The organism is Mesorhizobium sp. B2-4-2, assembly GCF_006442845.1.
Classification (GTDB): Bacteria; Pseudomonadota; Alphaproteobacteria; order Rhizobiales; family Rhizobiaceae; genus Mesorhizobium.
The window spans coordinates 1-112810 of the sequence record NZ_VFVM01000013.1 but is presented as its reverse complement, the minus strand read 5'-3'; the positions used below and the strand labels follow the sequence as shown (position 1 = coordinate 112810).

Here is a 112810-nt window from a genome sequence, read left to right as displayed (position 1 = left end):
GCGGGTCGTCGAACCAGACGAACATCAGATCCGGACCTGAACCGACATTGGCGGCGACCGCTGCCTTGGGGCGAATGTCTTCCCAGCTTTCCTTGTCGACACGCACCTCCACGCCCGTCGCTTCGGTGAACCGCTTGGTGTTTTTCAGCCACTGGTCCTCGTCGCCCTGCACGAAAGGCGACCAGCGCAGCAGCCTGAGCTTCGCACCGTCCTCCGGCTTGTACTTCAGCCCCTCCTGGGCGAATGCCGGGGAGCCGGCGAAGCGGCTTCCCAAAACGCCGGCGGCAGCGCCGGCCGTCGTGCGGATCACGTCACGTCTGGTGAATTTCATGCTCGTTCCTCCTGTTTGTTTCTCTTGCTTTGGTCTCTACAGCTTGCTGCGCGTTTGAAGTCGCTGCCCGGTTTCGCCGTGGAAGAGATGAATGAGCCCGGGTTCGGCGGTGAGCCGGATGGTTTCGCCCGGCGTGAAGGAATGACGTTCCCGGAAGTTGGCCACGATCTCTTCACCGCCGGCTGTCCGGCCGATGAGCTGTACCTCCGACCCGGTCGGCTCGATCACCGCGATGGTGACCGCAATGCCTTGGTCGGACAGCCGCAAATGCTCGGGCCGTATGCCCAGCACCACCGGCTCGCCGCCTTTGACGGACGATGCTGCGTCCAACGGCACGGAAATTCCGCCCGCGCCCCGAAAGGACGGCGATCCGTCCATCGCGATTTCGCCCCGCAGCAAATTCATGGCGGGGGAGCCGATGAAACTGGCGACGAAGAGATTGTCCGGCCTGTCGTAGAGTTCCAGCGGCGGCCCGATCTGCTCGACGATGCCGTCATGCATGACCACGATCTTGTCCGCCATGGTCATGGCTTCGATCTGGTCGTGGGTAACATAGACCGTCGTGGTTTTCAGGCGCTGGTGCAGTTCCTTGATCTCGGCGCGCATCTGCACCCTGAGCTTGGCGTCAAGATTGGACAGCGGTTCGTCGAACAGGAAAACCGCCGGATCGCGCACGATCGCCCGCCCCATGGCAACCCGCTGGCGCTGTCCGCCGGAAAGCTGGCGGGGATAGCGCGCCAACAGCGGCACGAGCCCCAGAATTTCCGCAGCGCGCTGAACGCCGACGCCGCTCTCAGCCTTCGAAACGCCCTTGAGCATGAGCGAGAATGCCATGTTCTCGGCGACGGTCATATGCGGGTAGAGCGCATAGTTCTGGAAGACCATAGCGACGTCGCGTTCCTTCGGCGCAACGTTGTTGACGACACGTTCGCCAATCGCAATCTGGCCCCGCGAAATCTTTTCCAGGCCCGCGATCATCCTGAGCAGGGTTGATTTTCCGCAACCCGACGGCCCGACCAGCGTGACGAATTCGCCATCGTCGATGTCCACGCTGACGCCGTGCAGAACCTCGACGGTCCCGAATGATTTGTGAACCTCGCTAATCGCGACAGACGCCATCGATCCTCCTCCCGAACGATTCCCGCGACGTCTCTTCGAAGGAACCGCTGACCTCTCCCGGCGACGGCCCTCCAACCTTCATGTGGTCACGCGATACGGAGACGGTAGCGCTACCAAACCTGCCTGTAAAGCAGGCGCTTCGATAAACATCCAGGCTGCATTCCCGGTTGCTCACTGGACTGCCCACCACATGGCTGGAGACAGCAGGGAGATCGGCCACGGGATGAATATCAACCACTTGCACCGTCCGCCGGCCTGGGCAGCCGCGCATGGAATTCGCCGACGATGCCGCGCCGGAAGACGAGCACGCAGACCATGAATATCAGGCCGGTGGCGATGGTCACCGGAAAGCCTGAGGTGGCGAGTGTGTTTTCAAGGCCGACGACGAAGCCGGCGCCGACGACCGGCCCGACCATGGTACCGATGCCGCCAAGCAGCGACATCAGGATCACCTCGCCCGACATCTGCCATGTCACGTCGGTGAGCGTCGCGAACTGGAACACGATTGCCTTGACCGCGCCGGCAAGCCCGGCTAGCGCGGCCGACATCACGAAAGCGGCGAGTTTATACCTGGCGACGGAATAGCCGAGCGAGATGGCGCGGTTCTCGTTCTCGCGGATCGAGCGCAGGATCATGCCGAACGGCGAGTTGACGATCCGCCAAATGGCGAAGACGCCGATCAGGAAGATGGCCAATACGACATAGTACATGTTGACCGTAGCGTTCAAATCGATGATGCCGAAGAGGTTGCCGCGCGGAACGCCCTGGATGCCATCCTCGCCTTGCGTGAACGGTGCCTGCACGCAGAAGAAGAAGAACATCTGCGCCAGCGCCAGCGTGATCATGGCGAAATAGATGCCTTGCCGGCGGATGGCGAAGAAGCCCATGACCAGCCCGAGCAGGGCCGCGCCGGCGGTACCCAGCAGAATGCCTGCCTCCGGCGGCCAGCCCCATACCTTGACGGCATGCGCGCAGAAATAGGCGGCGCCGCCGAAGAAGGTCGCGTGGCCGAAGGACAACAGGCCGGTGTAGCCGAGCAACAGGTTGAAGGCGCAGGCAAACAGCGCAAAGCACAGCATCTTCATAAGGAAGAACGGGTAGACGAAGAACGGCGCGGCGATGAGCGCCAATACCGCCAGCGCCACCAGCGCGCGTTCCAGCCGCACGGAGGCCGCGGCGCGCTTTTCGTGAAGCGTCAGCTCACTCATCTCAGGCGTCCCTTCCGAACAGGCCGGCCGGCCGCAGTAGAAGCACGATCGCCATGATGACGAAGACGACAAGGTTCGACGCCTCGGGATAGAACACCTTGGTTAGGCCCTCGGCGAGGCCGAGCATGTAGCCGGTGACGATGGCGCCCAGGATCGAGCCCATGCCGCCGACCACGACGACGGCGAAGACGACGATGATCAGATCCGACCCCATCAGCGGACTGACCTGGTAGACGGGAGCCGCCAGGATCCCGGCAAGACCGGCAAGTGCCGCACCCAGTCCATAGGTGAGTGTCAAAAGCAGTGGCACGTTGACGCCGAAAGCCTGGACCAGTTCTGGATTTTCGGTCGCGGCGCGCAGATAGGAGCCAAGCCTGGTCTTCTCGATCAAAAGCCATGTGCCCAGGCAGACGAGAAGCGATGCCAGCACCACCCAGCCGCGATAGTTGGGCAGGAACATGAAGCCGAGATTGGTGCCGCCCGCAAGTAGCGCCGGCACCGCATAGGGATTTCCCGAGACGCCGTAATAATAACGGAAGACGCCCTCGATGACCAAGGCCAGGCCGAAAGTGAAGAGCAGGCCGTAGAGAGGGTCGAGCTGGTAGAGCCGCGAGAGCGCTGCACGCTCGACCGCAATGCCGAACAGCCCGACGGCGAGCGGCACCAGGATCAGCGCCGGCCAATAGCCGATGCCGAGATGGACAAGCAGCAGATAACCGATGAAGGCGCCCAGCATGTAGAGCGCGCCGTGGGCGAAATTGATGATGCGCAGCAGGCCGAAGATGACGGCGAGGCCAAGGCTCAGCATCGCATAGAAGGAACCGTTGATCAGCCCGACCAGCAGCTGCCCGAGAAAGGCCTGGATGGGGATGCCGAAGATCATCGTCATGGCGCGATCATACTCCGAGCACCTCGTGAAGTTGAGCGTCGTGGGCGGCCAGTTCGCCGACCGGAAACCCGCTCAGCACCTTGCCGTGCTCCATCAGGTAGAAGCGGTCGGCAATGCGGGCGGCGAAACGGAAATTCTGCTCCACGAGCAGGATCGTCATGCCGCGCTTTTTCAACGTCGCAAGCAATTCGCCGATGCGCTGGACGATGACCGGCGCCAGGCCTTCGGTCGGCTCGTCGAGGAGCAGCATCCGGACACCCGTCCTCAGGATGCGGGCGATCGCCAGCATCTGCTGCTCGCCGCCGGATAGCCTGGTGCCCGGGCTGTTGCGGCGCTCCTTCAGGTTGGGAAAGAGCTCGAAGATCTCCTCGACGCTCATGCCGCCCTTGGCCACCACCGGCGGCAGGATCAGGTTCTCGTCGACTGTCAGCGTGGCGAAAATGCCGCGCTCCTCGGGAACGAAACCGATGCCTTGGTGGGCGACACGGTGCAAGGGCAGGCCGATCAAGTCGTTGCCGTTGAAGACGACACTGCCGGTGCGCTTGCGGATCAGCCCCATGATGGCGCGCAGCGTCGTGGTCTTGCCGACGCCGTTGCGGCCAAGCAGCGTCACGGTTTCGCCGCGGAACACATCGAGGTCGACGCCGTGCAGCGCGTGGCCCTCGCCGTACCAGGCATGGAGATCGCGCACGGCAAGCAGCGGCTCACTCATGCTCGGTTCCCATATAGGCTATCCGGACGCGTTCATCCTGGCTGACCGTCGGATAGTCGCCCGCGGCGAGCACCTTGCCGCGCTGCATCACGGTGATCCAGTCGCAAAGATCGGCAACGACGGTCAGATTGTGCTCCACCATGAGCACGGCCCGATCGCGGGCCAAGGCGCGGATGATCCCGGAGATCATGCTGACATCCTCGTGCCCCATGCCGGCCATCGGCTCGTCGAGCAGCAGCACCTTTGGATCGAGCGCCAGCGTGGTGGCGATCTCGAGCACGCGCTTGCGGCCATAGGAGAGATCGCCGGCGAGCCGGTGCGCCGCGTCGTCGAGGCCGACCGTGCCGAGAAGCTCGCGCGCCCGCGGCGTCAGTTGGTCGAGCGCCGAAAGCGGGCGCCAGAACTGGAAACCCAGCCCGCCTGGCCGCTGCAGCGCGACGCGCACATTGTCGAGCACGCTCAGATGCGGAAAGATCGCCGATATCTGGAACGAGCGCACGAGGCCCATCCGCGCCACCTTGGCCGGCGGTGTCCGGGTTATGTCGGTGCCGAGCAGTTCAATCGTGCCGCTGGTCGGCTGCAGGAACTTGGTCAAAAGATTGAAGATCGTGGTCTTGCCGGCGCCGTTGGGTCCGATCAAGGCGTGAATCCTGCCGTGATGAACGTTGAGATCGACATCCTTCACCGCAACGAACCCGGCGAAATCGCGCCTGAGGCCGCGGGCGGAAAGCACCACCCGCGGCACGGCTCCATCGCCGTCAGGCCTGACGGCCGCGGCGGTTGCCGTCGTCACTTGCTGACGAGCGGGCAGCCGCTATCCGTGGCCTTCATGAAGGCCTGGTCGCCCGGAATGGTTGCAAGATAGGTGTAGTAGTCCCAATCCTTCTTGCTCTCCTCGGGCTTCTTGACCTGATAGAGGTACATGTCGTGCACCATGGAGCCGTCGGCCTGCACCTTGCCGTTGGCGGTAAAGACGTCATTGACCGGCATCGAATGCAATTCCTTGGCCACCGCTTCGGTTTCGTCGGTGCCGGCCTTGTCGATGGCCTTGAGATACTGCGACACCGCCGAATACGTCCCGGCCTGGATCATGTTCGGCATCCTGCCGGTGCGTTTGAAGAAGCGGTTGGCGAACTCGCGGCTCTTGTCGTCGCGATCCCAGTAATAGCCTTCGGTCAGCACGACGCCCTGGGCCGCCTGCAAGCCAAGGCCATGCACTTCGGCCAGCGTGAACAGAAGTGCCGCGAGCCGCTGGCCGCCGGCGACGATGCCGAATTCGGCCGCCTGCTTGATCGAGTTGGAAGTGTCGAGACCGGCATTGGCAAGGCCGACGATCTTGGCGCCGGAGGATTGCGCCTGCAGCAGGAAGGATGAGTAGTCGGTCGAGCCGAGCGGATAGCGCACTTCACCAAGCACCTTGCCGCCGCGATCCTTGACGAGCTTGGCGGTCTGCTCCTCGAGCGAATAGCCGAAGGCGTAGTCGACGGTGATGAAATACCAGCTGTCGCCGCCTTGCTGCACCAGGGCACCGCCTGTGCCGACGGCCTGGGAATGGGTGTCGTAGGCCCAATGGAAACCATAGGGCGAGCACTGCTTGCCGGTCAGGTCGGTCGCAGCCGCGCCGGTGACGATGTCGATCTTCTTCTTTTCCTTGGAAAGTCCCTGCACGGCGAGCGCCACCGAGGAGGTGGTCAGTTCCATTATGGCATCGACCTGCTCGGTGTCGTACCACTGGCGCGCTATGTTGGAGGCGATGTCCGGCTTGTTCTGGTGGTCGGCGCTGATGACCTCGATAGGCGCATTCTGGACCTTGCCGCCGAAATCCTCGACAGCCATCTTGGCCGCCTCGACGGACCATTTGCCGCCGAAATCGGCATAGACACCCGACTGGTCGTTGAGGATGCCGATCTTGACCTTGCCGTCGGAAATTTCGGCTGCCGCCGCTGGCATCGCGGTACCCACAAGCAGCGCGGCTGAGATGAGATAGGATGCTTTCACTGGTATTTCCTCCCTTGTGGCCACTGTCGAAAACGCCCATTGCGGCCCTGTGACGGCTTCGAGTGTACCGTCTGGTCCCGCGTGAAGAATACGTCCTGTGCTCGCCACAGTTCCAAATTGCCCGGACACATGGTCACAAGCGCACATTCGGAATGCACAGAGATTCGTAACATCGACATCGAACGTCGAGAACCACTATTTTCGTATCAGGCGCACCGGTAGCGGTGTCCGCTGCTGGCTAGGACTTGTCGCGCGCTATCAGCACGATCTTTGCCGGATCGAAATCGACCGCGACGACGCTGCCTTCCGGCAGGGCGGGTGTGACGACCGGCGACGTCGCAAACAGCTCGACCGCCGGATCGTTTATCGCGACGCGGTATTCCATGTGGTCGCCGAGATAAGAACTCTTGACCACGCGCCCTCTCATCCCGCCGGCTGCCGGCTGGCCGGCGACGAGGCGCACGGCATTCGGCCGGACGGCCAGCACCGCCGGCCCCGCCGCGATGCCGCGATGCCGCATGTCGAGCCGCAGCGGCCCGACCTTTACCTCGGCATTCGTCCCATTGCTGGCGAGAACCTCGACATCGAGCAGGTTGGCGTCGCCCATGAAATCGGCGATGAAAGAGTTCCTGGGTTCGTTGTAGAGGTCGCGCGGGGTTCCGTCCTGGGCGACGCGGGCAGCGTTCATGACGATGATGCGATCGGACACGGCCAGCGCCTCCTCCTGGTCATGCGTCACATAGACCACGGCCAGCGCGAGGTCCTGCTGAAGACCGCGGATCTCATCGCGTACGCGCCGGCGCAGCTTGGCATCGAGATTGGACAGCGGCTCGTCGAACAAAAGCACCTTCGGCTCCAGCACGATGGCGCGCGCCACGGCCACGCGCTGCTGCTGGCCGCCCGAAAGTTCGCTCGGCTGGCGCTTCTCGTAGCCGGACAGGCCGACCTGTGCCAGCTTCTCGGCGGCGCGCCCTGCGGCCTCAACCTTGCCGAGCCCCGTCGCCCGCAGGCCGTAGCCGACATTTTCCATGACGTTCATGTGCGGGAACAGCGCATAGGACTGGAAGACCATGCTGACGTCGCGCTCTGCGGCTGACAGCAAGGTGACGTCCTTGCCGTCGATTACGATGCGCCCGTGGCTTGCGTGCTCAAGCCCGGCAATCAGCCTGAGCGTCGTCGTCTTGCCGCAGCCGGAGGGTCCCAGCAGCGTCACCAGGCTGGCCGGTGCGATGTCGAAGCTGACATTGTCGACGGCAGTGACGGCGCCGTATTTCTTCGTGACGCCCTCGAAACGCACTGCCGGTCTGTCCACCACGCCGGGGGCAGCGTTCTTCGCCGTTTGATCCATACGCTTCTCCGATCAGATTGGTGCCACGACGGCTTGCGCTTCGGCCCGGCGCCGGCCAAGCCGGCGTTCCCCGACCAGCAGCTGGATGCCGATCAGAATGGTCATCATGACGACGATCAGCACCGCCGAATAGACGATGGCGATGCCGTATTCGCCGACATCGGCTCGCCCGACAATATAGACGGTGGCGAGATTGAAGCGGCCGGTCGCCAGGAAGATGACGGCGCTGACCGCTGTGACCGCACGCACGAAACTGTAGATCATCGCGGTCACGATAGCCGGCTTCAGGATCGGCAGGATCACCCGCCGCAAGGTGGCGAAGGAACGCGCCCCCAGTGTCAGCGATGCCTCGTCCAGGCTCTTGTCGATCTGCCCAAGATTGGCGAGGCCCGCACGGATCGCAACCGGCATGTTGCGGAAGATGAACGAGATGACGATGATCAGTCCGGTGCCGGTCAGTTGCACCGGCGGCACGTTGAAGGCGAGGATATAGCTGACGCCGACGACGGTGCCGGGAATGGCAAAGCTCATCATGGCGAGGAATTCGAACATCGTGCGCCCGGCGAAATGCTGCCGGTCGAGCAGATAGGCGGTCAGGATGCCGAGCGCGGCGGTGAACGGCATCGCCACCAGCGCAAGGCCGATGGTCATCAGCAGCGACGGCCAGGCCGACCCGCTCAGGAACCAGCCATTGACGCCTTTCTCGACGGAGAAAGCGGTGAGGAAATATTCGAGCGTCGGCGTGTTGTCGCGGCCGATCGATTGCACGAAGCCGCCGCCCAGGATGATGCCATAGACCACGACGGTCAGAAGCAACCAGGGAACGACGGCGGCGTAGCAGCCGATGCGCAAGCCCTTGGGCAGCGTGGCCGGCACACCGCCATCGCCCTTGCCCGCGACGGTGACGTAGCTGCGGCTGCCGATCCAGCGGCGCTGGATGACGAAAGCGGCGAGCGTGAATCCCAGAAGCACGATCGCCAGCACCGCCGCACGGCCTTGATCATGCGCAGCGCCCACCACCGCAAAGAAGATGTCCGTCGACAGCACGTTGAAGTTGCCGCCCAGCACCAGCGGGTTGGCAAAGTCGGCCATGCTCTCGATGAACGAGATCAGGAAGGCGCTGGCCAGCCCCGGGCGGATCAGCGGCCAGGTGATTGTGCTGAAAGTGCGCCAACGGCTGGCGCGCAAGGTCTGCGAGGCCTCCTCCATGCTCGGGCTGACGCCCTGCAGCACGCCGGCCAGGACCAGGAAAGCGATCGGCGTGAAGGCCAGCACTTGCGCGATGGTGATCCCGGCCATGCCGTAGATCCAGCGGCTGCGCGGAATACCGAGATGTTCGGACAAAAGATTGGTGACGATGCCGGCCCGACCGAACAACAGGATCAGCGCCAGGCCGATGACGAAAGGGGGCGTGATGATCGGCAGGATGGAGAGGTCGCGCAGCAGCCATTTGGCAGGCAGCCTGGTGCGCAACGCAATCAGCGCCAGCGCCAGGCCTAGCGCCGTGCAGAAGAAACCCACCAGCACCGCGATCGCCACCGTATTCCACGCCACGCCGCAGGAACCGTCGTCGTAGAGGCAGCGCAGGCTCCAGATGTTGGCACTGAACAGCTTTTCGGCAAACAGAGCCGGCACGATATTGCCGTCATTGTCCTCGATGGCGGAAGCGAGGATCGACAACAGCGGATAAGCCACGAACAGGATCAGCGAAGCGATCACGATCAGCAGCGAGCCGACGACAAAACGGTCGCCCTTGCACCAGCCACGCGCGGCCAGCGCCTCGGCGATGAACATCAGCATCGTCACCGCGTACAGCACGGCACCCCAGCCGAGACCCGGCTGCACCGGCCCCGGCGTACTGGCGAGATGCCCGAGCCAGGCAAATCCCCAACCCGAATGGATGATGGAAAAACCCTCGATCGCCAGCCAGGCGAGACCGGCAGCGCCCGCCGTCGCCAGGCCGGGGAGGTTCCGGCGCGCGACGAGCCAGCTTGCCAGGAGAAGTGGCAGGATCAAGGGAAGCAGCCAGAGCCGACCGTTCAGCGACAGCAGGATGGCTGGTGCCGCCTCTGCCGGACGCGCCAGCCAGTCAAAGGAAAGCAAGCCGCCTTCGACTTGGTACCATGGCAGCACAATGAAGCTCGCCCATGCCAGCGCCAGCCATCCGGCGGCACTGCGCCCCGGGAGGTCATTGGCCATGGGATAGGGCGAAGCCCGTGCCATTCGACATCTTCCTTTGGTATGGTCGGGGTTGCGCCGGCTGCCCCGCAGCCAGCCGGCGGATCGGCCGTACGGACCAGATCAGCCGCCGTTGCGGACCTCATCGGTGAATTTCTTCAACAGCCGCTTGCGCTCCGCTGACGATCCATATTTGGCGAAGTCATAGTCGATCAGCTTGATCTTGCTGAGGTCCGGCGCCTCGGGCGGCACCGGGGTGCCGGTGTTCGACGGGATCTGGTAGCTGCCGTTCGGAGCCGCAAGTTTCTGCGCGTCTGGCGTCAGCGCCCAGTCGTAGAATTTCCGCGCCTCGTCGATATGCTTGGCCCCGGCAACAATGCTCATCGACCCGATCTCGAAGCCGGTGCCTTCACAGGGCGAGACCACCTTGACGGCCGGGTTCTGCTTGGCGGCGTTGATGACGTCGTGCTGGAAGGAAATGCCGACCAGCGTCTCGCCCTTGCCCACGGCGAGCGCGGGTGCGGCGCCCGCCTTGGTGTATTCGGCGATGTTCTTGTTGAGCTGCTTGAGATAGTCGAAAGCCTTGTCCTCGCCCATCAGTTGCACGATTGTCGCCAGCATCGTCCAGGCGGTACCCGAGGAATTGGGGTCGGCCATCTCGATCTCGCCCTGGAAATCGGGCTTGACCAGATCCGCCCAGCAGGCCGGCGCCGTCAGGCCGCGCTGTTTCAGGTCTTCCTCGTTGTAGCCGTAGCCAAGCGCGCCGAGATAGATGCCGACGGTGCGGTTCTTGGCGCGTTCAGCCTGCCTCAAAGCCCAGTCGCGCAGGTTCGCCAGCTGCGGCGACTTGTATTCCTGGGTGAGACCTTCTTCCGCCGCCTGAAGATGCGGGTCGCCGGTGCCGCCCCACCAGATGTCGGCTTGCGGATTGTCCTTCTCGGCCCGCAGGCGCGCATAGATCTCGCCGGCGCTCATGCGGGTCATGTCGACGCTGACGCCGGTTTCCTTCTGGTAGGTCGTGGCCATGGCCCGGCACCAGGCTTCGTCGACGCCGCAATACATCACGAGGTTGCGATCCGCCGCATGGGCGCCGCCGGCCAGACCGAAAATGGCCAGCACCGCAAGGCCAAGCCACGTCCTGCCTTGTCTGCGATCAAATGGACCTTTCATCGATAATTCCTCCCTTTCATGCTCTCTGGAATTGGTTATTCGTCGTCGAGCGGCACTCCGATCACCTGGGACAATCTCGCCGCCACACCCGGCGCCGCAGCAAGCACCGGATTGCCCTTCGCCATGCCGTCGCCGTCGAGAAAGCGGTTGACGCGCCCGCCGGCTTCCTCGACCAGCAGCAATCCGGCCAGGCAGTCCCATGCATTGATATGAAGCTCGGCATAGGCATCCGAGCGGCCGTCGGCCACATAGGCAAGGCCGAGCGCCCCCGAACCGGAGCGGCGCACATTGGCGCCCAGCGACCAGACCAGGGCCACCTTGTCCAGATAGTCGCGGTTGGGAATCCGCGGCGACCAGCCGAACTCCACGGAGGCGCGGTCGAAGGCCTGGGTGCGCGAAACATGGATCGCCGCGCCGTTGCGCGTCGCACCGTGCCCGCGGCGGGCAAAATAGACCTCCCCGATCGCCGGATTGGCGATCCCGCCGATCTCGCTGCGGCCGTCCTGAACGAAGGCGATCGAAACGCAGAAATGCGGAATGCCGCGCATGAAATTCGCCGTACCGTCGATCGGGTCGACGACCCACATGCGATCAGAGCCGCCGCTGCCGCCGGTTTCCTCGCCCAAAAACCCGTCCTCGGGAAAGGCCGCGGCCAACGTCGTACGGATGTGATGCTCGACCTTGCCGTCGGTCTCGGTCAGGAAATCCTGCGGCCCCTTCATCTCCACAGGCTGCGCTGCGTCGATTTGGCTGTAGCCCTGCATCGCCATGTTTCCCGACGACAAGAGCAGTTGCCGGCAAACATCGGCGCGCCTGTCGAGTTCGGCTTCGGACATCCGGCTCGGTTTCGGCTGCACCGCCATGCTGTTCACGCTGTCCGTCCAGGCAATGGCAGCTCCGATGCGGTCTGCGAAGAAATGGGCAAGGTAGCCTCCGGCGCCGGCTTCATGCACGGCTGTGCAAAGCTGTTTCATTTACGCATGTGTGTCAAGGGCGGCGGTGACACCTGTGACCGGCTTGCGCTATGCTGCACGTGCGTGCAAGGAATCGGTAAACGGCAGTGGGAGTGTGCATGACGACGCCAAGAGGCCGTAATGGCTTTTCCAGTGCCCAGCAAGTCGCGGAGCTTGCCGGCGTTTCGCGCTCGGCCGTGTCACGCACGTTCACGCCCGGCGCCAGCGTTTCGGAAGAAACCCGGGAGCGGGTGCTGCTGGCGGCCGAGCAGCTCGGCTATCACGTCAACCACCTGGCGCGCGGCCTGATGCGGGCATCGACGGGCATCGTCTGCCTTGTCGTCGCCGATGGCGACACGCCCTACCAAGCCCGTATCCTGCGGGCGCTGACACAGCATCTGAGGGATGCCGGCAAAGTGGCCATGGTTTTCAACACGTCGGGCCCCAGCCACCATGTCGACCAGGCGCTGCGCAACACGCTGAACTACCGTGCCGATGCGACGATCGTGCTGTCCGGCACGCCGCCGCAGGAGCTGATCCGAACCTGCCTCGAGAACGGGCAGCGCCTGATCCTGATCAATCGCGACGACCAGTTCGACGGGCCGCATAACATCGGCGTGGACAACGCCGCCGCCGCCGAGGCGGCACTTCACGCCTTTCTTCGTGCCGGTTGCACCAGGCCTGCCCTGGTGACGTCGGCAGCCGGCACGCCCAGTCTGGTGGCGCGCGAGACGGCGTTTCTTGCCGCGGCGCGGAAGGAACGGCTGGAGGTGATCCAGTGGCGCGAGGGCCGCACGGGTTATGCGACTGGGGCAGAAGGCGCAAGGCGCCTGCTGTCGGGCCGGCAGCGACCGGATGCGGCGTTCTGCGTGACCGACCTGATCGCCTGCGGTTTTCTGGACGCGGCGCGCCACGAGTTCGGCGTCGACGTCCCGCGCGATCTCTGCGTCGCCGGCTTCGACGACATCGAGCAGGCTGACTGGGCTTCCTACCGGCTGACGACCTTTGCGCCGCCGATTGAGGAGATCGCCACGCACGCCGTGCGACTGGCCGCCGGTTCGCGCGAGGAAGCAGGCGCCGGCAGTCGCCTGACCTGCCACGCGCCGATGGTCTGGCGCGGCACTGTGAGGCCAGGTCGGGGCTGATGCCGATTGGACCAGAGTCCGGTCGGTGAGCGTCTCATGCGCTAGATCGCAATGCTGCCGATCGCGGCATCGACGGCGTCGCCCAAACGGTCGACGATAATATCGACCGTGCCGTCGTCGACGATGAATGGCGGTGCAAGCAGGACGTGATCGCCGGCCCGCCCATCGACGGTGCCGCCCATCGGATAAACCATCAACCCCCGCTGCATCGCTTCCGATTTTATCCGGGCATGGACCTTCAGGCGCGGATCGAACGGGGCCTTGGCCGAGCGATCCGCGACAAGTTCGATGCCCTGGAAAAGGCCGCGCCCGCGAATGTCCCCGACATGGTGATGGTTGCCGAAGCGCTCACGCAGCCGTCGTTCGAGCGTGGCGCCTCGCGCCGCGACATTGGCAAGCAGACCATCACGCTCGATGACCCGCTGCACGGCGAGGCCGGCCGCACAGGCGAGCGGATGACCGATATAGGTGTGACCGTGCTGGAAGTCGCTGCCTTGCGAAAAAGCATCGAATATCCGGTCGGATGCCAGCACCGCCCCGAGCGGGGCATAGCCGCCGCCGAGCCCTTTGGCGATCACCATGATGTCGGGTGCGACGCCTTCCTGGTCGCAGGCATGCAGTGTTCCGGTACGACCCATGCCGCACATGACTTCGTCGAGGATGAGCAGCACGCCGTGGAGATCGCAAATCTCGCGGATGCGCCTGAAATAACCGGGTGCGGGTGGCACGGCGCCGAGAGTCGCTCCAACCACTGTCTCTGCGACAAAAGCAATGACCGTTTCCGGCCCGAGTTCCTGCAGCTTCGTCTCAAGCGCATCGGCGGCGCGCAGCCCGTAGGCCTCGCTGCCTTCATCCGGCCGCTGATGCCGATAGGCATAGCATGGTTCGATATGATGGTTTTCGATCAGCATGGGCTCGAACGGCGCCTTGCGCCAGGGGTTGCCTCCCACCGAAAGCGCGCCCAGCGTATTGCCATGATAGCTCTGCTGACGGGCCACGAAGCGGCGGCGCTGCGGCTCGCCGCGCTCGACGAAATATTGCCGCGCCATCTTCAGGGCGGTCTCGATGCCTTCCGATCCGCCGGAGACGAAATAGACGTGATGAAGATCGCCCGGCGCGTGAGCGGCAAGTTCGTCCGCCAGTTCCTCCGCCGGCCGGGTGGTGAAGAAGCTGCTATGCGCATAGGCGAGCCGGTCGAGTTCGGCATGCATCGCGGCAAGAACAGCCGGATGCTGATGGCCAAGACATGAGACGGCCGCACCGCCGGAGGCGTCGATATAGCGGCGTCCCTTGCTGTCGATGACGGTGACGCCATCGCCGCCGACGGCAACGGGATAGTCGTGGTGGATCTGGCGATGGAGGATATGCGTCATGACCGTTGCCTGGTTTCGTAGATATGGGTGGAAAGGGTGTCGAACTGACGTTCGACGTCGCGCATGGCGGCCAGCGCGCGATCGCCGGCGGCGGCCGCCAGGATCGCGGCCAGCGTTTCGGCGATGGCAAAGGCCGGCGCCATGGTGTGGAAAAAGGACGGGCTCTCGGTTGGCACGATGATGACGGCGCCCGCCCGGTTGACGAGCGGCGAGACCACGCTGTCGGTAATCGCCACGATTTCGAGCGCGCGGCTGCGTGCATAATCGACGAGTTCGACGGCGGCGCGCGTATAGGGCTTGACGCTGATCGCCAAAAGCACGTCGCCCGCTCCCGCTTCCCACAAAGGATCAGGTCCGGTTCCGCCGACGCCGTCAAGCAGACGCACCGCGCCGCCGGCGAGGCCATAGACGTAGGCGAAATGGCAGGCGACGGGGTAGCTCGACCGATAGCCCAGCGCATAGATGCGCTTGGCGCCTGCCAGCACCGAGGCTGCCCGGGTCACCGCCTCCAGCGTCGCCGGATCGCAAAGCTTCGCCATATGGCGCTCGAGCGTTTCGGCCAGCTCGAAGGCCAGCGCGCCGTCTCCTCCGCGCTTCCGCCGCGCCATCAATGCTTCGGCCTTGCCCAAGAACTCCTTCTCGCCGCGGCGAAGTTGCTCGGCGTAGAGGTCGCGCAGGCTATCGTAGCCGTCGAAGCCCATGCGCTGGGCAAGCCGCGTCATCGATGCCGGGGTCACCCCGGCGCGCTGCGCCTGGACGCGCATCGACAGGAGGGCAACGTCACGCGGATTGTCGAGCACCCATTGCGCTGCCGCGCGAAGCTGGCGCGGCATCGTCTCGAAACTCTCGAGCAGGCGCGAGCGGAAGGCGGGTTCCAACATGGCGCGAATTTACGCCGGCCGTTGACGAGCTGCAATGAATATTTCAATCTGCCAGAAATGAGCGTAGTGTTTCATTCAATCAGAAAACAAGAACAGGGGAAATTCGCATGAAACAGACCATATCCAGTCATTTGGGAGCGCTGGCGGCACTCGCGCTGGCTTCCTTGCCGTTCGCAGCCGCACCGGCTCTGGCCGAGGATCCAATCGCGCTAGGCTGGGTGGGGCCGCTGTCCCCGCCCGGCAACTATTCCGGCGGCCAGGAGATGCAATGGGCGGTGCAGCTCGGTGTTGACGAGGTCAACAAGGCCGGCGGCGTGCTCGGCCGTCAGCTGAAGGTGAGCTACGAGGACACCAAAGGGCAGCCGGCCGACGGCAGCGCGGCGGCGGTTCGACTCATCACCAAGGACAACGTCGCCGCGATCTTCGGCGAATTCCATTCCTCGGTCGCCCTCGCAGAAATCGAGGAGGCGCACAAATACGGCGTCGCCTGGGTCGGTACAGACGTATGGGCGGATGCCATCACGGCCAAGCAGTATCCGGAAGTCTATCGTCTCGCTCCGGCCAACTCGCTCGTTTACGTTAAGGCAGCCGACTGGACGGTCGAGCAAGGTTTCAAGAACATCGCCATCATCGCCGAAAACACGGACTTCGGCCAGGGCGGGGCCAAGGTCATCGCCGATGAGCTGAAGGCCAAGAACGTCCCCTATACGCTGGCAACGATCGACCTGAACCAGCAGGATTTCACGCCCGCGCTGCTGCGCCTGATGAACCAGAGCCCGAAGCCTGATGCGATCCAGATGGTGATCGCCGGACAGGCGCAGTATCAGCTGGTCAAGCAGGCCTGCCAGCTCGGCCTCGCACCGACTGCCGAAACGGCCCTCATCGGCTCCTCGGGTCTGCTGCAGAAGGAAGTGTGGGAAGTCGACGGCGAATGCGCCAACAATCTTCTCATCGTCAACGTCGCGCAGCCCAAGTCGCAATGGAACGACAAGGCCAAAGCATTCGTGAAGGCGTTCACCGAACGCTACAATAGGGCACCGACCGGCGTGGCCATGGAGGCCTATGACACGTTCGGTGTCGTCGTCGAAGCGATCAAGAAGGCAGGCTCGGCTGACCGCGCGGCGATCGTGAAGGCACTGGAAGAGATCAAATATGAAGGGGTGAACGCCACCTACACCTTCCCGACCACCAAATCTCCCGACTGGGCTTTCCATCAGTTCGTCGACGTGCCGTTCACGATCATCCAATACACGGCCGTGAACCAGGCGCCGGAGGATGCTGCGATCGTCTATCCGAAGAAGTGGGCCACCACCGACAAGGTCATGCCCAGCAAATGAACGGCACGCCGGCGGCTCCATAGCCGCCGGCGGCCGCTTCACTGGACAGGCGGCCGACAACGAGGTGATGTGAACCCATGAGCTATTTCCTCCTCCTGGCCGTCAACGGCCTGGTCATCGGCCTCATTTTCGCGCTGACGGCGGCGGGGCTCACTTTGGTCTTCTCGGTGTTGAAGGTCGTCAATTTCGGCCATGGATCGCTCTATATGCTGGGCGGCTATGCGTCCTACTACATCATCGCCTGGTTCCATGCGCCGCCGCTTGTCGGTGTCGCCGGCGCGATGGTGGCCCTGTTCATCTTCGGCGTGCTCTTCGAGAGGCTCGTCATAGCGCCAATGTATACCGACAAGGTCGAGCGCAAGGACGAATACGCCATTATCGTCACCTTCGGCCTCACCATTCTGATCACCAATCTCGGCCTTGTCGTCTTCGGTCCCTTCGCCAAGGCGCCGCCGTCCTTCATGACAGGAGCGCTGATCCTCGGTCCGTTGATCCTGCCTTACGACCGGCTGATCGCTGCGGTCGCTGCCGTCGTCCTGCTTGTCGGTCTGACGCTTTTCCTGAAGCGCACCTCGCTTGGCCAGGCACTCGATGCGGTGAGCCAGAGCCGCGAGTCCGCCGCGGTCATCGGTATCGATCCACGCCGCATGTACACCATCGCTTTCGGCATCGGCTCGGCGCTTGCCGGCGGGGCAGGGGCGTTGATCGCGCCGATCTTCGCCCTGTCGCCGTCGATGGGTGAGTTGCCGGCCGTGCAGGCCTTCATCATCATCGTGCTCGGCGGCATGGGTTCCGTCGGCGGAAGCATTACCGGCGGCATCCTGCTCGGCCTGGTGCAAGGGCTGGGTGTCGGCTATCTGCCGGATCCCAATCGCGCGCTTGCCTATACGCAGGCGTTCGGAGCGCTGCTGCTCGTCATTGCGTTGCTCTTCCGGCCGACCGGCCTGTTCGGCCGCTCGCATCTGCGGCTGGAATAGGGGCACGGCAATGATCCGTCCAACATTCTCGCAATCGGCTCAGGCGATTCTGCTCGTGGTGGCGTTGCTGGTGCCGCTCGGCGTCGGACCATACTGGACCCACGTCGGCGCCATCGCCTGGTACTATGCGCTGCTTGCCGCGAGCTGGGCGCTGCTTGCCGGTTTCGCCGGTCAGTTCTCCTTCGCCCATGTGGCTTTTGCCGCGCTGGGCGGATACGCCTCGGCCTTGTTCGTTGGCCAGATCGGCATGCCCCTGCCGCTTGCCATTCTTTCCGCCATCGCTCTTGCCGTCGTGGCCGGCGCCCTGATCGGCGCGCTGGTCCTGAGGCTTTCCGGGCCTTATCTGGCCCTCTTCACGCTCGCCATTTCGGAAATCTTCCGCCTCGTTCTGGTCGCGGAGGAGGACATCACACGCGGCATGCTGGGCTTGCCGGTGCCCGGCCTCTTTTCCGGTCGATCGGACCTGCCTTATTACTATCTCGGCCTTGCGCTCGTCGTCCTGGCGGTATTGGGAATGAATGCCTTGTTGGCGACCCGCGTCGGTCTTTTTCTACGTGCCATCCGGGAAGACGAGGGCGCCGCGCGCGCCAGCGGGGTGGATACCACGCGCTACAAGATCCTCGTCTTCGTGGTAACCAGCGTGATCGCGGCGATAGCCGGCATTTATTACGGCCATTTCATCGGCATCCTGACGCCCAACATGGCTATCCTGCCGGAGATGGGTCTGGTTATCGCGATGGCGGTGATCGGTGGCATCGAAAGCTTGCCCGGCGCCGTGGTCGGCGCAGTCGTCGTCTTCCTGCTTTCCGAGACGCTGCGGTCCTACGGCGAATGGCGTTTCGTGCTGATGGGTCTGGCGCTTATCCTGGTGCAACGCTTCGCGCAGAACGGCCTGTATCCGATGGTCGAAAACTGGGCTCGCTTCCGCGCGCGGCCACGGGAACAAGCGCCTGTTCCAACTGCTACCACCGAGGAACCCCATGCCGGTTGAGAAGGACACCGCTTTTTTCTCGGTCAGTGGTCTTGCCAAGCATTTCGGCGGCATCCATGCCGTCGAAGGCTTATCCTTTGCCCTGGCCCGCGGCGAAATTGTCGGGTTGATCGGTCCCAACGGCTCGGGAAAGACGACCACCATCAACATGGTGACGGGCGCGCTCAAACCCGACGGCGGTGCCATCCTCGTCGAGGGTACCGACATGGCGCGCTCGCCGGCTAATCTTTTCGCGCGCCGCGGTGTTGCCCGTACTTTTCAGGTTCCCCGCCTGTTCCGCCGCATGACCGTGCTGGAAAACCTCATCGTGCCGGCACTTTCCGACCCGGCTGAACGGCGCGCCGCGGCAGAGGAGCGCGCCCGTGGGGTTCTTGCTTTCCTGAGGCTCGACCATCTCGCCGACAGTTATGCAAGAGCGCTTTCCGGCGGCCAGCAGAAGCTGCTGGAACTCGGCCGGGCGCTGATGCTCAAACCGAGATTGCTGCTTCTGGACGAGCCCTTCGCCGGCGTCCACCCGCGCCTGCTGGAGGAGATCATCGAGCACATAAGGAGCCTCAATCGCGACGGTCACACCATCGTCGTTGTCGATCACAACCTCGAGGCTATCCAGTCGGTCGTAACGCGCGTCATGGTGATGGCGCGAGGGCGCAAGATCGCCGACGGCGCGGTCGCCGAGGTGCTGCGCAATCCTGAGGTCGTGCACGCCTATACGGGATCCCGCGCAACGCATCGGGAAGCACGATGATGGAAACCGCTTCCCTGCCATCGACCCCGCCGCTGATCGCCTGCGAGAACCTTGTCGCCGGCTATACGCGCGACATCGACATATTGCGCGACGTTTCGGTCAGAGCCTGGTCTGGCAGCATTTCCTGTGTGGTCGGCCCGAACGGCACGGGCAAGTCGACGCTTCTCAAGGCGTTGTTCGGCTTTCTGAAACCGAGTGCTGGCCGGGTGCTTCTGCGAGACGTGGACATCACCGGAAACCCGCCCTTCCGGATGCTGGGCCTTGGCCTGGCCTACCTGCCGCAGCGGCCGAGCCTCTTTCCTCATCTCTCGGTCGAATCGAACCTGAAACTCGGTCTCTGGCATGCCAGGCCGAAGAAGACGGTGCTGACCGAGAAACTGGAACATGTCTATGAGCAGTTTCCCGTCGTTCGGGAGAAACGCACGCAGCCTGCCGGCCAGCTCTCGGGAGGCCAGCAGCGACAGGTCGAGATCGCACGCAGCCTGATGGCCGATCCGTCGGTCTACCTGATCGACGAACCGACCGCCGGCGTCGATCCGCAGACCAGCGAGGCGATCTACGACATCGTCCGCGATCTTGCCCGCGAACTCGGCAAGGCCGTGCTGCTGGTCGACCAGGATATTCGCGCCGCGCTTGCCATCACCGACTACGTCTATGTGGTCAAGAACGGCACGGTTTTTTCCGAAGGCGCGCGCGCGGATTTCGGTGCCGACACCGACGCTCTTGTCGCACGTTGGCTGTATGCGAGCGGTGAATGAACGGGCAGCTTACGGCGTGGCGTAGCCCGGCGGCTGTTCGAACAGGCTGTCGCGCCGAATCTCGAGCGCCCGCCCGATCCTCAGCGCCAGCGGATCCTGGAAGCGGCGAACCGCGATCTGCAATCCTGCGGGCAGACCATTGACGAGACCGATGGGGACGCTGAGCGCTGCCATGTCGAGGAGGTTCACCATGCGGGTAAACGTCCCAAGCGGCGTCGTTGTCTCATCGATGTCGGCCAATGGCGGCGCGGTAATCGGCGCCGTTGGCGTCAGGAACGCATCGGCGCCTTCGAGATCGCGATGAAACTCGATCTGCGCGGCTCGGCGCCTTGCAATCAACTCGTGATAAGCGGCGAGGCCGATTTCCCTGCCCTTGAGAACCCGCATGCGGATCGCCGTGCCGACGCCGCTGTCCGCGGGTTCCACGTAACGGCCGAGATGATGCCAGGCTTCGACGGCCATGATGTCGCCGGCCAAGGCCTTGTAGGTGTCGTAAGATTGCGGCATCGGCATCCGATCGACATTGGCACCGAGCGCCTCCAGTTCAGCGACGGTGGAGTCGAAGCGGACCAGGATGCCGGGGTCTACGCCGGCAAGGTCCACGGCCGAGGGGATGCGCAGGCGAAGGCCCGATATGCTCCGCTCGAGCCCGTCGAGCGGCGAGGTCGGCGCCACGCCAAAGGTGGCCGGATCGCCGGGATCGGGACCCTCGAGCGCGGCCAGCAGAAGGGCTGCATCCTCCACCGACCGGGTCATGGGACCGATGCTGTCGAAGGACATGGCAAGCGGCAGCAAGCCGCCGCGCCCGATAAGGCCGAAGGACGTCTTCAGGCCCACGATTCCGCACATGGCGGACGGATTGCGGATGGAGCCCGTAGTGTCGGTGCCGAGCGCGACCGGCACCAGTCCGGCGGCGACGGCCACGCCCGAACCGCTCGACGATCCGCCCGGCGCGCGCGGGATGGCGCTGTCACGCGGGTTCAGGGGCGTGCCGGCGACCGGGTTGGTCCCCCAACTGCCAAAAGCAAATTCCACGGTGTGCACCTTGCCCAGCAGGATCATCCCGGCCGCGACAAGGCGTTCGATTGCCGTTGCCGTGGCGGTTGCGAGTTCGCCCGCAAGCGCTTTCGAGCCTGCCAGGGTCGGATAGCCTTCGACGTCAAGCAGGTCCTTGGCCGCGAAAGGGATACCGTCCAGCGGCCCTTTCGAGACGCCGCGACTGCGACGCTCGTCGGCTTCGCCGGCGGCCTGGAGCGCAGCCTCAGGAAACAGCCGGACGAACGCATGCAGCGAATTGTCATGAACGTCGACACGATCCAGCGCGCGCCGGACGATCTCGGTCGAGGATGTGTTGCCATCGGCGAGCGCGCGGCTGAGTTCGGCGGCGGTGGCGAAGGCGGAAATCCCTTGGGCGGTGGCGTTCATGCTGTCCTACCTGTGCGAGTCGGTGAAATGAAGCATGGAAAACCACGTTGCGGGAGAGCCAATTGGGCCCGGAGATGAAATTGAAGCCGTTGCTGATCATGGTTGCGCCGAACGGAGCGCGCAGAACGAAGGCCGATCATCCGGCTCTGCCGATGACCGCCGACGAACTTGCCGAAACGGCGAGGCAGTGTCTCGCTGCCGGCGCCGCCGCCATCCATGTGCATGTCCGCGATGCTTCAGGCCGGCACACGCTTGACGCCGCGCTTTACCGGGATGCCATCGCGGCGATCCGGGAGCGGACGCAGGGCGTCATGGCGATCCAGATCACGACTGAAGCGATCGGGCTCTATTCGCCACGCGAACAGATGGACCTTGTTCGGGCGCTTCATCCGGTTTCCGTCTCGATCGGCTTGCGTGAGATAATCAGCGATGGCGAGGCGGAGCCGGCCCGCTTCTTCGCGTGGGCCGGTCGGGAAGGCATCGCGGTCCAGCACATTCTCTATGATCGGGCCGATCTCGACCGTTTCATCGATCTGCGGCGGCGAGGCATTCTGGCGGAGCCCACAAGCCCCCGGCTGCTGTTCGTCCTTGGACGCTATGCCGCCGATCAGGAAAGCCGGCCCGAAGACCTCGATGTCTTCCTTGAAGGGCTCGATGCGCATGGTCTTGAAGGCGCCGTATGGTCGGTCTGCGCCTTCGGACGGGGCGAGACCTTGGCGCTGGCGGCGGCGATCGCGGCGGGAGGGCACGTGCGGGTCGGCTTCGAGAACTCTCTCTGGCACGCCGATGGCAGCCTCGCCCGCGACAATGCCGAACGGGTCGCGGCAATCGTCGAAGCCGCTGGCCGCACGGGGCGCCCGATTGCTTCTGCCGCGCAGGCGCTTGATATTCTCGGAATTGCCCGCCAGCAGTGAGGGCCCGCGCGCCTTGTTAGGGGATCGGCCGCGCGCCTGCAAATTCGCCAGGGTAGGACGGGCACGGTCTCGAACGGACCCGTCATATCCTTGCATCCAAATCGGGCGGCTTGCCTTGCGAGCCGTCTTCCTTGTGCGTTTTATCGCGGATGGCCCGGAACAATGGCCCCGATGAGGGGTTTGGTCGCGACATAGCGAGCGACGGAGCCAGCGATGTCCGAGCATGTTCCCCCAAACTCCTCCAGTCTCAGCAGACGAAGCTTTATGACCGCGACCGTCTCCGCGGCTGCGGTGACTCCGCTTCTGGCCTCGACAGCCAGGTCCGAGGAGCCTCCGGCTGCTGCCGCCAAGCCAACCGAGCCTGTCATGACAACACTGACCATCAACAAGCAGCCATACAATCTGGCGCTCGACAGCCGAACCAGCCTGCTCGACGCCTTGCGCGACCATGTCGGCCTGACGGGCACGAAGAAAGGTTGCGATCATGGCCAATGCGGTGCCTGTACGGTGCTGGTCGATGGCCATCGCGTGCTCTCCTGCCTCAGCTTCGCGGTGATGAACGAGGGCAAGGCGGTAACCACCGTCGAAGGGTTGGCGTCGACGGATGGCGGCCTGCATCCGATGCAGCAGGCCTTCATCGATCACGATGCGTTCCAGTGCGGCTATTGCACGCCCGGCCAGATCATGTCCGCGATCGGCTGCGTCCACGAAGGACATGCCGGTTCAGAGGACGACATTCGCGAATATATGAGCGGCAACCTTTGCCGATGCGCGGCATACCCGAACATCGTCGCGGCAATCGTCCAGGCCCGCGACCAGATCAGGAGGGCCTGAGATGCATCCTTTCGTCTATGAGAGGCCCGCCAGCCTCTCCGCGGCGGTCGCCGTCGCCTCGCGCTCGGCCACCAGGCATCCGCCGACGCAAGCCCCCGCGCAGTTCATTGCCGGTGGCACCAATCTCGCCGACTATATGAAACTCGGCGTCGCCCGGCCGGAACGCTTGCTCGATTTGAACGGTCTCTCCGAACCGGCATTGCGGCGGATCGAGACCGGTGGTGAGGGTCTGCGCCTTGGCGCTCTTGTGCGGATGGGCGACGCGGCCGAGAATGCCGAGATCAAGCGTCGGTATCCGGTGATCGCGGAGAGCCTGCAACTGGCGGCAAGCGGCCAGCTGCGCAACATGGCAAGCCTTGCCGGCAACATCCTGCAGCGGACCCGCTGCGAATATTTCCGCGAAACCTCATGGCCGTGCAACAAGCGCGAGCCAGGCTCGGGCTGCGCCGCGATGGAGGGGTTCAACCGCCAGCATGCCGTGCTGGGGACCAGTGAGAACTGCATCGCGACCTATCACGGTGACTTTGCCCAGGCCCTGATCGCGCTTGACGCCACGGTTCATGTCCAAGGCCACAACGGGCGGCGAAAGATTCCGTTTGCCAGCCTGCATCGCCTGCCCGAGGACAGCCCTCACATCGAGACCGACCTGGCACCCGACGAGATCGTCACCGCCATAGAGGTGCCCGCCGGCGCATGGACCAGGCGTTCGCGCTATCTCAAGATCCGCGATCGGCAATCCTATGCGTTTGCCCTTGCATCGGCCGCGGTCGCCCTCGACCTCGACGGCGAGACCGTGAACGAGGCGCGCATCGCGCTTGGCGGCGTGGCGACCGTACCCTGGCGGGCAAGAGCGGCGGAGGAGATCCTGCGCGGCAAGGTGCTCGACGAGGCAGCGGCGGCCGAGGCCGCCGAAGCCGCGTTCGCCGAGGCCCAGCCGCGTCGGCACAACGCATTCAAGATAGAACTCGGCAAGCGAACCTTGATCAGGGGGCTGCTCGAAACCCGTGACATGAAGGTGTGATCATGAACGTCGCCGCTCCACAGCCGAAGGAAAACATGGGACAGCCGCTGCCGCGTATCGATGCGCGGCTGAAAGTGACCGGCCAGGCCGAATACGCGGCGGATCTCCCGGCCGCCAACATTGCGCACGCCGTGCTCGCGACGAGCAGCATCGCCAAGGGCAAGGTCGCCAGGCTTTACCTGGATGACGCGCGCTCGGTGCCCGGCGTGCTCGACATCGTCACCTATGGCGACCTCGACAAGGTCGAGACGCCGAAATTCGGAAATACCGGCGCGAGTTCTATCGGGCCGCTGCATGACAAGGCGATCTTCCATGACGGTCAGATCATTGCGCTGGTGGTCGCCGAGACCTTCGAAGCGGCCGAGGAGGCGGCGCAAAGGATCCGCGCGGACTATGCCGAGGAAAAACCGACCGCCAGTTTCGACATGCCGGGGACAAAGACCATCGACGCCGCCGGCAAAAGCCCGTTGTTCAAGGAGGACGTCAAGGCCGGCGATTTCGATGCCGCCTATGAATCGGCCCCGATGAAGATCGATGCGCGGTATTCGACGCCGACCCAGCATCACAACCCGATAGAGCTGTTCTCGACCACCGCTGTTTGGCAAGGCGACCAACTCACCGTTTACGAGCCCTCTCAGAACGTGACCGGCTGGAAGGTCGAGTTGGCGCGGCAATTGAGGCTCGACCCAGCGAATGTGCGCATCGTCTGCCCTAACGTAGGCGGCGCATTCGGCTCGAAGGGGCCGATGACGGCGCGAACGGCCATCGTGGCTGTGGCCGCCAGGCGGCTTGGCCGGCCGGTGCGCTGTGTGGTCAGCCGCATGCAGGCGTTCGGCACCCAGACCTATCGGGCCGAAACCCGGCACCGCATCCGCATCGGCGCCGGCAAGGACGGCCGCATCACTGCTTTCGGCCATGAAGGCTGGGAGGTGACCTCGAGACCCGATTCCTATGTCGTCGGCGGGACTTCGGCCACCGGTCGCATGTATGCTTATGGCTCGGTGCTGACGCATGTCTTGCTGGTGCAGGCGGATCGCAACACGCCCGGTTATATGCGCTCGCCGCCCGAGACGCCCTACGTCTATGCCCTCGAGAGCGCCATGGACGAAATGGCCGTCGCACTCGGCATGGACCCGATCGAATTTCGCCGGATCAACGAGCCCCAGAAGGAGCCGATCGGCGGCAAGCCGTTCTCCAGCCGGTCGCTAATGAAATGCTACGATCAGGCCGCTGATGCCTTCGGCTGGACGAGACGGGATGCGAAAGTCGGCTCGATGCGCGACGGCGACTGGCTCGTCGGCATGGGCTGTGCGACGGCAGTCTACCCGACCGCTGCCGCGCCATGCGCGGCCCGCGTGCGCCTGACCGCCGAAGGAGACGTGCGCGTGCAGTGCGGCTCGCATGAAATCGGCACAGGTGTGCGAACCGTTGCCGGCCAGATGGCGGCGGAACATCTCGGTGTCGACATCGGCAAGGTCGCCGTCGAGATGGGCGACAGTGCCTTGCCGCCGGCGCCGGTATCGGGAGGTTCGATTTCCACTGCCAGCGTCTGTTCGGCCGTGCTCAAGGCGTGTGATGCTGTGCGCACGAAATTGTTCGCCGCAGCGGTCGCGGAGGGTGGCCCTCTTGCAGGCTCGCACAATGAGGAACTGGACCTCCACGGGGGACGGATCCTCACCAAGGGCGGGGCGTCGGCAAGCACCGCCGATATATTCAAGGCCATGCAGGTAGGCGCCATCGAGGAATATGCCGAATTCGCGCCGAAGGGCTCGACCCCCGAAGCGCTCAAGAAGCTCTATGCCGGCCAGTCGGAATTCCATGGCGGCGAGTCCGACGCGGATTCGGTGAAATATGCGTTCGGGGCCGAATTCGTGGAGGTGCACATCAACAGCTACACGCGCGAAATCCGTGTGCCGCGCATCGTCGGGGCGTTCGCGGCCGGCCGCATCATGAACACGCGCACCGCGCGCAGCCAGCTGATGGGAGGCATGATCTGGGGCATTGGCCAGGCCCTGCATGAGGCGACCGAGATCGATACCCGCTATGCCCGCTATGTGAACCGCGACCTGCAGGATTATCTGGTCCCGGTGAATGCCGATGTCAGGGACCTTGACGTCATACTGGTTCCGGAGATCGACCATGAGGTCAATCCGGCTGGTGTGAAGGGCCTGGGCGAACTCGGCAATGTCGGCACCGCCGCTGCCGTCGCCAGCGCTGTCTACCACGCGACCGGCAAGCGGATCCGCGACTTGCCGATCAGAATTGACGATCTGATCGTTTGAGGACCGAGACAAAGAGGATTGCTCCGCCGCAACAAGCGTGGGTTTGTCCTCGCCCAGTTTCACTGCCTTGCGGATCGGGATGCTGATGCGTCAGGAACTGACTGTTTCATGCCAGGGTGATCCGGAACAGCCGGAACCCTTCCCGCCCCATCGAACGGAACTGACCGTAGGAGCGCTCAGCCTTGGCCGCGCAGGATGCTGACGACGAGCAGCGTCAGCGCCGTATTCCACAGCGCCTGCTCGGCCCGGTATTTGCACCGGCAGCCACCACGCCCTGCGCCTGGTCGATGGCGTGTCCCAGCAGGCGCGGAATGAAAAGCTGCAGCGTCGCGGCGATGAAGGTCGAGACGATGGTGATGGCGACCTGCCAAGGGTGGCGCAGCGTCATGCGCATGATACGCAGCAAGGTGCCAGGGCCCTTGCCCCAGGAGGCTTGCGCCACATCGGCAAACGATTTGCCGCGCCCCGCCGCGCTGCCGATTGCTTGCGTGTTCAAGGACCTATCCAAACCGATCCGGACTTTAGCCCGGACGAATGAAACAGATTCAAATTCAAGTGCCGTGATGTTACGCGCCTCCCGCGCGGCCGTTCAAGGGCCAATGACAGCTTCGCGCTGTGCCTGAAATGACACGCCCGTATTTCGCGCAATGATCGCGCTCATCGTCAGGCTGCCCGCCCAAATAGAAAAATTGTTCGTCCCGGCGGCCCCGAAAAGCCGATCGTTCCTTTCCCGGCGCACCGAACTCCGTGAGATTTGGGGCATCGATGGCGGCTTCGGCCGCTGGAAAAGGAGCAGCACATCCACGGGCCCGGGTTTCCGGGCGAAGTTTTCAAGCAGCACCCGGAAAGAACCCGGAAAGGAGCTGACATGCCCAGAATAGTGCCCGTGCTCGATCTGAGCCGTCTCGAACAAGGCGCGTCGGAGCGCCGGACGTTTCTGGCGGATCTGCGCTCCGCCTCGCGCGACATCGGTTTTTTCTATTTGGCTGGCCACGGCATCCCATGGGCCGACATCAGCGAGACGCTCGCCGCTTCGCGGGGTTTCTTTGCCTTGCCGGAAGCCGACAAGCTGTCGATAGAGATGGTCAATTCCTCGCAGTTCCGCGGTTATACCCGCGCTGGCGGCGAACTGACCAAGGGCAAGGCCGACTGGCGCGAGCAGCTCGACATCGGCGTCGAGCGCCCGCCCATCGCGCAAGGCCCGGGAATTCCTGCCTGGACGCGGCTGCAGGGGCCGAACCAGTGGCCGTCGGCGTTGCCGGCGCTGAAGCCGGCGCTGCTGGCCTGGCAGGCCAAGGCGACGGCCGTGGCCATTCGTCTGCTCAAGGCCTTCGCGCTGTCGCTCGACCAGGCCGAGGACGCTTTCGATCCGATCTATGGCGGCGAACCCAATCATCGCATGAAGATCGTGCGCTATCCCGGCCGCGAAGCGACCGGCGGCGACCAGGGCGTCGGCGCGCATAAGGACGGCGGTTTCCTGACGCTGCTGCTTCAGGACGACAACAAGGGCCTCCAGGTCGACTATGACGGAAGCTGGGTGGACGTGGATCCGATTCCCGGAACGCTCGTCGTCAACATCGGCGAGCTGCTGGAGCTCGCCTCGAACGGCTATTTGAGAGCCACCGTGCATCGCGTCGTGACGCCGCCCGCCGGCGTCGAACGCATCTCGGTGCCGTTCTTCTTCAGCGCCAAGCTCGATGCCACGATACCGCTGCTCGAGCTTCCCGAGGAACTGGCGGAGCAGGCGCGCGGGCCGGCCAGCGATCCCGACAATCCGCTGTTTCGCGATGTCGGAACCAATGTGCTGAAGAGCAGGCTGCGCTCCCATCCCGACGTTGCGCGGCGTCACTATGCCGATCTGCTTGAGCCCGAGACCCGGGCAGGCTGAGCCATTCGGCAGGTAGAAATTTTTGTAGGACAGCACGATTTTAGAATACTATTCGTCGCCAGCGCACGAAAATGGGCTCAACATAAAAATATCGTTCGAGGTTTCCTCCCATTCCTCCGAACGGTGTTCCCCTCTGAAGGTTATGACCTTCTTTCTGGCCGGGCCGTCTTCGCGCCCGGCCATTTTTCTTTGCCGAAAGCAGTCTTTTTGCAGCCCGGGAAGCGCGATGCCAACGGAACCGCGCCGCGACGATACGCGATTTTGTTGGAAATGCTTTCTTTTGCGTTCTACTTGGGAAGGCGCAACCTTGTCCAATCCAGTCACCACCGCGAAAGAGAGATGCTCATGACATCCAATGTCGCCGTCATTGCCGGAGCGGGATCCGGATTGAGCGCCTCGCTTGCGCGCCTTCTCGCAACGGAAGGTTTTCGTGTCGTGCTGGCCGCTCGCAACATCGAGAAGCTCGACCCATTGCTGGCGCAGACCGGCGCCCAAGCCGTGGCAACCGATGTCTCCGATGCCGCGTCGGTGCAGCGCCTGTTCGAGGTCGCTGACAAGGCCGGCCCGCTGTCGCTCGTGGTCTTCAATGCCAGCGGACGCGCCCGTGGCCCGATCGCCGAACTCGATCCAGAGGCTGTCAGGCAGGCCTTGCTGGTGGGGGCCTATGGCGGCTTCCTGGTTGGCCAGCAAGCGGCCAACCGGCTGCTTTCGCAAGGCTCGGGCTCGATCTTCTTCACCGGCGCGACGGCAAGCGTCAAGGGGTTCGCCGGCTCGGCCGGTTTCGCGATGCCCAAATTCGGCTTGCGTGGACTGGCGCAATCCATGGCTCGCGAACTGGCCCCCAAGAACATCCATGTCGCGCATTTCGTCATCGATGGTGCCATTGCCTCGACCGTGCCGGGAGAGGCTCCCGACCCGCAAGATCGACGGCTATCGCCGGACGCGATCGCCGAGGCCTATCTCGGCATCCATCGCCAGAACCGCAGCGCCTGGACCTGGGAACTCGAGCTCAGGCCCTGGGTCGAGACCTTCTGATCGGCACGGTGACCTATGCAGCTTTCGCGGGGCTTCCATGCAAGGCGGCGGAGAGAGTCGACATTGCATGGGGATGTCACTATATAGCGGCGGCTTCGATGGCTTGTGCCTGGAAACGGCAACGTCATCGGGCAGCTGTTGTGACAGCCATTGAGATGCAAACGGACCTGAAAACCGTAAGAAGCAAGTAGAAGCAGCCTCTCGAGGCGGGACAGGATTCCCGCCAAACGATACCCGCCCCCCAGAAACAGAAAATGTTCTTCAATCCTCTATTTCCTTTGGCTCTGTGGACCTTGGACGACATCGGCTTGCCGTCCGGTGGCGACTCGGCTGGAATGGGGACATGCATCCTTCACCGGATGCCGACGTTTATGATTACCAACCGGCTTCGCCGCCAGGGAAAAGCAATATGAGTGAGCACGCCATCGAATTCTTGCAGGGATGGATTGGCGAAAAAGTCCATTGCCAGTCCCACGCCAGGATCGAGAAGCAGGCCGAGACGCTGGCCAGGGAATGCGCTGCCAAGGCGGCCGAGGTCGGCATACCGCTGGAGGATATCCAGGAAGAAGTCGGCGATATCCAGGAACTCATCGCCTCCCGGCTCGAGGAAGCGGCCGAGGCCGACGAGCACCAGCAGGCCGCGAGCAAGGCCGCGGAATAATTCAGGAGCAATCCTGTATGAATACGCGGACCATTCGGTCCGCGTATTTGTCTCAGCCGAATTTCTCCTTCAGCCACGCCTTCGGCAGCGCCGGCACGAAATTGCCGTCGCGGCCGGTCATGTCCTCGTTGGCGACCATCGCATTGAGGACGGCTTCCTCGACGCCCTGGACCACGGCATCGAAGAACGGATCGATGTCGCTGTCAGGAATGAACTCGGCGCGAGCGATCCGGCCCGGCGGCGCCAGGGCCGCGTCGGGATTGGCGGTAGAGAAGGCGAGGAAGATGTCGCCGGAACTGTGATAGCCGAAGCCGCCGGTCATGGCGACGCCGAGCGGCACACGGCGGGCCAGCCGCTTCATCTGATGCGGCAGGAACGGTGCGTCGGTGGCAATAACGGCGATGATCGAGCCTTTTTCGGCACGTGGCGTGCCTTCGCGGATCGCGGGTTCGACGAGCTCCGGCCCGGCGCGCAGGCCTCGAAGCGTGAAATTGCGCCGCTTGCCGAAATTCGCCTGCACGAAGGCGCCGACAGTATAGGCACGCCCTTGCCATTCGGTGATGCGCGACGCGGTGCCCGAACCGGCCTTGAAGCCGAAGGCGATCATGCCGGTGCCGCCGCCGACGCTGCCTTCCTCGATCGGTCCGCTGGCGGCACCGTCGAGCGCCTCGGCAACATGCCCTGATGTCACATGGTGACCGTTGATGTCGTTGAGGAAGCCGTCATAGGTTTCCGCTGCCACCGGCAGTCCCCAGCCGCTGTCGAGTGCGGCTGGCAGCACCTTGCTCATCCAGCGCAGCGTGCCGTCGCGCGAAATGCCGCAGGAATGCGTGTTGGTGACGGTGATGGGGAAGTTGAAGGCGCCGGTCTCCTCGACGATATGCGAGCCGGTCAGTTCGCCATTGCCGTTCTGACTGAAGATGCCGGCGAAGACCGGTGTGGCAAGGTCGGCCCGCGGCCTGGGCAGGATCGCGGTCACGCCGGTGCGCACCGGTCCCTGGCCCACGACGAGCGGGCCGTCGCCTGAAATCAGCGTGGAATAACCGACCGACACTCCAGCCACGTCGGTGATCGCGTTGAACGGGCCGGGCGTGCCGTCGAAGCCGATGCCGAAGCTTCGCGCGCGCGGCTTGCCGGAGGGCGTTTTGTGATGATGCGGATTGTCTGTCATGTCACGGTTCAGAATAGGGAGCCCTGGCTGCCGGGCTCCTTGGCCTTGGTCGCGGTTTTGGCGGCCGGTCGTGGCCGCGCCGAGCCGCTGGTCGCGACAGCATCCGCCGTGCCGTCGGCGAACTCCAGGGACAGCGCCATCCCGGCCGACAATTCCGCCGCACGCTTGACGACGGCGCCGTCGGCATCCTTCACCAGGGCGAAGCCGCGTGCCAGCACGGCCTTGTGCGACAGCGTCGCCAGCAAGCGGTCGGCCTGGGCGACGCGACTGCGCAGCCGCTCCAGCCTCAGCGATGCCGCATGCGTGCTGCGCCGCGTCAGCGCGGTCAGGAAATCCCTTTGGGTCCGCTGCCGCCGCGCCGTGGGCTCGATGGTGATGCGGCCCTGCAGCGCCGCCAATTGCTGCCGGTGCCGCTGCAGCGACGCCCGGGCGCATTTCGGCAACTGATCGGCGGCGCGATTGAGCTCCGCGCGCCGGGCCCTCGTCAGCGTGCGCAACGCGCCCTGTGCCCGCAGGAGATTGCGCTCGTTGGTCCGCCGCGCCTCGGCAATTCGCTGCGACAGCATTGCCGGCGTCAGTTTCAGGGCGAGGAAGCGTCCGCGCTTTCGTTCGGTCGAAACCATGAGGCCGCGCCCGAGCCGGCTCGCCGCCTCGTCGAGGCGACGACGTGGCAGCGCCAGCAACTGATCGGGCGAGGGCAGCGCACGCGCCGCCGCGCGCACGGACTGGCGCTTGCGCTCGAAATTGCGCGAAACCGCAGCCTTGAGCCGTGCGCCGAGACTGGCGAGCGCCGCTTCGAGGTCGGCCTTCACCGGAACGGCGATTTCGGCCGCCCCCGTCGGCGTCGGCGCCCTCACATCCGCGACGAGGTCGATCAGCGTCCAGTCGGTTTCGTGGCCGACGGCCGAAATCACCGGAATGGCGGAGGCGGCGACGGCGCGGGCCAGCGCCTCGTCGTTGAAGCCCCACAAGTCCTCGAGGCTGCCGCCGCCCCGCGCCACGATCAGCAGGTCCGGGCGCTCGATGGTGCCATCCCTTGCCAGCGCGTTGAAACCGGCGACGGCGGCGGTCACCTCGGCGCCCGCGGTTTCGCCTTGCACCCGCACCGGCCAGACGAGCACATGCAGCGGAAAACGATCCTTGATCCGGTGGATGATGTCGCGGATGACGGCCCCCGTCGGCGAGGTGACGACGCCGATGACGCGCGGCATGAAGGGCAGCAACCGCTTGCGGCCCCCCTCGAACAGGCCTTCGGCCTGCAGCCGGCGCTTGCGCTCCTCCAGCAGCGCCATCAAGGCTCCGGCGCCCGCCGGTTCCAGATTGTCGATCACGATCTGGTAGTTGGATTTGCCGGGATATGTGGTGAGCCTGCCGGTGGCGATCACCTCCATTCCTTCTTCGGGGCGGAATTTCAGCCGGCCCATCGTGCCTTTCCACACCACGGCGTCGAGCCGCGCGCGGTCGTCCTTCAGCGTGAAATAGGCATGGCCGGAGGAGTGCGGCCCGCGATAACCCGAGATTTCACCGCGCACCCGCACATTGCCGAAGGCATCCTCGACGGTGCGCTTCAGGGCGCCTGATATTTCGCTCACCGTATATTCGGTGGCGTTGCTGCGTGATTCGGATGCTGCTTCGCTCATCGGCCGATTGGGGGGTGGTTGCGCGCCGGCGTCAAGCTGGCTGTTTTTAGGTCAGCGTTCAGATGCGTCCGATCGCTTACCAGCCCGGCAGGATCTGGTTCGGCTTGGTTCGCCGCATCTTGCTGAAGGCGAGTGCCGCGAAATCGAACGTTCCCGTCTCTTCGCCAAGCGGCACCGAGATATTGTCCAGGCTTTCGGAAATGTGCCGGGCCAGTGCATCGACGATCTCCGGCCGCGAGGTTTGGCCGCGCATGATGCCGATGCGGCAGTCGGGCAGGGCGCCGAAGCCGTCGGCCTCGCCCAGCACCCGCATGCCGGGCCTGAGCGCGCATTCCGGCAGCACCGAGATCGCCAGGCCCGACAACACCGCGGCGGTGATGACGGTCGCGGAAAAGCTGGTGAACAGGATGCGATAGTCGCGGTTCTGCTGGTCAAGCACGTCGACGGCGGCGCGCCGCCAGATACAGTTTGGCCGGCCAAAGGCCATCGGCAGCGTCTCCTGCTCGTGCGTGGCGTGGTTGGCCGAGGTGACCCACAGCAGCGGTTCGCGCCGCACCACCTCGGACTGGCCCCGCACGTCGTTATGCGTCACCAACGCCAGGTCGAGATTGCCGCGCTTGATGTGTTCGACCAGCCCCGGCGTCGGTTCGCAGACGACGGTCAGTTCGACGCGTGGATTGGAACGCGTGAAGCGCGCCATGATCTCGGGCAGGAAACGGTCGGCGTAGTCGTCCGGCGTACCGATCCGGATCGTGCCTTCGAGCCGCCGGTCGTCGAAGGCGGCCAGCGTTTCGCGGTTGAGATAGAGCAGCCGTCTTGCGTAGGAAAGCAGCTTGTCGCCTTCCTCCGTCAGTCTGTTGCTGCGCCCTTCCTTTTCGAACAGCGGCTTGCCGATCCGCTCCTCTAGCCGGCGCATCTGCATCGACACCGCCGACTGGGTGCGGTGCACCTCTTCGGCCGCCCGGGTGAAACTGCCAGTGTCGGCGATCGAGATGAAGGTCTGCAACTGATCTAGATCGAGCGGCGCTTTCATCGGCATGATCCATCACTAGTGTTGATGCTTAAGATTAGAAACATTCGTTGGATTAATCAATCGAGCAATGGCAAATTACTGATGTCCACATGAAGGCATGTGAATCGAAGCCGGAACGGCCGCTGTCGCCAGCGCCGATCGCCTGGTTTTGCCCGTTCGAGTCTGAAGGAGACCGACATGGTTACGTTTGATTTCGCTACCGAGACCTCGCGCATCACCACGCGTCCGGCCGTTGCGACGCGCGTGATTAATGCGGTCTCCAATGTCTACCAGGCCTGGAAAAACCGCCGTGCCTTCTATCGCCTCGGCGAGATGTCGGACGCCGAGCTTGCCGATATCGGCCTGACGCGCGCCGACCTGCACGTCGCCATCGACGTGCCGTTTGGCCGCGATCCGACGGCGATGCTGCGCGAAATCGCCAGCGATCGCGTCGAAACCATCGAGGACATCGCCCGCAGGGTGGCCTGATCGGTTGAATTTCGGTCCCGCTGAACCTTTCATCAGTCAGCGCGACAAAGGTTATGCAGGCTTCCCACTCCCTGCCGGTCCCCCGCCGGCCTGCCTGCACGCTGCCCGGTCCTCCCAAGGACCGGGCTTTCTTTTTGCGTTAGGCAAAAGCCAAAACCTGGGCGACGGCTACCGCCGATCCATGCCGCGCTTGAACTGGTCGAAAATCGACTCCATGCCTTTCTGGTAGTCGTCGCGCTGCTGCGCTCCGGTCTCGAACATCTTGCCAAACAGATCGTCGAACGGGTTCGTCGGCCTGCCGCTCGGATTGGCCTGCGGCTGCGGCGCCTGGGGCTGCCGCCGAGCTTGGGGCTGCGGCGCCGGCTGCTCGCCGCCTGATGCACCGCCACCCTGCCGCAGCATCTCCTCGAAGATCTTGCCTAGCGGACTGTCGCCATAGGGGCTCTGGGTCTGCTGCGGCTGAGGCTGGTCCTGCGGCGGCTGCGCGCCACCGCCGAACATGTCCAGCAGCACCTTGCCGAGCGGATTGTCGCCAAAGGGGTTCTGTGTCTGCTGCGGTTGCGGCTGGGATCGGCTTTGCGGCTGTGGCACGCCGCCGCCGAACATGTCCTGCAGCACCTTGCCAAGCGGGTTGTCCATCGGGTCTTGCGATGGCGGGCTCGGCTGCGGCGCCGGCGCCTGGGCGCCGCCCAGGCCGCCTCCCTGGCGCATCATCTGCTCGATGATCTCGCCCAGCGGATTGCTGCCGGCGGCGCCGAAGCCGCTGGCCGCCTGCATCTGCCCCCCGGCCAACTGATTGGTGGTCTGCTTGAACAGCCCGCCCATCATCATCGAGGCCAGGGCCGGCAACATCTGTTGCAGCACCTGCTGGCTGATACCGGTCGCTTGCGCCGCCTGGCCGGCAACCGCGCGCGACAGATCCTTCGAGCCGAACAGATGCCCCAGAATGCCGTTGCCCTCATTGATGCCTTGCGGCGAGAAGGCCCGGGTCGCGTCCTCGAAATACTTGGCGTGCTGGCCGCTCGCCATCGCCGTCATGAAGGCGCCGAGCCCATAGGGATCGGCGGTGTTGCGCCTCAGTCCTTGCGAAAAGGCAGGCAGCAACGCCTCCACCGCAGATTGCGTCTGCTGCATCGAGAGCCCGTATTGTTGGGCAAGCGCCTGCATGCCGCTGCCGTTCTGGGCTTGTGCCAGCATGTCGAACAAGGAAGGCATTGGTCTCTCCTCCGGAAATCCCCGCCGGAGAAGCCTAATTCGTTTCCACCGCCGATTGAAGCGGCTTTTGCAGGAGCTCGGCCGCCTCAAAGCCGAGGGTCAATAGGCGTATTCCATGAACACCGGCTCGATCGAGCCGCCCCAGCGTGTGTGGTAGGCCGACAGCATCTCCTCGGCGCTGGTGGTGCCGCGCGCCACGACCTCGTCGAGCGTGTTGAGGAACGAGGTCTCGTCATAGCCGTCGCGGTTCTTCTTGCCGCGGTTCTTCAGCCCCATGCGCGAGATGGTGAGCACGTCGCGCGCGATGTCGCGCAACGTGGCGTTGCGGAACGGCGCCGAAATGCCTTGTTCGGGCACGGCGTTGCGCATCGCCAGCACTTCCCCGTAGGTCCAGCTCGAGGTCAGCGCCTCCGCCGCATCGAGCGCTGCCTCGTCATAAAGCAGCCCGACCCAGAAGGCCGGAAGGGCGCAGATGCGTCGCCACGGCCCGCCATCGGCGCCGCGCATCTCGAGAAAGCGCTTCAGCCGCACGTCGGGGAAGAGCGTCGACAGATGATTAGCCCAGTCGCCCATCGTCGGCAATCCGTCCGGGATTTCATTGCGGACGGCCCCGGCCATGAACTGACGGAAGGTGACGTGCGTCATGTCGTGGTACTGGCCGTCGCGGATGACGAAATACATCGGCACGTCGAGTGCCCATTCGACATAGTCGGCAAAACCGAAATCGGGCGAGAAGCAGAATTCGAGCAGGCCCGAGCGTTGGTTGTCGGTGTCGCGCCAGATGTCGCCGCGCCAGCTCTGCAAGCCGTTCGGCCGGCTTTCCGTGAAGGGCGAATTGGCGAACAGCGCCGTCGACAGCGGCTGCAGCTTCAGCGACACCTGCATCTTGCGCCGCATGTCCACCTCGCTCTCGAAGTCGAGATTAACCTGGATCGTGCAGGTGCGGTACATCATGTCGAGGCCCTTGGTGCCGACCTTGGGCATGTAGCGCGTCATGATCTCGTAGCGCGACTTCGGCATTTTCGGCGTCTCGGCCAGCGACCATTTCGGGCTGCCGCCAAGGCCAAGGAAGCGGATGCCCATCGGCTCGGCGATCTCGCGCACCTGCGCCAGGTGGGCATTGCCCTCGCGGCAGGTCTGGTGGATCGTCTCCAGCGGCGCGCCGGAGAGTTCGAACTGGCCGCCGGGCTCCAGCGAAATCGCGCCCTGGCCGGTCGGCTCGACCAGGCCGATGATGCGGCCGTCATCGATGATGGGGTCCCACCCGAGCTTTGACTGCATGCCTTCGAGGATGGCGCGTATGCCGCGCTCGCCGCCATAGGGCACGGGCCCGTTGCCGTCGACGTAGAACGGGAATTTCTCGTGCTCGGTGCCGATGCGCCACTTGTCCCGCGGCTTGTTGCCCTCGGCCAGATGCGCGACGAGTTCGTCCATGCCTTCGATCGGCCGGAAATCGGTTGTGTCACGCGCCATCATCAAGCCCCTGCGGCGCTATGATCCCGAAATCGACCTCGATTTTCGAGATATGCGCCAAAATCAAAGTACTACAGCGGCCTTTGCGCGTCGACGCGCGGCACTGCAGGGCGGCCGGACGACCGCCGGCGCTAGATGGACGAAATGTCAGTAGCCGATCAAGCGAAAAATCCTGAGCCAGAGGTCAACAGGAATTGAACGATGCGGCTCTTCCCGTCTCCCTTGTGTGAGAAGGAAGAAACCCTCACCAATCGCCGATTGTGGCCTGCATCACCGCCAGTGCGGCCACGGCGGCCGTGTCGGCGCGCAGGATGCGCGGGCCGAGCGGAATGGCGGTAACGAAAGGCAGAGCGCGCAACACCTTGCGCTCTTCGTCGGAAAATCCGCCTTCCGGCCCGACCAGCAGGCCGAGCTTCCTTTCGCTCACCGCTTGCAGCGCGGGCAGGGGATTGTTGGTCGAAGCGTCCTCGTCGCAGAAGATCAGCCGCCGCTCCTTGTCCCAGCCGGTCAGCAGGCGTTCGAACTTTTCCGCTTCCCGCACCTGCGGCACCGCAAGTATGCCGCACTGCTCGGCCGCCTCGACGACATTGGCGCGCAACCGGTCGATGGAGGGTTTCGCCACTTGCGTGTGCTGGGTAATGACCGGCTGCAGCACGCCGGCGCCCATTTCGACCGCCTTTTGCACCAGATAGTCGAGCCGGCCCTGCTTCAGCGGTGCGAAGCAGTAGACGAGATCGGGCAGCGGCGGCTGCGGCCGTTGCCGCGCCAGCACCCTCAGCTTCACCGCCTTCTTGGACCTGGCCGCGATGGCCGCCGACCATTCGCCGTCGCGGCCGTTGAACAACAGGACCTCGGCGCCCTCGCCAAGCCGCAGCACATGCAGGAGATAATGGCTCTGCTGGTGGCCGGCGTCGAACTCGATCTCCGGCCCGAGATCGTCGGGCACGAACAGGCGTTGCATCTTGTAGTTGGCGCGCATGGCCGAGGAATGGGCGAGGCGACGGTTGCCGTCAAGCCTTGGCGGAAGGATGCCAGACGGGTTCGTAGCCTCGCCTCAGCACGCCGATCGTGGTCGGCGGCGTCAGCAGCCGCAGCGGCCGATGAGCGAGGTCGTTGAAATCCTGCGCTCCGCAATATCCTGCAAACGACCAGCGCAGCGCCTTGCCGCGACGCAAGGCGTAGGCATTGCCGCCACGGTCGACCATCGTGCCGTCGGGCAGGCCTGCAAGCTCGTCAGCCGCCACCACCGGCGGCTTGCCGCCCGCGGCCAGCCGCTCCTTGTGCAGCCGCTTGTCGACCTGCGGCGCGCGCGGCTCCGTTATGCCGAAGGCTTCGCCGAAGCGACCCACAAAATCCCTGGCCCGTTCGCGCCGGCAGAAGAAGCAGGGCCGATGGCCCGCCGCCAGCGCCGTCACCTCGTCGAGGAAGAACAGTTCCGTCCAGCCCGCCTTGGGTCCCGATAGATCATCACGTCGCCGGTTGCGGCCCATCGGCTCGCGCCGCACGTCGCCGAAGTCGCAGACGCAGATGATCCAGGCGTGAAGCGCCCAGCGTTTTTTCAACAGCGTCCTGGTCTCGGGATCGTGGATGATGCCGCGATTGCCCATGAACAGGCCGCGCTCGGGCACGGCGTGGATAGCGCCGAACGGATCGACCCGGTTTTGCAGTGGCATAGTTTTCTCCGCGCGCCCGCATCTTGGCTGAAATGCCGGCGCCATGATATCGCTCGTCGCATCGTTTTCACGTCAGCAGGGTTTTGCGATGCGGGTGCTGGTGGTCCAGAACTACGACAACACCGGCCTCGGCCAGGTCGGCGCGGCACTTGCGGAAGCCGGTGCCGATCTCGACATCCGCCTTCCTTACAAGGGCGATCCGCTGCCGGATGATGCGAACGGCCACGACGCCATGGTGGTGCTCGGCGGCGGCCAGAACGCGCTGGCCGATGAGGAATATCCCTATTTTCCGGCGCTGCTCGAACTGACCCGCGATTTCGCCGGCAAGAACCGCGCGGTGCTCGGCATCTGCCTCGGCAGCCAGCTGGTTGCCCGCGCCTTCGGCGGCGAGAACCGCATCGGCGGCGCCAACGAATTCGGCTGGCGCGGCGTTTCGCTGACGCCGGACGCCAAGGCCGATCCGGTGCTGGCCGAGCTTCCGGAAAAGTTCCCGATCTTCCAATGGCACGACGACACCTTCGTGCTGCCTGAAAACGCCGTGCGGCTCGCCGGCAATGATGTCGCCGAGAACCAGGCGTTCCGCGTCGGCCGCGCCGTCTACGGCTTCCAGTTCCACTTCGAGGCCGATCGGCCGCTGGTGAAGGACTGGAGCACCTCTTTCGCGCCGATCATTGCAGCGCGCCACCCCGACTGGGCCGGCAAGCTCGAGGGCGAAATGGCCCGTAACGGACCGGATGCCGATGCTGCCGGCCTTGCCATCGCCCGCGCATGGGTGGCGACGATCTGAGCATCATCTCTGCGGACCAGGGCGTGGCATAATTGGCACGCGGCGGTGAATCCGCCTGGGGAAAACCGGTTTCGTCCTTGGCTTGTGTACGCCCGCCATCCTAGAAGGCGCGCGCTCTGCATCACCGGTGCAACCGCGATGGACCTTTGTGTGGCCCGTGCGACACACCGCCGATACAGAACGTGCCTAGAAGCGCGAAATCGTCGAAACTTTGAGACGTATTTTCGGTTTCAACGCATTGGTAACCGCCTCGTGCACAGATGCAGGAAGCTCAACAAGAGATGACGTCCGTGAAAGCAGCGCTTCTGTCCTTTGCCATGATGTCCGCCATCGTGATTTGCGGTCTCGGCATCTATGCGGCCGATGCCGCCAACAACCACAACGCCGTCGACGGCTACGGCGTCACCGCTTCGCTGCGCTGAATAGCCGGACCGTTCGCGTCGTTTCCGCGACGCGCGCCACTCAAGCTTCCCTTATTGTCATTGTCAGAATGCGTTTGTCGGCGTCCTCGACAACGAGCGCGCTCAGCATGCCTGATTGCCAGGCGAGCGTATCGACATTGACGCGGTTGGCCATGACCTCCGCCTCGGGAACGGGCGTGTGGCCGTGCACCACGATCTTCGGGAAAAGGCCGGCGTGATCGTGGAAAACGTCGCGGATCCAGATCAGATCCTGCGGATTCTGGTTCTCCAGGGCAACGCCTGGCCTGATGCCGGCATGGCAGAAGAAGAAGTCGCCGAAGCTGATTGAGAAGGGTAGCGAGCGCAGGAAGTCGATATGGTGTTGCGGTACTGCTTCGAGCAGAGCCTGATGCCCCCGTCTCATCGTCTCCATCCTGCCGAACCAGCCGGCGTCGGCCGCGAGGGGCACACCGTAGGATAGCGCCGTCTGGACCCCGCCATAGCGCATGAAAAGCCCGTCCGGGTCTGGGGTATCGAGAAAATCGAGAAAGCCGAGATCGTGATTGCCGGCAAGCATCAGGTTTCGCGGATCGCGTTTGCGCGCCTCGATCAGGAAATCGACGACGTCCTTGGAGTCCGGCCCACGGTCGACATAGTCGCCGAGGTGGATGACGCGCCAGTCGCGAGCCGGCTTCCATTCGAGCTCGCTCTCGATCCGCTGATGCATGGCTGCCAGCAAATCGAGCCGGCCATGGACATCGCCGATTGCGTAGAGACGCATGCCGTCCGGTCCGCGCGCGTCCAGGAAATGAATGTCGGGTTCTGCCAACGTATCGCTGTCTCCGTGATCAGGCCGTCGCCGACCTGGCTAGCGCCGGATCTGGTCCTTGCCCATGTCGGTCACCAGACGTTTTCCGCACAGCGCCAGTGTGATGTCCATCTCCTTACGTATGATTTCCAGCGCCTTGGTAACGCCTTCCTTGCCGAGCGCGCCCAGGCCGTAGAGAAACGGCCGGCCGATATAGGTGCCCCTGGCGCCGAGGCACAGTGCCTTCAGCACGTCCTGGCCGGAGCGGATGCCGCCATCCATGTGCACCTCGATCCTGTCGCCGACCGCGTCCGCGATTTCCTCCAGCGCCATGATCGACGAGGATGCGCCGTCCAACTGACGCCCGCCATGGTTGGAAACCACGATCGCATCGGCGCCCGTTTCAGCGGCCATCAACGCGTCTTCCTTGTCGAGAATGCCTTTCAGGATCAGCTTGCCGCCCCAGCGTTCCTTGATCCAGGCGACATCCTTCCACGACAGATGCGGGTCGAACTGCTCCGTCGTCCATGACGCCAGCGAAGCCACGTCGCCGACGCCCTTGGCGTGGCCGACGATGTTGCGGAACGTGCGGCGCTTCGTGCCGGCCATGCGCATCCACCAGCGCGGACGGACCGCGATGTTGGCGATGTTGGCCAGCGTCATCTTGGGCGGCGCCGAAAGTCCGTTGCGGACATCCTTGTGCCGTTGGCCGAGGATCTGCAGGTCGAGCGTCAGCACCAACGCCGAGCATTTCGCCGCTTTTGCCCGGTCGATCAGGTCGAGCACGAAGTCCTTATCGCGCAGCACGTAAAGCTGGAACCAGAACGGCTTCTTCGTCACCGACGCGACATCCTCGATCGAGCAGATGCTCATCGTCGACAGCGTGAACGGCACGCCGAATTCCTCGGCCGCCTGCGCCGCCAGCATCTCGCCGTCGGCATGCTGCATGCCGGTCAGGCCGGTTGGGGCCAGCGCCACCGGCATGGCCACCTTCTCGCCGATCATGGTCGATTCCAGTGAGCGGTTGCTCATGTCGACCAGCACGCGCTGGCGGAACTTGATCTTCTGGAAGTCCTCCTCGTTGGCCCGGTAGGTGCTCTCGGTCCATGCGCCGGAATCGGCATACTCGAAGAACATCCTGGGCACGCGCCGTCGCGCCAGGTCCTTGAGGTCGGCAATGGTGAGAATGTCGCTCATCGTGTCCCCGCTTGATCGATATCGTTCAGGAGCGTTTGCGCGCCGGTTCGGCATCGCCGGCTTCAGAGCGTTGCCTGAGCCTGAGCCGCGATACGCGCTGCCAGTCGCCGCTGCGCTCGGCTTGCGCCATCGACCGCTCGACATAGATCATGTGGTCCATCGCCGCCTGCCGCGCGCCGGCCGGGTCGCCGGCCTTGACCGCGATGTGGATCGCCCGGTGCTGGGCCAGCAGCGCATCGCGCGCGCCGGGCACCGTGAACACTAGCAACCGGTTCTGGAACACGCCTTCCGACAGCAGCCTGTAGCAGGAGCGCAGCGTATGCAGGAGCAGGATGTTGTGCGCGCATTCGCAGATCGCATGATGGAATTCGACGTCGATCTCGGCTTCGTCGTCGAAATCCCCGGTGCGGTGCGCTTCGTCCATGCGTGCCATGATGCGGTCGAGCAGGGCCAGGTCCTCCGGCGTGGCGCGCCGCGCCGCATATTCGGCGGCGATCCCCTCCACCTCGCGGCGATATTCCAGGTAATCGGCCACCGCCTTGCGGTGCGTCGAGATCAGGTCCGCCACCGGCTTGGTGAACAGCTGGCCGATGATGTCGGCGACATATGTGCCGCCGCCCGGCCGCGTCGTCAAAAGGCCGCGTCCCTCGAGCGCCTTCAGCGCGTCGCGCAGGATCGGCCGGGACACATCGAACTGGCGTGCCAGCTCGCGCTCGCCAGGCAGCCGGTCGCCGGTGCGCAGCACGCCTTCGAGGACGAGGCTTTCGATCTGCTGCACCACCTCGTCGGCGGTTCGCGAGTGCTCGATCCTGGAAAAAATGTCGCTCAACGGCATGCCTGGGAGTGTTGAACCGGTGTCGCGCAAGATAAAGCCAGCGTCGCCAACTGGTCAAATTATTTATCCAATTGGCCGAAGCGTGTCGGCTTCCCCGCTCGCGCCCCTATCCTCTTCGGCTAAACTTTGCTGTTTGCGTCAGGAGCCTATTGGCTCTAGAGGACGCAACTGCAAGAGGGTTCAAAGAAACCCGGGGAACAAGCCGTGTCGCACGACCCGTCCAATCTCGAATTTCAGCCGCGCGCCCAGGGCAGCGTGCTCGGCTTTCCGGCGCATGAGGGACGGCCCGGCGCGCTGGGCGAAGTCCATGCCCGTCCGCACCCGCTGGTCGAGAAGCCGCGTGTGCTGATCCAGCTCGCTTTCATGACCGAGGGTGGCGCCGGCGTCGATCATTCGGTGCTTTCCGAGCTGTCGCGCCGGCTCGGCATAGCCGCGCCCGACCGTCAGGCCCGCCATCACGCCATGAGATGGGGCCAGGGCTCGTTGCGCTGGGAGCGGCATACCGAATTCTCCACCTATCTGTGGGAAGGGCCGCTTGCCGAAGGCGGCAAGGGCCAGGAGGATTCGCCGTTCGGCAACGGATTTTCTCCACCCGGAACCGTTATTTCAGGCATCCGGCTCGAGATCCGCAAATGGACGCAGGCGGGCGAGCGGTCGATCGCCGGCTTCGATCCGACCAGCCTCTGCTATTCGCTGGTCGAACGCGGCAATGCTGCAATCGTCACCGATTTCCGCCAGGATGGCGACGGCCTGACCCGTATGCTGATCCTTGACCGCGCCCTGACGCCGGCCAGTACCGGCGCCTTGTCGCAGCGGCTGATCGACATCGAGACCTACCGCACGCTCGCCATGCTCGGCCTGCCGTTGGCGCTGGCCTTGTCCGGTCGCGCCCGCCGTATCGAGGACAGGCTGGCCCAGATCACGCTGGAGATGAAACTCGCCGAGACCCGCGACAGCCAGAAATTGCTTGCCGACCTGACCGAACTCGCGGCTGAGTTGGAAGCCGACGCGGCGTCGAGCCTCTACCGCTTCGGCGCCAGCCGTGCCTATGACGGCATCGTCGGCGAAAGGCTGGAAGCGCTCGAGGAAGAAGCCGTACAGGGATATGACACCTGGGCGGGGTTCCTGCGGCGGCGCATGGCGCCTGCCATGCGCACCTGCCGTTCGGTCGAGGAGCGTCAGGCCAACCTGTCGCGCAAGCTGACGCGCGCCACCACGCTGCTGCGCACCTGGGTCGATGTCGAGGTCGAGAAGCAGAACCGCGACCTGCTCGCCTCGATGAACAATCGCGCCCGGTTGCAACTGCGCCTGCAGCAGACCGTCGAAGGCCTGTCGGTCGCGGCCGTTTCCTACTATGTCGTCGGCCTCGTCGGCTATGTCGCCAAGGGCGCCTCGATCTTCGGCCATGCCTTCGCGCCCGAAGTGGTCACGGCGGCGTGCGTGCCGCTCGCCATCCTGCTGGTCTGGTGGGGCGTGCGGCGGGTGCGGCGCATGCATTCCGAGCCGACGAAACATCCGGGCGAGTAGGCGCGCCTTTACTTCCCACAGGATAAAGCGCACCAGCGGCAGATTGCCGCTACGGAAGGCGTCCGTTGCGTCCGTGTCCGCTCTCGGTCAAAGCGGGGTTTGCAACCGACGCTCTTCACTGGTAAAAGATTTTGACCAGTCACGCGAGATGAGGCTGCCGATGTCCGGGCTTGCCATGCCCAAGCCAGACGACGCCACGATGCGCCGGCGCGGCGAGATCGTCGCCGACATGCGCATTATCGTGCCGGGCGAGGGTGTGGTCGACGCGGCCAACGAAATGCGCGCCTTCGAGAGCGATGGCCTGACCGCCTACCGGCAATTGCCATTGGTCGTGGTGCTTCCCGAAACGGTGGCACAGGTTTCGCGCGTGCTGAAATACTGCAATGACCGCAACATCCGCGTCGTGCCGCGCGGCTCCGGCACCTCGCTGTCGGGCGGCGCGCTGCCGCTGGAGGACGCGGTGCTCCTGGTCATGAGCCGCTTCAACCGCATTATCGAGATCGATTTCCCCAATCGCATCGTCGTCGCCCAGCCGGGCGTCACCAATCTCGGCATCACCACCGCCGTCGAGCAGGAGGGTTTTTACTACGCCCCCGACCCATCTTCCCAGATCGCCTGCTCGATCGGCGGCAATGTCGCCGAAAATTCCGGCGGCGTGCACTGCCTGAAATACGGCCTGACCGCCAACAATGTGCTCGGCATCGAGATGGTGCTGATGAGCGGCGAGGTGGTGCGGCTCGGCGGCAGGCATCTGGACGCGGAGGGCTACGACCTGCTCGGCGTCATGACCGGCTCCGAAGGCCTGCTGGGCGTCGTCACCGAAGTCACCGTGCGCATTTTGAAGAAGCCGGAGACGGCACGTGCGCTGCTGATCGGCTTCCCGACCAGCGAGCAGGGTGGCCAATGCGTCGCCGACATCATCGGCGCCGGCATCATTCCGGGCGGCATGGAGATGATGGACCGCCCGGCGATCCACGCGGCGGAGGATTTCGTCCATGCCGGATATCCCCTGGATGTCGAGGCGCTGCTGATCGTCGAGCTCGACGGGCCGGGCGTCGAGGTCGATCATCTCATCACCGCAGTCGAGGCGATCGCCATCCGCAACGGTTCGACCACCTGCCGCATTTCGCAGTCGGAGCAGGAGCGGCTGAGCTTCTGGGCAGGGCGCAAGGCAGCCTTCCCCGCGGTCGGCCGCATCTCGCCCGACTATTACTGCATGGACGGCACCATCCCGCGCAAGGAACTGCCGCGCGTGCTGGCCGGCATGCGCGAGCTCTCCGAAAAATACGGGCTCGGCGTCGCCAATGTCTTCCATGCCGGCGACGGCAATTTGCATCCGCTGATCCTCTATGACGCCAACGTGCCGGGCGAACTCGACAAGGCCGAGAGTTTCGGCGCCGACATATTGCGGCTGTGCGTCAAGGTCGGCGGCGTCTTGACCGGCGAGCATGGGGTGGGCGTCGAGAAACGCGACCTGATGCCGGAAATGTTCAACCAGATCGACCTCGACCAGCAGATGCGGGTCAAATGCGCCTTCGATCCCAATCATCTGCTCAACCCGGGAAAGGTGTTCCCGCAACTGCGCCGCTGCGCGGAGCTGGGGCGCATGCATGTGCATCGCGGAGAGTTGGCGTTTCCGGACATTCCGAGGTTTTGAGGGTTATGTCAGCGCCTGAACGCCCCCCTCTGTCCTGCCGGACATCTCCCCCTCACGGGGGGAGATTGGCAGCTTCGTCGCTTCGCCCTTCCGCCAACGCTGGAGATTGGCGAAACCCGGCGCGGCATCCAATCTCCCCCCTTGAGGGGGAGATGTCCGGCAGGACAAAGGGGGGCGCGAAGGAACGCGGCTTTTCCGCATTTGCATATGGCGCATCGGCGCCATGACCACCTTCACTCCCACCACCCCTTCCGAAGTGCTCTCCACCGTTGCCTGGGCGGCGGCGGAAGGCTCGCCGCTCGAAATCCTCGGCCACGGCTCCAAGCGCGGCATCGGTCGTCCGCTGCAGACCGAGCACACGCTCGACCTTTCGAAGCTCTCCGGCGTCACGCTCTATGAGCCCGCCGAACTGGTGCTGTCCGCAAAGGCCGGCACGCCGCTGGCCGAAATCGAGACGCTGCTGGCGCAAAACGGCCAGCAACTCGCTTTCGAGCCGATGGATTACGGCCCGCTGCTCGGCGGCGAGCCGGGCAAGGGCACGCTTGGTGGTGCGCTTGCAGCGAACCTCTCCGGCCCGCGCCGGCTGAAGGCGGGGGCGGCGCGCGACCATATCCTGGGCATCAACGTGGTGTCCGGCCGCGGCGAGGCATTCAAATCCGGCGGCCGCGTGGTCAAGAACGTCACCGGGTACGATTTGTCCAAGCTGATGGCCAACAGCTGGGGCACGCTGGCGGTGTTCACCGACGTCACCTTCAAGGTGCTGCCATCGGCCGAGACCGAGGTCACGCTCGCCGTCCGCGGCCTGCTCGACGATGCGGCCGCCGCGGCGATGGCGCTGGCGCTCGGCTCCAGCGCGGAAGTATCGAGCGCCGCGCACCTGCCGGAGCGGATTGCCGCACGGGTTGCCGCAGGCGTGCTCGGCAATGATGCAGCCACGCTGCTGCGGGTGGAAGGTTTTGGCCCCTCCGTCGTCTATCGCATCGCCGCGCTGAAGACGTTGCTCGGAAATGCCGGACCACTCGAAGAGATTTCCAGCGAAGCGTCGGCTGCCCTGTGGCGTGACGTGCGCGATTGCAGGCCTTTCGCGGACAACAGCGACAAACCGGTCTGGCGCGTATCGATGGCGCCTGCCCAGGCGCACCAGATGGTTTTCACGCTGCGCATGCAGGCTGCCGTCAGCGCCTTCTATGACTGGCAGGGCGGACTGGTGTGGCTGCGCATGGCGGGGGGTGACCCGGAAGCGACGCTGCTGCGCGGACTTCTGAGAAAACATGGCGGCGGTCATGCGACGTTGGTGCGCGCGGCTCCTTCGCATCGCGCCGCTCTGCCGGTGTTCGAGCCGCAGGCTCCGGCGCTGGCTGCGCTCAGCCAGCGGCTGAAGCAGGAATTCGACCCCAAGAACATCCTCAATCCCGGCCGCATGGCCTAGGACATCAGAGATGCAGACCAATTTTTCGCTTGCCCAGCTTGCCGACCCGCATGTCGCCGAGTCGGAAAAAATCCTGCGTAAATGCGTGCATTGCGGCTTCTGCACCGCCACCTGTCCAACCTATGTGACGCTGGGCAACGAGCTCGATTCACCGCGCGGGCGCATCTACCTGATCAAGGACATGCTGGAAAACGGCCGCCCGGCCGACAAAGAGATCGTCACCCATATCGATCGCTGCCTTTCCTGCCTCGCCTGCATGACCACCTGCCCGTCTGGCGTCAACTACATGCATCTGGTCGACCATGCCCGCGCCCATATCCAGCAGACCTATAGGCGGCCGCTGCTCGATCGCCTGACCCGCGCCATGCTGGCCTTCGTCCTGCCCTATCCCCGGCGTTTTCGCGCCGCGCTCAAATTGGCGAAACTGGGCAAGCCGTTCATCGGCCTGTTCGAGAAGATCCCGGCATTGAAGCCGCTTGGCGCAATGCTCAAGCTCGCGCCGGAATCGATCCCGGGAGCATCGCCGATGGCTTCGCCGGGCACCCATACCGGGCAGGGGGCGAAGAGGGGCCGCGTCGCCATCCTCACCGGTTGCGCGCAATCGGTGCTCGATCCCGCCATCAACGACACGACCATTTCACTGCTGACGCGGCTTGGCGTCGAGGTCGTGGTGCCGCCGGGCGAGGGCTGTTGCGGCGCGCTCGTCCATCACATGGGCCGCGAGCAAGCCGCCCTTGCTTCTGCAAGGCAAAATGTTGATGCCTGGACCCGCGCGATTGAACAAGGCGGGATCGATGCCATCATCATCACCGCGTCGGGCTGCGGTACGACCATCAAGGATTACGGTTTCATGCTGCGGCTTGATCCGGCCTACGCCGAAAAGGCTGCACGTGTCTCCGCGCTGGCCAAGGACATTACCGAATACCTGACCGCCATCGACCTGCCCGAACCGGTGCGCAAGCCGGGCACGGTCGTCGCCTATCATTCGGCCTGTTCGATGCAGCACGGCCAGAAGATCACCCGCCAGCCTAGGGAATTGCTGGCCAAAGCCGGTTTCATCGTGCGCGAGCCGCGCGAAGGGCATTTGTGCTGCGGTTCGGCCGGCACCTACAACATCTTGCAGCCGGATATTTCGGCCGGGCTGCGCGACCGCAAGGTGAAAAACATCGAGGCTACCGGCGCTTCGGTCGTCGCCACCGGCAATATCGGCTGCATAACGCAGATCGCGTCTGCCGCGAAGCTGCCGGTGGTGCATACGATCAAGCTGCTCGACTGGGCCTATGGCGGGCCGAGGCCGGAAGGTGTCGCGGAACCCGGCCTGATCGCCGCTGAGTAGGGGCCGCCCCGGCGTTATTCGGCCGCCAGCCTGTCGATCGTGCCGTAGGTCGCCTCGTAGAGCGCGCGCTGGCGGCTGAGCGCCACCATCGTGTTGCGCAGCAGGATCGCAACGGTGATCGGACCGACGCCGCCCGGCACCGGAGTGATCCAGGAGGCCACGTCCTTCACGCTGTCGGTGTCGACGTCCCCGACGATACGGGTGGAACCGTCCGGCAGCGTCTCGGAATTGATGCCGATGTCGATGACGGCCGCACCCGGCTTTACCATGTCGGCCTTGATCAGGCGCGGCTTGCCGACGGCGACGAACAGCGCATCGGCGCGGCGCGCGTGTGCGGCGACCGAGCGCGTCATGTGGTGGCAGACCGTGACCGTCGCGCCTTCGCTCATCAAGAGGAAGGCGATCGGCTTGCCGACGATCTCGGAGTGGCCGACCATCACCACTTCCAGGCCCTTGAGGTCGAGGCCGGTTTCCTTGAGCAACTCGACCGAGGCGGCCGCCGTGCAGGGCGCCAGATCGAGCTGGTTGTAGACGATGTTGCCGATCGAGGCCGGATGCATGCCTTCGACGTCCTTCAGCGGATGCACCGCCGCCTGCAACGTCCTGATCGGGATATGTGCCGGCACCGGCCGCTGGATGATGATGCCGGTAACGCGCGGATCGGCGTTCAGGCCGTGGATCGCCGCTTCCAGTTCGCCCGCGGTGATGGTGGCGGGAAAGCGCCGTTCGTCGAAATCGATGTCCGCCAGCTCTGCCTTGGCGCGCTGGTTTCGTACATAGACATCCACCGCCGCCGTATCGCCGACGGTGATCGACACCAGTTTGGGCGGGAACCCTTCGGCCCTTGCGATCGCCGCATCCTCGCGCACGGCGGCGATGATGCGCCGGGCAACCGGGCCGCCCTTGAGATAGCGGCTGTCGTCGGACAGTGACATGATCGGACTCTTCTGACCTGAGCGTTGCCTTGCCATAGCAAAAGAACAGCGGCAATGGCAGCACGAATGCGAACCGTCATGCCTTTTGCGCGACGTGCGGGCGCGGCAGTGCTTCGTCCGAAACGGAAAGGGCAGCACGGTTTCCCGTGCCGCCCTTTCTGACCGGCCGCATCCCCATACGGCCCGTCCCCCGTTATTCCTTCCGATCCCGGGAAGCGCTGCGCTTCCGGATCGGGTGATTCGCAGCAACTATTATATCACCTCGACAGTGGTTCCGACATCGACCCGTTCATAAAGGTCGACGACATCCTCGTTGCGCATGCGGATGCAGCCCGACGACACGGCGCCGCCGATCGTCCAGGGCTGGTTGGTGCCGTGGATGCGATATTCCGTACTACCGAGATAGAGCGCGCGCGCGCCGAGCGGGTTCTCCATGCCCCCGGCCAGGTAGGTTGGCAGGTAACGCCCCTTGGCGGCCTCGCGCTTGATCATCGCGGCCGGCGGGCGCCAGTCCGGCCAGACCCGCTTGTTGGTGATCTTGTGCGTGCCCGACCATTCGAAGCCCGGCTTGCCGGTGCCGACGCCATAGCGCCGCGCCTTGCCGTCCTTCTCGACCAGATAGAGGAAGTTCTGGGTCGTATCGATGACGATGGTGCCCGGCTTCTGGGAGCCGTCATAGGCGACTTCCTGCGGCAGGTAGATCGGATTGATCTGCGGGCGCGCGACCATGCGCTTGGCCGGGGCCTGCACGGCCGCCGTTTGCACGCGGTCGGGCTGCGCATAACGCGGGCGCGGCTGCTGCGCGACCTGCCGGTTCTGCCGCACGATCCCCGGCGCTTGGCCAAGCTGCAGCACCCAGGGGGCGGAAAGGTCGGGGCTCACCATCACCGGCGGTCTGTCGGCATAGCGGTCTCCGGCCGTGGAAGGTGTGACGCCTGCGGCAAACGCAGCCACGGCGCCGAGCACGGAAAACAAAACTCTCTTCATCGGGAAAGCACCTTGATCGTCTGACAAACCGGGTGGAAACGACCTCCCGGTTCAGCGATCATTGGCGCGGGAACAGCAACCGAAACATGAATCGGAATGTGTAAAATGCGGAACTGTCGGTAAACCTTTTGGTGTGGTTACCGCCGCGTTCAGGAATCTGGTAAAGCCAAGGTAAAGCAGCGCAACCAGCGCGTTAACGAATGGAATTCTCGCCATGGACAAGGAACAAACCGGCCTTCTCGCCGGACCCGACGGTGTCGCGCGCTGCTTCTGGCACGGCAATCTGCCCGACTACCTGCATTACCATGACCATGAATGGGGCCGCCCGGTGGCGGACGACCGCCGGCTGTTCGAGAAGATCTGTCTCGAAGGTTTCCAGTCGGGCCTGTCCTGGCTGACCATCCTGCGCAAGCGGGAGAATTTTCGCGCCGCTTTCGCCGGCTTCGATTTCGACAAGGTCGCCGCCTTCACCGACAAGGACGTCGAGCGCCTGCTCGGCGATGCCGGCATCATCCGCCATCGCGGCAAGATCGTCTCAACCATCAACAACGCCAGGCGTGCCCGCGAAATGGCCGATGAATTCGGCTCGCTCGCTGCCTGGTTCTGGAAGTTCGAACCCGGCAGGGAGGAACGGCCGCAGGTCGTCGACCTCGCCCATCTGCGCGCCAATCCGACCACGGCGGTCTCGATCCGCATTTCCAAGGATCTGAAGAAGCGCGGCTGGACCTTCGTCGGCCCGACCACGGTCTACGCCTTCATGCAGGCGATGGGTCTGGTCAACGATCATCTCCAGGGGTGTGTGTGCCGCAAGGAGGTCGAGAAGGAGCGGAAGGCTTTCAAACGGCCGAAATAGCCTCAGGCGCCGTTGGCACTACCCAGGAACAGGCCGGCGACGATCGCGACCACGGTGGCGACGGTTGGATAGATCACCAGCAGGCCGGTCACCAATGCGTCGCGCAGGGAAGGTCCGGTATCGGCGTGTACCTCGAACGGTCCGGCCGGCTGGCCGATCATGCTGGGAGCTTGGACATCTGCGGCGCGCAGGCGTGCCGGCATGTCGCCCGCATCCCTGTTGTCGTGAAATTCCACCGCGCTCATCATGTCCCGAACCCCTCCATTGCGGTGCGCTGTATCGGCCTCGATTATGTCGGCACGATGCCGCGCCGATGGCGGGATTGTTTCATTTTCGGCGCGTTTTTGTTTCGGCGAACGCCCGCGTGCCTTCTCGCATGCATGGAGACAGCGCCTGCCGCCGGCCTTGCCCGGTAGGACCTGTTCGGTTAGGACACGCCCGTTGCGAAAATCGCAACGCTGTTGAGTTTTCAGCAACACGAAACACCGGGCGAATCCATGGCCGACAAATCGGAAAAGACGAAAGCGCGGCTGCCGCGCGGTTTTGCCGACCGCAGCGCCGAAGATATCCGCGCCGTCGAGAAGATGATGGCGACCATCCGCTCGGTCTACGAACTCTACGGTTTCGAACCCGCCGACCAGCCGCTGATCGAATACACCGATGCGCTCGGAAAATTCCTGCCCGACCAGGACCGGCCGAACGAAGGCGTGTTCTCCTTCCAGGACGATGACGACCAGTGGCTGTCGCTGCGCTACGACCTGACCGCGCCGACGGCGCGTTTCGTCGCCGAGAATTTCGAGCGCCTGCCAAAACCCTATCGCAGCTACCGTTCCGGCTGGGTGTTCCGCAACGAGAAGCCCGGTCCCGGCCGCTTCCGCCAGTTCATGCAGTTCGACGCCGACACGATCGGCACGCCGGGCGTCGCCGCCGACGCCGAGATGGCGATGATGATGGCCGATGTGATGGAAGCGCTCGGCATCAAGCGCGGCGACTACGTCATCCGCGTCAACAACCGCAAGGTGCTGGACGGCGTGCTCGAGGCGATCGGCCTCGGAGGTGAAGGGAATACGAGTCGTCGGCTGACCGTGCTGCGGGCGATCGACAAGCTGGACAAGCTCGGGCCGGAAGGCGTGCGGCTTCTCTTGGGACCAGGGCGCTGGGACGGCGGCAAGGAAGGCGAGGGCGACTTCGCCAAAGGCGCCGGGCTGAATGATACGCAAGCCGAGGCGGTTCTTCTGGCGACGGCGCGAAACGCGCAGGCCGGCCAGGATGCCAGCGTCGGTGCGAACGCCGTCTACCAGGAGGGCGTTGGCGAGCTCGCGACCATCGAGGCCCTGGTCAGGGCGGCGGGATACGGCGAAGATCGCGTCGCCATGGACCGCTCCGTGGTGCGCGGCCTCGAATACTACACCGGCCCGGTCTTCGAAGCCGAGCTCCTGGCCGAGATCCCCAACGAGGATGGCCAGATCGTGCGCTTCGGTTCAGTCGGGGGCGGCGGCCGCTATGACGGGCTGGTGTCGCGCTTCCGCGGCGAGCCGGTGCCGGCGACCGGTTTTTCCATCGGCGTTTCCAGGCTGATGACGGCGCTGAAGAACCTCGGCAAGCTCGACAACGCCGACGTGATCGCGCCGGTCGTCGTGCTGGTGATGGACAGGGACACCGACAGCCTCGGCCGCTACCAGAAGATGGTGGGCGAGCTGCGTGCCGCAGGCATTCGCTCCGAAATGTATCTCGGCGGCGCCGGCATGAAGGCGCAGCTCAAATATGCCGACCGTCGCGGCTGCCCGGTCGCGATCATCCAGGGCGGCGACGAGCGCGCCAAGGGCGAATTGCAGATCAAGGACCTGATCGAAGGCGCGCGCCTGTCGGCCGAGATCACCGATAACGCCGAATGGCGTGCCGCCCGCCCGGCGCAGGTCACGGTGGCGGAAAGCGAGCTGGTGGCGCAGGTGAGAAAGATCCTGGCGGAGCAGGCTGAGGAGAGGGCGCGTGGCAAATAGAGGCCGCGTTCTACGGCGCCCCCCTCTGTCCTGCCGGACATCTCCCCCTCAAGGGGGGAGATCGGCTGTCACCATGGCTTTCGCCAATTTTCAGGATTCCAAGAAGGGCACCAGCTGCGAAGCAGCCAATCTCCCCCCTAGAGGGGGAGATGCCCGGCAGGGCAGAGGGGGGCGCCGTAGAGCACCAGCCTTGACCTGGATCATTGGCGTCTCCGGTTTGGGACCAGAGGGTCGTACAGCGCTGAGGTTTGCAAATTGACCTCCCGCTATCCCGCCATCGCGGCCGACATCGCCGGCCTCTTCGCGACCCGCGACACGCATGCGGTGGAGGTCGCCGTGCTGCAGCCGGCCGATCCGTTCCTCGACATGGCGGGCGAGGATTTGCGCCGCCGCATTTTCCTGACCGAGAGCGAGACTGGCCAGACGCTCTGCCTGCGGCCGGAATTCACCATTCCCGTCTGCCTCGACCATATCGCCAGCCAGGCCGGTACGCCGCGTCGCTACTCCTATCTGGGCGAAGTGTTCCGCCAGCGCCGCGAAGGCGGCAACGAGTTCTTCCAGGCCGGCATCGAGGATCTCGGCGACCGCGACACGGCCGCTGCCGATGCCCGTTCGGTGGCCGACGCGCATGCACTGCTGTCGCTGGCGCTGCCGGGCCAGCCGCTCTCGATCACGCTCGGCGACCAGGCCATCTTCGAGGCGGTGCTGGCGGCTCTCGGCCTGCCGCGCGGCTGGCGCATGCGGCTCGCCCGCGCCTTCGGCTCGGCGACGATGCTGGAGGCAGCCCTTGCCGATCTCGCCAATCCGCCGCGCAACAGCCAGCTCTCCGGCCCGGTCGCGGCACTTGTGCTCGACGGTGACCTGGACGGTCTCTCCGCGCATATAGCCGGCGGCATGGAACAGGCCGGCCTGTCGGCTTCGGCCGGACGCGCGCCGGCCGATATCGCGCGGCGGCTGATCGAAAAGGCCGAGCTGCGCAGCGTGCGGCTGTCCAACGAAGCCTTCGCGGCGCTGAAGACCTTTCTGGCGATCGACGTGCCGCTCGACGGCGCGGCCCAGGCGCTCGAGAGTTTTGCCGGTGCCGCCGGGCTATCGCTCGGGGCCGCGCTGGAAAAATTCGCGGCGCGCGCCAAGGCCGTCGAGGCGAACGGCCTGCCGGCGCAAAAGATCCGCTATGACGCCGCCTTCGGCCGCCCGCTCGATTATTACACCGGCCTCGTCTTCGAGATCGCGGCGCAAGATGGTGAAAGGCCGCTGGCCGGCGGCGGCCGCTACGACCGGCTGCTGACGCTGCTCGGCGCCAAGACGCCGATCCCCGGCGTCGGCTTCTCAGTCTGGCTCGACCGCATCGAGGCATTGCGGGAGCACGCGCCATGATCACGCTGGCGATCCCGTCCAAGGGCCGGTTGAAGGAGCAGGCGCTGGAGGTGCTGGCGAAAGCCGGCCTCGCCATCAGCCTGCCCGGTGACGAGCGCAAATATCACGCCCGCGTCGAAGGCATGGACAATGTCGAGGTCGTTTTCCTGTCCGCCTCCGAAATATCGGGCGAGATCGGGCAAGGTGCCGTCGATCTCGGCATCACCGGCGAGGACCTCGTGCGCGAGAACCTCGCCGACTGGGAGGCGCGCGCCGAAATCGTCGCCCGTCTCGGCTTCGGCCATGCCGATGTCGTGGTGGCCGTGCCCGACATCTGGCTCGACGTCGAGACCATGGCCGACCTCGATGATGTCGCCGCCGATTTCCGCCAGCGTCACGGAAGGCGGCTCAGGATCGCCACCAAATACTGGCGGCTGACCCAGCAATTCTTCTCGCAGAAGCACGGTATCCAGGTCTATCGCATCGTCGAGAGCCTGGGCGCCACCGAGGGCGCGCCGGCGGCCGGCCTTGCCGATGTCATCGTCGACATCACCACCACCGGCTCGACGCTGCGCGCCAACCATCTCAAGGTGCTGGTCGACGGCGTCGTGCTGCGGTCGCAAGCGTGTCTCGTCGCGTCGCGAAAGACGCGTTCCACGGCCGACGAGGCGATGCTGCGCGACATAGCGGCCAGCATGGCCTCGGTGAAGGGATAGCCCGTCCAGCATGCCTCGGCGATCGTCGTGCCTAGCGGCGGACAATTTTGTTCTTGCTTTGTGCCGGCCACTATGCTACAAATATCGCTATGGTGATGATTTGTGCCCCCGCCCTTCGAGGCGGGTTTTTCGTTTCTGCGCCATTCTCACGACCCTGCCATTCTTATGACCGTGGAAGGCGGTGCGGCCCGTCTTCGAAGCCTTGGCCCTACCTTCGGCGGGATTTCCACCATCGCGGCAGGCTGATAGGCTCGGATGTCCTGGGAGGAGAGAGCGATGCCGGTCAATCTCGACGAGCTGAAGAACGCCACCAATCTGCGCGGACGCGGCGCGTACGCCGGCAGCGTCTTTGTCGCGCCCGTCGACGGCAGGGCGCATGTCTCGGGCGAGCGTGGCGTGCCGCTGCTCGACAAGACCATTCCCGCACTGTTCTCCGACACGGCCGGCAAATACGGCACGCTCGATGCCGCCGTCTTCGTCGGCCAGGATAAGCGCTTCACCTGGAGCGAGCTTTCCGACACGGTGGATGCGCTGGCCGCCGGTTTCCTGGCGCTGGGGCTCGAAAAGGGCGATCGCGTCGGCATCTGGTCACCCAACCGCTGGGAATGGCTGGTGACGCAGTTCGCCACCGCCCGCATCGGCCTGATCCTGGTCAACATCAACCCGGCCTACCGGCTCACCGAGCTGGACTATGCGCTGAACAAGGTCGGCTGCAAGGCTCTGGTCACCGCGGCCAGCTTCAAGACCTCGGATTATATCGGCATGATCGAGACGCTGGCGCCGGAGATCGCGACGGCCACGCCCGGCAAGCTTAGGGCACAGAAACTGCCGGCGCTCCGGATCGTCATCCGCATGGGCGAGGAGAACTCACCCGGCATGTTCAACTTCGCCGATGTGCTGGCCATGGCGGGGCGCGACGAGCATGACAGCCTCGACCGCATCTCCGAGGGGCTGAAGCCGGACGACGCCATCAACATCCAGTTCACCAGCGGCACCACGGGCGCACCCAAGGGCGCGACGCTGACCCACAACAACATCCTCAACAACGGCAATTTCGTCACCTCGGCCATCAGGTTGACGGTCGACGACCGGCTTTGCATTCCCGTGCCGCTCTACCATTGCTTCGGCATGTCGATGGGTACGATGGGCTGTGTCACCAAGGGCGCGACCATGGTGTTCCCTGGCGAGGGCTTCGATGCCGGCGCCACGCTGAACGCCGTGGCGCAGGAACGCTGCACCGGCCTCTACGGCGTGCCGACCATGTTCGTCGGCCTGCTCGACCATCCCGATTTCGCCGCCTTCGACCTGTCCAGCCTGCGCACCGGCATCATGGCCGGCTCGCCATGCCCGATCGAGGTGATGAAGAAGGTGGTGTCGCTGATGCATATGTCCGAAGTGACCATCGCCTACGGCATGACCGAGACCAGCCCGGTCTCCTTCCAGAGCAGCGTCGACGACCCCTTGGAAAAACGCGTCTCGACCGTCGGGCGCGTTCATCCCCATGTCGAGGTCAAGGCCATCGATGCCGATGGCGCAACCGTTGCCGTCGGTGCGCCGGGCGAACTCTGCACACGCGGCTATTCCGTGATGAAGGGCTATTGGGACGACGAGGACAAGACCCGCGAGGCGATCGATGCGGACGGCTGGATGCATACGGGCGACCTCGCCACGATCGATGCCGAGGGCTATTGCAACATCGTCGGCCGGGTTAAGGACATGGTCATCCGCGGCGGGGAGAACGTCTATCCGCGCGAGGTCGAGGAGTTCCTCTATCGACACCCCAAGGTGAGGGAGGTGCAGGTGTTCGGCGTTCCCGACGCCAAATATGGCGAGGAGCTCTGCGCCTGGATTGTGCTTAAGCCCGGCCAGATCGCCACCGAACAGGAGATCAAGGCCTTCTGCGCCGGCCAGATCGCCCACTACAAGGTCCCGCGCCACATCCGCTTCCGCACGGAATTGCCGATGACGGTGACCGGCAAGCCGCAGAAATTCCTGATGCGCCAGGCGATGGTCGAGGAACTGGGGCTGGTGACGCAGAAGACTGCGTGAGGCGAGCGCGGGGCAGGAAGGTGCGGTTGCCGAGACGAGTGTGAATGTCGCATTTCGGGGCCGAAAGCGGACTGGCAGGTTATAGGCAATACGCCTGCCAAAGTGGACAATCGCTGGGGTGGTTGAATAGCCGATTGCTGCTGCGCCGCGCCGATTTGATCGACCCATATAGCGTGCGAACGGCCGTCCCTCAGCCGGCTTGCAGTCGCCTAGCCGTCTTCCGCGAAGTGGGTGCGAATTTCCGAGCGCGCGAGCCGCTCTGGAAGTTTGCGATCGGTGGTGGAACCAATTTCTCGGACTTACGTTGCAAATAGCTATTTGCGGCTCTGCCGCGATATCGGGAACTGAGCAGTGGGACTGTCTTGGCAACAAGGTCCTCTCTCGACGGGAGCCATCGGTCGGTTTCTCGTCCCCGAAGCGTTGCCCAAAAGAATGTTATATGTGGAACGGCTGCGCCGGCGCATGCGCGTATTGTTTGGCGGGGTTTGGGTTGCCGAAAGCGAGGACGTTCTCCTACTGTTTGAACCCGCCCGCTACCCGGTAGCTTATTTTCCGGAGTCCGACATTTCAGCACATGTGTTGGAGCGGACAGAGAAGATCACCCAACATCCTGATCTTGGGTCTACTTCATGGTACACTGTCCGGGTAGGCGAGCAACACGTGGCCGCCAGAGGAGCGTGGCAACACACGAAGCTCCCTGCCCATGCAACAGAACTCCAGGGACGATTGGCGTTCGCATGGCGCGCCATGGATGCCTTCTATGAAGAAGACGAACGAATCCTGGGTCATGCTGCCGACCCATACCATCGCATAGATATTCGACAGAGTTCTCGTCACCTCGTGGTCCGCTACAACGACCGCGTCGTTGCGGATACCAGGCATCCATTGGGCCTGTACGAATCCGGGTTCGCTCCACGCTGGTATGTCCCTCGTGATGACATCCACGAGTCCTCCCTCACAGCGGTAAAGCTTCAGACGTTCTGTCCCTACAAAGGGCTCTGCAGCTATTATTCTATTGGCGACGCTCGTCAGGCGGCATGGTCCTACACCGACGCCTATCCCGAAGTCCGCCGCATTGCCAACCTTGTGTCGTTTGAGCCGGACATAGTTTCGGTCTTCCTCGACGACGTTCAGCTTCATCTCGAGCCTGGCCAGACGGTCGTCCCTCACGGTCCTGATCGAAATCTCGATGTGGCCGAGTTGGAGCGGGCACCTGGTGGAGGCCCCGAAATGATTGCCGGGGGCTAGCTACCGGTCGCGATTAAACGGAGCGGAGCATGGCGCGACTATTGTCCGTGAACGTGGGGCTTCCGCGCAACATCTCTTGGAATGACCGCACAGTATACACCGGCATTTTCAAAAACCCGGTAGCCGGACGTTGTCGCGTTGGCCGATTGAATTTGGACGGCGACGGTCAGGGCGACCTCGCTGGGCACGGGGGCGAGCAGCGGGCCGTCTTCGTCTATCAAATCGCATCATATCGCTACTGGCAGAAGCACCTGAACAGAACCGACTTCGTCTATGGTCAGTTCGGCGAAAACTTCACGGTCGAGGGCTTGCCAGACGATGCAGTTTGCATCGGAGATCGATTTCGTATTGGAGGCGCGCTTTTCGAGGTCACTCAACCTCGCGTCACATGCTACCGGGTTGGCATCCGCATGGACGAGCCCCGAATGCCGGCATTGCTGACTTCCAGCGGCCGGCCAGGATTCTACTTCCGAGTTCTGCAAGAAGGCGAGGTAGGAGCGGGCGACGAAATCCTCAAGGTGGGCGAAGCGAATGAACGGGTAACCGTCGCTGAGCTGAATGCACTGCTTTATTCACCGGAACATCCCCGCGTCGAATTGGAGCGCGCGGCGCGGATCAAAGCGCTTTCGCCAGGATGGCGGGGTTCTTTTGAGGCTTTGCTGCGCAGCCAATCGACCGGCGTAGAGAGCGGCAATGCCGGGCTCGCTCCGCCAGCCGCGTTACACCCTGCTGCTCCCGGATTTCAGCCGCTCGCGGTGGCTGATCTAGAGCAGGAGTCCGTGGACGTCGTCTCTCTGTCGATGCGGCATCCCGATGGAAAGCCGCTCCCGCCCGCTCTACCTGGTCAATATATCGTGCTGCGCCTTCGCCCGACCCGTTCCAGTGCTGCGCTATTTCGCAGCTACTCGCTCTCGGGCCCACTCTCGGAAGAGCGCTACAGAATCAGCGTCAAGATCGAACCGCACGGGACGGCCGGCCTTTTTCTGCGGGATCATGTGCGGATAGGCGATCTTGTCGACGTAAGCTCGCCGCGCGGAAGCTTTATATTGCAGCCTGGGCAGAGCCCCGTGGTACTGCTCAGCGCAGGCATCGGCGCGACACCTCTTCTGGCAATACTATACGCGCTGGCGGCAGCCCGGGACACGCGGCAGGTCCTCTGGCTATACGCGGCTCGCGACAGACGGCACCATCCTTTTGCAGCCGAAGTCCGCCGTCTGATGGCCAGTCTCCCCCATGGTCGCAGTTATGTCTGCTATAGCAGGCCAGACCCGGTCGACAGACTCGGCGTCGATTTTGATGCAACCGGCCACCTATCACCATTGGTCTTCAATAGTGTCAGTATCCCGCAGGACGCGGACGTCTATCTCTGCGGACCTGTCGACTTCATGGCAGACATGAAAGAGGCGCTAGCCGCATCGGGCGTCGCCCCGGATCGCGTTCGTATCGAGATCTTCAACGGGAGCGAGCCGCTGAACCCCGGTGTTGTTGCCAGCGAGCGGCGCGCGCCACATCTGCCGGAAGGCGACACCGATGCCGGTCCGCTGGTCTCCTTCGCTCGAAGTGGTGTAGCCGCCCATTGGAACCCTTCAGTGTACCGGAGCATTCTGGAGCTGGCAGAGGCCTGTGACGTTCCCTCCCGGTGGTCATGCCGAACCGGTGTTTGTCACAACTGCGAAAGTGGGTTGATATCAGGCGCGATCGCCTATGAGCCTGAACCGCTTGAAAGGCCGGCCGACGGCAACCTTCTCATTTGCTGCTCGCAACCGACCCGTGATCTAGTCATCGATTTGTAAGCTAATCGAAGGGGACGGACTATGAAGTCTGGCACAGCCGCGTTCGGAATATTATCGCTTGAGGTTGTCACACTGCCGATAAGCGATATCGATCGTGCGCTCCGGTTTTATGTGGACCGGGTCGGCTTTGCGCTCGATGTCGACTATGCGCCGAACACCACCTTCCGTGTGGTCCAGCTCACGCCGCCTGGCTCCCACTGCTCAATACAATTCGGCAAAGGCGTTACGGACGCGCCCGCAGGGTCGCTTCGCAACATCTATCTTGTCGTTACGGATATTGAGACTGCGCGAAGCCGGTTGCTCGAACGCGGAGTCGCAGTCAGCGAACTCAAGCACAAGGCTCCGATCGACGGCTGGGGTGGGGCGTTCGCCCCAGGTTTCGACCCCAACCACCGAGACTATGCCAGCTTCGCGGGCTTCTCGGATCCAGATGGCAACACTTGGGTGCTGCAGGAACGGGGACACCCTGATGTGTGATGCGCGAGCAGCGCTGTGAAATCGCAAAAACGCTGCGGAGTTAGGCCTACTTTTGTCAGTTTCGCCGCGTTTCAGCCATTGGCGGTTCGGGATTCAAATAGCCGAGCAGACAGCAGATGCAGAGAGCCAAGCCCACAAGGGGGTACTTCAGCGCAATCATTGCAGCCACGCCGAAGAGGGCCAAGGTCGTAAAGGATCGGACGCGCATGAGCCTGCGTACTTTGGGCGAAATCTTGACGCTGCTTCGCCGATCGAGCAACTCCCAGATCAGCCCGATGTAGGTTGCATTCACCAGAGAGAAGGCGGCTGCGTAAAAGGCTACGGGCTGCGGCTCGAGTTCGCTCACCGCCATCCAAGCAGTGGATAGCGGAGCAGTGAGATCGAAAACAAATGCGCGAAATTGAACCACATGAAGTGCGGTGTCGTCTCGCGAGCGTAGCGCATGAGGTAGTGGTGATTGGCCCAGACGATGGCGATGAAGATGTAACTCACAGCGTAACTCAGCCACGTCGGCCACAGGGATAGCAACGCAACGAAAGTCGGCTGACCGGGTGGTCTCAACTCCAGCACCAGCACGGTGATGAGAACGGCGAATACGCCATCAGAGAACATGCTCAGTCGTTTCTAGAGTCGCAGGGCAAGATATTTGCGTCAATTGGCTGTCGACTTACCTATCTCGGCTCGGAGTTCCGGCATTCAGGGTCTTGCGAGATAGCGTCTTCCCGTGCCACTCAAACCAAGCGCCAATCGGGAAGGCAATGAAGATCGATGATCCGCTCGGATCCGGCTCACATCTCTGCCGCCATGAACGCAGACGAAAACGACCACTTTCGGGAACGTTTGAAAGTTTGCTGAATGGCGGGAAAGAGGCGCATAGCAGCCGTCCAACAAACGCGCATTCGCCTTGCGCCGACCTCAAGCTTGAAGGGCACCGCCTCAGCCCCCCACTCCTTCACCGCCCGCTCATAGAGGGGGCTCGACGAAGAATGATAGAGCACCGGCAGCGGATCGATCAGCGCGCCTGCCATTCATAGACGTTCGGGCGCTCGGTAAGCGCGCCAACCGGCACGTCTTGTTTTCGCCTGCCACATCCGCTTCCGAGCTGCTTCGCGTTTCTTTTCACAGTTGAGCACTTCCCGCGCGTTGTCTAACGCAGAAGCGGGAAGTCTCTGTCTCTCCCGCACTTACGCCTTGGCGGCGTGCTGTGCAGCCGCGAACACATCGCGTGCGGACGTCGTACCGGCTACGTGCTCCGTACTCGCGGCGCCGAGGTCCATCCATCCCGCGTTCACGGCCTCGAACATTTCTTCGGCAGGTCCGGAGCGGCCCTTGGGGATGCCGAATTGCTCGAAGGCTTCCGCCCAGCCTGCACGCGGGATTGCAAAGGCTTTCACGTCGCGATTGAGGACTTCACCCAGCTGTCCCGCGACGTCATCGGCGGTGACCATCGAACCAACCTCGATGACGCGCTGGCCCGACCACGCCGGCCCGGTCAAAAGGGTTGCGACCTCCGCGCCTATGTCGTTTGTCGCGACCATGGTCGATTTCCGGTTTGTCGGATTGTAGTAGACCGGTAGCGTTCCGCCCTGCGCGACCTGCAAGCCGTAGAGGAAGTTTTCGAAGAACCCGCCGGCGCGCACAAATGCCATTGGCGATTTCAGGTCGCGAAGACCTTGCTCCAGAAGCGACAGGGCCGTGATCACCCCGTGCCCGCTGGCTCGGTTCGCGCCCATCGACGAAAGCGCGACCACGCGCGGCGGCGCTGCCTTGGTGAGCGCCTCGACATAGTTTGCAATCACGCCCTTTGCTTCTTTGTAATCGGGCGAGGGCGCCCAGACAGGGGGCAACATGACGAACGCGCCTTCGACGCCTCCGAGCGCTTGCTCGATGGCTGCCGGATCATTCCAATCGCCCTCCACCAGCTCCACGCCCTTGTTCGCCCAATTGGCCGCCTTCTCGCGATTGCGGACGAGCGCGCGTATATCCTTGCGGTGCGCCAACAGATGTTCTGCCGTTGCGCCGCCAACTTTTCCCGTGATTCCCATGACTAGAAACATGTGTTTTCTCCTGATGTCGGGGGACAGGGTACTGCCCCGGTTGGTTCAATGGATGAGTGGTAGAATGGCCCGGACTCGGGGATCGCGCAGATAGAGGCCGCCCCACGCCAGCGCGCCCAGAAGCAGGGAAATGATCTCCGGCGGCGATCCCAACTCACCAATGCGGACGTGGGCGCAGATGGCACCGCCCAGAAAGCCCGTCACCAGGATCGCGCCTAGGACGGCGGTGGCCGGAATGGCGTAGAGGATGGCGCAGGCGAGTATGATCGGCCCCATGACACGGGTCAGGTCCATCGCGAACCCGGTTTCCTGCAACATGCCCGCGATCTGTGTCGGCGCGAAAAGCTGAATGGTGCCGTCTGCCACCAGAGCGATAACGACAAACGCGCTCATGATCCGGCCGGCCCACAGGGCGCGATGCAAGGTCACGGTTTCGGCTGCCTGACGCGGGTTCATGGTTTCGGACACTTGTCGTTCTCCGATGGGGAGATCCCATATCCGAAACTTACTGTGCCTCCTGAGTGTGATAAACACCGAGAAAATGAACCAACTGTTCTCTTCTTGGAAAACAATACGAGGCACGAAATGCAGAATCTCGAGCACGTCCTCATTTTTATAACGGTAGCGGAAATGGGCAGCTTCACCCGCGCGGCCGATAGCCTGGGCATCCAGAAGGGGAGGGCCTCGACGGCGGTCCGGAAGCTGGAAGAAGACGTCGGTGCCAGGCTCCTGCACCGCACGACGCGCAGCGTGCGCCTGACGGAGGACGGGCGCGCGTTTCATGCCCGTGCCCGCGATCTGCTGGCTGAAGTCGATGATCTGCACTCGATGTTCGCCGGCGATCGCGTGGCGCTTCGCGGGCGCTTACGGGTCGATCTTCCGACCGAAGTGGCGCGCACGACGATCGTGCCGGCCTTGCCGGAGTTCATGGCGGCTCACCCCGAGTTGGAGCTGGAGGTGTCGAGTACCGACCGGCAAGTCGATCTGGTTCAAGAGGGGTTTGACTGCGTCTTGCGACTTGGTCCCATCGGAGACGAGACGCTGATTGCCCGCCCGCTGGGCCTGTTGCGCATGGTCAACGCCGCCAGTGCCGCTTATCTGGCGCGCTATGGCGTCCCTCGGTCGCTGGACGACCTCCAGCGCCAGGAACATCGGACAATTCATTTTTCGACGATGCTGGGCGCGAGACCGCATGGATGGGAATATCCGGACGGCGACGGCTACGCGACGCTTCAGTTGCCAGGCGCGCTACACGTCAACAGCGCGCAGACCTACGACGCTGCCGCCGTCGCCGGCCTTGGCCTGATTCAAGCGCCACTCCTGGGGATTGGCCAATACTTGAAGAGTGGAGCGCTGGTGGAGATCATGCCCGATTTGCGTCGCCGGGCGATCCCCGTGTCCTTCGTCGTAGCACATCGCGGCAATCTCTCGCGCCGCGTCCGCGCATTCATGAAATGGATCGAAGATGTACTGGCGCCGTATCTCGAATAGCGGGACGAACATCTTCGTCCCGCCCGAAATTGCCATCCTGAGTATGTCTGCCGGTCGGCGGTCGCGGGCCAACAGAATGCGACACTGAAAACAACCGGGTTCGACATGAGATCTCGCTGCTCGCAGCCTATCCGGAGCCGCCCGTCTGGACGAAATCGAGGAGAGAGGAACCGTCCTCTCTCCCCCAAGTCCTCACGGGCGAACACGGATGACCGTTTTCCCCGCGCGTCGTTCGGTCGAGTTGAAGGCGGCGATCGCCTCGTCGAGGGTCGCGACTTTGCCGATGTTTGTCCGCAGCCGTCCGTCCCGCACCCGCTGGACGATTTCGCTCAGTTGGGCACGATCGGACTCGACGACGAAGTCGACCGCCAGGCCATCCACGGGCCGCGTCTCGGCCGGGCCGACGACGGTCACGAGCGTGCCTCCGGCTCGGATCAGGCCCGCGGACCGCTTCTGGATGTCGCCGCCGATGACATCGAACACCAGATCGACGCCGCGCACGTCTTCCAGGGTGTCGTTCTCGAGGTCGACGAATTCATTCGCACCGAAGTCGAGCGCCTTCTGGCGGTCGGCAGGGCGGCCCGTGCCAATGATGTAGGCACCGGCCTCTCGTGCGAGCTGCGTCACCATCGACCCAACGGCGCCGGCCGCACCATGCGCAAGGACGCTCTGCCCCGCCTGAAGACGGCCGTGCTGAAACAGTCCCTGCCACGCGGTCAGGCCCGAGATCGGCAGGCTAGCGCCCACCGTGAAGTCGACATCGCCCGGCAGTGGCGCGAGGTTGCGGGCCTCGATGGCGATATACTCCGTCAGGGTGCCGTCGCGATACCAATCGGCGAGGCCGAACACCCGCTGGCCTACCGAGAGCCCGGTCGTGCCATAGCCGAGGGCGGTGACCACTCCGGCCAGTTCGTGCCCGGGGATCGATGGCGTCCGGTCGCGATCGACGCGATCGGTCCAGGTCGAGGGCCACGTCAGCTCGGTCGGGACGAACCCCGACGCATGAATCTCGACGACGACATCGTTTATCGCCGCCTGCGGCTCGGGCCGCTGCACCAACTTCATCCCGGCCGTTCCTGCAGCCTGGTCCGTCACTACGATCGCTTTCATGGGAATTGTCTCCTCAGACATTTGTTGGTTCGGGGTAATTTACGGGCGTGGAAGGACTTTTCGATCTCTCACGCAATCAGCCATTGGCGCGGCGCCTTCCACGAGAGCGGCAGTTCTTGCCATCCCTGTCTCCGCAAGATCTGGAGTTGCCGGGGATTATGCAAAGTCCAGGACATCGGCCACCGGCATGCGCGGCTTCTGCGGCCAGTTGCCGGCTCGCTCCGGCCCGACGGTCAGCAGCATGACCGGCACTTCGTCTTCGGCCAGGCCGAACTCGCGGTGCACGGCCTCGGCGTCGAAACCGATCATCGGCGTCGAACCCAGGCCCAGCGACCGGGCCGTGTAGATGATCGCCGCGGTGCCAAAGGTCGCGGAGCGTACCGCCTCGTCGCGCTGGCGCCGCGGCTGATCGTCATACAAACCGCGAGCGGGGATCTCCCATTCCGGCACCAGGTGCGCCGGCATGATGCCGGCCTCCACCACGGGCGCCAGGCGGGCTGGGACGGTGCTGGCATCGGCCAGCCTGCCGATGATGATGAAGGTCACGGCCGCATCGGTGATCGCCGGCTGGTTCCAGGCGATCGGGCGCAGCCGTGCCTTGGCTTCCGGCGAGCGTACGGCGATGAAGCGCCAGTTCTGCAGGTGGAAGGAGGTTGGCGCGGACGTGCCGATACGCACCAGGTCGCGGATTTGGTCGTCGCTCAGGCTGGCAGTGGGATCGTAGTACTTGGCGGCGCTGCGGCTCAGGATCGTTTCGATGACGGCATTCGTCGCGAAAGCGTTTTCGCTCTTCCCGGTTTGCGCGAAGATCTGCGCGGCTACGCGGGTTGCTGGTCCGGTGGTGGCGAGGCAGTTCATTGGATGGCTCCCTTATCAAGTGATTGCGGAGCCTAATCTACGGGGAGGGGTGATTATTTCGAGACTGAATCAGCTCAATATAATGCGCGAAAGGATCAACTGTGCCTTCCCAATTCCGAACCGCGCATCTTACTCGCCCTTGTGCACCAGTCGCCGCCACTCCCCCGGCGTCATCCCCATCCTCTCGGCGAAGACACGCCGGAATGCCGAGACGGATTGATACCCGACGGTCTCGGCCACGGCCTCGGTGCTGATCGCCGGCTTCTTCAACTCGTTGGCGGCCAGGCTCATGCGAAGATCGGTCAACAAATCGAGGGCGGAGCGACCCAGCTTGTCCTGGAACTGGCGCATGAACGTAGCGCGCGACATCCCGCACAAATCGGCCAGATCGGGCAGTTTCCAAGGCCGTGCCGCATCGGCGAACATCGCGGAAATGGCTGGAGCAAGCCGTGGATTGCCGGCCAGGGCCAACAAGCCTTCGGGGGCTTTCCCGGATTGGCTCGCCGCGCGCAGTACCAGTGTGAACAGGGCCGAAGAAAGCGCGTTGAGAATGGCGCGTCCTCCGGCTCTGTCACCGGCGGACTCCATTCGCATCAGCGTCACCAGACCGGCCAGTTGGCTGGAGGCGGAGCCGATGCCGTTTTCTTCATCGCCGTCCATGGACCGCGCCACCAGATCCGCAGGCAGGTAGTTGCGGACCAGCCGATCATGGGGCGGTGCGATAAAAAATCGCCCACACAGCAGATCCAGCTGCTCGCCCCGGCCATCATTCTCGCTCAGCATCCATCCGGCAGCCCCCCGGCGTTGCTGGGTAGGGATCGGTATTTGCCCGCTGCCGTCGTGCAGCACATGCGCCGCGCCGTGAGGCAGCAGCACAATATCCCCGCTCACCAGCTCCCTTGCTGCTCTCGTGTCCGGATCCTCCAAAATGGCCCGGCCCCTGACGATGACATGGTAGGGAATTTCGTTTGCGGCAGCCTTGCTCCAGGCAATGCGCCACGGCGCACCGTAGGCGCAGCGGACCTCGAGCTGGCCGGTAACGGTGATGATTTGCAAGAGATGGCTGAGCCAGTCCACTTCAGACATTGGACCTCGAAAACCGGAAATGGTGAAGCATCTTATCGCAATTGTGCACTGGTTCTATCTGTCGCTCACATTTCCAAACCCGGCTACGCTCGCGCCTGGATCGCGAGCGAGCCACCGAGCGCCGCACGATCGGAACAGGGGGCCTGTATCAGGCGCCGCGGCCAAGTGCAGTTTCTTTCGCCTTTCAAAACGGATGCACGACCCAACCGCGCAGGCTATATTGTCGCATCGGGCCGACGTCATCGAAGGGGAGGGCATGACATGCAGGCAATGCCGATAGCGCACCACGTCGCGCAACCCGAGGTCGTGCCCTCCGTGACCGGCTATCCGGCCGCCGTCCTGTGCTGGCTGCTTTCGGCTGGCGTCTATATCGCGGCCAAATGGGTGGCGCCTGAAATGCCACCCTGGGGCCTCTGCTTCTGGCGGCTGACGCTTGCCTGCGCCATCCTGCTGCCGATCGTGCACCGTCATCACGACGCGATGATCGGACTGTTGCGAACGCGCGTCGTGGAGGTCGTCGCGGTGGGGGCGATCGGCCTCACCCTGTGCCAAGGTATGATCTACCATGGCCTCAACGACACCGACGCCACCACGGCCGGCATCATCATGGCGCTGTCGCCTGTCATGACGATGGTGCTCGCCCGTTTCGTGCTTGGCGAGCCGCTCGGGCTGTGGAAGTCGCTAGGCGCGCTGGTTGCGCTAGCCGGGATGATTTTCATCGTTGCCCACGGGAACCTGACGGCGCTGCTGCAACTCAAGTTCAACGCCGGCGAGCTGTGGATCGTCGGCAGCGCGTTTTGCTGGGGCCTGTACACCGTGCTTTTGCGCCGTGCCAAATTCGGCATCGAACTCCTGCCGATGGTCGTGCTGCTGCTCGGCGCCGGTGCGCTGGTCGCCTTGCCGTTCCATGTGTGGGAATTGTTCAACGACGAACGCTCCGCCATGGACGTCCACAGCATTCTCGCGCTCGCCTATCTGGCCGGTCCGGGCGGCGCCTTGATGTACTATCTCTACAACAAAAGCGTGGAAACGCTCGGTGCGAGCCGAGCGAGCATGCTGCTCTACCTGCAGACGGTGTTCGTCGCTGTGTTAGCCTATCTGCTGCTCGGCGAGGGCTTGCACGATTACGATCTGGTCGGCGCGGCCTTCATTGTCACCGGCATCGTACTCGCCACCGTGGTCAAACCCAGGCCAGCTCAACCACGCGTGGCGTAGATAAATCGAAGGTCAGGGCGGTTCACTGTCGAAACAGGCGCGCAGCAAATGCAACCCTTCTTCGATGCGGGGCGTCGGAATGGCGCCATACCCCAGCATGATGCCGGCTCGCGGTATGGCGTTCACGGCGAACCGTGACAGGATCTGGACGGCGACGCTGCGATCGGCTGCGCGGCGGGCGACCTCGGCGATCCGGTCCGCTGACATTTTCCGGGCAAGAGCGGTGAGATGGAGCCCCGTTGTCGATGGGATGAGCTCGAGATGATCGGCAAAATCATTGGCGATGGCGTTCGCGATGATCTGGTGCCGTTCCCGGTAGATTGCGTTCACCCGACGGATGTGACGCGCAAAGGCGCCCTCATCGATGAAACGCGCGAGCGCTGCTTGCGCCGGGGTCGATGAATGCCAGTCGCTGACGAATTTCGCTTTGTGCACGGCCGCTCGCAGCGATGGCGGCGTCAATATGAAGCCCAGCCGAAGCGTCGGCAGCATTGTCTTCGAGAAGGAGCCGACGTAGATGACCCGGCCTTTTGCGTCGAGCGTCTGCAACGGCTCGAGGGGGCGGCCCCCGAAACGGAACTCGCTGTCGTAGTCGTCTTCGATGATGGCCGCGTTATTTCGCTCGGCCCAGGCCAGCAGCGCCTGCCGGCGCGGCAGCGTCATCGTGACCGAAAGCGGAAATTGATGAGACGGCGTGACATACACGGCTCGGACTCCGCGCGGTAGCGCATCAACGACCAGGCCCTGGCGATCCACCGGTACACCGACCACACGAATACCCAAGGCCTTGAACAAATGCCTCGGAGGACCGTAGCCCGGATCTTCAATGGCAATTGCATCGCCCGGTGCCAACAGGACGCGGGCCAGGACATCCAGTGCCTGCTGCGTACCGTTTGTGACAATGATGTCGTCCGCAGCCGCCCCGATCCCTCGGGAGATGCCTATGTGCCTGGCGATTGCGACCCTGAGATCGTGATGTCCGGCGGGATGCTCGTAAGTGCCGGCGGTCGCTTCGCTCGAACGCAGCGCCCAAACCACCGACCGCCGCCACGTCCCGTGCGGAAACAGCGAAGCATCGCAAAACCCGGCGTGAAAGTCGAACCGAACCGGCTCGAATGCGGGTGGTGGGGCTATCGCCTCCCAGATATGGCGTGGCTGGAGCACGCCGGTAGATCGGCGTCCGGTCTTTTCTCGCCCGGCCGGCACGACCAATTCGCTGATGAACGTCCCAGACCCCTGCCGGGATGTCACGAACCCTTCCGCGGCGAGCCGTTCATAAACCACGGTCACGGTGGCACGGGACACGGCAAGCGTCCGCGCCAGTTCGCGGCCGGGCGGCAGAGGATCGCCGGGCCGCAGCCGTCGATCCAGAACGGCGCGCCGTATCTGACGATAAATCTCGCCGCTGAGATTCTTGCGCCCGACCAGGCTTATGTGAAAGGCCGTCATTGTTCAGCAACTGGAATTGGTCTGACGCAGGCACTGGAATTCAGCCTGCCACCAGTCCTCCTGCGTCCTGCCGGCTTAGCGGCAGCGCCTTGCAAGTGTCGTCATGCCAAATTGAATTGGACTGGCCAAGAATCCATGAATTGGCACTTCTATCGGTCCTCTAGCCTCCTTACCATTGCTTCGGCGGCAAGGGAAGAAGCGGATGGCTGGCTATGGGAGGCTGAAATGCCTCGAGCGGAGACTCGAATCCATCACCCGTCGAGCATGCGACTACCTTGGTCTGTGCTGAAAACCACAGTCGCGGCCCTCAAGACTTGGCAATTATCCGTCTCAAGACGTCGGGCAATCGCGGATTTGTCCCCCGAGCTGTTGAGGGACATTCGGGCCCATGCCATCGATCTGCCGGACCACGGGGCCGATCCTACGCCGGTCGCCACGGCTGACCCTATTGCGCGCCATCGGCGCGGCCTTGCGAGCACAAGGCGGCCGCCGCGTGCTGGTGGACCATTCGATCGGCTGCATTTTCGAAACCCGCGCCGTCGAGACCACCGCGCGGCTCGAAGCTGCGAACCAACCGTCAACATTTGGGGAGAGTGCCATGCCCAACCATCAGCGCTCTGCTACGCGCACGACAACGCTTGCCCACCAGCCCGGTTCGATCCCGGGCGAGACAGGGCTGCGCGCGGCCGACCGACCAATCGTCACCACGCAAGAGCTTCCTTCCGCTGTCCCACTGATGGCGCTTTCGACCGGTTTCTGGGCCTTCAAGACTCTGGCCGCCGCGCACGAATTGGACCTCTTCAGCCGCCTTGCGAGCGGCGCCGCCATCACGGTTGCGGAGCTGGCGGAAGCGCTCGGCCTGCATCAACGACCGGCCGAGATGCTATTGACCGGCTGCGCTGCACTTGGGCTCCTGGAGAAAACGGGCGGCCGCTATCGCAACACGCCCTTAAGCGAAACCTATCTCGTGAAGGGTAAGCCGTATTACTTCGGTGGCTTCGTGCAGATGGCCGACAAGCGGCTCTATGCGGGCTGGGGAAGGCTCGCAGAGGCGCTGCGCACGAACCGGCCAACCACATGGGATCCGGCAGTGCAATCCTCGATGTTCGAGGGCGAGGATCCTACGATGCTGGCGCTTTTCTGGGAGGCGATGCATTCGCTTTCCACGATGACCGCGCGCAAGCTCGGCGAAGCCGTGGATCTCAGTCATTTCCGCCGCCTCCTGGACATCGGCGGCGGATCAGGCGCGTACGACATCGAGCTTTGCAAACAATATGGGGCACTGCGTGCGACCGTGTTTGACTTGCCGCATGTGGCCGCGATCGCCGCCGGAAAGATCGCCGAGGTCGGCTTGACCGACCGCATCGAGACCGCGGGCGGCAATTTCTTCGAACAGCTTCCCGGGGAACACGACGTGCATCTCCTGTCGATGATCATGCACGATTGGGACGAGGCGAAGAACCGCGCCCTGCTGCGCCGATCCTTCGAGGCTTTGCCAAGCGGCGGCGCGGTCGTCATCAGCGAGCTTCTCGTCAATGATGAAAAGACCGGCCCGGCGCCGGCCGCGCTGATGAGCCTCAACATGCTGATCGAGACGGAAGGACGAAACTACACCCCGGCCGAGTATTCGGCGTGGCTCGAGGAAGCCGGATTCAGGCACGTCGAGACGGTCTGGTTCGATGCTCCCGCCGCGAACGGCGCCGTGATCGGCCGCAAACCGTAAGGCGCAACGTAGAGCGGATCAGGTGCGCCGCAATCGGCTGGGCGAGCTGCGTAACGGCAGCCCCCGACGGGAGCACGACAAAGGTCGTAGGAGAAGCCAAGAACAAACCAAGGGAGAAAACCATGTTTCCAGCGTCAGTTCGTCTCGCATTGCTCACGGCCTCGGTCGTCGCCCTTCCATCATACGCCGCCATGGCCGACGACGCGCAGGTTGCGCGTGGCGAGTACCTGGTCACGATCGCCGGCTGCAACGACTGCCACACGCCCGGCTACTTCTTCGGCAAACCCGATATGTCGCGTTTTCTTGGCGGCTCGGATGTGGGCTTTGAGATACCTGGCGTCGGTGTCTTTCCCGGTCGAAACATCACACCCGACAAGGAGACCGGCATCGGCAGCTGGACCCCGGAGCAGATCGTCGCTGCGATCCAGACGGGCCAGCGGCCGGACGGCCGCACCCTGGCGCCGATTATGCCCTGGCCTGCTTTTGCGCATCTCACAGCGGACGATGCCATGGCCATCGCGGCGTTCCTGCAAAGCGTGAAGCCGGTAAGCAACAAGGTCCCGGGCCCGTTCAAGCCTGGCGACACGGTGTCGACATCCATGATGCGGATCATCCCGCCGGGCGGAACCGCTGCCGCTGCACCGAAATAGGCCGAAAACCGGCTTTCCACCGGACGTCGTGCTCGACGCCGCCCGGCGTTGTCCCGGAGCATGACCAAAATGGCATCCGCGCCGGCCTCGCCATTCGCGGTCAGTCCCACAGCCATTTCCACACGCGGAACTGACGGCGGCTGACGCCGCAATCGCGCATCAGCTGCTTCGTGCAAGCGCGCCGATGCTGTCGAGCAGCCGCTGTTGGTCGCCGACCCAAAACCAGTGGTCGTCACCGGCGATCTCGATGAACCGCGCGCCCGGGATCCCGGCGGCCAGGAGCCGCCCTGCCTCGACGCGCACGGCGCGGTCGCCGGACCGGTGCAGGACCACCGTCGGGGCCGAGACTTTTGCGAGCAGGGAACGGACATCGGTATCACGCAGCGCTTCGAGCAGACCCGCGACCGCGCCGGGGCTGGAGGCTGCCCTGAGCAATCCCGCCCACCAGGTCTCCGCCTGGCGGTCTCCGGTGAGGCTCGGGGCGAAGGTCTCGATTTCCGCCGGGCCGCCCCAGCCGGCGATCAGCCGCTGCTTCCACAGATCGTATTGCGCGGCGGTCAAGGCGAAGGGATAGTCCGACGCGCGGCTGCCTTTCGCGAGCGAGCCCCACAGGACAAGGCCGATGAGCCGATCCGGATGATCGATGGCGAAACGGACACAACCCGGCCCGCCTTCCGAGGCGCCGATGAGCAAGGCCCGGCTGCTGCCGGCCGCGTTCATGACTGCCAGAATATCCTGCGCTGTCGTTTCGACTGTGGCACGGACACCGACACGGTCGGAAAGTCCCATGCCGCGCCGGTCGAACAGGATCAGGCGGCCCAAGCGCGAAACCGCTGATATCCAGGCGCGGCAGCGTCTGTCTTCCCAGATACGCTCGACATGCGAAATGAAACCGGGAACAAGCACGATGTCCGTCGGTCCGCTGCCGACGATCTGATAGGCGAGATGGATGCCGTCCACTTCGACGTAGCGCGTCCTGGGCACGTCCAAAGTGACATCTTGAGTTGGCTCCCGCACCAGGGCAAGCGTGGCCGGGTCCGGCGCTACGCCGAGTTCGTCTCGTAACAGCCGGACACAGCTTTCGGCCTGGCGCTCGGCTGCCGCCCTGTCCCCGGCCGCCAGGTGGGCGCGGATCAGGTGACGGTGCGCACTTTCGCTCAAGGGGTCGAGTGCCGCCAGGCGCGTCGCATGCACGACCGCGCTGCGTGGTTCGCCGCCGGCGATCTTCGCTTCGATGGTACGCTCCAGCGTCTGCACCAGTCGGCTACGCAAGGCCTCGCGCCTGAAAAAGACCCATTCGTCGAATTCCGGACAATCCGGGAGTGAGAAGCCGCCGAGATAGTCGCCCTTATAGATGTCGGCCGCCTCGTCGAGAGGGCCGACATTGCAGGCATGCTCGAAAACCTTGGAGTCGAGCTCGACGAAAAGCGCCGGGTGTAGGCTGAGGCATGCCCCCGTGGCGGCGATGACCTCCGTGCCGAACGCGATGCGAATTTTATGCAGTGTGCGCCGAAGGCGTGCTCGTGCGGCTTCTTCGTCGGTTTCGGGCCACAGAAGCGTGGCGGCGACCTCGCGCGCCACGGGCCCGCCGGCCTCGGCGACATAGATGAGGAGCGCGGCCGCCTTGCGCAGGGCGAGTTCCACCGGCTGCCCGTTCAGACGGAACTCCGGAAACCCCAGAAGTCGGAACTCCAATCTTTCCATCGACCCGTACGCGGCCGAGCGGGGACGTTCAGGGGACGCCGGCCTTCTATCCATCCCACGACGTCGGGCCGATCGGGCCCGATCAGGAGACTCCTTGGAGCGAGAAATGTCACCGGTCAATACTCTCAGCCAGCATTGCACGTCCGAGGCCATTGCCGGGGGTGGCGTTCCCATCGGCGTCAAGAACGCAGGGAAAGGAGGCTGAGACATGTGCCAATCCTGTCTCTCCTGGTACGCACGCTGCATTGCTCCCTACCTCGTCCACGCCGGCTGTTCGGCAAACGTGTTCGCGCGCATGCGAAGGCGCATGATCCCGCGGGCGCAGGGGATTGTGGTCGAAGTCGGCTTCGGGTCCGGCTTGAACCTTCCCTATTACGACGCCGCCAAGGTGGAGCGGCTGGTCGGCATCGATCCCGACGGCACAATGCTTGGCCTGGCCGAACCGAAGATCCGTTCCCTGCCGTTCGACGTCGACTGCATCCGGGCCAGCGGCGAAAGGCTGCCCTTGATAGACGGCCTCGCCGACACGGTCGTCGTCACCTATGCCTTCTGCACCATTCCCGACCCTGACGCGGCGCTGACCGAGATCCGCCGCATATTGAAACCTATGGGCCGGCTGATCTTCATCGAGCACGGCCAGGCCGAGGGGCCGCGCGGCCGCAAGTGGCAGGAGCGGCTGAACAAGCCCTGGGGACAGATCGCCGGCGGCTGTCATCTCAACCGCCAACCGCTGCACTTGATCCGAGAGGCGGGCTTCCGCATCGTTGAAGAGGAGCGCGGGCGGTTCCCGCTGCCCTTCTGGCAATTGGGAAGCCACTACGCCGGCGTCGCGGTGCTCCGACAGGCGGACGAGTCGTTGCCGCAGGCCAGATCGTGCATTACCAGGTCCCCCGCACATCCGCTTCCGCGCGGAATTGCCGATGACGGTCGCCGGCATCCCGTTCCTGATGCGCGAGGCCACAGAAGATGGCGTGAGGGACAGCTTCTCGCACCGGAGTTACCCGACATTCAAACCGGGTGCATCCACGTCTCAGATGGGGCTTTGCAACCCTTCTGTTATCAGCGTTCCGATCATTGAATCATAAACCGCGAGCTGAACGGCAGGCTGGCTGCGCCGACGGCTTTCGGGCTGATGGTCACCCGCGCTGGCAACGCTTGGACAGCGGCAAATTCCCGGCCGATATCGGCGCACAAGGCCTTGGCGATTTTCTGCGGCGCATAGCTGGACAGGAGGACCGTCCTGAACTCGACAAACTGGGTCAGCGCCGAGATCGATGCCTTCAGGCGGTTTGAGCATTCCCCCAGCCATTCGGTGTAGGCCTCTCCAAGATCAGGCCACTCAGGGCTGCTGCTCCAGATGATTTCGGACGAGCGTCCGCGCATGGCCAGTTCGCTTTCCAGGCGCATGAGGCCATGATCGAAGCTGGCACTGGAGTTTCCCTTATAGATCTGGTGGTTGAGGATGAGCCTGCTCTGCAGCCTAGCTCCGAGATAGAAGAACAAATAGTCGTTCAGCGGCTTTGCGACGCCGAACATGCTCTCGCCGCCGGCCGCCGCGGTGATGTCGTTCTGGACGAAGACCGGCAGCTTGATCTGCTCTTCGATCTCGCTTTGCAAAGCCTTCAGGGACGTGCTCGATCCGTTGCCGGTTGCAGCCATGGCGTCGACCTCATCGGGAACGGCCAGCCCGATACCCGCGACCCGGCTGCGCGCCTCGACCGGCAGGCTCGTCATGGCTTGCCTGATCGTCGCAAGCAAATCGCTGCTTTGCGGAAACGGATTGGCTTCATCCGCGGGCAACTGCGTGTGGAAGCGCACGGTGCCGATGAAGTCGATGAGCGCGATGTCGATCCTGCGCCGGCTGAAGCCGACGCCGACCGCGTAGGCGCCTTCCGGGTTGAGTGAAAGCGGGATGGTGGGGGGCCCGACACGGCCGCGCTGCGCCTCGCCCTGCGAGACCAGCCCTTCCTGTTCGAGGGAGCGGACGATGACCGAGGCCGTCTGCGCCGACAGACCGGTCTTCTCGCCGATTTCCATCCGCGATATGCCCTCGTTCTGAAGCAGCAGCGACAGCACCAGACGCTCGTTGTAGCTGCGCACGCTCAACGCGTTCAGCCCGCTCGCACGATCGGCGATGCGCAAGGGATTGGGTGGTGCAAACCTCATGTCAGGCAAGGGTCGCCCCATCGGTAAGAGCGCATTGCCGGGCGGCGGTATGGTTGCTCATGTCGAGCGGCTCCAGCCGATCGCATCGACCGCGCGGGCGAGTGCGATGCCAAGCAGTCTGTGCGCTTCGGCATCGATGTGAAATCCGTCCGCTTCGCTGCAGGACACCACCGAGCCAGCATCGAAAAAGTGCAGTTCGAGCGAATCCGCCAGCACCTCGAACTCGAGCGCCAGCAGCCGCGATTTCTCCGGTGCGCCGGCGAAGATGGACTTCCACTCCTTGACGTCGTCCTGCATCGGCGGCGGTGCGACGATCATGATTTCGGGTGTGGTGCCGCCCGGACCGGGCGCCAGTTCCTTGATGTCGTAGACAAGGCAGCCGATGCCCATAGCCACTTCCGACGGCGGTTTGTTGAAGCGGATCTTGAGGTCATTGGTGCCGAGCATGATGATGACGAGGTCGAGCGTCGCATGGCTCTGCAGACAGGGGCGGAGATAGGTTCTACCGTTCTTGTGTGTCCCCTCGATCGGATCGTCGTGGACGGTGGTTCGACCGCTCAATCCTTCCTCGATGACATACCAGTCGGGGCCTAGCTGAGCGCGCAGTATCCCCGGCCAGCGCTCAGCCGGGCCATAGCGCTCGAGCGGCCCCTTGCCGGGGATCTGGCCGTGCGTGTTGGAGTCGCCGTAGCACAAGACTGATCGCATGATTTTCCCGCCGGGACTGACCGCGCGCCGGTGCAGGACGAGCGCTCTTCATGATGAATAGCGGAGTGGCGAAAGGCAAGCAACGGAATAGTCATTCAACATGACTAACTATTGACAGGTCAAACCCACTATGCTTCTAAAGTGCCCGGAGGAGTTCTCGACCGTCATCATTGTCCAGCCGAAATTGGGCCTCGACACACATGTGTTCGGGGGCGGGAGAATTGCGTGCATAGGTCGGTTCGCGACGACAAGCATGCATCGGGAGAGCGTCTCGCGGCCCGTGCGCGTCCGTACGGCCGGAGCAACCACAAGGAGGAGTTCAATGTTAGGATTGCTGAAAACCGTCGGGCTGGGGATGCTCGTTGTATCAGCGCTTGCCGTAACGTCCCTGGCGCACGCGGAAGATGTCAAGCTGATGGACGGCGTCGCGCCGCGCCCCGACGACACGCGCATGACCGAGGCCGGCGCATTCAAGAAGGATCCCCCTTGGGTCATCGGAATGAGCGACTTCGGCGTCAACGCCAACACCTGGACCGTGCAGGTCGCGCATGAGGCGGAAAATGCCGCGGCAAAGGACAAGCGCATCTCGAAGTTCATCCTCCTCGATGCCGGCTTCGATCAGAAGAAGCAGGTAGCCGATATCGAGGATCTGATCGCCCAGCATGTCGACGCGATCATCGTTCAGCCGGTGACCAGCACGTCGGCCAACGCCAGCATTGCCAAGGCGGTCGCCGCCGGCATCCCCGTCATCCTTCACACCGGCCGCATCGATTCCGATGCCTACACCACCGAAATCCAAGGGGGAGCCGAGCACTTCGGCAAGGTAATGGGCGACTGGCTGGTGAAGACCGTTGGCGACAACGGCAAGATCTGGGTCCTGCGCGGCCTTGCCGGCCACCCGGAAGACACCAACCGCTACAATGGGCTACTGGAATCGCTCAAGGGCACACATGTGCAGATCATCGCCGAGGAGCATGGCGACTGGCAGTATGACAAGGCCAAGAAGCTGTGCGAGACGCTCTATCTGAACAATCCGCAGGTCGACGGCATCTGGTCGTCCGGCGCCGACATGACGCGCGCCTGCGTCGATGTCTTCAAGCAGTTCGGCACGCCGATCCCGCCGATTTCGGGCGAGGGCAACAATGGCTATTTCGGCCAGTGGATCACGGATGGATTCAAGTCGATCTCTCCGGAATACAGCCCGGCCCAGGGTGCTGCCGGCGTGCGCGCCGCTGTAGCCCTGCTCGAGGGCAAGCAACTCTACAAGCGCTATGTCTACAACCCTGATGGCTGGGACAAGGACAAGGCCGCGAAATACTATCGCGACGACCTGACGGCCAATGTCTGGTGGCCGAGCGAACTCCCCGAAGACAAGCTCAAGGAATATTACGGCAAGAAGTGACACGCCGTGGCCGGCGGGGAGTGGACAAGCGTCCCCGCGGGCCCTTCCAGTGGTGAAGCGAGGGTTTAGTGGCCAATCTTATCGAGATGTCGCACATTTCGAAGGCATTCGGGGGAAGCAAGGCGCTCCACTCCGTTTCCCTCGATCTGAAGGCCGGCAGCGTTCACGCCCTGATGGGCGAGAACGGCGCCGGAAAATCGACCTTGATGAAGATCCTGGCGGGCGTGTATCAGCCCGATTCCGGCGGGATCTTCATGAATGGGGAAAAGCTCGATCTGAAGTCACCGCGCGCCGCGCTCGATGCCGGCATCTCGACCGTTTTCCAGGAACACTCGCTGCTGCCTAATCTGTCGATCGCCGAGAACATGTTTCTCGGCCGGGAGCCGACGAACCGGTTCGGCTCGATCGACTATTCCGCGATGAACAGCCGAACCGCCAAGGCACTCGGCGAACTCGGTCTCACGCTAGACTCCTCGCAACTCGTTTCCAACCTGACCATTGCCGAGCGGCAATTCGTCGAGATCGCGCATTGCATCCAGGCCGACGCCGGCGTGCTTATTCTCGACGAGCCGACAGCGGCGCTCAACGCGGCCGATGTCGATGTGCTCAACCGCAATATCCGCCGCCTGCGCGATAGGGGAAAGGCAATCGTCTACATTTCGCATCGCATGGAGGAAATCTTCGAGCTGTGCGACACTGTGACGGTGCTGAAGGACGGCGCACTGGTCGGCACCAGAACGGTGTCCGAGATCACCGCAGACGAACTCATCGCCATGATGGTCGGGCGCGAACTCCAGGACCTGTTCCCAGATCGCACGGGCGACAGGGGCGGCGAAATCCTGCGCGTCGAGAATCTCAGGATCACCGAGACATCGCAGCCTCTGTCGCTGACGTTGCACAAGGGCGAGATCGTCGCCCTCGCCGGGCTTGAGGGACAGGGCCAGCAGCGCTTCTTGCGCTCCCTCATCGGCCGCTACCATCCTTTTGCCGGGACGATTTCCATCAACGGCAAAACGCTCGACATGCCGCTCCCGACATCATCAGGCGTTCGCCATTTGCAGCAGCTGAAGGTCGGTTTCGTCCCCGAGGACCGCAAGGAGGAGGGGCTCTTTCTCGCTTTGCCGATCGCCCACAACATCGCCATCGGATTGCATTCGAGGCGACGCGAACTTGCGCCGGCGCGGCCCTATCGAAGCGTCATCGCCCGCATGATGGATGTCATGAACATAAAGGCGACAGGGCCGTCCGCTCCGGTCGGTTCGCTGTCGGGCGGCAATCAGCAAAAAGTACTGCTCGGCCGCTACCTCGCCGCGGATCTCGATCTTCTCCTGGTGGAAGAGCCGACCCGTGGCGTCGACATCGGCGCCAAGTCCGAGATCTACCATCTGCTGCGCGACTTCACCCGCAAGGGTGGCGCGGTGCTGGTGCTGTCGCGCGAGACGATCGAGCTGATCGGGCTGTGCGACCGCATCTATGTCGTCCACCACGACACAGTCGTGGCCGAAATGCCGGCAGCACAGGCGACGGAGCACAAGATCCTCGACGCGGCCCTGACGGGCGGCTCGGCGCGCCGGCACTAGGGGCCTTCCATGTATCGTAGCCTGTCCAACATCGTGAGTGGCCGGAACACACGGCAGGGCCAATGGGTTCTGCCATTGTTGGTTGCCTTGCTCATTTCGCTGTGGCTGTCGGTTCAGACGACGCAGTTCGCAACGGCCGAAAACCTTTTCAACCTGGTTGCGCAGGCGATGCCGCTGGTCATCGCGGCGGCCGGACAACTCGTCGTCGTGCTCGTCGGCGGGCTCGATCTATCGGTCGGCTCGGTCATCAGTTTCACGACGGCGGTGCTGGCGCTCGACCAGCCGGCGATCGTGCTGATCCCGGCGGTCTTCGTGCTGGCCGCATTCATCGGGCTGATCAACGGCCTGGCGATCACCCGTTTCAACGTCCATCCAATCATCGCCACGCTATCGACGCAGTACATTGTCCTTGGCATCACGCGCATCTTGCGTCCCGTCTCCGGCGGCACCGTTCCGGAGATCGTCATTGCTGCCGTCTCAGGCAGTTTCCTCGGTATTCCTTATCCGGTCTTTTGGGGAATCGTCGTGATGCTGTTGGCCTGGAAGCTGCTCTACGGATCGCGATACGGCCTGCATCTGTTTGCGATCGGCGGCGGCATCGCGTCGGGGGCCGAAAGCGCTGCCCGCAATTTCGGCGTCTCCGATCGCCGCAACATCATCCTCGCCTATGTGGTCTGCTCCTGTTTCGCGGCCGTTGCCGGTGTCTTCCTGGCCGGGCGCATCGTGTCGGGTGATCCAAATGTCGGGTTGCTTTTCGAACTCGACACGGTCACCGCCGTGGCACTTGGAGGCACCCAGCTTTCAGGCGGAATCGGCAGCTTGCACGGCACGGTGATCGGCGCGCTTGTGATGGCACTGCTGGCCAATGGCATGAACCTCGCCAACGTCTCGCCCTTTGTCCAGACGGCGATCAAGGGCGGCATTCTCTTGGCCGTGGTCGGGCTGCAATCCCGCAAGAAGATGGGGCTCTGAGCGATGACTGCCGTTCTCGCAAACCCGATCGCCCGGCGTCTGCTTCGCATACCGCCGTCCTACTTTGTCTTCCTCGTGCTTCTGGCCACGCTGTGGGTCGCACGGCCGAACATGCTCAACCTCAACATCATGGGCATCTTCATCAGGCAGATCGTTCCGCTCGGCATTCTCGTGCTGGGGCAGCTCGTCGTCATGCGCGTGAAATCGATCGACCTCTCCGGCGGCGGCATCATCCTGCTGATCAACTATTTCATCTCGTCGGGCAGTTTCCCGGGCGCGTCGCTGCCCTTCTTCGTCGTACTGGCGCTCGCCACGGGCCTCGTCATTGGCCTGTTCAACGGCTTCATGATCGGCATCCGGCGGGTGTCGGCCGTCATAGTCACGCTGGCCGTCAGCATCATCCTGGTCGGACTGGTGCAGTTCCTGTCGAGCGGCAATCCACCCGGCGATGTGCCGAAACTGTTCAACGACCTCTACAACACGAAGTTCCTGTCGGTTCCGACGCCGGTGCTGTTCTGGATCATGCTGACCGCCGCGGTGTGGCTGCTTCTGTCGCAGACAGTGTTTGGTCGTTACGTGGCCTCTGTCGGCGAGAATGCCGAAGCCGCCCATTTTTCCGGCGTGCCGGTCCAGCGCACGGTCATCCTGGCGCATACGCTCGCCGGCCTGATCGCGGCGATCGCGGCCCTGGTACAGACAGGTTCAATCGCCGTCGGCAGCGTGCGCGTCGGTCTCGACCTGCCGATCCTGGCAGTCGCGGCGACAATCCTTGGCGGCGTCGCCTTCGGTCGCGGCGACGGCGGCGTCTGGGGACCTTTCTTCGGCTCGCTGTGCTTCGCGCTTTTGTTCGTCGTGATGACGGTGCTCGGCATCGACGAACCCGGCAAGCTCATCGCCCAGGGCGTCATCATCCTCGGTGCGGCGATCTTCTACGGAGTGCGCGTGCGAACCTCCTGAATCGAAACAAGGCAAGCCGGCACCGGCGTTAGGGCTGGATCGACAGATCTGCACGTTCAGACAACTGCAAACAGATGGAGAAACATGGATGTCACCGCCAAAAAATATCATGTGCTACGGCGACTCGCTGACCTGGGGCTGGGTTCCGGTCAAGGAAGGGTCGCCGACCTACCGCTACCCCTATGATCAGCGCTGGACGGGTGTTATGGCGGCGGCGCTGGGAGCGGGCTACCACATCATCGAAGAAGGTTTGAGTGCGCGCACGACCTGTCTCGACGATCCCAACGATCCGCGCCTCAATGGCGCCAATTATCTGCCCTCGGCCATCGCCAGCCATCTGCCGCTGGATCTGGTCATCGTCATGCTGGGCACCAATGACACGAAGTCCTATTTTCGCCGGACACCCTACGAGATCGCCAACGGAATGGCGAAACTGGTCGGGCAGATCCTGACGAGCGCCGGCGGTATCGGCACGCCTTATCCGGCTCCGAAGGCGCTGGTCATCGCGCCGCCGCCGCTGACCCCGATGCCCGATCCCTGGTTCGAGGGTATGTTCGGCGGCGGCCACGAAAAGTCCAGGGAGCTGGCCAGGCAGTACAAGGCGATGGCGGATTTCATGAAGATCGACTTTCTGAATGCCGGCGATTTCGTCACCACGGACGGTATCGACGGCATCCATTTCACCGCTGGCAACAACGCCGATCTCGGCCGCGCGGTCGCCGACAAGGTCAAGTCTATTCTTGAGCCAAGCCGCGCCAGCACCGCCGCCTGAAGTCGCGACGCCCGCCGGCTTGCGCAACGGCCGGTTCGCAGGCGTGTCGCATTCTTCCTGTATGCCATTATGGACCCAACGATGAGCCCGGTCCGTAATTCTGCCCAACACGTTCCGTGGCACTTGACCCACTTGCTTTTATGAAGACGAGCTATCCACTCAAGCCGTTCAACAGGCGCACATTCGAGGTTTGCCTGGGCCGATAGTAAGCTTGGGCTCCTCGTCCTTCACACCGCCTGCACCGCCGCCGCCAATCCTCGTATGATCTTCGCCAGCTCCCTGCACTCATTGTGCAAGGTGCTGTTGCGCCGCCAGGCAAAGCAGATCGTGCGCTGCGGCATGGGTTCCTGGAACGGCACGATCTTGAGATCGGGGATAGTGCCGGCAGGTCCCGTGGCCATTTCCGGGATCAGCGTCACGCCGAGCCCGTGCGCCACCATCTGCAAGAGCGTGGTCAGGCTGGTGGCGCCGTAGCTTGCCATCGCCACCGGCCGCACATTGCCGCAGACAGCCAGTGCCTGTTCGCGCAGGCAATGGCCCTCCTCCAGCAGCATCAGCCTTTCCAGCGCCGGGCTTTCAGGCGGCACCGGCGGCGAGGCGAAAGCCGGATCGCCTGACGGCACGGCCAGGAAAAACCGGTCGGGGAACAAAGCCTCGGTCACCAGGCCGGGATGGTCGAGCGGAAGCGCGGCGATGAAGGCATCGAGCTTTTGCGACGCGATGTCCTCGACGAGCGAGGCGGTCACCGCCTCGCGCAGTTCGAGCAGCAAGTCCGGGAAATGCATTTTCAGCTCGGGCAGCGCACGCGGTAAAAGATAGGGCGCGACGGTCGGGATGATGCCCAGCCGGAAGCGCCCTCCCATGGCAGGGCGGCCACGCCGGGCGATGGTCTCGACCTCGCGTATGTCGGAAAGGATGCGTTCGATGCGCGGCAAAAGGGCTGCCGCCTCGTCGGTCATGCGCACCGATTTGCCGCCGCGTTCGAACAGCCGGCAGTTCAGCCGCTGCTCCATTTCCGCGATCTGCGAGGACAGCGCCGGCTGGCTCACGCCTGCAAGTTTCGCCGCACGCCCGAAATGCAGCGTCTGCGCAAGTGCGTCGAAATAATGCATCTGGCGGACGGTTAGGCCTATCATAAGAAAATCCTATTGAAAGGAACAGGAAAGGCAATTTGTTTTTATCGGCAGGCTGGCCTAGTCTGGAATCATTCCAGGATGGCGGCGCTGGCTGCCCGGAACCCTCGGCAAAAAATTGGAGTGCAAGATGGACGCGAAAACCGACGACAACAGCGCGGGCAACTGCCCTGTCGCGCATGGACCCGGTGCCAGGACCAACCGTGACTGGTGGCCCAACCAACTGGACCTCAGCGTTCTCCACCAGCAGTCGAACCTCTCCGACCCGATGGGCGAGGACTTCGACTATGCCAAGGAATTCGCGAGCCTCGATCTCGACGCGGTGATCAAGGACCTGCACCATGTCATGACGGATTCGCAGGATTGGTGGCCGGCCGACTTCGGCCATTACGGGCCGCTGTTCATCCGCATGGCCTGGCACAGCGCCGGCACCTACCGCATCGGTGACGGCCGCGGCGGCGCCGGCGCCGGCCAGCAGCGTTTCGCACCGCTCAACAGCTGGCCTGACAACGCCAATCTCGACAAGGCGCGCCGCCTGCTGTGGCCGGTCAAGCAGAAATATGGCCGCAAGATTTCCTGGGCCGACCTGCTGATCCTCACCGGCAATGTCGCCCTGGAATCGATGGGCTTCAAGACCTTCGGCTTCGCCGGCGGCCGCGCCGACGTCTGGGAACCCGAGCAGGACGTCGATTGGGGATCGGAAACCAAATGGCTCGACGACGAGCGCTACTCCGGCGACCGCGAGCTTCGCGGCCATCTCGGGGCCGTGCAGATGGGCCTGATCTACGTCAATCCGGAAGGCCCGAACGGCAAGCCTGATCCGCTTGCCTCGGCACGCGACATCAGGGAAACCTTCGGCCGCATGGCGATGAATGACGAGGAGACAGTGGCGCTGATCGCCGGCGGCCACACCTTCGGCAAAACCCACGGCGCCGGCGATGCCTCGCTGGTTGGCGCCGAGCCGGAAGGCGCCGGCATCGAGGCGCAGGGCCTCGGCTGGTCGAGCAAGCACGCGTCGGGCATTGCCGGCGATGCCATCACTTCGGGGCTCGAGGTCACCTGGACCACGACGCCGACCAAATGGAGCAACAACTTCTTCGACAACCTGTTCAATTACGAATGGGAATTGACGAAAAGCCCGGCCGGCGCCCATCAGTGGACGCCTAAGGGCGGCGCAGGTGCCGGCACGGTGCCGGACGCGCATGATCCCTCCAAGCGCCGCGCGCCGGCCATGCTGACCACCGATCTCGCGCTGCGGGTCGACCCGGCTTACGAGAAGATCTCGCGGCGGTTCCACCAGAATCCGGATCAGTTCGCCGATGCCTTCGCCCGCGCCTGGTTCAAGCTCACCCATCGCGATATGGGCCCGGTCGTTCGCTACCTTGGCCCGCTCGTGCCGAAGGAGGAGCTGATCTGGCAGGATCCGATCCCGGCCGTCGACCATGAACTGGTCAGCGAACAGGATATCGCATCGCTGAAGGCCAAGATCCTGGCCTCGGGCCTGTCAGTTTCCGAACTGGTCTCGACCGCCTGGGCTTCGGCCTCGACGTTCAGGGGTTCCGACAAGCGCGGCGGCGCCAATGGCGCCCGTATTCGGCTGGCGCCGCAGAAGGACTGGGACGTCAACCAGCCTGCTGAATTGGCCAAGGTGCTTGCCACGCTCGAATCCATCCAGAAGGCGTTCAACGCGGCACAGACCGGCGGGAAAAAGATCTCGCTGGCCGATCTGATCGTGCTCGGCGGCGTCGCCGCGGTCGAGAAGGCGGCAAAGGATGGCGGCAACGAGGTGAAGGTGCCGTTCACGCCGGGCCGCATGGATGCCTCGCAGGAACAGACCGACGTCGCCTCCTTTGCCGCGCTTGAGCCGAAAGTCGACGGCTTCCGCAACTATGTCCGGGGGCCGCAGCCGATGTCGATCGAGGCGATGCTGGTCGACCGGGCACAGTTGCTGACGCTGACCGCGCCGGAGATGACGGTGCTGGTCGGCGGCCTGCGGGTGCTCGGCGCCAATACCGGCAAGTCCAGGCACGGCGTGTTCACCGACAGGCCGGGCACGCTGACGAACGACTTCTTCGTCAACCTGCTCAGCATGAACACGGTCTGGGATCCGGCCGCCGGTTCGGATGAGATCTACGAAGCGCGCGACCGCAAGACCAAGGCGGTCAGGTGGACCGGTACCCGCGCCGACCTTATCTTCGGCTCGCATGCGCAGCTGCGTGCGCTGTCTGAGGTGTACGGGTCCGCGGATGCCGGGCAGAAATTCGCCAGGGATTTCGTCGCGGCGTGGACCAAGGTGATGAACGCCGACCGGTTCGACATCGCTGCCTGATCCGAGCAAGGACTTCTCGACCCAAGAAAAAGGCGCGGGGCTTGGCCCCGCGCCTTTTTCTTGTCCAGGCTTCCGAAGTCAGTCCTTTTCGAAGACGCGCGCCTTGGCGACGACGCCGGCAATGGCGCCGCCGATCAGCGGCGCGACGATGAACAGCCAGAGCTGGCTGATCGCGGCGCCGCCCGAAAACAGCGCCGGGCCAATGGAACGGGCCGGATTGACCGATGTGCCGGTCACCGGGATCATGGCGAAGTGGATACCCGCCAGCGTCAGGCCGATGACCAATCCAGCGAAGGCCGTCGCATGCCTTTCCGCGGTAACGCCGAGGATCACGGTGACGAAGGTGAAGGTGCCGATCAACTCCCACAGGAACGCGGAAGAGACGCCCCATTTCGTCTCGTCCCAGCCATTGGCGCCGAAGCCGCCAGTGTGTCCCCCGACCTGGCCGGAGACGATGATCCACAGCGCCAGCGATGCCAGGATGGCGCCAATGATCTGTGCGATCCAGTAGGGGATGACGTCCTTGGCCGGCAACCGGCCGGCAAGGAACACGCCGAGTGTCACAGCCGGGTTGAGATGCGCGCCCGAAATGGGGCCGATCGCGTAGGCGGCCGCGATAAGGCCGATGCCGAAGGCCAGCCCGATGCCTTCCTGCCCGAGCGGCAGCGCGCCGCCGAAGCCACCCGTCACCACCGACGCGGTACCGATGAACACCAACAGAAATGTGCCTAGAACTTCCGCCAGATAAGTCTTCATTGCCATCTCCTCGTGACGATCCGCCGGTCCACGCTTTCCGCGCCGCGAATCATGGCGGCAAGAGTATTCCCAACCGAAAAACTTGGAAAGCTGAGCTGTCGCATCCCTACCGTGCTTGCAGCCGCCAGTTAAGAACATTAGAGAGCTTGCATCTATTGACGATCTGCTGTTGACCGCACCGGAAGATTTACTGCTCGAGCGGTTTTCGCCGATCCCAACAGGCGGCCTGCCGTCGCGAGAGGGGGCGGGGTTCAATCTCACCGTGAAAGGCTCTAAGAGCAGACCGAGATGATGCGCTCGATTTGGTGGACTGAAGAATGCGACTAGGCGGACGGCTGGCTGCGGCCATCGAAGTGCTGGAAGACATTGGCCGGCGTCACCGGCCGGTGGCCGATGCGCTGAAGGACTGGGGCCTATCGCACCGTTTCGCCGGCGGCGGCGATCGTGCGGCGATCGGCAACATCGTCTACGATGCCCTACGCCGCAAGCGCTCGGCAGGCTGGCTGCTGGGCGAGGACACGCCGCGCGCCATCGGCTTCGGCGCCCTGCTGCTCGAATGGGGCCAGACCGCGCGCTCGCTCAACGAAGCGCTCGACGGCGACAGGTTCGCGCCGCCGCTGCTGACGGCTACCGAACTCCAGGCAACCGACGAGCGGCGGCTTGCCGACGCCTCGCCCGCGGTGCGCGCCGACATACCGGATTGGTGCGAGCCGCTTTTGCAACGCGCGTTCGGTGAGGCCTGGGTCGAGGAGGGCGCGGCGCTCGCCACCCGCCCGCCGCTCGACATCCGCGTCAACACTTTGCAGGCCGATCGGGCCAAAGTGCTGGCGGAACTTGCCGAAACCGGCGCCAAGCCAGCCCAAATCGCGCCCCAAGGCATTCGCATACCGCCGATCGACGGCGACGGCCGGCATCCCAACGTGCAGGCCGAGCCGGCTTTCCAGAAGGGCTGGTTCGAAGTCCAGGACGAGGGATCGCAAATCGCCGCCGCTCTTGCCGGCGCCGAGCCTGGAATGCAGGTGCTCGATTTCTGCGCCGGCGCCGGCGGCAAGACGCTGGCGCTGTCGGCGGCGATGGGCAATACGGGTCAGGTCTTCGCCCATGATGCTGAGAAGGCGCGGCTGGCGCCGATCTTCGACCGCATCCGCCGCTCGGAAAACCGCAACGTGCAGATCGTCACCAAGCCGGCGGAATTGTCGCCGCTCACTGGCCATATGGACCTCGTCCTGGTCGACGCGCCTTGCACCGGCAGCGGCACCTGGCGGCGGCGCCCGGACGCCAAATGGCGGCTGACGCAAAGGCAGCTTGACGCCCGCAAGGGCGAGCAGATGGCGATCCTCGATTCCGCCAGCAGCTTCGTCAAGCCGGGTGGCCTGCTGGTCTACGTCACCTGTTCGGTGTTCGACGAGGAGAATGGCGACCAGGTCGCAGCGTTTTGCCAGCGCAATGGCGGTTTTGCCCCGGTCGATCATCGCCGGCTCTGGGACAGCCGTTTTCCCGGCCATGAGACGGCGATGCGGCTCGGCGCGCTGGGCGGTATCTGCCTGGCGCCGGCGCTGAGCGGCACCGACGGTTTCTACATCTGCGCGCTGCGTAGGGCTTCCTGAATGGAGCGGAAGCGAAGCTTGCGCTTCCGCCCTCGATATCAAATTGCTGCAGTGCAGCATTGGATGATTGCTTGCCGCTCACGCCTCTGCAATAAGCTTTTCCGGCAAAGGTGAAAGCAGCGACGGCCATGGCAGCAAAGATCATACCCGCTCCGGACTATGAGGACCGCGTCAGGGCGTCCTTCGCGCGCCAGCAGGCGATGGCGACCATCGGCGCCGAATTGACGCTGGTGACGCCCGGCATCATCGAAATCGAGATGCCCTATTCGGCCGCACTCACCCAGCAGCACGGTTTCCTGCATGCCGGCGTCATCTCGACCGCGCTGGACTCGGCCTGCGGCTATGCGGCCTTCTCGCTGATGCCGGAGAATTCCGGGGTGCTGACCATCGAATTCAAGGTCAATCTGCTGGCGCCGGGCAGGGGCGAGCGCTTCCTGTTCCGCGGCTCGGTGACCAAGCCCGGCCGCACCATCATCGTCGCCGACGGCCAGGCCTATGCCTTCGCCGCCGACGGCGAAGCCAAGTTGATCGCCACCATGACCGGCACCATGATGACGATGGTGGGCCGCGACGGGATTGCTGGGTGAGTGGCCGGTTCGCCGCAGGCGAATTCATCGTGCCAGTGGCACGATGAAAGGCCACGAACGCCGGGAGCTGCCGCAGGCAGCGGGTCCCGGCGAGCAGGCGGTGAAGACCGCAGGACAGGGAGGAGTAAATCATCATGACCGACAAAGTGTCGCGCCTGTCCGGCAAGGATGTCCTTTTCGTCATGGCTGCGCAGGCCGAATACGGGCCGCATCTACAGCGGCTGTTCACGCCGCTGATGACCGGTGTCGGCCCGATCGAGGCAGCCGTCCGGCTTGGCGCCGAATTGTCCTGGCTGAAGTCGCAAAAGGCGCTGCCGGACCTCGTCGTGTCGCTCGGCTCGGCCGGCAGCCGGACCTTGGAGCAGACGGAAATCTATCAGGCGGTCTCGGTCAGCTATCGTGACATCGACGCCTCGCCGCTTGGCTTCGAGAAGGGCGCGACGCCATTTCTCGATTTGCCGGTTACGGTGCCGCTGCCGTTGCGCATCCCGGGCATAAAGGAGGCGACGCTGTCGACGGGCGGCGCAATCATCACCGGCGCGGCCTTTGACGCCATCGCGGCCGACATGGTCGACATGGAGACCTTCGCCTGCCTGCGCGCCTGCCAGTTGTTCGAGGTGCCCCTGATTGGGCTGCGCGGCATTTCCGACGGCGCGGCTGATCTCAGGCATGTCGGCGACTGGACCGAATATCTGCACGTCATCGACGAAAAGCTGGCGGATGCCGTCATGCGCCTCGAACAGGCGATCGGCTCGGGCTTGCTTCGGACGGGTTCTCCCGGTGACGTGGCGGGACCGGTCTGAAAGTCAGGCTCGCAACCCATTGCGCCGACTCGTTTCTTTCTCTAAACGCTCGCCATGAAAACAGCCAATCAACCCGACACCGTCCTGATTGTCGATTTCGGCAGCCAGTTCACCCAGCTCATCGCCCGCCGCATCCGCGAAGCCGGCGTGTTTTCCGAGATCGTGCCGTTCCAGTCGGCCGAGGCGGCATTCAAGCGCATCAATCCAAAAGCCGTGATCCTGTCCGGCGGTCCGGCCTCGACCACGGATATCGGCAGTCCGCGGGCGCCGCAGATCGTCTTCGACGCCGGCGTGCCGGTGCTCGGCATCTGCTATGGCCAGATGGCAATGTGCGTGCAGATGGGCGGCGTTGCCGAAAGCTCCAACCATCGCGAATTCGGCCGCGCCTTCGTCGAGATCGAGAAGGAAAGTCCGCTGTTCGAGGGCCTGTGGGCGATCGGCCAGCGCCATCAGGTGTGGATGAGCCATGGCGACCGCGTCATCTCCTTGCCCAAGGGGTTCGAGGTGTTCGGCAAGTCGGAAGGTTCGCCCTTTGCCATCTTCGGCAATGTCGAGCGCAAGATGTATGGCATCATGTTCCATCCGGAAGTGGTGCATACGCCCGACGGCGCCCGGCTGCTCAGGAATTTCGTCCACAACATCGCCGGCATCGAGGGCGACTGGACGATGCGTGCCTACCGCGAGCACGCGGTCGAGGCGATCCGCAAGCAGGTCGGCAAGGGCAAGGTCATCTGCGCGCTCTCCGGCGGGGTCGACTCCTCGGTCGCCGCGCTGCTCATCCACGAGGCCGTCGGTGACCAGCTCACTTGCATTCTCGTCGACCATGGCCTGATGCGCAAGGACGAGGCCGCCGGCGTCGTTTCGATGTTCCGCGAACACTACAATTTGCCACTCATTCTGGTGAACGCGTCGGATCGCTTCATCGGTGCGCTCGAAGGCGAGGCGGATCCCGAGAAGAAACGCAAGACCATTGGCCGGCTCTTCATCGAGGTGTTCGAGGAAGAGGCCAAGAAACTCGGTGGCGCCGATTTCCTGGCGCAAGGCACGCTCTATCCCGACGTCATCGAAAGCGTCTCCTTCACCGGTGGCCCGTCGGTGACGATCAAGTCGCACCACAATGTCGGCGGCCTGCCCGAGCGCATGAACATGAAGCTGGTCGAGCCGCTGCGCGAACTGTTCAAGGACGAGGTCCGCGCACTCGGCAAGGAACTCGGCCTGCCCGAGAGTTTCATCGGCCGCCACCCGTTCCCGGGCCCGGGCCTTGCCATACGCTGCCCCGGCGGCATCACGCGCGAGAAGCTGGAGATCCTGCGCGAGGCCGACGCCATCTATCTCGACGAGATCCGCAAGGCGGGGCTGTACGACGCCATCTGGCAGGCCTTCGCCGTGCTCTTGCCGGTGCAGACGGTCGGCGTCATGGGCGACGGCCGCACCTACGAATTCGTCTGCGCGCTGCGCGCCGTTACCTCGGTCGACGGCATGACGGCAGATTTCTATCACTACGACATGGCCTTCCTGGGCGCCGCTGCCACCCGCATCATCAACGAGGTCCGCGGCATCAACCGCGTGGTCTATGATGTGACGTCGAAGCCGCCGGGAACAATTGAGTGGGAGTGATTCAGGCCCACTCAAACGCCGCCGAAAATACGCCAATCCGCGACTTAAGTACGTCGGAGCAATGAGGCTCGTGACGGTGTTTTTTGCCTAAGGCATAGAGGAAAAAGGAATTTCCTGCCACGAGCCTCCAAATTGTACTGACGGTACTTTTCAGGACGCAGTAGGGATGTTGACGGATGCCGCCCTTAAGGCGCTGGAACCACAGAATATCTACAAGATTGCTGGCCGAGATGGCCTATATGTCCGGGTCATGCCCGGTGGGGCGATCTCATTTCGGCTTGATTACAGGCGCCGCCTGAACGACGCCAAGAGTTTTGGCGAGTAGCCTAGGTCATCCCGAACGCGGCAGATCCGCTATCGACCGGGTGTTCTCGCGCCTCCTGTCTGGCGTGGATATCGGCTCCGCCGGGGCCGAAAGCGTGCCGCGCCAAGCACGCGCACTCAGGCCTCTAGTGGTCGAAACGCTTCATCCATCCGAACGAATCGGTGACGGGGCGATATTCGGCGCCGAATGCACCATCATAGCCGGCGTCCGCGATTGCGCGCAGGAGCCAGCCATAGTCCACCTCGCCGTGATCGGGCTCGCTACGATCCGGTACGGCGGCGAATTGGATATGGCCGATCTTGTCGGAAAATTGCCTTACCGAGTTAAGCAAATCGCCTTGAATGATCTGCATGTGATAGCAGTCGAACATTACCTTTACCGCACCGTCTGTCGCATCGATCACACGCAATGCGGTGGAAAGGTCGGAGAGGAAATAGCCCGGCGCATCGCGCGGGTTCAGGGGCTCGATCAATATGCCGATGTTGTGCCGTGCCGCCGCCTTCGAAGCGTACCGCAAATTGCCGGTGAACGTCGCGAAGGCTTCGTCACCGATTGCCTTTCCTGCCATCACATGGATGTTGCGACAGCCTGTTACGGCTGCCCATTCAATCGCCTGGTCGATCGCCGCGCGCGCTTCCGTTTCACGGCCCGGCAGCGCGGAGAGGCCGAAATCACCCGCCCCAACATCCCCCCGGGCCGTGTTGATGCCAAGCAGCGGAAGACCGGTTTCGGCGAGCAGCGCCGCGACCACCGATGCGTCGGTATCGTACGGCCAATGCATCTCGACCGCCGCGAAACCGCGCCGCTTGGCCGAGCGGATCGCATCCGGAAGCGCTAGGTCACGAAAGAGAAATCCCAGATTGGCCGAAAGTTGCATCAGTCGTCCCACTCCACGTCAAAGTGTTCCACCAACTCGCGAATTTGCGGAGCCGCGAGGATCCTGGGCCGCAAGCCCTGGGTGAGAAGCGTGAGCTTGGCCGTTTCCTCAAGTTCCTCCATCGCGTAGGCGGCGGCTTCGAGATCCTTGCCGGCGACGACGGGTCCGTGGTGGGCCAGCAATACGGCCGACCGTTTCCCAGCGAGTCCGCGCACGGCGTCTCCCATCGCCGGATCGCCGGGCCGGATGTAGGGCAGCAGTTTCACCTTTCCCAGCCGCATGATCGAATAGGCCGTCAGCGGCTTGAAGACGCTGTCGGGATCGACGTCGGGCAGAAGCGAAACCGCGACAGAATGGGTCGAATGAAGATGGACGACCGCTCCGGTGCGCGCGCCGCGTGTCTCGTAGAACGCCTGATGCAGCGGCATCTCCTTTGTCGGCTTGTCGCCGTCCAGGAACCGTCCCTCAGCGTCGAAGAGCGACAGGCGGGCGGGGTCGAGCGCGCCAAAGGACGATCCTGTCGGCGTGACGAGCAGCCGACCATCGCCGAGGCGGGCGGAGATGTTCCCCGAGCTTCCCGCAGTGAGGCCGCGCGCGAACATGGACGCAGCGATGCTGCAGATCTGATCCCTGAGTCTTGTTTCATCGCTCATCGTAGAACGCCTCCCGTAAGGACGTCGGCTGCCTTTTCGAAGAACCCGGCCGAACCGAAATTGCCCGATTTAAGGGCGAGCACCATATCCGGGTCACCCGCCTTCAACGCCGGAACACCGGGGTCGATCTCCGGTCCGATCTCGAACGACGAAATGTCGAGCGCCGATACGACAGCCCCCGATGTCTCGCCGCCCGCCGTAACCAGCCGGCGCACGCCACGCGCCGAAAGCTGACGCGCCAGTTCGCCGAAAAAACCTTCAACTGCCGTCGCGACGCGCTCCTTCCCGTAGCGGTTCTGTGCGGCGGCGACGGCTTCGGGCTCGGCCGACGAGAACACCAATGGCAAGCCGTGGTGCTGGTGGCCGATCGCCCACTCGGCATATTCAACAGGATTGGCCGTGCCGTCCACGACCGCATCCACCTCCACAACGCGCGTCGGATGGCTTTTCCGGTGCTCGGCAATCTGGCGCCGGCTCATGGTCGAGCACGAACCGCAAAGCGCGGCCCCTGGCCCCTGTATTCCCTTCCAATGCGTGGCCGCCGTGCCGATCAACCCGGCCCGACGAAAGTTGGCCGGAAGTCCAAGCGCTATTCCCGAACCGCCGCTGAGCAGGACATCGGCTTCGGCAGCCTCGCCAATGGCGATAAGGTCCTTGTCCTGGATGGCGTCGACCACGACGTAGCGAGAGCCCCTGGTGGATGCTGCCTTCAGAGCATCCCTGATCGGGCCGCTGCCTTCCGCCACGACGCTGTAGGGGACATGACCGATCGCGCGCCTGGTCTGTCGCGAAAGCCAACGCCGCAGATCGGGATCCGTCATCGGCGTAAGCGGATGCTTCTCCATGCCGGATTCGCTCAATAGCCGATCGTTGACGAAAAGATGCCCCTGGTAGATCGACCGGCCGGTTGCGGGAAACGCCGGACAGACGATCGCGCGTGCCGCTCCCAACGCGTCGCCAAGAGCGTCCAGCACGGGACCGATATTGCCTTCGGGCGTCGAGTCGAATGTCGAGCAGTACTTGAACAGATATTGGCGGCAGCCTTGGCGTCGAAGCCACTCCAACGCCGCGAGCGACTGCTTCACCGCCTCCGAGGCGGATATCGTTCTGGTCTTCAGGGCAACGACGCCCGCGTCAACCGAGCGGTCGGAGGCGGTGTTGGGAACGCCGTTGTACTGGACCGTGCGCATGCCCCCCTTGGCAAGCGTGTTGGCCAGGTCGGAAGACCCGGTGAAATCATCGCCTATGCAGCCCAGAAGCATCGGAATTTCCCAGTTTCAACTTTCACGGAACTTTGGCGACCATGCCCTAACGGTTAAGGGATGGTCTTCGGGGCGTCGTCCGCCAGGTAAACCGCGATCAGTTCGTCGACCGTGCTTTCGGCCACAAAGCCCAGACTGGTGGCCAGCCTGGGCGTGAAGGATTTCGGCCACCCGGCAATAATGGCCTCGATCGCCTCGTCCGGCTTGCGGTCTATCAACGCCTCGGCTTCGGCCCCTGCCACGCGGCGGAGCGCGGCAATCTGGTCGGAGACCGTGGCCGCGACACCCGGCATGTTCAGCGTGCGCCGGGCGCCCAGCGCGGATGTATCGAGCATCGCGGCATGGATGAGGAAGGCTACCGCCGAGCGCGGGCTCGCCAGCCAATGCTTGACGGTCTCCTTCACCGGCAGCACGGAGCGCTGCCCGGCGAGTGGCTCGCGCAGGATGCCGGAGAAGAAGCCCGAGGCTGCCGCGTTGGGAGCGCCGGGCCGAATGACGATCGTCGGCAGGCGTATCCCGACGCCGTCGAGGAAGCCGCGGCGCGAATAGTCGGCCAGCAACAGCTCGGATATCGCCTTCTGGGTGCCGTAGCTGGTCAGCGGGGCAAGGATGTAGTCGTCGGGAATAGGGTCGGGCAGAGGCGCGCCATAGACAGCAACCGAGGAGGTGAACACCAGCCTGGGGATATATTTCCGCCGGGTTCCTTCCAGCCGGATCGCCTCGAAAAGAGCGCGCGTGCCGTCCATATTGATGCGATAGCCCTTCTCGAAATCGCGTTCCGCTTCGCCGGACACGATGGCCGCGAGATGGAAGATCACATCCGCGCGGCGCGCGGCCAGATCCTGCGCTGCGCCGGGAGCGGAAATATCGGCGGCAATGGCTTCGACAAAACCTATGTCACCGGTTGGCACCGGCGGCTTCGTCACGTCCGCCAGCGTCATCCGGTCGATCCTTCGATCTCCAAGCGATGCTGTCCGCGAAAGCTCGGCCGCGAGTTTGCGGCCGATCATTCCACCAGCGCCAATGATGAGTATATGCATGGATGCTCCGTTCTCTTCCGGGACTGGTTTGTGATGCCGCTTCAGACCTGCCTGAGCGCGCGCACGACTGCGTAGGCTTCGAGCGACAGGGTTTGCGTTCCGTCATGCGTCAGCCGATCGAGCAGATCCGGTTGGCGCGATGCCGCGACGAAAGATGAGGCGTCAAGAATTGCAGCGCGCGCGAAGCCTTCGGGGAGGCGCACCTCCAGCGCGTTGGGCGAGGGGTTGCATAACCACAGCTCGGTGCCTTTTTCGGTAACCGCCGCGATCCCTCGCACTGCGCCAGGGACGGACGATCGCAGCGGACGGAGCGGGCAGCCTTTGAGCTTCGCCAGGCCTCGCACGATGTGCCAGACAGGATAGAGCTCGCCCTTGCCTTCGAACCAGGGCTGCGGAAATGACGTCGGCACGGAGAGGACGCCGAACGGGCCGACCGCGGCGCCGAGCGCGATGGCCGCCGCGCCGCCTTCCGCGAAGGCGGCGAAGTAGCCGAGGTTCCAGGCCGCTCCCATGACGCCCCGCTGGCGCGGATCATTGAAATTGACCGCCTGCCGGATGTTGGCGGGATTGGCGACCGGCGCTTCACCATAGGGATTGTCGCGCAACCCGATTGCGGACGGCCCAACGGAATATGGGCGGCCCTTGGCGATCGCCGGCACGGTCCTGGCAATATGCGGCAGGCATTCGAGCGTCTCCATCAAGGAGCGGTCGTCACCAGCGTGGAAGATCGCCGCCGTCGTGAATGTCACGAGGTCTATCGCCTCGGCCGGGGGACGTTTGCGGTTGAGCTCGGTGAAGAAGCTGAACATGCCTCCGCCGATGCGAGATCCGGGGAAGGCCGCGCGCGCGGCCGTATAGAGCTTCGCCGCATCCGGCGCTGGCGGCCAGATGCTGCCGGGCAGCGTGCATTTAAGATCGGGTGCGGGCGACACCAGAACCGTCGTGAAGCGATGATCGAGCCTCGCGGCCACCTTGCCCAGGGAGTCGATTTCCGCCGCGGCGCCAGCATCGTCGGCATGCTCGACCACTGCTTCGAGCCAGGGTTGGGCGCCCATTGCGATGGCGATCTCGACCTGCCTCGCCAGCGTTTCGGCATCATGGCCGAGCCGCGGATCGTAATGGCAGATGACATGGGCGACGCCGAGCTGGGCAAGCGTCTCGACATGCCGCAATGCGGCCGAAGCGTCATCGGGATGCAATCCGACGCCGAGAGGTGGAATCGCGTCCGCCGCCTCGCCGAGCGTCAGGGCGGCGATGCCTCCCGCCTGACGCGACGGACCCTTGGGAGAGCCCTTGACGGTCAGGGTGATCTTCTGTTCGACGACCTCGCCGGGCTCGATCCTGTATGGCCAGGGCAGAGCGAGGGGACGAACATAGGTCTTGTAGGAGGCGTCGGTCCAGTTCCGCTGGTCCTCCATCTCGAACGCGTCGCCCTCCATAAGGCAGCTGACCTCCAGCCCGCCGGGAGTACGGTGCGAGATTTCACGCAGATCCATCATCGGCTGCACCGGATCGATCTCCACAGGAAACCGTGTCTCGACCCTCTCGCCGCTTGTGTGCGTGATCGTGGCGGCCGCGCCGCTTATGCCCTCTATGGGATGCAGGACGACAAAGCCGGTCCGGTTCGTGAGAAGCCCGGTCGGCGTGGTTCCGCGAGCCGAATAGGTCAGAACGCCTGCCGCGGTACCAGCGATGCCCACGTCATAGCCGAAGGTCTCGCCTTTGCTGGCAACGCTTGCGCGATAGGCCACACGAAAGCGATCGTCGTCCTTTTCGACGACCAGGTCGGTGATCTTCGGAATGAGCGTCGTCCAGTCCTTGTCGCGGACCACGAACGAGATTGCGCGGATCACCTCTTCGCCATGCATGCGGCAGTCGCGCAGGTTCGCGCCGTCGAAAAGCACGCTGAGGGGCCTGGCGCTCAGTAGCCGCTCCTCTGCCGGTAGTTCTTCGGTGCCGTAGAGGCGGACGGCGCGGGAAGGATCGGACTGTGTCATAGGATTCTCCTGGTCTCAAACGCGGCGCGATTTCCAGGTGATGAGGCGCTCGGCCAGCAAGGCGAGGATGATGATGGCGCCGATGGCGGTCCCCTGCCAGAACGGCGAGACGCCGAGCAGGTTGAGGCCATTGCGGATCATCACCATGATCAGAACCCCCATCAGCGTGCCGAATATCGTGCCTCGTCCGCCGTAGAGGCTCGCGCCACCGATGACCACGGCCGCGATGGCGTCGAGTTCAAGCTGGTTCCCCCCGATCGGGTCAGCCGACATGATCTGCGCCAGCGAAAAGGTCATCGCCGTCGCCGAAAGGGCACCGGACGCCACGTAGGGAAAGATCGAGTAGAAGAGGGTGTTGAGGCCGGCCGCCCGGGCGGCTTCAATGTTCGAGCCGACCGCGTAGATGGTTCGCCCGCCCTTGGAATATGTCAGCCACGCCCAGGTGGCGAGGTAGAGCGCGATGAGGAAGATGACGTTGGCGGGGATGCCCAGCAGGTTCGTGTAGACGATATTCTGCAGCCCCATGGGCAGTCCCGAAATCGAGCGCTGTCCCGACACGATGTAGGCGAGACTGCGCCCCATCGCCATGACCCCGAGCGTCACCACGAAGGGGGCCAGGCCGAACACTGCGATGAGAACGCCGGAGAAAAGCCCGATCAGGGCGCCGCAACCTATGGCGAGCGCGATCGCCACCGGAATGGGGAATTCCTTCAGGAGTAGGGCGAGGGTGATGCCGGTCACGCCCGCGACCGACCCGACGGAAAGGTCGATGCCGCCAGTCAGGATCACCAGGGTCATGCCGACGGCAACTATGCCAAGCACCACCGATTGGTCGAGTATGTTGAACATGTTCCGCTCGGTGAAGAAGTGCGGCGAGATGAACGACAGGATCACCGCAAGCACCATGGCGAGGCAGAGCATCCGGAACTCAAGCGTGCTGGCGAATCTGGGCATCGCAAAGGATCGTGTGGGCGCGTTCATGCGTCGATCTTTTCGTCTTGAGGTGTATCGAACAGGCCGGCGATCCGGGCCGACAGAGCCCCGGCGTCCGGCAGCCTGGAGCCGGCCGGCAGGCTGAGCCCGATCCATCCCAGATCGTGCCCTCGGCGATTGGACAGTGGTGCAAGCAATGTAGAGCGGCCGTCATTCTCGGTCACGATGCCGGGTTGACGCCTTCCAAGCGCGAGGGGGATTGCCGTCTCCTGCGCAAGATAGACATGCCCGGCCGCGAGTCCCATCGTTGCACCCGGCGTACCCTCGGCGAGGGCGAGGCAGACGAACCGGTCGTCGTCGATCAATCCCCAAAATGCCGTGCCGCCATGGCCGGCGACAAGATCGCGCAGGAATGCCGTGTTGCGCTCGGCTGAGCTTCGGGGCGCGGCGAGCAGCGTCAGGCTCTCTTCGCTCAGTCGCGAGGCGGGCAGGTCGGCGATGGTATAGCCGTCACTCACCACGACGACCCGCTCGCAGATCCCCAGTAATTCCTGGAAATCCGAGGAGATCACGACTACGGCTATCCCCCTTTCGGCCACCTCGCGCAGCAGTTCGTAGATTGCCTGGCGTGTCCCTATGTCGACGCCTTTCGTAGGCTCGTCGAGGATGAGCACTTCGGGCTCGATCAGCAGCCAGCGCGCGATAATGATCTTCTGCTGCATGCCGCCGGAGAAGTGCAGAAGGTTTGCATCCATGCGGTCGGTCGGAAGGTCGAGACGCGAAATCAGCTCGCTGGCCTGCTTGCGGCGCGCCGAATGGCCTCGCCCGAAACCCCTGTGCTTGCCCATCTGGGCGAGGAAGAGATTTTCGCCGACCGTCATGTCGGGCACGATGTTCTGGGCCCGCCGGTCCTCGGCGACCATTCCGAGACCGGCGCGGATTGCCGCGATAGGGCTGTTGGGGGCAATCTCCTTGCCGCCGACAAGGACGCGCCCGCGGCTGCGGTGGCGCAGTCCGAATATCGCTTCGGCGCTCTCCGAGCGTCCAGCTCCGACAAGCCCGCCGAGGCCGAGAATTTCACCCCTGCGCACCGTGAACGAGACGTCACGCACGAAAGGCGGGGCTTTGAGCCCAATTACCTCCAGAGCCACCGGCTGCTCGTTAGTGGTCACTCGCGAGACGGCCTTTCGATACACATTTCCGATGTCGCGTCCCACCATGTGGCGGATGACGTCGGCCTGCGTGAGCCCCGCCGTAGGCACGCTTTCGGCCACGGTCTTGCCCTCGCGCAGGATTGTGACGCGATCGGTGACTGCGAAGACCTCCTCAAGCCGATGCGACACGAAGGCGAGTGCCTTCCCGCTGTTTTTCAGCCGCCCCATGATCTCGAACAGCCGGTCAACCTCGATCGGCGAGAGGGAGGCCGTCGGCTCGTCGAAGATGACAAGATCGGCGTTGAGGGCCAGCGCCTTGGCTATTTCGACGAGTTGGCGTTGCGCTGCCGAGAGCCGGCGCACCTCGATGTCGAGTGGCAGTACGTGGTCGTGGCCAAGTTCCGACAGGATGATCTGCGCCCTGTGTCGCAACTGGCTGAAAGACAGACGGCCCGGCATCGCGTAGCTGGGTAGGAAGATATTCTCCAGCACGCTCATGTCGGGCGCCAGGCTGGTTTCCTGTGCCACGAGGGCAATGCCGGAACGCAGCGCGTCGCGCGCGGATCCGACGGTCAAGGGAGCACCCTTGAAGAGTATCTCGCCCGATGAAGGCGGCAGGTGTCCGCAAACGATCCGTGACAGCGTCGATTTTCCCGCGCCGTTCGCGCCCAGCAATCCGCAGATCTCGTACCGGCAGAGCGCTATCGACGCGTTGCTGAGCGCGTAGGCGTTCCCAAACAGGCGGGTGACGCCACGAGCCACGAGAAGCGGCTCGGGAATCTTGCTGCTGTCTACCATCCGAGGACACACTCCAAGTGGTACGAATAAAGCGTCCGGGGGAGGGTGCCCCCGGACGGCCTATGTCGGCCAGGCCCCGATTACATCTCGTTGGCGAAGACCGTTTCCTTGATGGTTGGAAGCTCCTGCTCGATGTTCTTGCTGGTCACGATCTTGATCGGCACGAGGATTTTCTTTTCGGGAGTCTTGCCGCCGAGATGGTCGACCATCGCGCGTCCCGATTCCTGGCCCATCAGATACGGCTGCTGCATGCCCGAAACGACCAGTTCGCCCGACTGCAGCAACGGCACGAATTCCGGCACGCCGTCGAAACCGGCAACCAGCACGTCGCCGGTGAGGCGGGCCGCCTTGATTGCCTGCAAGGCGCCCAGCGTCGGGCCGTCGGTCTGGACGAAGAGGCCCTTCATGTCCGGATTCGCGGTCGTCATATCCTGCGTGAACTTGAAGGTTTCGTCCGCGGTGTAGGTCTGCATCTGCTGCAGCCCGGCTTCCTTGGTGATGCCGGCCTCGGTCATCGCGTCCTTGAAGCCCTTGGTGCGGGCCTGGCCATTGAGGCGGGCCTGGCTGATGCCGACAATGCCCACGCTGCCGTCCTGCTTGCCGGCGGCCTTCATTGCCTCGGCCAGCGCTTTGCCGACGCCGTTCGCGCCCTGATAATTGTCAGAGATGATGAAGGACACATAGTCGCCGCTGTCCGTGCCGATGTCGGCGATGACCACGGGAATATTTGCCTGCTTGGCGAGATCGAGCACGGCCGGCGCGGTCGAGCTGTCTGTCGGAGAGATGATGATCCCGGCGACGCCGCGGGCGATCGCGTCCTTGGCATTTTTAAGCTGGGTCTGGGCATTGTTGCCCGAATCCAGCGCCTGATAGGTGTAGCCTCCCTTGGTTGCGACATTCTCGATGCCCTTGGAGAGGTATCGCCAGAAGGCAAGATCAAGGCCTGGAGTCAGATAGACCAACTCCTTGGATTCGGCGAGAGCGGCGGTCGCCGTCCCGGCAATGCCGGTCAGCGCGACAACGCCCGCGAGGGCTGCGGTGGCAAAAAGGCGTCTTGTCAGCATGGGAACTCCTCCTGTTGTGCTGCATGGTTGCCCGGCAATCCGCCCCTATTCTTATCCCTTTCGAGCGGATTGCGTTAAAAGCTGCTTGGTCGTGGTGTAGATGCGTGTTTCGTGGACCGCGAAGGCCCTTGCGGCCGCCTCGGAATCGCGCGCCTCAAGTCCCGCAAGAATGGCACGGTGATCGGCGATGCTCGTTGCGATGCTTGAAGGCTGGGCGACTGCTCGCCGCCGATGGTCGAGAAGGTAGGAATAGAGATCGGCGGCGATATCCGCCAGCGCGGCATTGCCGCCCGCCCGATAGATGGCCGTGTGAAATTCGCGATCGCAAATGAGGAAGCGAACGGGATCGTCGATCGCCGCTTCCTGCGCCTCGATCGACTTTTGCAGGGTCTCGAGCGTCGCGGCTTCAACCCGGACGGCCGCGGCCCGCGCCACCTGATCTTCGATCAGCAACCGCGCCTCATGCACGTCGTCAAGACTGTATCTGGAAATGTCGCGATAGCGGGCCGATTGAACCGCGAGTTCCCCGACTTCCGTCGAGGCCACCACTGTCCGCGTGCCCTGGGCGACGGAAAGGATGCCCTTTGTGGAAAGGATCAGGATCGCACCGCGCACCGTCTCGCGGCTTACCGACAAAGCGCCCGCAAGTTCACGCTCGCTTGGCAACGGGTCCCCCACGTCAAGAATGCCGGTCGCAATGAATGTCGCGATCTTCTGGACGACGAAGTCCTTCATCGAATGCTTCGGCACGCCGCCAAGCGCACTCCCGTCGTCGGTCAGAATCGCTCGTAGGTCCATCCGTCCTTACATCCGAAGAGGTCTAGTGGTCCGGTATATGTACCAGTAGGCCTGCTTCAGCTGTGCGTCAATAGCGAGACGCGGCCGTCAAATCTCGGCTGACAAGAGATATTGCTTTGGGAGCGGTGAGAACGTTCTCAGCCCGCATACTCTCCGGCACAGCTTCGCCACTCACCTGCTTGAGCAGGATGTCGACATCAGGGTCATCCAGGTGCTGCTCGGGCACAGCAAGCTCGAACGACAGCGCTCACCGGCGGAGCGGGAGTCTTCCTTCCATGGATTTCGGGCTGCTCTTGTTCTAACCCTAATACGGCCAATTTCCGGATAAATCGATATGAACGCCCGATACTCGTGATGGATAGGAGTGGCGGGACCATGCTAGCCACGAGGCAGACAGACCGCAGGCCTGTCGTGCTTCACTCCAGCTTAAGCGCTTCGGCTCATATCGAAGGTCGCTGCCGGATGGCGTGAGGGTTATCCGAAAGGGAGAGTTTCGATGTCTGGACACGGGTATGAGGGTGGGCGGCTCGATCTCCCCTTCGTTGGGCTTAGCACCTTCGGTAAACGGCCGATCTGCCTTGATTGGGACAAGATCGACGCGGATGTCGCCGTGCTGGGTGTGCCCTTCGACATGGGGACCCAGTACCGCTCCGGTGCACGTTTCGGCCCCCGCGCCATCCGCGAGGCCTCGACGCTGTTTTCCTTCGGTCATGCCGGCGCTTACGACCATGAGGACGACCAGATCTATCTGCCGCTCGACAAGGTGCGGATCGTCGATATAGGCGACGCGGATATCGTGCATACCGATACCGTGGCCAGCCACGCGAATACGGAAATGGCGGTCCGCAAGATTCTTGAACGCGGAGCGCTGCCCGTCGTTCTGGGCGGCGACCATGCCATCAACATTCCCTGCGTCAGGGCGTTCAGCGAACATGGCCCCATTCACATCGTGCAGATCGATGCGCATCTCGACTTTGTCGACGTGCGTCATGGCGTGCGCGAAGGACACGGCAATCCGATGCGCCGCGCGGCCGAACAGTCGCATGTTAGCGGCCTCAGCCAGATCGGCATCCGCAACGTCTCCTCGACCGCCCGCGACGGTTACGAGGATGCGCGCCAACGCGGCTCGACGATCCTTTCCGTCCGCCAGGCCCGCAAGCTCGGCGTCGAAGGTGTTCTGGCGACCATTCCGGAAGGCGTACGCTACTATGTAACGATCGACATCGACGGTTTCGATCCGTCGATTGCGCCGGGCACTGGCACGCCTAGCCATGGCGGCTTCCTGTATTATGAAGTAATGGAAATGCTCCGGGGCCTTGTGAAGCGCGGCGACGTCGTCGGCATCGACCTCGTCGAGGTGGCCCCGGCTTACGACCCTTCGGGCATCACCGGCTTTCTCGCAGCACAGGTACTCCTGAACTTTCTCGGCTATATCTTCGTCGAACACGGAGCGCGCGGACGCTGAACGAAAGGAATTCAACGATGCCAACGAACGCAAGTAACGGTCAGGTTCACGTCATTCCTGCCCGCAAGGGCGTGGCGACGCGCGTTGCCCAAGGCCAGGTGATCACCGTCATCAACACCCACGGCACCCAGGTGGTGGACACCTGGGCCTTCTGCGCCGACGATATCGCGGAATTCATGTCGATGGAGCACAGTCGTGGAGCCATGCTCAAGGTGAACCCACAGAACGGCGACACGCTGTGCAGCAACAAGCGGCGTCCGATGCTGACTCTGATACAGGACACGTCGGGTGGCGTGCACGATACGCTGATCGCCGCCTGCGACCGCTATCGCTACCAGCAGTTGGGCCATGTCGGGCACCATGACAACTGCACCGACAATCTGGCGGCGGCCCTCGGCGCGGTCGGGCTGACGCCACCCGAAACCCCTTCGCCGCTCAACCTGTTCATGAACATTCCCGTCGGCGAAGACGGTTCGGTCGCCTTCGAGGCACCGGTGGCGGGACCGGGCTCCTATGTGTCGATGTGCGCGGAAATGGATTTGATCGTCGCGTTCTCAGCCTGCCCGCAGGACCTCATTCCGGTAAACGGTCAAGGCTGCGTTCCCACCGAAGCGCATTATCGGATCGACGCCAAGGCGCCGCGCCTTTAAAGCGCAGCCCTGCATCCAGACCATTGATCCCGAAAGGCGGCTCTCGCTTTTCGGGATCAATGCATAACGGAATTTTTACATGCCGCGTACCTTGGGCATCTTGTTTTTTGCGTCGGCGGCTTGCCCTTTTCCGGTCGATTTTTCGGCGCTCCCCACCCTTTTGCGCAGTTCCTGAAAAAAAATCCTCTGCGACAGCGAGGCTTTCTTGTGCTTTGGCGCGATGATGACGAAGGGCGAGCGGATCTGCGCCTCGGGAATAAGCAGCGCCTTAAGCCGGTTGTTCTGTCTAAACGTGACGGTCATGTGATCCGGCAGATAGCCGACGAAGTGGCCGCTCAGGATATACATCGCCTGCGCCTCTATATTCGAAGCATAGGCGCCGACATGCGCGTTGGGGAAATGCTGCAATTCCGACTTGTTGGCATAAGGGCGCACCACCATCTGCGATGCTTCCACATCAGCCTTTGTCACCAGCTTGCGGGAAAACAGCGGGTGGCGCTCGCTGCAGTAGAGCGAGTTGATTTCATAATGGAACTCGGTCTGCGAATAGCCGGGCAGCAATTTGATGCGGGGGGAGATCGCGAAGTCGATCCCACCCTTGGCGGTTTCCGCGATAAGCTGTTCAGGCGAGCCGATGGTGATGCGCAGATCGACTTCGCTGGCTTTCTTGATGAACTGATGAATGACGTCATCGAGGCCCAGGGCTGAATCGGTAACGGTGGCATCGACGATTCCGACGCGTAGCACACCCGTCGCCTTGGAGCGCAGTTCGCCCAGCTGCATCTCGAACGCCGACAGCGCTGAAGTCAGCGAATGGGAATATTCATAGACCGCGGTGCCCCTATCGGTCAGTTCGAAGCCGCGCCTGCCGCGTTGGCACAGCGAAAACCCCAGCCGTTCCTCCAACGCATTGATTTGGAAACTGATCGTCGACTGGCTCATCGCCAAAGCAAGCTGCGCTCCGGTAAATCCGCCATGCTCGACCACCGAGCGGAAAACCCTGAGCGCACGAATGTCGGCAACCGACAGACGCATTCTGACACTCCTCCCTGAGCCTCTCAGACGGTGTTGGGTATCAGCCTTACATCGTCAACTTCGATGTATAGTCTATTCCTTCCATGTTTATCAAAGATTCAATCCTGCCATGCTGCCCTACCAGATGGTGCCGTGCCGTCATGCCACTGGGGAAGCAAACAATCGGGCCGGCATTGCAGCCGGCTGACGACCTGGAGGTCTAAGGCTCGTCACGCATGCGAGATTCCTGAGCGCGTACAGAAGCCTCGGACTCCAAATAATCCATAATAAACGGGAACATACGAAACTGGAGGAAGTTATGCGATCCGCTTTGAAACTGTGCACTTCGACGCTGTTGGCCGCGTCGCTCTCGCTCGCCGTGGCGAGCATTGCCACCGCCGCCGATCTTCTGGATCGGATCAAGGCAAAGGGGGAAATCACCATCGCGTCCGAGGCCCGCTACCCGCCGTTCGAATATGTCGAAAACGGCAAGATCGTAGGCTACGGAGTTGACCTCTTCGAAGAAGTCATGAAGGCGCTGCCGGACGTGAAGGTGAACCGGCTCGACCTGCCGTTCCAGGGCTTGCTGCCCGGTTTGCAGACGGAGAAGTTCGATGCCATCATAACCTCCGTCACCGTTAACAAACAGCGCTACGATACCTACAGGCTGTCTCTGCCAATCGCCGACGCGTCGTTCTCCTACGTCAAGCGCAAAGGCGACGCCGCCTTGAACACGCCCGAAGACCTGAGCGGCAAAAATGTCGGCACGCAGGCCGGCTCGGCACAGCTCAAGGGCACCGAGGCCTTTTCCGAGAATTTAAAAGCAAAAGGCCTAGCGCCGATCGCCAACATCCAGACCTATGTCGACTTCAATGAAGCCTATGCCGATCTCGCTGCCGGGCGCACGGATGCCGTCGTGAATTCCCTGCCCAATCTGCTCTACCTGCAGACGCAGCGCGGCGACGTCTTCGAAACCATCCGCACAACGTTCGGGGACCCGACCTATTTCAGCTGGGCCTTCCGCAAGGACGACGACAGCAAGGCGCTTGCCGACTTCATCGATGACCAGTTCCGCAAGCTCGCCGCCGATGGAACCATGGCCAAACTTCAGGAAAAGTGGTTCGGCTTCACCATGAAACTGCCGACGGACGCTCTGCCCGAACCCAAGAGCTGACGAGTCGGCATCCAACGCCCGGATAAAGGTGAGGCTTTCCAGCCTCGCCTGCCTAAAAACGCACAGGCTGCAAGCCTGGCCTCAAGTCCATAAGGTCTGACGATTTGGCAATGTTCGCCCTCATCCAGAACAACCTGCCCATCATGCTCTGGGGCGCGGGCATGACCATCCTGGTGTCGGGCGTCGCCATCATCCTCGGCATGCCGCTCGGCCTCGTCCTGTGCTTCGGCGTCACCTCGAAGAAGACGTGGCTGCGCTGCTTTTCGCGCATCTATCAAAGCGTGTGGCGCGGCACGCCCATCCTCGTGCAGTTGCTGATTATCTATTATCTGCTGCCGCTCATCGGCATCAATGTAGCGCCCATCCTCGCGGCCATCCTCGCGCTGACCCTGAACACGATCGCCTTCCAGGCCGAGATATTTCGCGGCGGACTTTTGGCCATTCCACCAGGGCAACTGGAGGCGGCGCGCATGGTAGGCATACGCAAATGGGCGGGGCGTCAGCATATACTCGTGCCCCAGATATTGCGCCTCGTCATCCCGTCGCTGGTCAATGAGACCATCAGCATCCTGAAAAACTCATCGCTGGTCTCCGTCATCGCTGTGACGGAACTGATGCGGGTAAGCCAGCAGATCGTCGCGACCACCTATCGCCCGTTCGAAATCTACATCACCGCCGCCGTCATCTATATCGTCATCAATTTCCTTCTGTCGCTGATCGGCCGCATGGCCGAGCAACGGCTGGCGCGGAGGGCCTGAGCCATGGCGCAATTCTTCGACCTATGGGTGCAATACGGACCACTGATGCTGGCCGGCCTGGCGACGACGGCCTGGATCTGCGCACTTGCCACAGCCCTCGGACTGGCGATCGGCCTGTTGCTCGCCTGCCTCGAGAGCACGCCGTTCACGCCACTGCGCTGGGCCGTTCGGGCCTATATCGAGATCATGCGCGGCCTGCCGATCCTGATCCTGCTGTTCGTGCTCTATTATGGCGGCCCGAGCATAGGCCTCCGGCTGAGTGCCGAAGCGGTGGGTGTTTTCGGCCTCGGCTTCTATGGTGCCGCCTATTTCGCCGAAATCTTCCGCTCCGGTTTCCAGTCGATCTCCAAAGGCCAGATCGAGGCGGCGCGCATGGCCGGGCTCTCAGGCACGCAGATCATCCGCCATATCAAGCTGCCGCAGATGCTGGTCATGATCACGCCACCGATGGTCAACCAGATCATCATCCTCATCAAGGAATCCGCGGTGCTGTCCATCATCACCGTTGCCGAGCTGACCAAGAACACGACGCAATTCGTCAACGAGACCTACGCGGTCATCGAACCTTATCTCGCCGCCGCCCTACTGTACTGGCTGCTGGTCGAGGCAGTCGCGCAGCTCGGCAAATATGTTGAGCGCCGGGTGCGGTTCTAGGCCGCTCAACCACCAATTGGGAATAAACGATGGCCACTGAAACCACCGAGCCCGTCATTAAGATCCGCAATTTGACCAAGGATTTCGGCACATTCGCGGCTCTGTCCGGGATCTCGCTCGACATCAACCTCTCCGAAGTCGTCTGCATCATCGGACCCTCGGGGTCGGGCAAGAGCACGTTGCTGCGCTGCGCGAGCTTCCTCGAGGAATATACGAGCGGCGAGATCGAGATCGAGGGCCGGTTGCTCGGCTACAAGCGCGGTGCCGAAGGACTGGTACGAGAAAGCGACCAGAACATCGATTCCGTGCGCCGCAACGTCGGCATGGTGTTCCAGCACTTCAACCTATGGCCGCATATGACAGTGCTGGATAACGTGACGCTGGGATTGCGTCTTTCCAAGCGCGCTCCCGCCGCCAAGGCGAAGGAAAGCGGGCGCCGTGCGCTGGCCAAGGTCGGCCTCGCGGATTTCGCCGAGCGCTACCCCTCGCAGCTTTCCGGCGGCCAGCAGCAGCGCGTCGGCATCGCCCGGGCGGTCGCGATGGAGCCGCATGTGATCCTGTTCGACGAACCGACCTCCGCACTCGATCCCCAGCTCGTCGGCGAGGTTCTCGACACCATGAAGCAACTGGCCGTCGAGGGCATCACCATGGTGGTGGTGACGCACGAGATGGGCTTTGCCGCCCAGGTCGCCGACCGTGTCGTCTTCATGGACCGCGGCAAGGTGATCGAGCAGGGCCCGCCCGCCAAACTCTTCAACGATCCGCAAAGCCCGCGCTTGCGTGAATTCCTCGACACTTGGAGACAGCGCAACATGCTGTTCCAGAGCGAGCCCGCCGCCGGCCAGTAGGGCAGCGGCACAATCGACACGACAAGACGGAGGACCGTACCATGAGCGAAGCTTTGAGCCCGGCAGGTGTTCCCCGCATGTATGGCGACGTGCCACCCTTCATGGCATTTCCCTATGTGCGCGATCTGGCGGGTCTTTCCGCCGACGCTGTGGTGGTGGGCATGCCCTATGACGGCATCGCCACCTTTCGCGGCGGCGCGACCCGCCGCGCCCCGCAGGAAATCCGCAAATACTCGCTTCTTTACGGCAGCTACAGCTTCGACTGGGACCTCGACATGCTGGCCCATATCACCGTCGCCGATGCCGGCGACATCGATGTAGTGCCGGGGGACAATGCCGCCAGCTACGCCCGCCTCGAAGCGCGGCTTGCCGCGGTGCTGGTCAACGGGGCGGTGCCGCTGACCATCGGCGGCGATCACGGCATCAGCTATCCGGCGGTACGCGCGGTCTCCGATGCCGGCGACACCCCGGTCGGGCTCATCGTCTTCGACACCCATCTCGATCTCAGCGAATCCTTCGGCGGCGACCGCCTCACCCGCGCCTCGCCCCTGCTGCGCATTGCCGAACTCGACAAGGTGGCCCCCCGCCGCATCGTTGTCATCGGCGCGCGCGGCCCCCGCAACCTGCTCGAATGGACCCCGCTCTACCGCAAGCTCGGCATCACCGTGTTTTCCATGGAGGAAGTCGAGCGCCTCGGCATCGAAACGGTTGCCGAACGCGCACGCGCCATCGCCAGTGCCGACGGCGCGCGCCTCTATATCAGCCTCGACATCGACGGCGTCGATCCAGCCTTTGCCCCTGCAACCAACAGCCCCGAACCAGGCGGCCTTACCTCGCGCGAGATCATTCGCGGCGTAAGAATAGTGGCCCGCGACGGCTTTGCTGGGTTCGACCTCGTGGAGGTATCGCCGGATTTCGATGCTTCCAGCGGCACCACCAGCATCCTGGCCGGCCGGCTGCTGGCCGAGGCCCTGTTCTGCCTCGCGGCCAAGCGCGCCGGCAAGCAGAACGCCTGGCGCGACGCCCACAGGTCCGACTTCCAACAGAAATAGCACCACCTTCGGAGTGCGCCTCGCGGTCAAGCGACCCGATGCGCCAACAGGACACAAGACCATGAGCATTACAAATTTCCAGCCACTCGATTCCGGCAGCGTTCCGCGTTTTGCCGGCCCTTCAACCTTCATGCGCCTGCCCATGGCTACCCCCGAGCAGGTCGACATCGCGCTGATCGGCGTCCCCTTCGACGGCGGCACCACCAACCGGCCGGGCGCGCGCCATGGACCGCGCGAAATCCGCAACCAATCCAGCCTGGTGCGGCGCGTCCACCATGTCACGGGCGTCTCGCCTTTCGAACAGGTTCGTGCCGGCGACTGCGGCGACGTGATTGTAAACCCGCTCGACCTGCCCGGCTCGCTGGACACGATCAGCGCCTTCTTCGAAAACGTCCACCACTCCGGCGCCCGGTCTCTGGTCGTCGGCGGCGATCATCTGATCACGCTGCCCATCCTGCGCGGCATCGCCAAGGAACCGGCCGGCCTCGTTCACTTCGATGCCCATTCCGACACCTATGACGAGTTCTTCGGCAACCGCTATAATCACGGCACCCCGTTCCGCCGCGCCGTGGAGGAAGGCCTGCTCGATCCCAAGCGCATGGTCCAGATCGGCATCCGAGGAGCGATCTCCGATGTGGAAAACTACGATTTCGCCCGCGAGGCCGGCATCCGGATCATCTTCATCGAGGAATTCATGGAGCGCGGCGTGGACACGGTGATGGCCGAGGCGCGCTCGATCGTCGGCGACGCGCCGACCTACGTCTCGTTCGACATCGACGCGCTCGATCCGTCTTTTGCCCCCGGCACCGGCACCCCTGAGATCGGCGGCATAACGACGCGCGAGGCCCAGAAGATGATCCGAGCGCTGGCCGGCGTCGACATCATCGGCGCCGATCTGGTCGAAGTCTCGCCGCCGCTCGATCCTTCGGGCGTCACCGCGCTAACCGGTGCCACCCTCCTGTTCGAGCTTCTCTGCGTCATGACGATGCAAATACCGGCTAAATGAGACCCATGTGTGGAGTGCGCCCCTCGGACCGGACAGGATGAACAAGCAGAATTGACTTGGAAGCCGGGCTTTCGAAGGATGGAAGCCCATGGTGACTTATCGCACGCACAGCATGGAGTTCAAACGTCAGGTAGTGCAGGAGTTCCTGTCCGGCGAGACGCTGCATGGTCTCGCCAAGCGGCACGAACTGCCGCGTAACCTGATCCGCATCTGGGTTCAGAAATACGAGGCCGGCTCCTTCGACGAAGACGTGGCGGCGGCCGACACGATGAGGCGCGGATCGCAGCGCTGGAGCGGCTGGTAGGCCGGCAAGCCTTGGAAATTGAGTTTCTAAAGGGGGCTCTGAAAAGCGCACCGCGTCCGAGAAGCGGGACTACATCCGGATCAAAATTTCTCCCGCCTCCAACGCCCCTGCTACCGATTGAGCCCCGGAGGCGGGGCAAGGAAGCCATAGTTGCGTCGGGAACAAGCGGCGAGACCGATCCGCCGATCTCGAATTCCCATCCGAAGAGTTCCGCGTAAAGCGGCGCAGGTTCGCAGGATCACGCCCTATTATTTCAAAGTGGATGATTGGCTTGGCCATGATGTCCAACCTTTTAGACGGTTCGCAAAACAGTCGCAGCCCGAGCGGCAGCGGCTGCTGGCTCGGCAGGTGAAACACCTCCCAGGTCGCCCGCATCTGGCCACAATCGTTCTGTGCGACAACACCGCGGGACCGTCAGATCGGGGCGACGATGCGGAGAAGGCAACGGTTCACCGACAAAAAAGGCACGAGAGAAAAGAGCGCACCTCGGATGTTGCGCGCGAGTCGATCGAGGTCGAGCGGGCGGCACGGGATGCGAAGACAGCTCGGCTCCGAGAGCAAGGGCTGATGACTGAGATTCGCAGCTCAGCACCTAAGAAGGTGCAGCCCCGATAGCTGCTTAGGGGAGGCAGCGATGCTCGATACCCATACAGACATTGCGCGGGCGGCTATTGAAGCCACCTTCCTGCCACGTCGCGCCACATTTCCGCGCGATATTGATCACTCCCGACGCGTGCTCGCGGCATCACGCGAGCTTCTGAAACGGCTGCGCCAAAGCCATGGCGATGACACCTCCCGAGCTTGGGAGGATGCAGACCCGGTTCCCTTCGCTATCTCAGCGTTCGATGCCGATGTTCTCCGGGCAGTGTTCAAAGATTTGGTGTTGGGAACATACGCGCCCAAATGTCGATGGCGCGATCTGGCTAAGACCCTGGTACTCGAATACGCCGGGTGCGATCAGGTCGAAGTTGGCTTGCTGGATTGGATCACCAGGAAGTAAGTACCTTGTGCCAAG

At 63.6% G+C, this 112810-nt stretch carries 106 protein-coding genes and 2 pseudogenes (1 of these 108 cut by a window edge); 55 read left to right on the top strand and 53 right to left on the bottom strand.

The features are described 5' to 3' along the window. The 11 genes from FJ942_RS24470 to FJ942_RS24420 form a co-directional block, all read right to left on the bottom strand. On the bottom strand, positions 1-331 hold the 5' portion of the coding sequence (locus FJ942_RS24470; RefSeq protein ID WP_140498408.1) for an ABC transporter substrate-binding protein. The gene continues 995 nt to the left of window position 1, outside the view; 331 of the gene's 1326 nt are visible here — the first part of the coding sequence; its start codon is at positions 329-331; its stop codon lies off the left edge, out of view. A gap of 36 nt (positions 332-367) precedes the next feature. Then, positions 368-1450 (bottom strand): sn-glycerol-3-phosphate ABC transporter ATP-binding protein UgpC, encoded by a 1083-nt coding sequence (gene ugpC / locus FJ942_RS24465; protein ID WP_140899221.1) that lies wholly within the window; start codon positions 1448-1450, stop codon positions 368-370. A 230-nt stretch (positions 1451-1680) separates the two neighbouring features. Beyond that, positions 1681-2658 (bottom strand): branched-chain amino acid ABC transporter permease, encoded by a 978-nt coding sequence (locus FJ942_RS24460; RefSeq protein ID WP_140665561.1) that lies wholly within the window; start codon positions 2656-2658, stop codon positions 1681-1683. A gap of 1 nt (position 2659) precedes the next feature. Further along, positions 2660-3547, bottom strand: coding sequence for a branched-chain amino acid ABC transporter permease (locus FJ942_RS24455; protein ID WP_140514993.1), 888 nt, complete (start codon positions 3545-3547; stop codon positions 2660-2662). A gap of 7 nt (positions 3548-3554) precedes the next feature. Further along, on the bottom strand, positions 3555-4259 hold the full coding sequence (locus tag FJ942_RS24450; protein WP_140552372.1) for an ABC transporter ATP-binding protein: 705 nt from the start codon (positions 4257-4259) through the stop codon (positions 3555-3557). Then, positions 4252-5052 carry an ABC transporter ATP-binding protein gene (locus FJ942_RS24445; protein WP_181170023.1) on the bottom strand — a complete coding sequence of 267 codons (801 nt, stop codon included), beginning with the start codon at positions 5050-5052 and terminating at the stop codon, positions 4252-4254. The genes FJ942_RS24450 and FJ942_RS24445 overlap by 8 nt, the downstream gene beginning before the upstream one ends. Further along, entirely contained in the window at positions 5049-6257 is a 1209-nt protein-coding gene (locus FJ942_RS24440) for an ABC transporter substrate-binding protein (protein ID WP_140498402.1), read from the bottom strand. The genes FJ942_RS24445 and FJ942_RS24440 overlap by 4 nt, the downstream gene beginning before the upstream one ends. Positions 6258-6495: 238 nt before the next feature. Further along, on the bottom strand, positions 6496-7605 hold the full coding sequence (locus tag FJ942_RS24435) for an ABC transporter ATP-binding protein (protein ID WP_140899219.1): 1110 nt from the start codon (positions 7603-7605) through the stop codon (positions 6496-6498). A gap of 12 nt (positions 7606-7617) precedes the next feature. Further along, complete coding sequence (locus FJ942_RS24430) at positions 7618-9828, bottom strand: iron ABC transporter permease (protein ID WP_246679891.1); 2211 nt, start codon at positions 9826-9828, stop codon at positions 7618-7620. Between the two features lie 78 nt (positions 9829-9906). Next, positions 9907-10953: an ABC transporter substrate-binding protein gene (locus FJ942_RS24425; protein ID WP_140498400.1), complete on the bottom strand. Its 1047-nt coding sequence runs from the start codon at positions 10951-10953 to the stop codon at positions 9907-9909. 35 nt (positions 10954-10988) lie between these two features. Then, positions 10989-11789 carry an inositol monophosphatase family protein gene (locus tag FJ942_RS24420; protein WP_181168461.1) on the bottom strand — a complete coding sequence of 267 codons (801 nt, stop codon included), beginning with the start codon at positions 11787-11789 and terminating at the stop codon, positions 10989-10991. A gap of 236 nt (positions 11790-12025) precedes the next feature. On the opposite strand from FJ942_RS24420, the gene FJ942_RS24415 reads away from it, so the two are divergent. Then, positions 12026-13051, top strand: a complete 1026-nt coding sequence (locus FJ942_RS24415) for a substrate-binding domain-containing protein (protein WP_140899217.1) — start codon at positions 12026-12028, stop codon at positions 13049-13051. A gap of 41 nt (positions 13052-13092) precedes the next feature. On the opposite strand, the gene FJ942_RS24410 is transcribed toward FJ942_RS24415, so the two are convergent. Further along, the gene (locus FJ942_RS24410; RefSeq protein WP_140899215.1) at positions 13093-14424 is read right to left on the bottom strand and encodes an aspartate aminotransferase family protein; all 1332 of its coding nucleotides are present in this window, start codon (positions 14422-14424) and stop codon (positions 13093-13095) included. Continuing rightward, positions 14421-15305: a MurR/RpiR family transcriptional regulator gene (locus FJ942_RS24405; RefSeq protein WP_140515002.1), complete on the bottom strand. Its 885-nt coding sequence runs from the start codon at positions 15303-15305 to the stop codon at positions 14421-14423. Before FJ942_RS24405 ends, FJ942_RS24410 begins: the two co-directional genes overlap by 4 nt. A 107-nt stretch (positions 15306-15412) precedes the next feature. Between FJ942_RS24405 and FJ942_RS24400 the strand changes: the two genes are divergently transcribed. The 5 genes from FJ942_RS24400 to FJ942_RS24380 all read left to right on the top strand — a co-directional run bounded on the left by FJ942_RS24400 (position 15413) and on the right by FJ942_RS24380 (position 20113). Continuing rightward, complete coding sequence (locus FJ942_RS24400) at positions 15413-16642, top strand: ABC transporter substrate-binding protein (protein WP_140899213.1); 1230 nt, start codon at positions 15413-15415, stop codon at positions 16640-16642. Positions 16643-16719: 77 nt separating this feature from the next. Beyond that, positions 16720-17619: a branched-chain amino acid ABC transporter permease gene (locus FJ942_RS24395; protein WP_140524813.1), complete on the top strand. Its 900-nt coding sequence runs from the start codon at positions 16720-16722 to the stop codon at positions 17617-17619. Positions 17620-17629: 10 nt separating this feature from the next. Further along, complete coding sequence (locus tag FJ942_RS24390) at positions 17630-18610, top strand: branched-chain amino acid ABC transporter permease (RefSeq protein ID WP_140899211.1); 981 nt, start codon at positions 17630-17632, stop codon at positions 18608-18610. Then, positions 18600-19355 (top strand): ATP-binding cassette domain-containing protein, encoded by a 756-nt coding sequence (locus FJ942_RS24385; RefSeq protein ID WP_140515007.1) that lies wholly within the window; start codon positions 18600-18602, stop codon positions 19353-19355. The genes FJ942_RS24390 and FJ942_RS24385 overlap by 11 nt, the downstream gene beginning before the upstream one ends. Beyond that, a complete protein-coding gene (locus tag FJ942_RS24380) occupies positions 19355-20113 on the top strand; it encodes an ABC transporter ATP-binding protein (RefSeq protein WP_181170021.1) in 759 nt (252 codons plus the stop codon). Before FJ942_RS24385 ends, FJ942_RS24380 begins: the two co-directional genes overlap by 1 nt. Before the next feature lie 9 nt (positions 20114-20122). Here FJ942_RS24380 and FJ942_RS24375 read toward each other — a convergent pair whose 3' ends face one another. Next, positions 20123-21538, bottom strand: coding sequence for an amidase (locus FJ942_RS24375; RefSeq protein WP_140623990.1), 1416 nt, complete (start codon positions 21536-21538; stop codon positions 20123-20125). A gap of 80 nt (positions 21539-21618) precedes the next feature. Here FJ942_RS24375 and FJ942_RS24370 point away from each other — a divergent pair, with 80 nt between their 5' ends. The 4 genes from FJ942_RS24370 (at position 21619) to FJ942_RS24355 (ending at position 26589) form a co-directional block, all read left to right on the top strand. Next, positions 21619-22452, top strand: coding sequence for a 3-keto-5-aminohexanoate cleavage protein (locus FJ942_RS24370; RefSeq protein ID WP_246674756.1), 834 nt, complete (start codon positions 21619-21621; stop codon positions 22450-22452). Positions 22453-22665: 213 nt separating this feature from the next. After that, complete coding sequence (locus FJ942_RS24365; RefSeq protein WP_140524809.1) at positions 22666-23286, top strand: (2Fe-2S)-binding protein; 621 nt, start codon at positions 22666-22668, stop codon at positions 23284-23286. Between the two features lies 1 nt (position 23287). Continuing rightward, complete coding sequence (locus tag FJ942_RS24360) at positions 23288-24307, top strand: xanthine dehydrogenase family protein subunit M (protein ID WP_140524808.1); 1020 nt, start codon at positions 23288-23290, stop codon at positions 24305-24307. 2 nt (positions 24308-24309) lie between these two features. Beyond that, positions 24310-26589, top strand: coding sequence for a xanthine dehydrogenase family protein molybdopterin-binding subunit (locus FJ942_RS24355; protein ID WP_140899206.1), 2280 nt, complete (start codon positions 24310-24312; stop codon positions 26587-26589). A 214-nt stretch (positions 26590-26803) separates the two neighbouring features. Here the strand turns inward: FJ942_RS24355 and FJ942_RS24350 are convergent, their stop codons facing one another. Next, positions 26804-27085, bottom strand: a complete 282-nt coding sequence (locus FJ942_RS24350; RefSeq protein WP_318012685.1) for a hypothetical protein — start codon at positions 27083-27085, stop codon at positions 26804-26806. Between the two features lie 372 nt (positions 27086-27457). Here FJ942_RS24350 and FJ942_RS24345 point away from each other — a divergent pair, with 372 nt between their 5' ends. Continuing rightward, a complete protein-coding gene (locus tag FJ942_RS24345) occupies positions 27458-28477 on the top strand; it encodes an isopenicillin N synthase family oxygenase (RefSeq protein WP_140729360.1) in 1020 nt (339 codons plus the stop codon). Positions 28478-28525: 48 nt separating this feature from the next. Here the strand turns inward: FJ942_RS24345 and FJ942_RS24340 are convergent, their stop codons facing one another. Further along, on the bottom strand, positions 28526-28792 hold the full coding sequence (locus FJ942_RS24340) for a hypothetical protein (RefSeq protein WP_140729359.1): 267 nt from the start codon (positions 28790-28792) through the stop codon (positions 28526-28528). 30 nt (positions 28793-28822) lie between these two features. Between FJ942_RS24340 and FJ942_RS24335 the strand changes: the two genes are divergently transcribed. Next, positions 28823-29512 (top strand): SDR family NAD(P)-dependent oxidoreductase, encoded by a 690-nt coding sequence (locus FJ942_RS24335; protein WP_140729358.1) that lies wholly within the window; start codon positions 28823-28825, stop codon positions 29510-29512. A 409-nt stretch (positions 29513-29921) separates the two neighbouring features. After that, positions 29922-30173 carry a DUF768 domain-containing protein gene (locus tag FJ942_RS24330; RefSeq protein ID WP_140498383.1) on the top strand — a complete coding sequence of 84 codons (252 nt, stop codon included), beginning with the start codon at positions 29922-29924 and terminating at the stop codon, positions 30171-30173. 52 nt (positions 30174-30225) lie between these two features. Here the strand turns inward: FJ942_RS24330 and FJ942_RS24325 are convergent, their stop codons facing one another. The 3 genes from FJ942_RS24325 to FJ942_RS24315 all read right to left on the bottom strand — a co-directional run bounded on the left by FJ942_RS24325 (position 30226) and on the right by FJ942_RS24315 (position 34017). Then, the gene (locus FJ942_RS24325) at positions 30226-31344 is read right to left on the bottom strand and encodes a P1 family peptidase (protein ID WP_140899203.1); all 1119 of its coding nucleotides are present in this window, start codon (positions 31342-31344) and stop codon (positions 30226-30228) included. Positions 31345-31352: 8 nt separating this feature from the next. Next, a complete protein-coding gene (gene xseA, locus FJ942_RS24320; protein WP_140899201.1) occupies positions 31353-32984 on the bottom strand; it encodes an exodeoxyribonuclease VII large subunit in 1632 nt (543 codons plus the stop codon). A gap of 76 nt (positions 32985-33060) precedes the next feature. Further along, the gene (locus tag FJ942_RS24315) at positions 33061-34017 is read right to left on the bottom strand and encodes a LysR substrate-binding domain-containing protein (RefSeq protein ID WP_140552395.1); all 957 of its coding nucleotides are present in this window, start codon (positions 34015-34017) and stop codon (positions 33061-33063) included. 177 nt (positions 34018-34194) lie between these two features. Here FJ942_RS24315 and FJ942_RS24310 point away from each other — a divergent pair, with 177 nt between their 5' ends. Further along, on the top strand, positions 34195-34485 hold the full coding sequence (locus FJ942_RS24310; protein WP_140524803.1) for a DUF1127 domain-containing protein: 291 nt from the start codon (positions 34195-34197) through the stop codon (positions 34483-34485). 168 nt (positions 34486-34653) lie between these two features. Here the strand turns inward: FJ942_RS24310 and FJ942_RS24305 are convergent, their stop codons facing one another. The 4 genes from FJ942_RS24305 to FJ942_RS24290 form a co-directional block, all read right to left on the bottom strand. Beyond that, positions 34654-35700 carry a DUF937 domain-containing protein gene (locus tag FJ942_RS24305; protein ID WP_140524802.1) on the bottom strand — a complete coding sequence of 349 codons (1047 nt, stop codon included), beginning with the start codon at positions 35698-35700 and terminating at the stop codon, positions 34654-34656. A 99-nt stretch (positions 35701-35799) separates the two neighbouring features. Beyond that, positions 35800-37173, bottom strand: a complete 1374-nt coding sequence (locus FJ942_RS24300) for a glutamate--cysteine ligase (protein ID WP_140515023.1) — start codon at positions 37171-37173, stop codon at positions 35800-35802. Positions 37174-37417: 244 nt separating this feature from the next. Further along, positions 37418-38152: a 16S rRNA (uracil(1498)-N(3))-methyltransferase gene (locus FJ942_RS24295; protein ID WP_140899199.1), complete on the bottom strand. Its 735-nt coding sequence runs from the start codon at positions 38150-38152 to the stop codon at positions 37418-37420. A 31-nt stretch (positions 38153-38183) separates the two neighbouring features. Continuing rightward, entirely contained in the window at positions 38184-38846 is a 663-nt protein-coding gene (locus FJ942_RS24290) for a hypothetical protein (protein ID WP_140581216.1), read from the bottom strand. Between the two features lie 88 nt (positions 38847-38934). On the opposite strand from FJ942_RS24290, the gene FJ942_RS24285 reads away from it, so the two are divergent. Then, on the top strand, positions 38935-39633 hold the full coding sequence (locus tag FJ942_RS24285; RefSeq protein WP_140498543.1) for a type 1 glutamine amidotransferase: 699 nt from the start codon (positions 38935-38937) through the stop codon (positions 39631-39633). Between the two features lie 281 nt (positions 39634-39914). Then, positions 39915-40055, top strand: a complete 141-nt coding sequence (locus FJ942_RS24280; RefSeq protein WP_181165325.1) for a hypothetical protein — start codon at positions 39915-39917, stop codon at positions 40053-40055. A 40-nt stretch (positions 40056-40095) separates the two neighbouring features. Here FJ942_RS24280 and FJ942_RS24275 read toward each other — a convergent pair whose 3' ends face one another. Genes FJ942_RS24275 through FJ942_RS24265 form a run of 3 tightly spaced genes read right to left on the bottom strand, consistent with a single transcriptional unit; the run spans position 40096 to position 42868 of the window. Further along, positions 40096-40863, bottom strand: a complete 768-nt coding sequence (locus FJ942_RS24275) for a metallophosphoesterase family protein (protein WP_140498373.1) — start codon at positions 40861-40863, stop codon at positions 40096-40098. Positions 40864-40902: 39 nt separating this feature from the next. Beyond that, a complete protein-coding gene (locus tag FJ942_RS24270; RefSeq protein WP_140515028.1) occupies positions 40903-42039 on the bottom strand; it encodes an alpha-hydroxy acid oxidase in 1137 nt (378 codons plus the stop codon). Positions 42040-42064: 25 nt separating this feature from the next. After that, positions 42065-42868, bottom strand: a complete 804-nt coding sequence (locus FJ942_RS24265) for an FCD domain-containing protein (RefSeq protein WP_140515030.1) — start codon at positions 42866-42868, stop codon at positions 42065-42067. A 210-nt stretch (positions 42869-43078) separates the two neighbouring features. Here FJ942_RS24265 and FJ942_RS24260 point away from each other — a divergent pair, with 210 nt between their 5' ends. From FJ942_RS24260 to glcF, 4 genes are all read left to right on the top strand, one after another. Then, positions 43079-44401, top strand: a complete 1323-nt coding sequence (locus FJ942_RS24260) for a DUF3422 family protein (protein ID WP_140899197.1) — start codon at positions 43079-43081, stop codon at positions 44399-44401. Between the two features lie 160 nt (positions 44402-44561). Continuing rightward, complete coding sequence (locus tag FJ942_RS24255; RefSeq protein ID WP_140560402.1) at positions 44562-46058, top strand: FAD-linked oxidase C-terminal domain-containing protein; 1497 nt, start codon at positions 44562-44564, stop codon at positions 46056-46058. Between the two features lie 223 nt (positions 46059-46281). After that, on the top strand, positions 46282-47487 hold the full coding sequence (gene glcE, locus FJ942_RS24245; protein ID WP_140899195.1) for a glycolate oxidase subunit GlcE: 1206 nt from the start codon (positions 46282-46284) through the stop codon (positions 47485-47487). 10 nt (positions 47488-47497) lie between these two features. Then, entirely contained in the window at positions 47498-48823 is a 1326-nt protein-coding gene (gene glcF / locus FJ942_RS24240; protein ID WP_140899193.1) for a glycolate oxidase subunit GlcF, read from the top strand. A 14-nt stretch (positions 48824-48837) separates the two neighbouring features. On the opposite strand, the gene FJ942_RS24235 is transcribed toward glcF, so the two are convergent. Together FJ942_RS24235 and FJ942_RS24230 are read right to left on the bottom strand one after the other, a co-directional pair. Beyond that, positions 48838-49758: a bifunctional 5,10-methylenetetrahydrofolate dehydrogenase/5,10-methenyltetrahydrofolate cyclohydrolase gene (locus tag FJ942_RS24235; RefSeq protein ID WP_140498366.1), complete on the bottom strand. Its 921-nt coding sequence runs from the start codon at positions 49756-49758 to the stop codon at positions 48838-48840. Between the two features lie 252 nt (positions 49759-50010). Beyond that, positions 50011-50745 carry a L,D-transpeptidase gene (locus FJ942_RS24230; protein ID WP_140515038.1) on the bottom strand — a complete coding sequence of 245 codons (735 nt, stop codon included), beginning with the start codon at positions 50743-50745 and terminating at the stop codon, positions 50011-50013. Positions 50746-50959: 214 nt separating this feature from the next. Here FJ942_RS24230 and FJ942_RS24225 point away from each other — a divergent pair, with 214 nt between their 5' ends. After that, positions 50960-51598 carry a DNA-3-methyladenine glycosylase I gene (locus FJ942_RS24225; protein WP_140899190.1) on the top strand — a complete coding sequence of 213 codons (639 nt, stop codon included), beginning with the start codon at positions 50960-50962 and terminating at the stop codon, positions 51596-51598. Positions 51599-51600: 2 nt separating this feature from the next. Here the strand turns inward: FJ942_RS24225 and FJ942_RS24220 are convergent, their stop codons facing one another. After that, positions 51601-51846 (bottom strand): hypothetical protein, encoded by a 246-nt coding sequence (locus tag FJ942_RS24220; protein ID WP_140566655.1) that lies wholly within the window; start codon positions 51844-51846, stop codon positions 51601-51603. A gap of 249 nt (positions 51847-52095) precedes the next feature. Here FJ942_RS24220 and hisS point away from each other — a divergent pair, with 249 nt between their 5' ends. From hisS to FJ942_RS24180, 7 genes are all read left to right on the top strand, one after another. Then, the gene (hisS, locus tag FJ942_RS24215; RefSeq protein WP_140899188.1) at positions 52096-53598 is read left to right on the top strand and encodes a histidine--tRNA ligase; all 1503 of its coding nucleotides are present in this window, start codon (positions 52096-52098) and stop codon (positions 53596-53598) included. A gap of 255 nt (positions 53599-53853) precedes the next feature. Further along, entirely contained in the window at positions 53854-54975 is a 1122-nt protein-coding gene (locus FJ942_RS24205) for an ATP phosphoribosyltransferase regulatory subunit (protein ID WP_140566465.1), read from the top strand. Next, entirely contained in the window at positions 54972-55670 is a 699-nt protein-coding gene (gene hisG / locus FJ942_RS24200) for an ATP phosphoribosyltransferase (RefSeq protein WP_140899185.1), read from the top strand. The genes FJ942_RS24205 and hisG overlap by 4 nt, the downstream gene beginning before the upstream one ends. A gap of 276 nt (positions 55671-55946) precedes the next feature. Next, positions 55947-57719: an AMP-binding protein gene (locus FJ942_RS24195; protein WP_140899183.1), complete on the top strand. Its 1773-nt coding sequence runs from the start codon at positions 55947-55949 to the stop codon at positions 57717-57719. Positions 57720-58151: 432 nt separating this feature from the next. Continuing rightward, positions 58152-58967 carry a DUF427 domain-containing protein gene (locus FJ942_RS24190; protein ID WP_246679892.1) on the top strand — a complete coding sequence of 272 codons (816 nt, stop codon included), beginning with the start codon at positions 58152-58154 and terminating at the stop codon, positions 58965-58967. Positions 58968-58996: 29 nt separating this feature from the next. Then, complete coding sequence (locus tag FJ942_RS24185; RefSeq protein WP_140566477.1) at positions 58997-60760, top strand: MOSC and FAD-binding oxidoreductase domain-containing protein; 1764 nt, start codon at positions 58997-58999, stop codon at positions 60758-60760. A gap of 21 nt (positions 60761-60781) precedes the next feature. After that, on the top strand, positions 60782-61237 hold the full coding sequence (locus tag FJ942_RS24180; protein WP_140566480.1) for a VOC family protein: 456 nt from the start codon (positions 60782-60784) through the stop codon (positions 61235-61237). Between the two features lie 55 nt (positions 61238-61292). Here FJ942_RS24180 and FJ942_RS28955 read toward each other — a convergent pair whose 3' ends face one another. The 5 genes from FJ942_RS28955 to FJ942_RS24160 form a co-directional block, all read right to left on the bottom strand. Continuing rightward, entirely contained in the window at positions 61293-61583 is a 291-nt protein-coding gene (locus FJ942_RS28955; RefSeq protein ID WP_246679890.1) for a hypothetical protein, read from the bottom strand. Next, positions 61580-61849 (bottom strand): TMEM175 family protein, encoded by a 270-nt coding sequence (locus tag FJ942_RS28950; protein WP_224705536.1) that lies wholly within the window; start codon positions 61847-61849, stop codon positions 61580-61582. The genes FJ942_RS28955 and FJ942_RS28950 overlap by 4 nt, the downstream gene beginning before the upstream one ends. 176 nt (positions 61850-62025) lie before the next feature. Further along, positions 62026-62265: a hypothetical protein gene (locus FJ942_RS24170; RefSeq protein ID WP_140899179.1), complete on the bottom strand. Its 240-nt coding sequence runs from the start codon at positions 62263-62265 to the stop codon at positions 62026-62028. A 156-nt stretch (positions 62266-62421) separates the two neighbouring features. Then, complete coding sequence (locus FJ942_RS24165; protein ID WP_140899176.1) at positions 62422-63294, bottom strand: NmrA family NAD(P)-binding protein; 873 nt, start codon at positions 63292-63294, stop codon at positions 62422-62424. Between the two features lie 45 nt (positions 63295-63339). Continuing rightward, complete coding sequence (locus FJ942_RS24160; RefSeq protein WP_140899174.1) at positions 63340-63762, bottom strand: DoxX family protein; 423 nt, start codon at positions 63760-63762, stop codon at positions 63340-63342. 117 nt (positions 63763-63879) lie between these two features. Here FJ942_RS24160 and FJ942_RS24155 point away from each other — a divergent pair, with 117 nt between their 5' ends. Next, complete coding sequence (locus FJ942_RS24155) at positions 63880-64785, top strand: LysR family transcriptional regulator (RefSeq protein WP_140899172.1); 906 nt, start codon at positions 63880-63882, stop codon at positions 64783-64785. A gap of 192 nt (positions 64786-64977) precedes the next feature. On the opposite strand, the gene FJ942_RS24150 is transcribed toward FJ942_RS24155, so the two are convergent. The 3 genes from FJ942_RS24150 to FJ942_RS24140 form a co-directional block, all read right to left on the bottom strand. Further along, entirely contained in the window at positions 64978-65895 is a 918-nt protein-coding gene (locus FJ942_RS24150; protein WP_140899169.1) for an NADP-dependent oxidoreductase, read from the bottom strand. A 156-nt stretch (positions 65896-66051) separates the two neighbouring features. Next, a complete protein-coding gene (locus FJ942_RS24145; RefSeq protein WP_246679889.1) occupies positions 66052-66753 on the bottom strand; it encodes a nitroreductase family protein in 702 nt (233 codons plus the stop codon). 129 nt (positions 66754-66882) lie between these two features. Further along, the gene (locus FJ942_RS24140; RefSeq protein ID WP_140899167.1) at positions 66883-67839 is read right to left on the bottom strand and encodes an AraC family transcriptional regulator; all 957 of its coding nucleotides are present in this window, start codon (positions 67837-67839) and stop codon (positions 66883-66885) included. A 261-nt stretch (positions 67840-68100) separates the two neighbouring features. Here FJ942_RS24140 and FJ942_RS24135 point away from each other — a divergent pair, with 261 nt between their 5' ends. Beyond that, the gene (locus FJ942_RS24135) at positions 68101-69054 is read left to right on the top strand and encodes an EamA family transporter (protein WP_140557296.1); all 954 of its coding nucleotides are present in this window, start codon (positions 68101-68103) and stop codon (positions 69052-69054) included. Positions 69055-69066: 12 nt separating this feature from the next. Here FJ942_RS24135 and FJ942_RS24130 read toward each other — a convergent pair whose 3' ends face one another. Further along, positions 69067-70503, bottom strand: a complete 1437-nt coding sequence (locus tag FJ942_RS24130) for a PLP-dependent aminotransferase family protein (RefSeq protein WP_140899165.1) — start codon at positions 70501-70503, stop codon at positions 69067-69069. Positions 70504-70951: 448 nt separating this feature from the next. Here FJ942_RS24130 and FJ942_RS24125 point away from each other — a divergent pair, with 448 nt between their 5' ends. Continuing rightward, entirely contained in the window at positions 70952-72226 is a 1275-nt protein-coding gene (locus tag FJ942_RS24125) for an acetylserotonin O-methyltransferase (RefSeq protein ID WP_246679888.1), read from the top strand. A gap of 191 nt (positions 72227-72417) precedes the next feature. Continuing rightward, positions 72418-72876, top strand: a complete 459-nt coding sequence (locus FJ942_RS24120) for a cytochrome c (protein WP_224660459.1) — start codon at positions 72418-72420, stop codon at positions 72874-72876. A 159-nt stretch (positions 72877-73035) separates the two neighbouring features. Here FJ942_RS24120 and FJ942_RS24115 read toward each other — a convergent pair whose 3' ends face one another. Continuing rightward, positions 73036-74580: an alpha/beta hydrolase gene (locus FJ942_RS24115; RefSeq protein ID WP_140899161.1), complete on the bottom strand. Its 1545-nt coding sequence runs from the start codon at positions 74578-74580 to the stop codon at positions 73036-73038. A 307-nt stretch (positions 74581-74887) separates the two neighbouring features. Between FJ942_RS24115 and FJ942_RS24110 the strand changes: the two genes are divergently transcribed. Continuing rightward, entirely contained in the window at positions 74888-75658 is a 771-nt protein-coding gene (locus FJ942_RS24110; RefSeq protein WP_246679887.1) for a class I SAM-dependent methyltransferase, read from the top strand. On the opposite strand, the gene FJ942_RS24105 is transcribed toward FJ942_RS24110, so the two are convergent. Then, a complete protein-coding gene (locus FJ942_RS24105; protein WP_140566492.1) occupies positions 75652-76746 on the bottom strand; it encodes an ROK family transcriptional regulator in 1095 nt (364 codons plus the stop codon). The two genes, FJ942_RS24110 and FJ942_RS24105, sit on opposite strands and share 7 nt — an antisense overlap. Before the next feature lie 57 nt (positions 76747-76803). Continuing rightward, the gene (locus FJ942_RS24100) at positions 76804-77454 is read right to left on the bottom strand and encodes an SGNH/GDSL hydrolase family protein (protein ID WP_140566495.1); all 651 of its coding nucleotides are present in this window, start codon (positions 77452-77454) and stop codon (positions 76804-76806) included. A 322-nt stretch (positions 77455-77776) separates the two neighbouring features. Between FJ942_RS24100 and FJ942_RS24095 the strand changes: the two genes are divergently transcribed. The 5 genes from FJ942_RS24095 to FJ942_RS24075 all read left to right on the top strand — a co-directional run bounded on the left by FJ942_RS24095 (position 77777) and on the right by FJ942_RS24075 (position 83137). Beyond that, positions 77777-78856, top strand: a complete 1080-nt coding sequence (locus FJ942_RS24095) for a substrate-binding domain-containing protein (protein ID WP_140560417.1) — start codon at positions 77777-77779, stop codon at positions 78854-78856. A gap of 68 nt (positions 78857-78924) precedes the next feature. After that, positions 78925-80436 carry a sugar ABC transporter ATP-binding protein gene (locus tag FJ942_RS24090; RefSeq protein ID WP_140498344.1) on the top strand — a complete coding sequence of 504 codons (1512 nt, stop codon included), beginning with the start codon at positions 78925-78927 and terminating at the stop codon, positions 80434-80436. 9 nt (positions 80437-80445) lie between these two features. After that, positions 80446-81408 carry an ABC transporter permease gene (locus FJ942_RS24085; RefSeq protein WP_140498343.1) on the top strand — a complete coding sequence of 321 codons (963 nt, stop codon included), beginning with the start codon at positions 80446-80448 and terminating at the stop codon, positions 81406-81408. A 3-nt stretch (positions 81409-81411) separates the two neighbouring features. Further along, complete coding sequence (locus FJ942_RS24080; protein WP_140498342.1) at positions 81412-82365, top strand: ABC transporter permease; 954 nt, start codon at positions 81412-81414, stop codon at positions 82363-82365. A gap of 88 nt (positions 82366-82453) precedes the next feature. Further along, positions 82454-83137, top strand: a complete 684-nt coding sequence (locus FJ942_RS24075; protein WP_140498341.1) for an SGNH/GDSL hydrolase family protein — start codon at positions 82454-82456, stop codon at positions 83135-83137. A 227-nt stretch (positions 83138-83364) separates the two neighbouring features. Here the strand turns inward: FJ942_RS24075 and FJ942_RS24070 are convergent, their stop codons facing one another. Then, positions 83365-84273 carry a hydrogen peroxide-inducible genes activator gene (locus FJ942_RS24070; protein ID WP_140498340.1) on the bottom strand — a complete coding sequence of 303 codons (909 nt, stop codon included), beginning with the start codon at positions 84271-84273 and terminating at the stop codon, positions 83365-83367. Positions 84274-84400: 127 nt separating this feature from the next. Here FJ942_RS24070 and katG point away from each other — a divergent pair, with 127 nt between their 5' ends. Further along, positions 84401-86599, top strand: coding sequence for a catalase/peroxidase HPI (katG, locus tag FJ942_RS24065; protein ID WP_140672389.1), 2199 nt, complete (start codon positions 84401-84403; stop codon positions 86597-86599). A 78-nt stretch (positions 86600-86677) separates the two neighbouring features. On the opposite strand, the gene FJ942_RS24060 is transcribed toward katG, so the two are convergent. Further along, entirely contained in the window at positions 86678-87355 is a 678-nt protein-coding gene (locus FJ942_RS24060; RefSeq protein ID WP_140581171.1) for an MIP family channel protein, read from the bottom strand. Between the two features lie 317 nt (positions 87356-87672). Between FJ942_RS24060 and FJ942_RS24055 the strand changes: the two genes are divergently transcribed. The 5 genes and pseudogenes from FJ942_RS24055 to FJ942_RS24035 all read left to right on the top strand — a co-directional run. After that, positions 87673-88962, top strand: a complete 1290-nt coding sequence (locus tag FJ942_RS24055; protein ID WP_140899159.1) for an RsmB/NOP family class I SAM-dependent RNA methyltransferase — start codon at positions 87673-87675, stop codon at positions 88960-88962. A 128-nt stretch (positions 88963-89090) separates the two neighbouring features. Continuing rightward, positions 89091-89549, top strand: a complete 459-nt coding sequence (locus FJ942_RS24050; RefSeq protein WP_140899157.1) for a PaaI family thioesterase — start codon at positions 89091-89093, stop codon at positions 89547-89549. A 134-nt stretch (positions 89550-89683) separates the two neighbouring features. Then, the gene (locus FJ942_RS24045) at positions 89684-90352 is read left to right on the top strand and encodes a 5'-methylthioadenosine/S-adenosylhomocysteine nucleosidase (protein ID WP_140899154.1); all 669 of its coding nucleotides are present in this window, start codon (positions 89684-89686) and stop codon (positions 90350-90352) included. A 54-nt stretch (positions 90353-90406) separates the two neighbouring features. Further along, positions 90407-91969: a glutamine-hydrolyzing GMP synthase gene (gene guaA, locus FJ942_RS24040; protein ID WP_140515072.1), complete on the top strand. Its 1563-nt coding sequence runs from the start codon at positions 90407-90409 to the stop codon at positions 91967-91969. A 166-nt stretch (positions 91970-92135) separates the two neighbouring features. Beyond that, a pseudogene (locus FJ942_RS24035) lies at positions 92136-92281 on the top strand (Arm DNA-binding domain-containing protein); the annotation flags it as partial. 137 nt (positions 92282-92418) lie between these two features. On the opposite strand, the gene FJ942_RS24030 reads toward FJ942_RS24035, so the two are convergent. From FJ942_RS24030 to FJ942_RS23990, 9 genes are all read right to left on the bottom strand, one after another. Then, positions 92419-93171: a TIM barrel protein gene (locus FJ942_RS24030; RefSeq protein WP_140581166.1), complete on the bottom strand. Its 753-nt coding sequence runs from the start codon at positions 93169-93171 to the stop codon at positions 92419-92421. Then, on the bottom strand, positions 93171-93824 hold the full coding sequence (otnC, locus tag FJ942_RS24025) for a 3-oxo-tetronate 4-phosphate decarboxylase (protein WP_140899152.1): 654 nt from the start codon (positions 93822-93824) through the stop codon (positions 93171-93173). The genes FJ942_RS24030 and otnC overlap by 1 nt, the downstream gene beginning before the upstream one ends. Then, complete coding sequence (otnK, locus tag FJ942_RS24020; protein WP_140899150.1) at positions 93821-95086, bottom strand: 3-oxo-tetronate kinase; 1266 nt, start codon at positions 95084-95086, stop codon at positions 93821-93823. Before otnK ends, otnC begins: the two co-directional genes overlap by 4 nt. A 53-nt stretch (positions 95087-95139) precedes the next feature. After that, positions 95140-96126, bottom strand: coding sequence for a D-erythronate dehydrogenase (denD, locus tag FJ942_RS24015; RefSeq protein WP_140899148.1), 987 nt, complete (start codon positions 96124-96126; stop codon positions 95140-95142). Positions 96127-96167: 41 nt separating this feature from the next. Next, complete coding sequence (locus tag FJ942_RS24010) at positions 96168-98123, bottom strand: hypothetical protein (RefSeq protein ID WP_140899146.1); 1956 nt, start codon at positions 98121-98123, stop codon at positions 96168-96170. A 15-nt stretch (positions 98124-98138) separates the two neighbouring features. Further along, a complete protein-coding gene (locus FJ942_RS24005; protein ID WP_224681803.1) occupies positions 98139-99077 on the bottom strand; it encodes an ABC transporter permease in 939 nt (312 codons plus the stop codon). 23 nt (positions 99078-99100) lie between these two features. Beyond that, positions 99101-101008 (bottom strand): sugar ABC transporter ATP-binding protein, encoded by a 1908-nt coding sequence (locus FJ942_RS24000; protein WP_140899142.1) that lies wholly within the window; start codon positions 101006-101008, stop codon positions 99101-99103. A gap of 80 nt (positions 101009-101088) precedes the next feature. After that, entirely contained in the window at positions 101089-102072 is a 984-nt protein-coding gene (locus FJ942_RS23995) for a substrate-binding domain-containing protein (RefSeq protein WP_140498327.1), read from the bottom strand. Between the two features lie 51 nt (positions 102073-102123). Then, positions 102124-102870: an FCD domain-containing protein gene (locus FJ942_RS23990; protein ID WP_140498326.1), complete on the bottom strand. Its 747-nt coding sequence runs from the start codon at positions 102868-102870 to the stop codon at positions 102124-102126. Positions 102871-102967: 97 nt separating this feature from the next. Here FJ942_RS23990 and FJ942_RS28945 point away from each other — a divergent pair. From FJ942_RS28945 to FJ942_RS23975, 3 genes and pseudogenes are all read left to right on the top strand, one after another. Further along, positions 102968-103105: pseudogene (locus tag FJ942_RS28945) on the top strand (tyrosine-type recombinase/integrase); the annotation flags it as partial. A gap of 261 nt (positions 103106-103366) precedes the next feature. Further along, entirely contained in the window at positions 103367-104335 is a 969-nt protein-coding gene (gene speB, locus FJ942_RS23980) for an agmatinase (protein ID WP_140498325.1), read from the top strand. Positions 104336-104352: 17 nt separating this feature from the next. After that, complete coding sequence (locus FJ942_RS23975) at positions 104353-104985, top strand: urea carboxylase-associated family protein (RefSeq protein ID WP_140649848.1); 633 nt, start codon at positions 104353-104355, stop codon at positions 104983-104985. A gap of 75 nt (positions 104986-105060) precedes the next feature. On the opposite strand, the gene FJ942_RS23970 is transcribed toward FJ942_RS23975, so the two are convergent. Next, a complete protein-coding gene (locus tag FJ942_RS23970; RefSeq protein WP_140649846.1) occupies positions 105061-106020 on the bottom strand; it encodes a LysR family transcriptional regulator in 960 nt (319 codons plus the stop codon). A gap of 298 nt (positions 106021-106318) precedes the next feature. Here FJ942_RS23970 and FJ942_RS23965 point away from each other — a divergent pair, with 298 nt between their 5' ends. The 8 genes from FJ942_RS23965 to FJ942_RS23930 all read left to right on the top strand — a co-directional run bounded on the left by FJ942_RS23965 (position 106319) and on the right by FJ942_RS23930 (position 112795). Continuing rightward, a complete protein-coding gene (locus FJ942_RS23965) occupies positions 106319-107173 on the top strand; it encodes a transporter substrate-binding domain-containing protein (protein WP_140649844.1) in 855 nt (284 codons plus the stop codon). Positions 107174-107283: 110 nt separating this feature from the next. Then, positions 107284-107931 (top strand): amino acid ABC transporter permease, encoded by a 648-nt coding sequence (locus tag FJ942_RS23960; RefSeq protein ID WP_140632261.1) that lies wholly within the window; start codon positions 107284-107286, stop codon positions 107929-107931. A 3-nt stretch (positions 107932-107934) separates the two neighbouring features. After that, complete coding sequence (locus FJ942_RS23955) at positions 107935-108585, top strand: amino acid ABC transporter permease (protein WP_140498320.1); 651 nt, start codon at positions 107935-107937, stop codon at positions 108583-108585. A gap of 29 nt (positions 108586-108614) precedes the next feature. Further along, positions 108615-109433: an amino acid ABC transporter ATP-binding protein gene (locus FJ942_RS23950; protein WP_140557328.1), complete on the top strand. Its 819-nt coding sequence runs from the start codon at positions 108615-108617 to the stop codon at positions 109431-109433. Between the two features lie 41 nt (positions 109434-109474). After that, on the top strand, positions 109475-110485 hold the full coding sequence (locus tag FJ942_RS23945; protein WP_140649842.1) for an agmatinase family protein: 1011 nt from the start codon (positions 109475-109477) through the stop codon (positions 110483-110485). 61 nt (positions 110486-110546) lie between these two features. Continuing rightward, positions 110547-111491 carry an agmatinase gene (gene speB / locus FJ942_RS23940; RefSeq protein WP_140649840.1) on the top strand — a complete coding sequence of 315 codons (945 nt, stop codon included), beginning with the start codon at positions 110547-110549 and terminating at the stop codon, positions 111489-111491. An 88-nt stretch (positions 111492-111579) separates the two neighbouring features. Next, entirely contained in the window at positions 111580-111795 is a 216-nt protein-coding gene (locus FJ942_RS23935; RefSeq protein ID WP_246671712.1) for a transposase, read from the top strand. Positions 111796-112429: 634 nt separating this feature from the next. Then, a complete protein-coding gene (locus tag FJ942_RS23930) occupies positions 112430-112795 on the top strand; it encodes a hypothetical protein (protein WP_140632259.1) in 366 nt (121 codons plus the stop codon). The last annotated feature ends 15 nt before the right edge of the window (positions 112796-112810 follow it).

Bases quoted from the DNA above. Each gene is read 5' to 3' on its own strand.
- ugpC (WP_140899221.1), bottom strand. From the start codon at position 1,450: ATGGCGTCTGTCGCGATTAGCGAGGTTCACAAATCATTCGGGACCGTC.
- FJ942_RS24460 (WP_140665561.1), bottom strand. From the start codon at position 2,658: ATGAGTGAGCTGACGCTTCACGAAAAGCGCGCCGCGGCCTCCGTGCGG.
- FJ942_RS24455 (WP_140514993.1), bottom strand. From the start codon at position 3,547: ATGACGATGATCTTCGGCATCCCCATCCAGGCCTTTCTCGGGCAGCTG.
- FJ942_RS24450 (WP_140552372.1), bottom strand. From the start codon at position 4,259: ATGAGTGAGCCGCTGCTTGCCGTGCGCGATCTCCATGCCTGGTACGGC.
- FJ942_RS24435 (WP_140899219.1), bottom strand. From the start codon at position 7,605: ATGGATCAAACGGCGAAGAACGCTGCCCCCGGCGTGGTGGACAGACCG.
- FJ942_RS24430 (WP_246679891.1), bottom strand. From the start codon at position 9,828: ATGGCACGGGCTTCGCCCTATCCCATGGCCAATGACCTCCCGGGGCGC.
- FJ942_RS24425 (WP_140498400.1), bottom strand. From the start codon at position 10,953: ATGAAAGGTCCATTTGATCGCAGACAAGGCAGGACGTGGCTTGGCCTT.
- FJ942_RS24420 (WP_181168461.1), bottom strand. From the start codon at position 11,789: ATGTCCGAAGCCGAACTCGACAGGCGCGCCGATGTTTGCCGGCAACTG.
- FJ942_RS24415 (WP_140899217.1), top strand. From the start codon at position 12,026: ATGACGACGCCAAGAGGCCGTAATGGCTTTTCCAGTGCCCAGCAAGTC.
- FJ942_RS24410 (WP_140899215.1), bottom strand. From the start codon at position 14,424: ATGACGCATATCCTCCATCGCCAGATCCACCACGACTATCCCGTTGCC.
- FJ942_RS24405 (WP_140515002.1), bottom strand. From the start codon at position 15,305: ATGTTGGAACCCGCCTTCCGCTCGCGCCTGCTCGAGAGTTTCGAGACG.
- FJ942_RS24400 (WP_140899213.1), top strand. From the start codon at position 15,413: ATGAAACAGACCATATCCAGTCATTTGGGAGCGCTGGCGGCACTCGCG.
- FJ942_RS24395 (WP_140524813.1), top strand. From the start codon at position 16,720: ATGAGCTATTTCCTCCTCCTGGCCGTCAACGGCCTGGTCATCGGCCTC.
- FJ942_RS24390 (WP_140899211.1), top strand. From the start codon at position 17,630: ATGATCCGTCCAACATTCTCGCAATCGGCTCAGGCGATTCTGCTCGTG.
- FJ942_RS24385 (WP_140515007.1), top strand. From the start codon at position 18,600: ATGCCGGTTGAGAAGGACACCGCTTTTTTCTCGGTCAGTGGTCTTGCC.
- FJ942_RS24380 (WP_181170021.1), top strand. From the start codon at position 19,355: ATGGAAACCGCTTCCCTGCCATCGACCCCGCCGCTGATCGCCTGCGAG.
- FJ942_RS24375 (WP_140623990.1), bottom strand. From the start codon at position 21,538: ATGAACGCCACCGCCCAAGGGATTTCCGCCTTCGCCACCGCCGCCGAA.
- FJ942_RS24365 (WP_140524809.1), top strand. From the start codon at position 22,666: ATGTCCGAGCATGTTCCCCCAAACTCCTCCAGTCTCAGCAGACGAAGC.
- FJ942_RS24360 (WP_140524808.1), top strand. From the start codon at position 23,288: ATGCATCCTTTCGTCTATGAGAGGCCCGCCAGCCTCTCCGCGGCGGTC.
- FJ942_RS24355 (WP_140899206.1), top strand. From the start codon at position 24,310: ATGAACGTCGCCGCTCCACAGCCGAAGGAAAACATGGGACAGCCGCTG.
- FJ942_RS24345 (WP_140729360.1), top strand. From the start codon at position 27,458: ATGCCCAGAATAGTGCCCGTGCTCGATCTGAGCCGTCTCGAACAAGGC.
- FJ942_RS24335 (WP_140729358.1), top strand. From the start codon at position 28,823: ATGACATCCAATGTCGCCGTCATTGCCGGAGCGGGATCCGGATTGAGC.
- FJ942_RS24330 (WP_140498383.1), top strand. From the start codon at position 29,922: ATGAGTGAGCACGCCATCGAATTCTTGCAGGGATGGATTGGCGAAAAA.
- FJ942_RS24325 (WP_140899203.1), bottom strand. From the start codon at position 31,344: ATGACAGACAATCCGCATCATCACAAAACGCCCTCCGGCAAGCCGCGC.
- xseA (WP_140899201.1), bottom strand. From the start codon at position 32,984: ATGAGCGAAGCAGCATCCGAATCACGCAGCAACGCCACCGAATATACG.
- FJ942_RS24315 (WP_140552395.1), bottom strand. From the start codon at position 34,017: ATGAAAGCGCCGCTCGATCTAGATCAGTTGCAGACCTTCATCTCGATC.
- FJ942_RS24310 (WP_140524803.1), top strand. From the start codon at position 34,195: ATGGTTACGTTTGATTTCGCTACCGAGACCTCGCGCATCACCACGCGT.
- FJ942_RS24305 (WP_140524802.1), bottom strand. From the start codon at position 35,700: ATGCCTTCCTTGTTCGACATGCTGGCACAAGCCCAGAACGGCAGCGGC.
- FJ942_RS24300 (WP_140515023.1), bottom strand. From the start codon at position 37,173: ATGGCGCGTGACACAACCGATTTCCGGCCGATCGAAGGCATGGACGAA.
- FJ942_RS24295 (WP_140899199.1), bottom strand. From the start codon at position 38,152: ATGCGCGCCAACTACAAGATGCAACGCCTGTTCGTGCCCGACGATCTC.
- FJ942_RS24290 (WP_140581216.1), bottom strand. From the start codon at position 38,846: ATGCCACTGCAAAACCGGGTCGATCCGTTCGGCGCTATCCACGCCGTG.
- FJ942_RS24285 (WP_140498543.1), top strand. From the start codon at position 38,935: ATGCGGGTGCTGGTGGTCCAGAACTACGACAACACCGGCCTCGGCCAG.
- FJ942_RS24280 (WP_181165325.1), top strand. From the start codon at position 39,915: ATGACGTCCGTGAAAGCAGCGCTTCTGTCCTTTGCCATGATGTCCGCC.
- FJ942_RS24270 (WP_140515028.1), bottom strand. From the start codon at position 42,039: ATGAGCGACATTCTCACCATTGCCGACCTCAAGGACCTGGCGCGACGG.
- FJ942_RS24255 (WP_140560402.1), top strand. From the start codon at position 44,562: ATGTCCGGGCTTGCCATGCCCAAGCCAGACGACGCCACGATGCGCCGG.
- glcE (WP_140899195.1), top strand. From the start codon at position 46,282: ATGACCACCTTCACTCCCACCACCCCTTCCGAAGTGCTCTCCACCGTT.
- glcF (WP_140899193.1), top strand. From the start codon at position 47,498: ATGCAGACCAATTTTTCGCTTGCCCAGCTTGCCGACCCGCATGTCGCC.
- FJ942_RS24235 (WP_140498366.1), bottom strand. From the start codon at position 49,758: ATGTCACTGTCCGACGACAGCCGCTATCTCAAGGGCGGCCCGGTTGCC.
- FJ942_RS24230 (WP_140515038.1), bottom strand. From the start codon at position 50,745: ATGAAGAGAGTTTTGTTTTCCGTGCTCGGCGCCGTGGCTGCGTTTGCC.
- FJ942_RS24225 (WP_140899190.1), top strand. From the start codon at position 50,960: ATGGACAAGGAACAAACCGGCCTTCTCGCCGGACCCGACGGTGTCGCG.
- FJ942_RS24220 (WP_140566655.1), bottom strand. From the start codon at position 51,846: ATGATGAGCGCGGTGGAATTTCACGACAACAGGGATGCGGGCGACATG.
- hisS (WP_140899188.1), top strand. From the start codon at position 52,096: ATGGCCGACAAATCGGAAAAGACGAAAGCGCGGCTGCCGCGCGGTTTT.
- hisG (WP_140899185.1), top strand. From the start codon at position 54,972: ATGATCACGCTGGCGATCCCGTCCAAGGGCCGGTTGAAGGAGCAGGCG.
- FJ942_RS24195 (WP_140899183.1), top strand. From the start codon at position 55,947: ATGCCGGTCAATCTCGACGAGCTGAAGAACGCCACCAATCTGCGCGGA.
- FJ942_RS24190 (WP_246679892.1), top strand. From the start codon at position 58,152: ATGTTATATGTGGAACGGCTGCGCCGGCGCATGCGCGTATTGTTTGGC.
- FJ942_RS24185 (WP_140566477.1), top strand. From the start codon at position 58,997: ATGGCGCGACTATTGTCCGTGAACGTGGGGCTTCCGCGCAACATCTCT.
- FJ942_RS24180 (WP_140566480.1), top strand. From the start codon at position 60,782: ATGAAGTCTGGCACAGCCGCGTTCGGAATATTATCGCTTGAGGTTGTC.
- FJ942_RS28950 (WP_224705536.1), bottom strand. From the start codon at position 61,849: ATGTTCTCTGATGGCGTATTCGCCGTTCTCATCACCGTGCTGGTGCTG.
- FJ942_RS24170 (WP_140899179.1), bottom strand. From the start codon at position 62,265: ATGGCAGGCGCGCTGATCGATCCGCTGCCGGTGCTCTATCATTCTTCG.
- FJ942_RS24165 (WP_140899176.1), bottom strand. From the start codon at position 63,294: ATGTTTCTAGTCATGGGAATCACGGGAAAAGTTGGCGGCGCAACGGCA.
- FJ942_RS24155 (WP_140899172.1), top strand. From the start codon at position 63,880: ATGCAGAATCTCGAGCACGTCCTCATTTTTATAACGGTAGCGGAAATG.
- FJ942_RS24150 (WP_140899169.1), bottom strand. From the start codon at position 65,895: ATGAAAGCGATCGTAGTGACGGACCAGGCTGCAGGAACGGCCGGGATG.
- FJ942_RS24145 (WP_246679889.1), bottom strand. From the start codon at position 66,753: ATGAACTGCCTCGCCACCACCGGACCAGCAACCCGCGTAGCCGCGCAG.
- FJ942_RS24140 (WP_140899167.1), bottom strand. From the start codon at position 67,839: ATGTCTGAAGTGGACTGGCTCAGCCATCTCTTGCAAATCATCACCGTT.
- FJ942_RS24135 (WP_140557296.1), top strand. From the start codon at position 68,101: ATGCAGGCAATGCCGATAGCGCACCACGTCGCGCAACCCGAGGTCGTG.
- FJ942_RS24130 (WP_140899165.1), bottom strand. From the start codon at position 70,503: ATGACGGCCTTTCACATAAGCCTGGTCGGGCGCAAGAATCTCAGCGGC.
- FJ942_RS24120 (WP_224660459.1), top strand. From the start codon at position 72,418: ATGGCCGACGACGCGCAGGTTGCGCGTGGCGAGTACCTGGTCACGATC.
- FJ942_RS24115 (WP_140899161.1), bottom strand. From the start codon at position 74,580: ATGGAAAGATTGGAGTTCCGACTTCTGGGGTTTCCGGAGTTCCGTCTG.
- FJ942_RS24110 (WP_246679887.1), top strand. From the start codon at position 74,888: ATGATCCCGCGGGCGCAGGGGATTGTGGTCGAAGTCGGCTTCGGGTCC.
- FJ942_RS24105 (WP_140566492.1), bottom strand. From the start codon at position 76,746: ATGAGGTTTGCACCACCCAATCCCTTGCGCATCGCCGATCGTGCGAGC.
- FJ942_RS24100 (WP_140566495.1), bottom strand. From the start codon at position 77,454: ATGCGATCAGTCTTGTGCTACGGCGACTCCAACACGCACGGCCAGATC.
- FJ942_RS24095 (WP_140560417.1), top strand. From the start codon at position 77,777: ATGTTAGGATTGCTGAAAACCGTCGGGCTGGGGATGCTCGTTGTATCA.
- FJ942_RS24085 (WP_140498343.1), top strand. From the start codon at position 80,446: ATGTATCGTAGCCTGTCCAACATCGTGAGTGGCCGGAACACACGGCAG.
- FJ942_RS24080 (WP_140498342.1), top strand. From the start codon at position 81,412: ATGACTGCCGTTCTCGCAAACCCGATCGCCCGGCGTCTGCTTCGCATA.
- FJ942_RS24075 (WP_140498341.1), top strand. From the start codon at position 82,454: ATGTCACCGCCAAAAAATATCATGTGCTACGGCGACTCGCTGACCTGG.
- FJ942_RS24070 (WP_140498340.1), bottom strand. From the start codon at position 84,273: ATGATAGGCCTAACCGTCCGCCAGATGCATTATTTCGACGCACTTGCG.
- katG (WP_140672389.1), top strand. From the start codon at position 84,401: ATGGACGCGAAAACCGACGACAACAGCGCGGGCAACTGCCCTGTCGCG.
- FJ942_RS24060 (WP_140581171.1), bottom strand. From the start codon at position 87,355: ATGAAGACTTATCTGGCGGAAGTTCTAGGCACATTTCTGTTGGTGTTC.
- FJ942_RS24055 (WP_140899159.1), top strand. From the start codon at position 87,673: ATGCGACTAGGCGGACGGCTGGCTGCGGCCATCGAAGTGCTGGAAGAC.
- FJ942_RS24050 (WP_140899157.1), top strand. From the start codon at position 89,091: ATGGCAGCAAAGATCATACCCGCTCCGGACTATGAGGACCGCGTCAGG.
- FJ942_RS24045 (WP_140899154.1), top strand. From the start codon at position 89,684: ATGACCGACAAAGTGTCGCGCCTGTCCGGCAAGGATGTCCTTTTCGTC.
- guaA (WP_140515072.1), top strand. From the start codon at position 90,407: ATGAAAACAGCCAATCAACCCGACACCGTCCTGATTGTCGATTTCGGC.
- FJ942_RS24030 (WP_140581166.1), bottom strand. From the start codon at position 93,171: ATGCAACTTTCGGCCAATCTGGGATTTCTCTTTCGTGACCTAGCGCTT.
- otnC (WP_140899152.1), bottom strand. From the start codon at position 93,824: ATGAGCGATGAAACAAGACTCAGGGATCAGATCTGCAGCATCGCTGCG.
- otnK (WP_140899150.1), bottom strand. From the start codon at position 95,086: ATGCTTCTGGGCTGCATAGGCGATGATTTCACCGGGTCTTCCGACCTG.
- denD (WP_140899148.1), bottom strand. From the start codon at position 96,126: ATGCATATACTCATCATTGGCGCTGGTGGAATGATCGGCCGCAAACTC.
- FJ942_RS24010 (WP_140899146.1), bottom strand. From the start codon at position 98,123: ATGACACAGTCCGATCCTTCCCGCGCCGTCCGCCTCTACGGCACCGAA.
- FJ942_RS24005 (WP_224681803.1), bottom strand. From the start codon at position 99,077: ATGCCCAGATTCGCCAGCACGCTTGAGTTCCGGATGCTCTGCCTCGCC.
- FJ942_RS24000 (WP_140899142.1), bottom strand. From the start codon at position 101,008: ATGGTAGACAGCAGCAAGATTCCCGAGCCGCTTCTCGTGGCTCGTGGC.
- FJ942_RS23995 (WP_140498327.1), bottom strand. From the start codon at position 102,072: ATGCTGACAAGACGCCTTTTTGCCACCGCAGCCCTCGCGGGCGTTGTC.
- FJ942_RS23990 (WP_140498326.1), bottom strand. From the start codon at position 102,870: ATGGACCTACGAGCGATTCTGACCGACGACGGGAGTGCGCTTGGCGGC.
- speB (WP_140498325.1), top strand. From the start codon at position 103,367: ATGTCTGGACACGGGTATGAGGGTGGGCGGCTCGATCTCCCCTTCGTT.
- FJ942_RS23975 (WP_140649848.1), top strand. From the start codon at position 104,353: ATGCCAACGAACGCAAGTAACGGTCAGGTTCACGTCATTCCTGCCCGC.
- FJ942_RS23970 (WP_140649846.1), bottom strand. From the start codon at position 106,020: ATGCGTCTGTCGGTTGCCGACATTCGTGCGCTCAGGGTTTTCCGCTCG.
- FJ942_RS23965 (WP_140649844.1), top strand. From the start codon at position 106,319: ATGCGATCCGCTTTGAAACTGTGCACTTCGACGCTGTTGGCCGCGTCG.
- FJ942_RS23960 (WP_140632261.1), top strand. From the start codon at position 107,284: ATGTTCGCCCTCATCCAGAACAACCTGCCCATCATGCTCTGGGGCGCG.
- FJ942_RS23955 (WP_140498320.1), top strand. From the start codon at position 107,935: ATGGCGCAATTCTTCGACCTATGGGTGCAATACGGACCACTGATGCTG.
- FJ942_RS23950 (WP_140557328.1), top strand. From the start codon at position 108,615: ATGGCCACTGAAACCACCGAGCCCGTCATTAAGATCCGCAATTTGACC.
- FJ942_RS23945 (WP_140649842.1), top strand. From the start codon at position 109,475: ATGAGCGAAGCTTTGAGCCCGGCAGGTGTTCCCCGCATGTATGGCGAC.
- speB (WP_140649840.1), top strand. From the start codon at position 110,547: ATGAGCATTACAAATTTCCAGCCACTCGATTCCGGCAGCGTTCCGCGT.
- FJ942_RS23935 (WP_246671712.1), top strand. From the start codon at position 111,580: ATGGTGACTTATCGCACGCACAGCATGGAGTTCAAACGTCAGGTAGTG.
- FJ942_RS23930 (WP_140632259.1), top strand. From the start codon at position 112,430: ATGCTCGATACCCATACAGACATTGCGCGGGCGGCTATTGAAGCCACC.